The 115,069-nt window shown below is 66.3% G+C and carries 103 protein-coding genes, 4 tRNA genes and 1 riboswitch (2 of these 108 only partly in view); of the genes, 52 read left to right on the forward strand and 55 right to left on the reverse strand.

The genetic code is table 11. The annotated features are described in order from the left end of the window. Positions 1-492, reverse strand: the 5' portion of a protein-coding gene (locus ACGFNJ_RS25030) for a DUF3000 domain-containing protein (RefSeq protein WP_393452705.1). The gene continues 147 nt to the left of window position 1, outside the view; only the first 492 of its 639 coding nucleotides appear in the window; its start codon is at positions 490-492; its stop codon lies beyond the left edge, outside the window. 491 nt (positions 493-983) lie between these two features. Between ACGFNJ_RS25030 and hemE the strand changes: the two genes are divergently transcribed. Next, the gene (hemE, locus tag ACGFNJ_RS25035; protein WP_393452708.1) at positions 984-2,039 is read left to right on the forward strand and encodes a uroporphyrinogen decarboxylase; all 1,056 of its coding nucleotides are present in this window, start codon (positions 984-986) and stop codon (positions 2,037-2,039) included. Between the two features lie 341 nt (positions 2,040-2,380). Here hemE and ACGFNJ_RS25040 read toward each other — a convergent pair whose 3' ends face one another. Together ACGFNJ_RS25040 and gyrB are read right to left on the reverse strand one after the other, a co-directional pair. Beyond that, entirely contained in the window at positions 2,381-3,169 is a 789-nt protein-coding gene (locus ACGFNJ_RS25040) for an SMP-30/gluconolactonase/LRE family protein (RefSeq protein ID WP_393452711.1), read from the reverse strand. Positions 3,170-3,188: 19 nt separating this feature from the next. Continuing rightward, a complete protein-coding gene (gene gyrB / locus ACGFNJ_RS25045) occupies positions 3,189-5,180 on the reverse strand; it encodes a DNA topoisomerase (ATP-hydrolyzing) subunit B (protein ID WP_393452714.1) in 1,992 nt (663 codons plus the stop codon). Between the two features lie 483 nt (positions 5,181-5,663). Between gyrB and ACGFNJ_RS25050 the strand changes: the two genes are divergently transcribed. The 3 genes from ACGFNJ_RS25050 (at position 5,664) to hemQ (ending at position 8,566) form a co-directional block, all read left to right on the forward strand. After that, entirely contained in the window at positions 5,664-7,010 is a 1,347-nt protein-coding gene (locus tag ACGFNJ_RS25050) for a protoporphyrinogen oxidase (protein ID WP_393452717.1), read from the forward strand. A gap of 12 nt (positions 7,011-7,022) precedes the next feature. Further along, on the forward strand, positions 7,023-7,559 hold the full coding sequence (locus tag ACGFNJ_RS25055; RefSeq protein WP_393452720.1) for an AAA family ATPase: 537 nt from the start codon (positions 7,023-7,025) through the stop codon (positions 7,557-7,559). A gap of 311 nt (positions 7,560-7,870) precedes the next feature. Continuing rightward, complete coding sequence (gene hemQ, locus ACGFNJ_RS25060) at positions 7,871-8,566, forward strand: hydrogen peroxide-dependent heme synthase (RefSeq protein WP_069160187.1); 696 nt, start codon at positions 7,871-7,873, stop codon at positions 8,564-8,566. Between the two features lies 1 nt (position 8,567). Here the strand turns inward: hemQ and ACGFNJ_RS25065 are convergent, their stop codons facing one another. The 11 genes from ACGFNJ_RS25065 to ACGFNJ_RS25115 all read right to left on the reverse strand — a co-directional run bounded on the left by ACGFNJ_RS25065 (position 8,568) and on the right by ACGFNJ_RS25115 (position 19,963). Next, positions 8,568-9,887 (reverse strand): ABC transporter substrate-binding protein, encoded by a 1,320-nt coding sequence (locus tag ACGFNJ_RS25065; RefSeq protein WP_393452723.1) that lies wholly within the window; start codon positions 9,885-9,887, stop codon positions 8,568-8,570. Positions 9,888-9,916: 29 nt separating this feature from the next. After that, a complete protein-coding gene (locus ACGFNJ_RS25070; RefSeq protein WP_393452726.1) occupies positions 9,917-10,630 on the reverse strand; it encodes a branched-chain amino acid ABC transporter permease in 714 nt (237 codons plus the stop codon). Continuing rightward, on the reverse strand, positions 10,618-11,118 hold the full coding sequence (locus ACGFNJ_RS25075) for a hypothetical protein (protein ID WP_393452729.1): 501 nt from the start codon (positions 11,116-11,118) through the stop codon (positions 10,618-10,620). The genes ACGFNJ_RS25070 and ACGFNJ_RS25075 overlap by 13 nt, the downstream gene beginning before the upstream one ends. Next, complete coding sequence (locus ACGFNJ_RS25080) at positions 11,115-12,062, reverse strand: branched-chain amino acid ABC transporter permease (RefSeq protein WP_393452732.1); 948 nt, start codon at positions 12,060-12,062, stop codon at positions 11,115-11,117. The genes ACGFNJ_RS25075 and ACGFNJ_RS25080 overlap by 4 nt, the downstream gene beginning before the upstream one ends. Beyond that, positions 12,059-13,960 carry an AMP-dependent synthetase/ligase gene (locus ACGFNJ_RS25085; protein WP_393452735.1) on the reverse strand — a complete coding sequence of 634 codons (1,902 nt, stop codon included), beginning with the start codon at positions 13,958-13,960 and terminating at the stop codon, positions 12,059-12,061. The genes ACGFNJ_RS25080 and ACGFNJ_RS25085 overlap by 4 nt, the downstream gene beginning before the upstream one ends. Continuing rightward, complete coding sequence (locus ACGFNJ_RS25090) at positions 13,957-14,763, reverse strand: ABC transporter ATP-binding protein (protein WP_393452738.1); 807 nt, start codon at positions 14,761-14,763, stop codon at positions 13,957-13,959. The genes ACGFNJ_RS25085 and ACGFNJ_RS25090 overlap by 4 nt, the downstream gene beginning before the upstream one ends. Next, positions 14,760-15,545, reverse strand: coding sequence for an ABC transporter ATP-binding protein (locus ACGFNJ_RS25095; RefSeq protein WP_393454147.1), 786 nt, complete (start codon positions 15,543-15,545; stop codon positions 14,760-14,762). The genes ACGFNJ_RS25090 and ACGFNJ_RS25095 overlap by 4 nt, the downstream gene beginning before the upstream one ends. 111 nt (positions 15,546-15,656) lie before the next feature. Beyond that, positions 15,657-16,100, reverse strand: a complete 444-nt coding sequence (gene msrB, locus ACGFNJ_RS25100) for a peptide-methionine (R)-S-oxide reductase MsrB (RefSeq protein WP_393452741.1) — start codon at positions 16,098-16,100, stop codon at positions 15,657-15,659. Beyond that, positions 16,097-17,410: a glycosyltransferase family 87 protein gene (locus ACGFNJ_RS25105; RefSeq protein WP_393452744.1), complete on the reverse strand. Its 1,314-nt coding sequence runs from the start codon at positions 17,408-17,410 to the stop codon at positions 16,097-16,099. Before ACGFNJ_RS25105 ends, msrB begins: the two co-directional genes overlap by 4 nt. Before the next feature lie 179 nt (positions 17,411-17,589). Then, entirely contained in the window at positions 17,590-19,146 is a 1,557-nt protein-coding gene (locus ACGFNJ_RS25110; RefSeq protein ID WP_393452746.1) for an alpha/beta hydrolase, read from the reverse strand. Between the two features lie 55 nt (positions 19,147-19,201). Further along, positions 19,202-19,963: a pyrimidine reductase family protein gene (locus tag ACGFNJ_RS25115; protein ID WP_393452749.1), complete on the reverse strand. Its 762-nt coding sequence runs from the start codon at positions 19,961-19,963 to the stop codon at positions 19,202-19,204. Between the two features lie 35 nt (positions 19,964-19,998). Between ACGFNJ_RS25115 and zapE the strand changes: the two genes are divergently transcribed. Then, positions 19,999-21,015 carry a cell division protein ZapE gene (gene zapE / locus ACGFNJ_RS25120; RefSeq protein ID WP_393452752.1) on the forward strand — a complete coding sequence of 339 codons (1,017 nt, stop codon included), beginning with the start codon at positions 19,999-20,001 and terminating at the stop codon, positions 21,013-21,015. Between the two features lie 65 nt (positions 21,016-21,080). Next, on the forward strand, positions 21,081-21,869 hold the full coding sequence (locus ACGFNJ_RS25125) for a tyrosine-protein phosphatase (RefSeq protein WP_393452755.1): 789 nt from the start codon (positions 21,081-21,083) through the stop codon (positions 21,867-21,869). 247 nt (positions 21,870-22,116) lie between these two features. Here the strand turns inward: ACGFNJ_RS25125 and ACGFNJ_RS25130 are convergent, their stop codons facing one another. The 5 genes from ACGFNJ_RS25130 to ACGFNJ_RS25150 form a co-directional block, all read right to left on the reverse strand. Continuing rightward, positions 22,117-22,584, reverse strand: a complete 468-nt coding sequence (locus ACGFNJ_RS25130) for an Imm1 family immunity protein (protein WP_393452758.1) — start codon at positions 22,582-22,584, stop codon at positions 22,117-22,119. Then, the gene (locus tag ACGFNJ_RS25135; protein WP_393452761.1) at positions 22,578-25,430 is read right to left on the reverse strand and encodes a DddA-like double-stranded DNA deaminase toxin; all 2,853 of its coding nucleotides are present in this window, start codon (positions 25,428-25,430) and stop codon (positions 22,578-22,580) included. Before ACGFNJ_RS25135 ends, ACGFNJ_RS25130 begins: the two co-directional genes overlap by 7 nt. 337 nt (positions 25,431-25,767) lie before the next feature. Beyond that, positions 25,768-26,250: a GbsR/MarR family transcriptional regulator gene (locus tag ACGFNJ_RS25140; RefSeq protein ID WP_393452764.1), complete on the reverse strand. Its 483-nt coding sequence runs from the start codon at positions 26,248-26,250 to the stop codon at positions 25,768-25,770. A 75-nt stretch (positions 26,251-26,325) separates the two neighbouring features. Further along, positions 26,326-27,093, reverse strand: coding sequence for an ABC transporter permease subunit (locus ACGFNJ_RS25145; protein WP_393452767.1), 768 nt, complete (start codon positions 27,091-27,093; stop codon positions 26,326-26,328). Between the two features lie 27 nt (positions 27,094-27,120). Then, on the reverse strand, positions 27,121-28,008 hold the full coding sequence (locus ACGFNJ_RS25150) for an ABC transporter ATP-binding protein (protein ID WP_393452770.1): 888 nt from the start codon (positions 28,006-28,008) through the stop codon (positions 27,121-27,123). A 105-nt stretch (positions 28,009-28,113) separates the two neighbouring features. Between ACGFNJ_RS25150 and ACGFNJ_RS25155 the strand changes: the two genes are divergently transcribed. Continuing rightward, complete coding sequence (locus tag ACGFNJ_RS25155; protein WP_393452773.1) at positions 28,114-28,866, forward strand: alpha/beta fold hydrolase; 753 nt, start codon at positions 28,114-28,116, stop codon at positions 28,864-28,866. Between the two features lie 8 nt (positions 28,867-28,874). Here the strand turns inward: ACGFNJ_RS25155 and ACGFNJ_RS25160 are convergent, their stop codons facing one another. Beyond that, positions 28,875-29,414 (reverse strand): GNAT family N-acetyltransferase, encoded by a 540-nt coding sequence (locus ACGFNJ_RS25160; protein ID WP_393452776.1) that lies wholly within the window; start codon positions 29,412-29,414, stop codon positions 28,875-28,877. Then, positions 29,414-30,625, reverse strand: coding sequence for an MFS transporter (locus tag ACGFNJ_RS25165; protein ID WP_393452779.1), 1,212 nt, complete (start codon positions 30,623-30,625; stop codon positions 29,414-29,416). Before ACGFNJ_RS25165 ends, ACGFNJ_RS25160 begins: the two co-directional genes overlap by 1 nt. Positions 30,626-30,803: 178 nt before the next feature. Between ACGFNJ_RS25165 and ACGFNJ_RS25170 the strand changes: the two genes are divergently transcribed. Together ACGFNJ_RS25170 and ACGFNJ_RS25175 are read left to right on the forward strand one after the other, a co-directional pair. Beyond that, positions 30,804-32,036: a cytochrome P450 gene (locus tag ACGFNJ_RS25170; protein WP_393452782.1), complete on the forward strand. Its 1,233-nt coding sequence runs from the start codon at positions 30,804-30,806 to the stop codon at positions 32,034-32,036. Between the two features lie 58 nt (positions 32,037-32,094). Beyond that, positions 32,095-33,654, forward strand: coding sequence for a flavin-containing monooxygenase (locus tag ACGFNJ_RS25175; protein WP_393452785.1), 1,560 nt, complete (start codon positions 32,095-32,097; stop codon positions 33,652-33,654). On the opposite strand, the gene ACGFNJ_RS25180 is transcribed toward ACGFNJ_RS25175, so the two are convergent. Next, positions 33,651-34,679: a YncE family protein gene (locus ACGFNJ_RS25180; RefSeq protein ID WP_393452788.1), complete on the reverse strand. Its 1,029-nt coding sequence runs from the start codon at positions 34,677-34,679 to the stop codon at positions 33,651-33,653. The genes ACGFNJ_RS25175 and ACGFNJ_RS25180 overlap by 4 nt on opposite strands. Before the next feature lie 140 nt (positions 34,680-34,819). Between ACGFNJ_RS25180 and ACGFNJ_RS25185 the strand changes: the two genes are divergently transcribed. Beyond that, positions 34,820-35,725, forward strand: coding sequence for a LysR family transcriptional regulator (locus tag ACGFNJ_RS25185; protein ID WP_393454150.1), 906 nt, complete (start codon positions 34,820-34,822; stop codon positions 35,723-35,725). 6 nt (positions 35,726-35,731) lie between these two features. On the opposite strand, the gene ACGFNJ_RS25190 is transcribed toward ACGFNJ_RS25185, so the two are convergent. Further along, positions 35,732-36,841 carry a hypothetical protein gene (locus tag ACGFNJ_RS25190; protein WP_393452791.1) on the reverse strand — a complete coding sequence of 370 codons (1,110 nt, stop codon included), beginning with the start codon at positions 36,839-36,841 and terminating at the stop codon, positions 35,732-35,734. 606 nt (positions 36,842-37,447) lie between these two features. On the opposite strand from ACGFNJ_RS25190, the gene ACGFNJ_RS25195 reads away from it, so the two are divergent. Then, positions 37,448-38,395: a hypothetical protein gene (locus tag ACGFNJ_RS25195; protein ID WP_393452794.1), complete on the forward strand. Its 948-nt coding sequence runs from the start codon at positions 37,448-37,450 to the stop codon at positions 38,393-38,395. On the opposite strand, the gene ACGFNJ_RS25200 is transcribed toward ACGFNJ_RS25195, so the two are convergent. Together ACGFNJ_RS25200 and ACGFNJ_RS25205 are read right to left on the reverse strand one after the other, a co-directional pair. Then, the gene (locus ACGFNJ_RS25200) at positions 38,361-39,590 is read right to left on the reverse strand and encodes a sigma factor-like helix-turn-helix DNA-binding protein (RefSeq protein ID WP_393452797.1); all 1,230 of its coding nucleotides are present in this window, start codon (positions 39,588-39,590) and stop codon (positions 38,361-38,363) included. The genes ACGFNJ_RS25195 and ACGFNJ_RS25200 overlap by 35 nt on opposite strands. Before the next feature lie 90 nt (positions 39,591-39,680). After that, positions 39,681-40,745: a cobalamin-independent methionine synthase II family protein gene (locus tag ACGFNJ_RS25205; RefSeq protein WP_393452800.1), complete on the reverse strand. Its 1,065-nt coding sequence runs from the start codon at positions 40,743-40,745 to the stop codon at positions 39,681-39,683. 248 nt (positions 40,746-40,993) lie between these two features. Between ACGFNJ_RS25205 and ACGFNJ_RS25210 the strand changes: the two genes are divergently transcribed. After that, positions 40,994-41,992, forward strand: a complete 999-nt coding sequence (locus ACGFNJ_RS25210) for an NADPH:quinone oxidoreductase family protein (protein WP_393452803.1) — start codon at positions 40,994-40,996, stop codon at positions 41,990-41,992. A gap of 9 nt (positions 41,993-42,001) precedes the next feature. Here ACGFNJ_RS25210 and ACGFNJ_RS25215 read toward each other — a convergent pair whose 3' ends face one another. Further along, positions 42,002-42,463, reverse strand: a complete 462-nt coding sequence (locus tag ACGFNJ_RS25215) for an AAA family ATPase (protein ID WP_393452805.1) — start codon at positions 42,461-42,463, stop codon at positions 42,002-42,004. Positions 42,464-42,668: 205 nt separating this feature from the next. Between ACGFNJ_RS25215 and ACGFNJ_RS25220 the strand changes: the two genes are divergently transcribed. Then, positions 42,669-43,664, forward strand: coding sequence for an alpha/beta hydrolase (locus ACGFNJ_RS25220; protein WP_393452808.1), 996 nt, complete (start codon positions 42,669-42,671; stop codon positions 43,662-43,664). Between the two features lie 160 nt (positions 43,665-43,824). Then, positions 43,825-44,181 carry a hypothetical protein gene (locus tag ACGFNJ_RS25225; protein ID WP_393452811.1) on the forward strand — a complete coding sequence of 119 codons (357 nt, stop codon included), beginning with the start codon at positions 43,825-43,827 and terminating at the stop codon, positions 44,179-44,181. 307 nt (positions 44,182-44,488) lie between these two features. Here the strand turns inward: ACGFNJ_RS25225 and ACGFNJ_RS25230 are convergent, their stop codons facing one another. From ACGFNJ_RS25230 to ACGFNJ_RS25240, 3 genes are all read right to left on the reverse strand, one after another. Beyond that, a complete protein-coding gene (locus tag ACGFNJ_RS25230) occupies positions 44,489-45,181 on the reverse strand; it encodes a maleylpyruvate isomerase family mycothiol-dependent enzyme (protein WP_393452814.1) in 693 nt (230 codons plus the stop codon). Between the two features lie 65 nt (positions 45,182-45,246). Beyond that, positions 45,247-45,594 (reverse strand): VOC family protein, encoded by a 348-nt coding sequence (locus tag ACGFNJ_RS25235; RefSeq protein ID WP_393452817.1) that lies wholly within the window; start codon positions 45,592-45,594, stop codon positions 45,247-45,249. 99 nt (positions 45,595-45,693) lie between these two features. Next, on the reverse strand, positions 45,694-46,011 hold the full coding sequence (locus tag ACGFNJ_RS25240) for a DUF222 domain-containing protein (protein ID WP_393452820.1): 318 nt from the start codon (positions 46,009-46,011) through the stop codon (positions 45,694-45,696). 214 nt (positions 46,012-46,225) lie between these two features. On the opposite strand from ACGFNJ_RS25240, the gene ACGFNJ_RS25245 reads away from it, so the two are divergent. Further along, positions 46,226-46,534, forward strand: coding sequence for a hypothetical protein (locus ACGFNJ_RS25245; RefSeq protein WP_393452823.1), 309 nt, complete (start codon positions 46,226-46,228; stop codon positions 46,532-46,534). A gap of 673 nt (positions 46,535-47,207) precedes the next feature. Here ACGFNJ_RS25245 and ACGFNJ_RS25250 read toward each other — a convergent pair. The 3 genes from ACGFNJ_RS25250 to ACGFNJ_RS25260 all read right to left on the reverse strand — a co-directional run bounded on the left by ACGFNJ_RS25250 (position 47,208) and on the right by ACGFNJ_RS25260 (position 47,473). Continuing rightward, a tRNA-Val gene (locus ACGFNJ_RS25250) sits at positions 47,208-47,282 on the reverse strand. A gap of 1 nt (position 47,283) precedes the next feature. After that, positions 47,284-47,354: transfer RNA gene (locus ACGFNJ_RS25255), tRNA-Cys, on the reverse strand. 46 nt (positions 47,355-47,400) lie between these two features. Then, positions 47,401-47,473, reverse strand: a tRNA-Gly gene (locus ACGFNJ_RS25260). Positions 47,474-47,816: 343 nt separating this feature from the next. Here ACGFNJ_RS25260 and ACGFNJ_RS25265 point away from each other — a divergent pair. Both ACGFNJ_RS25265 and ACGFNJ_RS25270 read left to right on the forward strand, forming a co-directional pair. Then, positions 47,817-47,891 (forward strand) — tRNA-Val (locus ACGFNJ_RS25265). 1,157 nt (positions 47,892-49,048) lie between these two features. Continuing rightward, positions 49,049-55,486 (forward strand): PA14 domain-containing protein, encoded by a 6,438-nt coding sequence (locus tag ACGFNJ_RS25270; protein ID WP_393452826.1) that lies wholly within the window; start codon positions 49,049-49,051, stop codon positions 55,484-55,486. Positions 55,487-56,178: 692 nt separating this feature from the next. Here the strand turns inward: ACGFNJ_RS25270 and ACGFNJ_RS25275 are convergent. Further along, a complete protein-coding gene (locus tag ACGFNJ_RS25275; RefSeq protein ID WP_393452829.1) occupies positions 56,179-56,721 on the reverse strand; it encodes a hypothetical protein in 543 nt (180 codons plus the stop codon). A 404-nt stretch (positions 56,722-57,125) separates the two neighbouring features. Here ACGFNJ_RS25275 and ACGFNJ_RS25280 point away from each other — a divergent pair, with 404 nt between their 5' ends. After that, complete coding sequence (locus ACGFNJ_RS25280) at positions 57,126-57,359, forward strand: hypothetical protein (RefSeq protein ID WP_393452832.1); 234 nt, start codon at positions 57,126-57,128, stop codon at positions 57,357-57,359. A 202-nt stretch (positions 57,360-57,561) separates the two neighbouring features. Here the strand turns inward: ACGFNJ_RS25280 and ACGFNJ_RS25285 are convergent, their stop codons facing one another. Continuing rightward, positions 57,562-58,152: a hypothetical protein gene (locus ACGFNJ_RS25285; protein ID WP_393452835.1), complete on the reverse strand. Its 591-nt coding sequence runs from the start codon at positions 58,150-58,152 to the stop codon at positions 57,562-57,564. 489 nt (positions 58,153-58,641) lie between these two features. Here ACGFNJ_RS25285 and ACGFNJ_RS25290 point away from each other — a divergent pair, with 489 nt between their 5' ends. Continuing rightward, a complete protein-coding gene (locus ACGFNJ_RS25290) occupies positions 58,642-58,839 on the forward strand; it encodes a hypothetical protein (RefSeq protein WP_393452838.1) in 198 nt (65 codons plus the stop codon). An 85-nt stretch (positions 58,840-58,924) separates the two neighbouring features. Here ACGFNJ_RS25290 and ACGFNJ_RS25295 read toward each other — a convergent pair whose 3' ends face one another. The 10 genes from ACGFNJ_RS25295 to ACGFNJ_RS25340 all read right to left on the reverse strand — a co-directional run bounded on the left by ACGFNJ_RS25295 (position 58,925) and on the right by ACGFNJ_RS25340 (position 69,528). Next, on the reverse strand, positions 58,925-59,689 hold the full coding sequence (locus ACGFNJ_RS25295) for an HpcH/HpaI aldolase/citrate lyase family protein (protein ID WP_393452841.1): 765 nt from the start codon (positions 59,687-59,689) through the stop codon (positions 58,925-58,927). Continuing rightward, positions 59,689-60,912 (reverse strand): type III PLP-dependent enzyme, encoded by a 1,224-nt coding sequence (locus ACGFNJ_RS25300; protein WP_393452844.1) that lies wholly within the window; start codon positions 60,910-60,912, stop codon positions 59,689-59,691. Before ACGFNJ_RS25300 ends, ACGFNJ_RS25295 begins: the two co-directional genes overlap by 1 nt. Beyond that, entirely contained in the window at positions 60,909-62,660 is a 1,752-nt protein-coding gene (locus tag ACGFNJ_RS25305; protein ID WP_393452847.1) for an IucA/IucC family protein, read from the reverse strand. The genes ACGFNJ_RS25300 and ACGFNJ_RS25305 overlap by 4 nt, the downstream gene beginning before the upstream one ends. A gap of 12 nt (positions 62,661-62,672) precedes the next feature. After that, entirely contained in the window at positions 62,673-63,869 is a 1,197-nt protein-coding gene (locus tag ACGFNJ_RS25310) for an MFS transporter (protein ID WP_393452850.1), read from the reverse strand. Continuing rightward, complete coding sequence (locus ACGFNJ_RS25315; RefSeq protein WP_393452853.1) at positions 63,866-65,623, reverse strand: IucA/IucC family protein; 1,758 nt, start codon at positions 65,621-65,623, stop codon at positions 63,866-63,868. The genes ACGFNJ_RS25310 and ACGFNJ_RS25315 overlap by 4 nt, the downstream gene beginning before the upstream one ends. 52 nt (positions 65,624-65,675) lie before the next feature. Continuing rightward, positions 65,676-66,866, reverse strand: coding sequence for an acetyl-CoA carboxylase biotin carboxylase subunit family protein (locus tag ACGFNJ_RS25320; RefSeq protein WP_393452856.1), 1,191 nt, complete (start codon positions 66,864-66,866; stop codon positions 65,676-65,678). Positions 66,867-66,868: 2 nt separating this feature from the next. Continuing rightward, positions 66,869-67,876 (reverse strand): ABC transporter substrate-binding protein, encoded by a 1,008-nt coding sequence (locus ACGFNJ_RS25325; protein WP_393452859.1) that lies wholly within the window; start codon positions 67,874-67,876, stop codon positions 66,869-66,871. A gap of 91 nt (positions 67,877-67,967) precedes the next feature. After that, positions 67,968-68,114 (reverse strand): hypothetical protein, encoded by a 147-nt coding sequence (locus ACGFNJ_RS25330; RefSeq protein WP_393452862.1) that lies wholly within the window; start codon positions 68,112-68,114, stop codon positions 67,968-67,970. Between the two features lie 392 nt (positions 68,115-68,506). Then, complete coding sequence (locus tag ACGFNJ_RS25335) at positions 68,507-68,716, reverse strand: hypothetical protein (RefSeq protein WP_393452865.1); 210 nt, start codon at positions 68,714-68,716, stop codon at positions 68,507-68,509. Between the two features lie 29 nt (positions 68,717-68,745). Next, the gene (locus tag ACGFNJ_RS25340; protein ID WP_393452868.1) at positions 68,746-69,528 is read right to left on the reverse strand and encodes a MerR family transcriptional regulator; all 783 of its coding nucleotides are present in this window, start codon (positions 69,526-69,528) and stop codon (positions 68,746-68,748) included. Between the two features lie 129 nt (positions 69,529-69,657). Here ACGFNJ_RS25340 and ACGFNJ_RS25345 point away from each other — a divergent pair, with 129 nt between their 5' ends. The 19 genes from ACGFNJ_RS25345 to ACGFNJ_RS25435 all read left to right on the forward strand — a co-directional run bounded on the left by ACGFNJ_RS25345 (position 69,658) and on the right by ACGFNJ_RS25435 (position 92,177). Beyond that, positions 69,658-70,449: an SDR family NAD(P)-dependent oxidoreductase gene (locus ACGFNJ_RS25345; RefSeq protein ID WP_393452871.1), complete on the forward strand. Its 792-nt coding sequence runs from the start codon at positions 69,658-69,660 to the stop codon at positions 70,447-70,449. 491 nt (positions 70,450-70,940) lie between these two features. Continuing rightward, positions 70,941-72,002, forward strand: coding sequence for a ParB N-terminal domain-containing protein (locus tag ACGFNJ_RS25350; protein WP_393452874.1), 1,062 nt, complete (start codon positions 70,941-70,943; stop codon positions 72,000-72,002). A 32-nt stretch (positions 72,003-72,034) separates the two neighbouring features. After that, positions 72,035-72,250: riboswitch (cobalamin riboswitch) on the forward strand. Between the two features lie 29 nt (positions 72,251-72,279). Beyond that, on the forward strand, positions 72,280-73,317 hold the full coding sequence (locus tag ACGFNJ_RS25355; RefSeq protein ID WP_393452877.1) for an ABC transporter substrate-binding protein: 1,038 nt from the start codon (positions 72,280-72,282) through the stop codon (positions 73,315-73,317). Continuing rightward, on the forward strand, positions 73,314-74,312 hold the full coding sequence (locus ACGFNJ_RS25360) for a FecCD family ABC transporter permease (protein ID WP_393452880.1): 999 nt from the start codon (positions 73,314-73,316) through the stop codon (positions 74,310-74,312). The genes ACGFNJ_RS25355 and ACGFNJ_RS25360 overlap by 4 nt, the downstream gene beginning before the upstream one ends. A gap of 74 nt (positions 74,313-74,386) precedes the next feature. Further along, a complete protein-coding gene (locus ACGFNJ_RS25365; RefSeq protein WP_393452883.1) occupies positions 74,387-75,376 on the forward strand; it encodes a FecCD family ABC transporter permease in 990 nt (329 codons plus the stop codon). Next, a complete protein-coding gene (locus ACGFNJ_RS25370) occupies positions 75,373-76,161 on the forward strand; it encodes an ABC transporter ATP-binding protein (RefSeq protein ID WP_393452886.1) in 789 nt (262 codons plus the stop codon). The genes ACGFNJ_RS25365 and ACGFNJ_RS25370 overlap by 4 nt, the downstream gene beginning before the upstream one ends. Further along, positions 76,158-76,796 carry a (2Fe-2S) ferredoxin domain-containing protein gene (locus ACGFNJ_RS25375; RefSeq protein ID WP_393452889.1) on the forward strand — a complete coding sequence of 213 codons (639 nt, stop codon included), beginning with the start codon at positions 76,158-76,160 and terminating at the stop codon, positions 76,794-76,796. Before ACGFNJ_RS25370 ends, ACGFNJ_RS25375 begins: the two co-directional genes overlap by 4 nt. 338 nt (positions 76,797-77,134) lie before the next feature. Further along, a complete protein-coding gene (locus tag ACGFNJ_RS25380) occupies positions 77,135-79,363 on the forward strand; it encodes a SulP family inorganic anion transporter (protein WP_393452892.1) in 2,229 nt (742 codons plus the stop codon). A gap of 250 nt (positions 79,364-79,613) precedes the next feature. Next, the gene (locus ACGFNJ_RS25385) at positions 79,614-81,866 is read left to right on the forward strand and encodes a solute carrier family 23 protein (RefSeq protein WP_393452895.1); all 2,253 of its coding nucleotides are present in this window, start codon (positions 79,614-79,616) and stop codon (positions 81,864-81,866) included. A gap of 112 nt (positions 81,867-81,978) precedes the next feature. Continuing rightward, positions 81,979-82,398 (forward strand): TIGR02611 family protein, encoded by a 420-nt coding sequence (locus ACGFNJ_RS25390; protein WP_393452898.1) that lies wholly within the window; start codon positions 81,979-81,981, stop codon positions 82,396-82,398. After that, positions 82,395-83,009 (forward strand): (2Fe-2S)-binding protein, encoded by a 615-nt coding sequence (locus ACGFNJ_RS25395; RefSeq protein WP_393452901.1) that lies wholly within the window; start codon positions 82,395-82,397, stop codon positions 83,007-83,009. The genes ACGFNJ_RS25390 and ACGFNJ_RS25395 overlap by 4 nt, the downstream gene beginning before the upstream one ends. A 207-nt stretch (positions 83,010-83,216) precedes the next feature. Beyond that, positions 83,217-85,265, forward strand: a complete 2,049-nt coding sequence (gene thrS / locus ACGFNJ_RS25400; RefSeq protein WP_393452904.1) for a threonine--tRNA ligase — start codon at positions 83,217-83,219, stop codon at positions 85,263-85,265. Then, positions 85,262-85,843: an HIT domain-containing protein gene (locus ACGFNJ_RS25405; RefSeq protein ID WP_069167454.1), complete on the forward strand. Its 582-nt coding sequence runs from the start codon at positions 85,262-85,264 to the stop codon at positions 85,841-85,843. The genes thrS and ACGFNJ_RS25405 overlap by 4 nt, the downstream gene beginning before the upstream one ends. Positions 85,844-85,889: 46 nt before the next feature. Beyond that, a complete protein-coding gene (pgsA, locus tag ACGFNJ_RS25410) occupies positions 85,890-86,585 on the forward strand; it encodes a phosphatidylinositol phosphate synthase (RefSeq protein ID WP_393452908.1) in 696 nt (231 codons plus the stop codon). A 46-nt stretch (positions 86,586-86,631) separates the two neighbouring features. Then, complete coding sequence (locus ACGFNJ_RS25415) at positions 86,632-87,654, forward strand: phosphatidylinositol mannoside acyltransferase (protein ID WP_393452911.1); 1,023 nt, start codon at positions 86,632-86,634, stop codon at positions 87,652-87,654. After that, the gene (locus ACGFNJ_RS25420) at positions 87,651-88,775 is read left to right on the forward strand and encodes a glycosyltransferase family 4 protein (RefSeq protein ID WP_393452914.1); all 1,125 of its coding nucleotides are present in this window, start codon (positions 87,651-87,653) and stop codon (positions 88,773-88,775) included. The genes ACGFNJ_RS25415 and ACGFNJ_RS25420 overlap by 4 nt, the downstream gene beginning before the upstream one ends. Next, complete coding sequence (locus ACGFNJ_RS25425; protein ID WP_393454153.1) at positions 88,775-89,842, forward strand: NUDIX domain-containing protein; 1,068 nt, start codon at positions 88,775-88,777, stop codon at positions 89,840-89,842. Before ACGFNJ_RS25420 ends, ACGFNJ_RS25425 begins: the two co-directional genes overlap by 1 nt. Positions 89,843-90,367: 525 nt before the next feature. Next, the gene (gene pdxS, locus ACGFNJ_RS25430) at positions 90,368-91,288 is read left to right on the forward strand and encodes a pyridoxal 5'-phosphate synthase lyase subunit PdxS (RefSeq protein WP_069167458.1); all 921 of its coding nucleotides are present in this window, start codon (positions 90,368-90,370) and stop codon (positions 91,286-91,288) included. A 394-nt stretch (positions 91,289-91,682) separates the two neighbouring features. Then, on the forward strand, positions 91,683-92,177 hold the full coding sequence (locus tag ACGFNJ_RS25435; RefSeq protein ID WP_393452917.1) for a hypothetical protein: 495 nt from the start codon (positions 91,683-91,685) through the stop codon (positions 92,175-92,177). A gap of 76 nt (positions 92,178-92,253) precedes the next feature. Here ACGFNJ_RS25435 and ACGFNJ_RS25440 read toward each other — a convergent pair whose 3' ends face one another. Then, entirely contained in the window at positions 92,254-92,703 is a 450-nt protein-coding gene (locus ACGFNJ_RS25440; protein WP_393452920.1) for an HIT family protein, read from the reverse strand. A 218-nt stretch (positions 92,704-92,921) separates the two neighbouring features. Beyond that, positions 92,922-93,527, reverse strand: a complete 606-nt coding sequence (locus tag ACGFNJ_RS25445; protein WP_393452923.1) for a hypothetical protein — start codon at positions 93,525-93,527, stop codon at positions 92,922-92,924. 463 nt (positions 93,528-93,990) lie between these two features. Between ACGFNJ_RS25445 and ACGFNJ_RS25450 the strand changes: the two genes are divergently transcribed. Continuing rightward, positions 93,991-94,809, forward strand: a complete 819-nt coding sequence (locus tag ACGFNJ_RS25450; RefSeq protein ID WP_393452926.1) for an acyl-CoA thioesterase — start codon at positions 93,991-93,993, stop codon at positions 94,807-94,809. Positions 94,810-94,877: 68 nt separating this feature from the next. On the opposite strand, the gene ACGFNJ_RS25455 is transcribed toward ACGFNJ_RS25450, so the two are convergent. Beyond that, entirely contained in the window at positions 94,878-96,569 is a 1,692-nt protein-coding gene (locus ACGFNJ_RS25455) for an APC family permease (RefSeq protein ID WP_393454156.1), read from the reverse strand. Positions 96,570-96,910: 341 nt separating this feature from the next. Between ACGFNJ_RS25455 and pdxT the strand changes: the two genes are divergently transcribed. Beyond that, positions 96,911-97,555: a pyridoxal 5'-phosphate synthase glutaminase subunit PdxT gene (gene pdxT, locus ACGFNJ_RS25460; RefSeq protein WP_393452929.1), complete on the forward strand. Its 645-nt coding sequence runs from the start codon at positions 96,911-96,913 to the stop codon at positions 97,553-97,555. A gap of 116 nt (positions 97,556-97,671) precedes the next feature. Further along, complete coding sequence (locus ACGFNJ_RS25465; RefSeq protein ID WP_393452932.1) at positions 97,672-98,424, forward strand: YebC/PmpR family DNA-binding transcriptional regulator; 753 nt, start codon at positions 97,672-97,674, stop codon at positions 98,422-98,424. A gap of 18 nt (positions 98,425-98,442) precedes the next feature. Here the strand turns inward: ACGFNJ_RS25465 and ACGFNJ_RS25470 are convergent, their stop codons facing one another. From ACGFNJ_RS25470 to ACGFNJ_RS25485, 4 genes are all read right to left on the reverse strand, one after another. Next, a complete protein-coding gene (locus tag ACGFNJ_RS25470) occupies positions 98,443-98,937 on the reverse strand; it encodes an SRPBCC family protein (RefSeq protein WP_393452935.1) in 495 nt (164 codons plus the stop codon). Next, positions 98,934-99,296, reverse strand: a complete 363-nt coding sequence (locus ACGFNJ_RS25475) for a metalloregulator ArsR/SmtB family transcription factor (RefSeq protein WP_393452938.1) — start codon at positions 99,294-99,296, stop codon at positions 98,934-98,936. The genes ACGFNJ_RS25470 and ACGFNJ_RS25475 overlap by 4 nt, the downstream gene beginning before the upstream one ends. Positions 99,297-99,411: 115 nt before the next feature. Continuing rightward, complete coding sequence (locus ACGFNJ_RS25480) at positions 99,412-99,618, reverse strand: DUF5988 family protein (RefSeq protein ID WP_069167474.1); 207 nt, start codon at positions 99,616-99,618, stop codon at positions 99,412-99,414. A 73-nt stretch (positions 99,619-99,691) separates the two neighbouring features. Further along, a complete protein-coding gene (locus tag ACGFNJ_RS25485; protein ID WP_393452942.1) occupies positions 99,692-100,642 on the reverse strand; it encodes an NADP-dependent oxidoreductase in 951 nt (316 codons plus the stop codon). Between the two features lie 70 nt (positions 100,643-100,712). Here ACGFNJ_RS25485 and ACGFNJ_RS25490 point away from each other — a divergent pair, with 70 nt between their 5' ends. From ACGFNJ_RS25490 to ACGFNJ_RS25515, 6 genes are all read left to right on the forward strand, one after another. Continuing rightward, positions 100,713-101,678 carry a GlxA family transcriptional regulator gene (locus tag ACGFNJ_RS25490; RefSeq protein WP_393452945.1) on the forward strand — a complete coding sequence of 322 codons (966 nt, stop codon included), beginning with the start codon at positions 100,713-100,715 and terminating at the stop codon, positions 101,676-101,678. Positions 101,679-101,835: 157 nt separating this feature from the next. Next, positions 101,836-102,216, forward strand: a complete 381-nt coding sequence (locus ACGFNJ_RS25495; RefSeq protein ID WP_393452948.1) for a PLDc N-terminal domain-containing protein — start codon at positions 101,836-101,838, stop codon at positions 102,214-102,216. A 126-nt stretch (positions 102,217-102,342) separates the two neighbouring features. Beyond that, positions 102,343-102,732 (forward strand): hypothetical protein, encoded by a 390-nt coding sequence (locus tag ACGFNJ_RS25500; RefSeq protein ID WP_393452951.1) that lies wholly within the window; start codon positions 102,343-102,345, stop codon positions 102,730-102,732. 6 nt (positions 102,733-102,738) lie between these two features. Beyond that, positions 102,739-104,397: an alpha/beta hydrolase gene (locus tag ACGFNJ_RS25505; RefSeq protein WP_393452954.1), complete on the forward strand. Its 1,659-nt coding sequence runs from the start codon at positions 102,739-102,741 to the stop codon at positions 104,395-104,397. Continuing rightward, entirely contained in the window at positions 104,394-104,861 is a 468-nt protein-coding gene (locus ACGFNJ_RS25510) for a hypothetical protein (RefSeq protein WP_393452957.1), read from the forward strand. The genes ACGFNJ_RS25505 and ACGFNJ_RS25510 overlap by 4 nt, the downstream gene beginning before the upstream one ends. A gap of 8 nt (positions 104,862-104,869) precedes the next feature. Then, positions 104,870-105,223, forward strand: a complete 354-nt coding sequence (locus tag ACGFNJ_RS25515; RefSeq protein ID WP_393452960.1) for a hypothetical protein — start codon at positions 104,870-104,872, stop codon at positions 105,221-105,223. 142 nt (positions 105,224-105,365) lie between these two features. On the opposite strand, the gene ACGFNJ_RS25520 is transcribed toward ACGFNJ_RS25515, so the two are convergent. Beyond that, entirely contained in the window at positions 105,366-106,853 is a 1,488-nt protein-coding gene (locus ACGFNJ_RS25520; protein ID WP_393452963.1) for an alpha/beta hydrolase-fold protein, read from the reverse strand. A 100-nt stretch (positions 106,854-106,953) separates the two neighbouring features. Between ACGFNJ_RS25520 and ACGFNJ_RS25525 the strand changes: the two genes are divergently transcribed. The 4 genes from ACGFNJ_RS25525 to ruvB all read left to right on the forward strand — a co-directional run bounded on the left by ACGFNJ_RS25525 (position 106,954) and on the right by ruvB (position 109,824). Beyond that, positions 106,954-107,376: a thioesterase family protein gene (locus ACGFNJ_RS25525; RefSeq protein ID WP_084655519.1), complete on the forward strand. Its 423-nt coding sequence runs from the start codon at positions 106,954-106,956 to the stop codon at positions 107,374-107,376. A 184-nt stretch (positions 107,377-107,560) separates the two neighbouring features. Then, a complete protein-coding gene (gene ruvC, locus ACGFNJ_RS25530) occupies positions 107,561-108,130 on the forward strand; it encodes a crossover junction endodeoxyribonuclease RuvC (RefSeq protein ID WP_393454159.1) in 570 nt (189 codons plus the stop codon). After that, complete coding sequence (gene ruvA, locus ACGFNJ_RS25535) at positions 108,127-108,729, forward strand: Holliday junction branch migration protein RuvA (protein WP_393452966.1); 603 nt, start codon at positions 108,127-108,129, stop codon at positions 108,727-108,729. Before ruvC ends, ruvA begins: the two co-directional genes overlap by 4 nt. A gap of 6 nt (positions 108,730-108,735) precedes the next feature. After that, positions 108,736-109,824: a Holliday junction branch migration DNA helicase RuvB gene (gene ruvB, locus ACGFNJ_RS25540; protein ID WP_393452969.1), complete on the forward strand. Its 1,089-nt coding sequence runs from the start codon at positions 108,736-108,738 to the stop codon at positions 109,822-109,824. A 940-nt stretch (positions 109,825-110,764) separates the two neighbouring features. On the opposite strand, the gene ACGFNJ_RS25545 is transcribed toward ruvB, so the two are convergent. Both ACGFNJ_RS25545 and ACGFNJ_RS25550 read right to left on the reverse strand, forming a co-directional pair. Further along, positions 110,765-111,361 (reverse strand): DivIVA domain-containing protein, encoded by a 597-nt coding sequence (locus tag ACGFNJ_RS25545; protein ID WP_393452972.1) that lies wholly within the window; start codon positions 111,359-111,361, stop codon positions 110,765-110,767. Between the two features lie 161 nt (positions 111,362-111,522). Then, the gene (locus tag ACGFNJ_RS25550) at positions 111,523-112,188 is read right to left on the reverse strand and encodes a TetR/AcrR family transcriptional regulator (protein WP_393452975.1); all 666 of its coding nucleotides are present in this window, start codon (positions 112,186-112,188) and stop codon (positions 111,523-111,525) included. A gap of 35 nt (positions 112,189-112,223) precedes the next feature. Here ACGFNJ_RS25550 and ACGFNJ_RS25555 point away from each other — a divergent pair, with 35 nt between their 5' ends. Further along, on the forward strand, positions 112,224-113,714 hold the full coding sequence (locus ACGFNJ_RS25555; RefSeq protein WP_393452978.1) for a flavin-containing monooxygenase: 1,491 nt from the start codon (positions 112,224-112,226) through the stop codon (positions 113,712-113,714). 142 nt (positions 113,715-113,856) lie between these two features. On the opposite strand, the gene ACGFNJ_RS25560 is transcribed toward ACGFNJ_RS25555, so the two are convergent. Beyond that, positions 113,857-115,069 carry the 3' portion of a hypothetical protein gene (locus tag ACGFNJ_RS25560; protein ID WP_393452981.1) on the reverse strand. It continues 131 nt past the right edge of the window, so only the last 1,213 of its 1,344 coding nucleotides appear in the window; the start codon falls outside the window, past its right edge; its stop codon occupies positions 113,857-113,859.

Below are 115,069 nucleotides of genomic sequence, written 5' to 3' on the forward strand. Positions count from 1 at the left end.
CTCCAGCTGGTGTGCTCGCGGCGGGCCCGCGATATCGCCGTAGCGCACCGAGCTGGTCGAGGTGACGGTGCCGCCGAGCGCGGTGAACGGTTCCGAGCGCGACTCCAGCGCGTCGACCAGCCAGCTCCACGCCACCTCGGGCAGCAGCGGGTCGGTGGCCAGCGCGGCGTCGATGTCGGCCTGGATGTAGGCGACCAGCCGCAGCGTGCCATGCCAGGCGTCGTCACCGTCGGGGTCGTGCAGCAGGATCAGTCTGCCGAACGCGTCGCCTTCCGAATCGACCGGCACGACACCGGTTTCCGGATGTTTGACCTCGGCACCGAGTGCGTAGGAGTAGGGAGCCAGACGTTGCGGCGGCCGAATCGGCGCCAGCTCGATCCGAGGGTGCACGGTTGCGGTGCCCATCGCCTCGACCGCGGCGCGAAATTGAGCTGGCTCGCCATGAGGTCCCTCGGTCGGTGCGGCGCCGTCGCGGAAGTCGAGCGGTGTCACGAAGGGGACGGTAGACCTTGTGCACCCGGCACAGTCGGAGGCGCGCCGCTGTATTGATGCGGCGTCCGCAGGCCCTTCCGTGCTTACGCGCGTCGCCGCACCCGGGCGTGTCGGGGGTGGGCGGGGTCGTGCCCGGGCCGAGCGTCCTCGAGATGGTCGCTTGGTCCGGGATGCGAAGTAGGTGGTCCGCAGCGGATCGGGTCCTGAGTGGACGCATCATGTCGCGTGCGGCGGGCGTTGGCTCGCCGCACACGACATGGACGAGTGGAGTGCTGTGTGTCGGCACGTTCGTGTCCCACTCGGCAGGAGGTGGTTCACCGCGCGGGACGTGGGCGAGGGGATTGCCGTGTGTCGGCGCGCTCATGTCCCTTTCGGCGGTGGCGAGGTCGCCGGGCTCGACGAGGATGGGGCTGGCGGGGCTCGAGTTGTTCGGTGGTGGGGTGTGACCGGGGCGACGGGGGGTGAATCGGGGCCCTTTACGATGGGCCGTGATGAGCACTTACACCCGCCGCCGCCTGACCGATGCCCCGTTCCTGGCCGCCGCTACCGGGGCGACGCCGAGTAGGCGGCCGGTGTGGTTCATGCGGCAAGCCGGACGGTCGCTGCCCGAGTATCGCGCGCTGCGTGCGGGGGTGGGGATGCTCGAGTCCTGCTTCGACCCGGAGCTGGTGTGTGAGATCACCATGCAGCCGATCCGGCGGCACGGCGTCGATGCGGCGATTCTGTTCTCCGACATCGTCGTTCCGCTGAAGGCCGCCGGTATCGATCTCGACATCGTGCCCGGGGTCGGGCCGGTCATCGCGTCGCCGGTGCGGACCGTCGCGGACGTGCGGGCGCTGCCGCAGCTGCGGCCGGAGGAAGTGGGTGCGGTCGCCGACGGGGTGCGGTTGCTCGTCGACGCGCTCGGCGAGACGCCGCTGATCGGGTTCGCCGGTGCGCCGTTCACGCTCGCGTCCTACTTGGTCGAGGGTGGACCGAGCAAGAACCACGAGCGCACCAAGGCGATGATGTACGCCGATCCGGAGACCTGGCACGCGCTGCTCGGCGCCCTCACCGACATCACCATCGCGTTCCTGCAGGCGCAGCTGACGGCGGGCGTCGACGCCGTCCAGCTGTTCGACTCGTGGGCCGGTGCGCTGTCCCTCGCCGACTACCGCCGCTTCGTGCTGCCGCACTCCGAACGGGTCTTCGCGGAGGTTGCGGACGCCGGCGTGCCGCGCATCCACTTCGGCGTCGGCACCGGCGAACTGCTCGGCGCCATGGGCGAGGCGGGCGCCGACGTGGTCGGCGTCGACTGGCGAGTGCCGCTCACCGAGGCCGTGCGCCGGGTCGGTCCCGGAAAAGCGTTGCAGGGCAACCTCGATCCCGCCGTCCTCTTCGCAGGCGCCGCCGCCGTCGACACCGAAGCCCGGCGCATCGCCGCCGAAGCCGACGAGGCAGTCACCTTGGGCGCCAAGGGCCACATCTTCAACCTCGGCCACGGCGTCCTCCCCGACACCGATCCCGGCATCCTGACCGCCCTGGTCGACCTGGTGCACGAACTGTAGATGCTCGCCGAGATCGTCGACCGCATCGCCGCGAGCACCCCGCGCCTCGGCGCGACGAGATTGGTCGCCATCGATGGTCCGGGCGGTGCCGGAAAGTCAACGCTCGCGGCGCAACTGGCGCAGGAGTGCGCCGCGACTGTCGTGCAGGCCGACAGTTTCGCGTCCTGGGACAACACGCTGAACTGGTGGCCGAGACTGGAAAGTCAGGTGCTCGAACCACTCTCGCGTGACCTGCCCGGCCGGTATCAGCGATACGACTGGGACGCGCGTGCACTGGCCGAATGGCATGAGGTCGCCCCAGGTCGTGTCGGCAATACCCGCCAGCCCGGTGGCTCGGTCTCTTACGCGGCAGTGTCGTGCGGAATGCGAGTCGACGGGACAGGAAGTCCCGGTATGTCGACCTTCTCGCTCAGCAGCCGTCCGCTGGTGGTGATGTACAGGGTGGTGTCGTGCAGGGCGACCGAGGACGCGAAACCATCTGGGAGGGTGATGGTTTTATGCAGTGTGCCTGCCGCGGTGAAGCGGGCGACGGCACTGCCGCTGCCGAGCGCGACCCAGACTCCGCCCTCGGCGTCCACTGCGAGACCGTCGCATTCGCCGGTCGGGGCGGTGGCGAACACCCTGGTGTGCCCGTCTTGCACCGCCAGGATTCGGCTTTCGGCGTATTCGCAGACGTAGAGGGTTCGGTGGTCAGGGGAGAAGCCGATGCCGTTCGGCCAGCGGATGTCCGCCGCGGCCGTCGTAACTGCGCCGGTGGGGTCGATCCGCAAAACCTCACTGGGAATGGCGGACTCACCCTGTTGCGGTCGATGGCGTAGGACGCCGACGTAGAGCGAACCGTCGGGCCCCACGGCCACATCGTTGAATCCGGTGGCGCCGTCGACGGTGAGCACGGTGTGGAGGACGCCGGCGTCGGCGTAGACCAGGTCGCGACCCGTCACGATCAGACCGCCGTCCGCGTGCTGCGCCAGCCCGCCGACACCGCGCCGCCGGTCGACCGCGGTGGTGGTTTCACCGTCGTGGTGGCGAAATACCCCACCGCCGGTGACATTCGAGAACAGCACGCCGCCATCGGATTGCACAAGCGGCGCTTCGAGTAGGCCGGTGGTCGAGTACAGCTCTGTCGGCATGCTGGTCTCCTGGCTGGGCTCAAAGGTCGAGGAAGCGAACGTCTTTCGCATTGCGGGTGATGAAGGTGCGGCGTGCCTCCACGTCTTCACCCATCAGGATGGCGAACAGCTCGTCGGCAGTGGCGGCGTCGGCGAGGGTGACGCGGCGCAGGATGCGGGTCTGCGGGTCCATGGTGGTCTCCCACAGTTCCTTGGCGTTCATCTCACCAAGACCCTTGTAGCGCTGCACTCCGTCATCCTTGTTGATCTTTTTGCCCGCGGCGACACCCGCTTCGAGGAGGGTGTCACGTTCCCGGTCGGAGTAGGCGAACTCGGGGTCCGAGCGTTGCCACTTGAGCTTGTACAGCGGCGGTTGCGCGAGATACACGTGCCCTTCTTCGATGAGCGGGCGCATGTACCGGAACAGCAGGGTGAGCAGCAACGTGGTGATGTGCTGGCCGTCGACGTCCGCGTCGGCCATCAGCACGATCTTGTGATACCGCAGCTTCGCGATGTCGAACTCGTCGTGGATGCCGGTGCCGAACGCGGTGATGATCGACTGCACCTCGTTGTTCTTCAACACCCGATCGATGCGGGTCCGCTCGACGTTGATGATCTTTCCGCGCAGCGGCAGGATCGCCTGGTACATCGAGTCGCGCCCGGATTTGGCTGAGCCACCGGCGGAGTCGCCCTCGACGATGTAGATCTCCGAGCGGCCGGGGTCCTTCGAACGGCAGTCCGCCAGCTTGCCGGGCAGTCCACCCAGATCGGATGCGGACTTGCGGCGCACCAACTCTCGCGCCTTACGCGCCGCCGTCCGCGCCTGGGCCGAGGACACCGCCTTGGTCACAATGGTTTTGGCGTCGGCCGGGTTGGCCTCGAACCAGTGCGTCAGGTGCTCGTTGCACACTTTCTGCACGAACGACCTGGTCTCGGTATTGGTCAGCTTGGCCTTCATCTGGCTGTCGAACTTCGGCTCGGTGACCTTCACGCTGACGACGGCGGCGAGACCTTCCCGGATGTCGTCGCCGGTGAGGCCGCCGTCCTTGTCCTTCAGCAGTTTCTTGTCCTTGGCGTATTTGTTGACCACCGTGGTCAACGCTGAACGGAAGCCTTCCTCGTGCGTGCCGCCGTGCGGGGTGATGATGGTGTTGGCGAAGGTGTGCACCGACTCGGCGTAACCGGAGTTCCACTGCATCGCGACCTCGACTTCGGCCCCGATACCGTTGCCGGAGAACAAGATGACGGAGTTGTGGATCGGTTGCCTGGTGCGGTTGATGTGGTGCACGAAGTCCGCCAGACCCGCCGGGTAGCAGAAGCTGAGCGACCTGGCCTTTGACTTGCCTTCGGTAACTGTTGGCGCGGTGGCGGTTTCGCGTTCGTCGGTGAGCGTGACGGTGAGTCCCTTGTTCAGGTACGCCGTCTCTTGCAGCCGCCGCGCGACCGTCTCGAAGGTATAGGTGGTGGTCTCGAAGATGGCAGGATCGGCCCAGAATCGGGTAGTGGTGCCGGTGCGCTCGGTCGGCTCGCCGCGGACGAGCTCGTCGGGCTTGGCATAGATGTAGGTCTGGGTCCAGTGGTATCCGTCGCGGTCGATCTCCAATTCGACTCTGGCGCACAGCGCATTGACCACGGACAAGCCGACGCCGTGCAGGCCGCCCGAGAACTCGTAGGTGTCCGAGTCGAATTTGCCGCCCGCGTGGAGTTTCGTCATCACCACCTCGACGGTCGGGACGCCGAGCGCGTGCATCTCGACCGGGATGGCACGGCCGCTGTCGGCCACCTGGACGCCGCCGTCGGGTAGCAGCGTGACATCGATCCGATCGCCGTATCCCGCCATCGCCTCGTCGACGGAGTTGTCGACTATCTCTTTGATCATGTGGTGCAGGCCGGTCTCGCCGGTGGAACCGATGTACATGCCCGGCCGCACGCGCACCGCGTCGAGCTCTTCGAGGACAACGACGTTGGCTGCGCCGTAGCCCTTCTTGTCCGACGTGGTGTCGACGGAACGGGTGGTGTTGTTGATAGCCACGAGTCGGTAACTCTCCTCACGTGCCGTATCCGGCAGGCCGCCCACAGCGCGCAGAGGTCCCCCAACATGCCGCTACGGCATGACGAGTCGATCGGGGATCACAGACCTGTCTGCGGACTGCGCACAGCGCCCCACCGGAAGCGCCCAGAAAATCTTGTCCCCTCCATCATACCGGCAGGTCAATTCGAGAATTGGCCCAGCAAGTTTTGAGCACAGATTAAGACCACCCAGACACGTCCAGACCGCCTTCAAATCAACAATTGCAACCCCCCCTATGTAAACGACCATCAAACCGCCCCACGCGGCGGCTAGCCAACAATCTCACCAATCCTCCAAAAACAGACAATCAGCACACCTCCCGTGTCCGTCTGGACGAGTGGCACATGGTGGAGAGGTGCACTCGCGTTTTGCCGCAGCCATGTGCCACTCGTGCTTCGCGGACCGGTGGGTCGCGCGGTCGGGGCGAGGGATAGCGTCGGGGGCATGAGGATCGCGGTAATCGGCGGTGGGATCAGTGGGTTGGTTGCCGCGTATCGGTTGCGGATGCTGCTGGGGGCGGCGGCCGACATCCTGGTGCTCGACCGGGCCGAGCGGGTCGGTGGGATCCTGTACACCGCCGAACTAGCCGGGGAGCCTTTGGATTTGGGGGCGGAGGCGTTTGTCGGCCGACGCCCCGAGGTGCCGCAGTTGCTACGGGAAGTAGGGCTCGAGACACAGTTGGTGACCCCCGCGGGACTGCGGCCGCTGGTGTGGTCCGACGGGGTCGCGCACCCGCTGCCGGAGCGAACGCTGATGGGGGTGCCGTCGACCGCGGAGTCGATGCGCGGCCTGGTCGATGCGGCGACGCTCGAGCGGATCGCGACGGAACCGCAGCGCACGCTCGCCTGGGAGCCGGGCGCCGACATCGACGTATACCGCTTGGTCGCAGACCGATTCGGTGCCCAGGTCGCCGAGCGCAGCGTCGACCCGCTACTGGGTGGTGTGTACGCGGGCAGCTCGCGCTCGATCGGAGTACGAGCAGCCCTGCCGACCTTGGCCGCTGCCCTCGACGACGGCGCGCCCAGCCTCACGCACGCGGTCGCCGTCGCGCTCCCGCCACCCTCGGATGCCCCGGTCTTCGGCGGTATTCGCGACGGCTACCAGGTGCTGTTGGAGGCGCTGGCCGCCCGTTCCGGCGCAAAGTTCATCACCGCGGAACCGGCCACGCGGCTCGCTCGTGGGCAGCGCGGCTGGGTCGTCGACCCCATCGGTGCGGTCGACTCGGTCGTACTCGCCACCCCCGCACCGGTGACCGCCCGCCTACTCGGCACCGTCGCACCGGACGCCGCGGCCGCACTCTCCGGCATCGAACTGTCCTCGTCCGTCCTTGTCGCCCTTGCCCTTCCCCGCGACACCGCGCTCCCGCAGAACTCCGGCATCCTCGTCGCCACCGGAGAACCCTTGCGCGCCAAAGCATTCACCCTGTCCAGCCGCAAATGGACTCACCTGGCCCAACGCGAAACCGCCGCCGTCCGAGTCTCCTTCGGCAAATTCGGCGACGCCACCCCGCTTTCCTGGTCCGACGCCGACCTCGTCACCACCGCCGCCGCGGACCTCTCCACCGTCACCGGCGTCCCGATCGAGCCGCTCGCCGCCGCAGTCCAACGCTGGCCCAACGGTTTAGCCCAATACGCTCCCGGCCACACCGACCGCATCGCCACCATCGAATCCGCCATCGCCCCGATCCCCGGCCTAGCCCTGGCCGGCGCCTACCTCCACGGCGTAGGCGTCCCCGCCTGCGTAGCCTCCGGCACCGCCGCCGCCCACCACATCGCCGCCACGTCAACCTGAGCCGTCGACCCGATGGACAAACTCCTCGTCCTGATCAACGGCCTGCCCGCCTCGGGCAAATCGACATCAGGCCGGTCCTTGGCCAAAGCACTTGGTGCGCAGTTCTTGTCGAAGGACTCGGTCAAGGAGGCGCTGGCCTCCTGCGTCGACAGCGCCGTGCCCGCGCTGGGCGGTATCGCGATGGACGCGGTGTGGGCATTGGCCCAAGCAACCTCGGCTTCTGTAGTCATCGACTCGTGGTGGTTCAAGCCACGCGACATCCAATTCGCCAGGGCCGGTATCGAAAAGGTCGGGGCAGACCGCGTCGTCGAGGTCTGGTGCGACGTCCCGGCCGAGATCGCTCGAACGCGGTACGCAAGCAGGCATCGCCCCGCCCTCTACCAAGACGCGCAGCGACTGGCTGACGATTGGGACACGTGGGCCGAGCAGGCCGAGCCGCTCGGACTCACCCCCGTTGTCGTGGTCGACACCACCCAGCCAATCGACTTCGACGACCTCGTCGCGCGAATCGAGAACGCAGCCAACAGCTTTCGGACAGCAGCTGGCTGACCACTCGAAGTGCGGCTGGCTATCGTGCGACGTCGGCTTCCCGACCGTGAGAGCGGTACGGGGGATTGGCGCTCAACCACGCCGCCGTTCGAAGAGTCGTAGGCGAGGGAGGATCTCGTGCGGTCCGTTGCTCTGCTCGACGATATCGGGCAGGAGCGGGTGACGAACTGGGCTCACGTCGAAACGACGCGGTCCGCGGCCGTCGTAGCGTGTGGCGTTCGGCACTGCGGTGCCCCGCCACCAGGGGTGCGAGCCGCACGGAGGTGGGCCGCGAGGCGGTCGGGGGTGGGGGGAGTGGCACGATGGGTGGTATGGCGCGACTCGATTATCAGGCTCTCAACTCGACCATTCGTTACCTGATGTTCTCGGTGTTCCAGGTGCAGCCCGGGGTGCTCGGGGAGGATCGGGCCGCGGCGATCAAGGAGGCGCGGGCGTTCTTCGACGGGCTCGCCGATCGGGACGTTGTGGTGCGCGGTGTGTACGACGTGGCAGGCATGCGCGCCGACGCGGATTTCATGATCTGGACGCACGCCGAGCGGGTCGAAGATCTGCAGGCCGTGTACTCGGATTTCCGGCGCACCACCGAACTGGGTCGGGCCAGCGCGCCGGTGTGGAGCAATGTGGCGCTGCATCGTCCGGCGGAGTTCAACAAGAGTCACGTGCCCGCGTTCCTGGCAGGCGAGGACCCGGGTAACTACATCTGCGTGTACCCGTTCGTCCGCTCCTACGAGTGGTACCTGCTGCCCGACGAGGAGCGTCGCAAGATGCTCGCCGACCACGGCAAGGCCGCCCGCGGCTACCCGGATGTGCGCGCCAACACGGTCAGCTCGTTCGCCCTCGGCGACTACGAGTGGATCCTCGCCTTCGAGGCCCCGGAACTGCACCGTATCGTCGACTTGATGCGTGACTTGCGCGCCACCGAGGCCCGCCTGCACGTCCGCGAAGAGGTCCCGTTCTTCACCGGCCCTCGGGTGGAACTCGAGAACCTCATCGCCGCCCTCCCTTGAGCTATGACGCTACGCAGGGCGCGTCGTAGCTGATCTTCGCCAGGGTGCTTCCTTTGTAGTCCTTCAGGACGGTCTTCGTGCCGAGTTGAGCGGCGGGGTCCGGTGCGATGATCACGCTCGCGAGCCGTTTGACGTCCGGCTTCGCCCCGTAGGTCTGCTTCGGGGCGATGCCCTGGAAGTCGACCTCCAGGCCGTCGATCGCCGCACGCAAGCCTTCGCGATTCAGTCTGTTGGAGCTGTTGGCCTTGTCGAGCAAGGCCTTCATTGCATACGACATCGCGAATCCGTAGACATAGCCCCAGTTTTCGGGCTGCTTGTCACCGATCGCGTCGTGCGCGGCCTTGATGCCTGCGCTGGCGCCGTCCCAGCCTTCGATCGGTGACGTCGCGTTGTACAGCGCGATCAACGCGGGCGCGGCCGGTGTCTTCAGCAGAGCGCCGTTCCATGTCGGTCCGGCGCCGAGGAAGCGACCCTTGTATCCCGCCTGTGCGGCCTTGCCGACGATCTCGGCGGTCTCCGCAGGTCCGGTGGCGAGAACCACGACATCCGGTGCGGCGGCGACGATCTGGCCCACCGGTCCGTCCTGGTTGCCGACGGCCGCGTTCGGTCCGGTCTGGATTTCGGCGGCGATCTCGACGCCATTGGCCTTCGCCCACCGCTTGGCGCCCTCCGCGTAATCGCCGCCGTAGTCGCCCTTGTAGACCACGGACGCGATCTTGGCAGGCTTCTTGTGGTTGTCGGCGAACCAGTCCAGCCCCATGACGGCCTCGGTGCAGTAGGAGTATCCCGTCTCGATCAGCAGTCCCTTGTCGGTGTCCGGGAACTGCCAGCCCGACCACAACGTCCCCGCGCCCGCCACGATGTTGTCGGTGTTCATCTGGTCGAGCACGGCCTGGGTGTTGACCGTGCCCAGACTCATCGCCAGGGCCAGCACATTCGGCTCGACCTGCTGGTACGCGGCGGCATGCTTCTGCGGGTCGTAGGCGGTGTTCCGGGTGTTCTGCGCCAAATCGACTTCGTAGTCGCCGATGCCGCCTGCCGCGTTGGCCTTCTTCCAGAAGTCGAGCTGGCCTTCGTTGAACTGCCTGCCGAGCACCGCGAACGGTCCGCCCTCCAGATCGGACAGCACGCCGAGATAGAGGCAGCCCTTCTCCTTGTTGATCGCCCGTGGGCACGGCTCCTGGGAGACGCCGGGCCCGGACGCGCCTGTGCTGCTGGCGCTGTCCTTCGCGCTCGAACATGCCGAGACCAAGAGTAGGCCGACGACAGCCGGTACTGCGGCGAGCTGGAGGCGGAGCCGCCGACCTCTGTTGTGTCTCATGGTTTTACCTTTCTTCCGACAGGCCGCGATCAGTACGAGAACGGCCAGGCCTTGAAGTAGTTGCGTATCCGGAGCCAGAGCCCGAATATGCCCCTGGGTTCGAGGATGATCACGCCGGCGATGAGTAACCCGAACAGAATCGTCTTGAGCTCGTCGAGCGTGAGCCCGGCGATCTCGCCGCTCTCGTCGGTGATGGCGGGGAAAGCCCGCGTCGCCTCTTCGAGCACCCGGGGGAGCAGCACGACGAAGCACGCGCCGATGATCGTGCCCGAGATCGTGGCGACACCGCCGATCAGCACGATCGCCAGGAAGTCGATGGACAGCAACAGATTCCAGCGGTCGGGGCTGATCCGGCCGACGACCACCGACAGCAGCGCGCCTGCGACACCGGCGTAGGCCGACGAGATGACGAACGCGAGAGTCTTGGTGCGTTGCAGCGGAACTCCCATCATCTCCGCGGCGATGTCGCGATCCCGCACGGCGGCGAACGCGCGACCGACCTTGGAGCGGGCCAGGTTTCGCGCGGTGATCGCGAGGACGATCAGCAGCACCAGGCTGACGAGGTACAGCGCGATCTGCTGATTCACCAGCAGTCCGGCCACGTAATACGGGGTGGACAGGTCGACGCCGAACAGCACCGGCGCCGCGGGGCCGCGGCCGATACCGCCACCTCCGGTGACCCTGGTCCACTCGTTGAAGAAATGCTCGCCAAGCATCAGCAGCCCGAGTGTCAGTGTCGCCAAATACAATCCGCGTACCCGTGCGGCAAGGGGCGCGACGAGCAGCCCGAGCAGCCCGGGATGATCGCCGAAAGCGGCAGCCACAACGCCATATCCCAGCCGAGGCCGATGACGGTCTTGGTTTCCTTGCCGCCGAACACCGCCGCCGTGTACGCACCGGCGCCGACGAAGAACGCGTGACCGAGCGACACCTGCCCCGCGTACCCCGTCAACAGGTTCAGCCCGATGCCGCCGATCGCGTACACCGCGGCGAGCGCGAGCAGGTTGGTGATGTCCTTGGCTACGAGAAACGGTGCCGCGAAGGCGAGTACGACGAGCCCGAGCGTCCAGTAGCGCTTCGCTGGTGTGTTCCAGATCGCCTGGTCCTCGGCATAGGACGTGTAGACCTTCGGCCTGCCGCGGCGTACCGACCTCGGCACCGTCACCTTGCCTGCGCTGCCGTCGCCTGGCTCTGCCTGCCCGCTGAGATCGAGTCCTGCGGTCGTGGTCATACCCGCCGTACCTCCTTGCTGCCGTACAGCCCGTAGGGCTGAATCAGCAGGACCACGAACATGAGCACGTAGGGCACGACGATGTCGAAGTTGGCGCCGAGCCACGGTGCGAAGTCGGGTTGGTAGGTCTTCGTCAGCGCCTCGGCGATGCCGACCACGAGCCCGCCGACCACCGCGCCCTTGATGGAGTCCAAGCCGCCGATGATGATGGCGGGCAACGCTTTCAGCGCGACGAGCGCCGCAGCCGACGCGACGCCGCCCGCGGCGGTGCCGAGCAGGATGCCGCCGATCGCCGCGAGCGCGCCCGCGATCGCCCAGGACAGCGAGAACACCGTGCCTGCCTTGATGCCCTGCGCCATCGCGGCTTCCTGGTCCATCGCGGTGGCACGCATCGCGAGGCCGTAGCGGGACCGCGCGAGCCACCACCCGAGCAGTGCGATCACGACCACGGCGGTCGCGACCTTGAAGATGTCGGTGTAGCCGACCGTGACGCCGCCGACGCACGGCGCGACCCCCTCGACGCCGCTGCCGTGTTCCCGCACGCCGCCGAGGCAGAAGTTCTTCAGCCCCCACGGATCGCCGGAGGTGATGACGTCGGGTCCGAACAGCTTGTTGGTGACGACGAGCCCGGCGGCGAACAGTCCGATGGTGACGAGCGCCGCCGAGAACGGCGGGCGTCCGACCATGGGGCGCATCGCCACTCGTTCACAGGTCATCGCCAGCGCGGCGACCGCGACCACGGCTCCGGCTGCCGCAGGCGCGAACGGCAATCCGGCGCTGTCGACGAGGGTGAAGCTGACCCAGGTGCCGAAGATCATGAACACCGGTTGCGCGAAGTTCAAGACGCCGGTGGCGCGGTAGATGATCACGAATCCGACCGCGATCAACGCGTACATGCCCGCCAATCCGATTCCGCGGATGAGCGTTTCGATCAGTTCGATCACGTGTGCACCCCCTGCAGGTCGCCGCCGGGATGCGTCGTCGAGTTCGAGTACATGTCCTCGATCAACTCGCGGTATCCCTGCGTCAGGGCCGCTCGCTTGACCTTCTGCGTCGCGGTCAGCTCGCCGTCGTCGTGGTCGAGCTCTTTGCCGAACATGCGGAACTTGCGGACGTTTTCGACCCTGGCGAACTTGGCGTTCGTCGCGACGATCACGCCGCGAATCAGCTCGAGCACGTCCTGCTTGCTCGACAGGTCGCGGTAGGTGGTGTACTGAATCCCTTTGCGCGAGGCCCAGTCTGCGACGGCGTCGAACTCGATGCCGATCAGCGCGGTGAGGTACGGCCGACGATCCCCGATGACGACGGCTTCCTTGACGAACGGTGAGACCTTCAGCTGGTTCTCGATCTCCGAGGGGGAGATGTTCTTGCCGCCCGCGGTGATGATGATGTCCTTCATGCGGTCGACGATCGCGAGATACGTACCGTCGACCCATGTTCCGACGTCGCCGGTGCGCAGCCAGCCGTCCTCGGTGAACGTCGCCCCCGTTGCCTCCGGCCGATTCCAGTAGCCCGCAAAGTTTCCGGGATGCCTGGTCTGCACCTCGCCGGTCTCCGGGTCGAGCCGCAGTTCGATCCCGTCGATGACCTCGCCGACGGTGCCGAGCTTCAGACGGTGTGCGCGGGTGCAGGTCGCGATCGCCGTGTTCTCCGTCATCCCGTAGGCCTCCGAGATGGGCACGCCGAGGCCGAGGAAGAATCGCAGCACGTCGGGGGAGATCGGCGCCGCACCGGACAACGCGGCCCGCGTTTTCCGCAGCCCCAGCTTGTCGCGCAGCGGTCGGAACAGCAGCGGATAGCCGATCGCGTAGGTCAGTCGCGACGCCGTGGTGTGATCGCCGCCGTTGGCAATGCGCGCGACCGCAATGGATTCCGACAGCTTCATGCCGATGCGGAACGCCAGCCGTTTGGCCGGTGACGCCGACGCGGACTTGATCATGACCGTCGACTGGAGCTTCTCCCAGATCCGCGGGACCGCGAACAACAGTGTCGGCTGAATCTCGGCGAGGTCGGCGGCGATCGTCTCGATCGACTCCGCGAAATGGACGACGATGCCCGATCCCGCGTTGTTCCACACCGTGAACATGCGTTCGGCGACGTGGCAGAGCGGCAGGAACGACACCGACACGTCGGCGGCCGACGGGGGTGGTGAGAACAACGTGCGACCGGCGAGCAGCGCGTCGAGTGCGTACGCGATGTTGCCGCAGGTGAGCATCGCACCCTTCGGCGGACCGGTCGTGCCCGACGTATACACCAGCGTCGCAACGTCACTCGCCGCAGCGTCGGCCTGTACCTGTGCCAGCAGGTCTGGATGTTCGGTGCGGTGCTGCCTGCCCAGCTCACGGAACTCGTTGTACGACATCAGGATCGGATGCGTGTAGGCCGCGACGCCACGGCGTTCGAGGTAGACGATGCGCTCGACGGAGGGACACGTGCCGAGCACGGCGAGGATCTTGTCGACCTGTTCCTGATCCTCGGCGACGATCACCCGCACGCCGGAATCGGTGATCAGGTACTCGATTTCGGCCGCCGGACTGGTCGGGTAGAAGCCGACGGTGATGGCGCGCAGCGCCGTCGCGCCCATGTCGGCATACAACCATTCCGGTCGGTTCTCCGATAGCACGCCGACCCGGTCGGCTGCCGAGATGCCAAGGGCGGCAAAGGCATGCGCGGCAAGCTGCGCCTCGTCGTCGTAGGCGGACCAGGTGATGTTGCGCCAGACGCCGAGCTTCTTGGACCGCATGGCGACCAGGTCGGGAGTCTGCTCGGCCCGACGACGCACCAGGTCGACCGGACGCGCCACGGGTTCGGTCGTCGTCTCGACTGCCTGCTGGACGGTCATGTCGCCGCCTCCAACGTCGCCTGATCGGCCGCCGCGGTCGCGGGGTCCGCGCCACCGAGGTAGGCGGCGATCACCGCAGGATCGACCCGCACCTCGGCCGGCGTGCCGAGCGAGATGCGTTTGCCGAAGTCCAGCACCATGATTCGATCGGCGAGATCCATCACGAGACGCATGTCGTGCTCGACCATGATCATGGAAATCCCCATCTCGCCGCGGACATCGAGGATGAACCGCGCCATGTCCTCGGTCTCTTCCGCGTTCATTCCGGCGACGGGCTCGTCGAGCAGCAACAGTTTCGGTTCCATTGCCAGCGCGCGCCCGAGTTCGACCCGCTTCTTGATGCCGAAGGGCAGCATCCCGACCGGCTGATGGCGCACCGATTCGAGTCCGAGGAAATGCACGAGATCTTCGACGAATTCACGGGCGAGCCGCTCGGCCTTGCGGGCCTTCCCCAGATGCAGGGCCGCCGCGAAGGCGCCGTAATTCAGATGCAGGTGCCTGCCGAGCTTGAGATTGTCCAGCACCGTGAGGTTTTCGAACAGCTCGATGTTCTGGAACATGCGCGCGACGCCCATTCGGGCGATCGCGTCGGGGCGGCGGCCCAGCAGCGACTCCTCGTCGAGGACGATCGATCCCTGCTGCGGGCGATACACACCGGAAAGACAGTTGAACAGAGAGGTTTTGCCCGCTCCGTTCGGTCCGATGATCGCGAACAGTTCTCCCGAACTCACATCGAACGACACGTCGGACAACGCCTTGGTGCCGCCGAACGACAACGAAATCCCTGCTACCGCAAGGGTCATGCCGACCACCGCTTACGTCGCTTGTAGTGCTTGAGATCGCGATACGACGCGCTGCCCTCCGCGCCGAGACCGAGGTAGAACTCCTGGATATCGGCGTTGTCGCGCAATTCGTCGGCGGGCCCGTCCAACACCACTTTTCCGTTTTCCAGCACGTACCCGTGCGTGGCGACCGACAGCGCCATCGCGGCGTTCTGTTCCACGAGCAGCACGCCGGTGCCCGCGCGGTTGATGTCGGCGATCAGATCGCGAATGCTCGCGACGACCAGTGGCGCCAGACCGAGGCTCGGCTCGTCGAGCAGCAGATACTTCGGCTCCGCCATCAGCGCCCGGCCGATGGCAAGCATCTGTTGCTCGCCGCCCGACAGATATCCGGCCTTCTGGTTTTTCCGGTCGGCGAGAATCGGGAACATGCCGTAGATGCGATCGAGGTTTGCCTGGATGCTGGAACGGCGGGCGGTGTGAGCGCCGACGCGAAGGTTCTCCTCGACGGAGAACTCGACGAAAACCCGCCGCCCCTCCATGACCTGGCTGATCCCGGCGGTCACCACCGCTGCAGGATCGGCGTGCGTGAGGTCCTTCCCGTCGACCGACACCGATCCCGCGGTGATCTTGCCGCGATGGACGTCGAGCAGGCCGGTGATCGCTCGAAGCGTCGATGTCTTCCCCGCACCGTTCGCGCCGAGCAGCGCGACGATCCCGTCCCGCGGAATCCGCAGGCTCACGCCTCGGCAGACGAGTACAACGTCTTCGTAGACGACCTCGAGGTTGCGGACTTCGAGCAAAGCGGACTCCACTGGCACGTCGAACGCCATGGATGAAAATGTGGCGTTCTCGGTTATCTTGTGGGGTGCCGGTGCTTTTGGAAGCGTTTTCCGAAAATATGACCGGTCAGATCAGCTGGTAGAACCCTCCGCGGGCTGCAGGCGCAGCGAGATCGAGTTGATGCAGTAGCGCTTGTCGGTGGGCGTGTTGTATCCCTCGCCCTCGAAGACGTGGCCGAGGTGGCTGTGGCAGTTGGCGCACAGCACTTCGACCCGGTGCATGCCGAGGGTGTCGTCCGACTTCAGGATCACCGCGTCGGATTGCGCGGGGTCGAAGAACGACGGCCACCCGCAGTGTGAGTCGAATTTCTCGGTGCTGCGGAACAATTCGGCCCCGCAAGCCCGGCAGGTGTACACGCCTTCGGTCTTGGTGTCGGTGTATTCGCCGACGAAGGGGCGTTCGGTCGCGGCCTCGCGCAGCACCGCATACTCCTCGGGGTTCAGCTTCAACCGCCATTCCTGGGGCGTCAGCTGGATCCGCGGCGCGGGCAGGGACGTGTCGGCTTCGGAGCTCATCCCTCCACGCTAATAGGTTTCCCGACGGTCGTCGCGGAACCGTTGGTCGAGCTGGGTGAACCGACGCGCGCGGCCGCGGTCGCGTCGCTGGACGGCACCGGCTTGATCCAGACGGGGTCGATGCCGAACTCGAGCCTGCCGTCGCGCTTCGCTGCCAGGTACCGGTCACCGAGCACGCAGAACACCACGATGAGCAGCAGCCCCCAGCCGAAGGTGATGCGCAGGTATTCGACATCGCGGCCGATGTGCTGCCAGCGATCCGAGAGCCACTTGTCGTAGCTCATGAACCCGAACACGGCCAACCAGGCGGGCCAGTTGCGCAGCACCGAGTTCCGCAGCACCACCGTCATCAGGAACGGGAACAGCATCATCGAGTAGTACATCTGCCCGAGCGACGACAGCAGGAACTCAGCGGTCAGCAGCACACCGGACGCGGTACACACGAAGAACAGTTCGTCCTGGCGGTAGTAGCGGTACAGCAGCCACAGCGAGATGAGCACCAGCACGCCCATGCCGACGCGGATGGTCCAGATCAGCCACGGCTGCAGCCCGTAGTACTCACCGTTGCCGGGGACCGAGCTGTTGAAGTAGTCACGTGCTTCGAACACGTATTTCGCGGTCCTGGTGAAGAACTTCTCCGGGTCCTTGGACAGCGGCCACGCGATCGCGGTCAGCGCGACCGGCACTCCGAGGGCGGTGAGGAACACCTTCCACTGACCGCGCGCCAGGGCGATCAGCAGCAACGGCGCCAGCGTCGGTTTCACCGCGAGACTCAAGCCGAGTGCCGCGCCTGCCCAGAGGTCACGGCGTTTGAGCAGCAGGTGGATGAAGATCAGCTCAGCGAGGAGGACGCATCCGTTGATGTTGGTGAAGACCAACGTGTTGGTGACGGTCTCCGACATGAACATCGCGAACAGCAGCACCGGCGCGACAACGGAACTCAGCGTGAACCGGAACAGCCGCAGCAGCAGGTACCAGGCGGCGAGGATGGCCACAGCGTTCAACGCGATGAAGAACCAGCGCGCTTCCTCAGGGTGCAGGTATGCCACCGGCGCGATCAGCAGGGTGCCGCTCGGATAGTACAGATAGTGCGGATCGACTAGGTCGTAGTTCGCCGTGTACACCGGTCGCCGGTTGACGAAGTCCAAAGCTGCCGCGTAAACGGGCTTGAAGTCGTCGGTGATGAAACCATTGACAGCCTTGATGAACACCCGGTTCAGCACAGTCATGACCGCGAATGGCCAGAGCGCGAACTTGATCACCTCGGCGGTGGTGCGAGCACTACGGGGCTCGAGCTGTCGAAGTAACACTGGGGCACGGTACACCGGATCCGGTTCGCGCGGTTGTCCGGACCGGTATGACGCGCCGCTCGGAGTTAGCGGGATGGGCGGTCTCGAAGTGGCCGCCGCCGCGGTGTTCCAGCCTATTCCGTTGCGGTGGTTGTCGATTCCTCGGCGGGCAGCAGGAGCGGCCGACGGCTGCGTTCGGACTATGCCGGGCAGACCGTTCCGTCCGCGGGCAGCTTCGCGTCCTTCAAGTAGTCGATCATGGTGAGCTGCGCGCAACTCGAATGAGTGGACACCGGATGTCCCCAACCCTGCCAGGTGAGTCCGGCATACCGGGCGCCGGCCTTGCCGAGCGCGCCGGTGACCGAGGCCTGTCCGGCGTTGCCGACCACCGGATCGGCGATGCCGCCGAGCACAAGCACCGAAATGCCGAGCTTCTCCGGCAGCGGTGGCGCCGTGGCGACCGGCCATGCCGCGCAGTCCATCAGCGCGATGGCCGCGGCCTTGCCGAACACCGGGTATTTCGTGCCCCAGGTGCCCATCAGTTCCTTGGCCTTGCTCGGCGTCGGTGACTGCTGAGAGTCGGTGCAGCGGTTGACGAATTGGCCATCGGTGTGGATGGCTGATGATTCGCGTTGGATCAGCGTGCCGAGCGCCCCGCGGTCGCCGCGCCCGGCCGCCGACAGTGCGTCAGCGAGCTCGCCGATCCGGCTGGCCTGGTCGGCCCGCGGGCTGCCGAGGAACCCGGTCACCGCGGTGAGCAGCGCGTTCGCCGAGATGTCGCCGAGCCCGCCGGAACCGGCACGGTTCACCAGGTCGGTGAGCGCTGCCCTCGGGTCAGGGCCGAGCGAGCAGCGTATTCCGGTGCAGCGCTGGGCGAATGCGGTCACCGCCGCCTCGGCGCCCTCGAGCTGCTGCTCGGTCCGCGTGGTCGCGTCGGTGCCGACCGCCTCGGGGGAGTCGAGGACCAGCCTGGCCACATGATCGCCGTATTTGCGGGCGTAGCTCATCGCGACCTTCGCGCCGTTGCCGGTGCCGAGCAGCGCGATGTGGTCGACCTGCCACTGCCTGCGCAGTTGCTCCAGGTCGTCGGCGGCGTGCGGCGCGTCGAAGGTGCCCTCGTAGGGCTGCAGGAAGTCGCGGCAGGCGATGGTGCCGTTCTGGCTCAGCGTGGTCATCGCTTCGACGGGATCGGTTGCGCCCGGCGCGAATTGGGCGTTCTCGGCCAGGCCCTTGCGCACCTCGGGCGGCAGGCAGTCGATGGCCTGCGAGCTGCCGATGCCGCGCCGGTCCACGGCGACGATCGGGCGGGCCGCGAGCAGCGCGCTCGCGGGCCCGGCGGCCAAGCCGGCCAGGGTGGCGGTCGAGGAGCGATCCGCGCCGGAGGTGAGCACGAGCGGGGCGATATCGGTCGGGGTCTGCGTCAGCCTGGCCCGGACGGCCGCGGCACGGAAGTTGCCGAGCACGGCGCCACCCGCATCGATCGGGGTGGAGAATTCGGCGCAGTCGAGGACGAGACCGGCCGGGGCAGGCCCGAGGCCGAGCAGGTCCAGCGTCGGCGTCGTGCAGTCGCGCCAGGCCAGGTCGGTCTTGGGCAGCTCGGCGTTCGGCGGCGGGGCCGGTGCGACCGAGGTCGTCGGGTGGCCGCCCACGTGTTCACGCTCGACGGCGACCCCGGGACGGTCGGAGGGGCCCGCCCCGCATCCGGCGATCATGATCGAGAGTGTCGCGGCCAGCACGACGGCCCGAGTCCAGCGCATGCGCTACAGCCTGCCAGGTTCTGCCGGTTGTTTCACAAAGCAGGTGTCCGGCACGTCATGCGCGCACCCATCGGACGAGCATCGTGCCGTCGTCGTCGAGCAGGATATGGGCGCGGGTCATCCGGTGGCGGAACTCGTGTGCGGACAGCGAAATTCGCCGGCCCGTGCCGCCGACCAGCAGCGGCGCGGTGGTCAGGCACAGCTCGTCGACCGCGTCTGCGCCTAATAGTTCGCCGAACAGGTGGGGTCCGCCCTCGCATAAGACACGGTGCAGTCCGCGCTCCGCGAGCACCCGCAGCAGTGCCTTCGGGGTGACCGCGGCGTCGCCCGCCTCGACCACCACCGCCCCTGCGTCGATCAGTTGCTGTTTGCGGTCGGCGGGTGCGGTGGTCGTGGTGATGATCAACGGTGGGACCGTCGTGTCGGTGAGCAACCTGGCGTCGAGGTCGATGGCCGCGCTCGCGGTGACCACCGCGATCGGTGGCGCGGCACCCTCGGGATGGCCGCCGAAGCCCGCGTCGTGCAGCGCGTGGCGACGCTGCGGGTCGGTCCTGGCGCCGCCGTAGTTCTCGGCGCGCACGGTGCCCGCGCCGACCAGGACCACGTCGGCCAGTTCGCGCAGCATCAGGAACACCGATTTGTCGGCGGGCGTGCCGAGGCCTGCGGATCGGCCGTCGCTGGTGGCGGCGCCGTCGATGCTCGACACGAAATTGGCGCGCACGCACGGCGCCGCGAGGTCGGCGGGGTAGGCGTACAACTGCGCGAGATCATCCTGGCTCAGGTCTGTGAGCTGGGTCGCATTGTGGATACGCTGCATGAAGATAGATCACACCACGTCATTAGGCTCTGCACATGCAAGAACGCCTCGTCGACCGTCACCCGGAGGTCCCGGCCGACCAGCTCGTCGCCCAGATGGTGCCGCCGCCCATGTTCGACGAGGTGAGCTTCGCCTCCTACATCCCCGATCCCAACGAGCCGAGCCAGGCCGCCGCGGTCCGCAAGGCCGAGGGGTTCGCGGCCGAGGTCGCCACGATCTACAAGGCGAACAACAAGAAGAGCCTGTTCGGCAAGAAGAAGCCGGTGCACGGCGCCGGGCTGTACCTCGACGGTGGGTTCGGTGTCGGCAAGACCCACCTGCTCGCCTCGGTCTTCCACAGCGCGCCAGCGCCGAAGTCCTTCGGCACCTTCGGTGAACTCACCAATCTCGTTGGCGCCCTTGGGTTCGGCAATGCCGTCGAGCGGTTGTCGGCGAACAGTGTGTTGTGCATCGACGAGTTCGAGCTCGACGATCCCGGCGACACCATGCTGGTCTCGCGGCTGCTCACCGAGCTGTCCGCGCAGGGGGTTTCGATCGCCGCGACGTCCAACACGCTGCCCGGTCAGCTCGGCGAAGGTCGTTTCGCCGCACAGGATTTCCTGCGGGAGATCAAGAAGCTCGGCTCGATCTTCGAGCCGGTGCGGGTCGACGGTCCGGACTACCGGCATCGCGATCTGCCGCCAGCGCCGGACCCGACCTCGCCGGAGCGGCTGGTCGAACGTGCTGCTGCCACACCGGGTTCCACGCTCGACGAGTTCGACGCGCTGCTGAAGCACCTGAGCACGCTGCATCCGTCGAAGTACGGTGCGCTGATCGCCGGGGTGTCGTCGGTGTTCATCTCGAACGTGCATCCGGTGACGGATCAGGCGGTGGCTCTGCGCATCGTCGTGCTGGCCGACCGGCTCTACGACGCGAGTGTGCCGGTGACCGTTGCCGGGGCGAAGCTCGACGAGATCTTCTCGCAGGAGATGCTCGACGGCGGGTACCGCAAGAAGTATCTGCGTGCGATCTCCCGGTTGCTCGCGCTGTCGCGTTTCGAGGTCGTCGCGTAACCCCTTCGCTTTGACTCGGCGACGTTTCAGTTAGGTTGGCGGGACCCGATGATTGGAGCAATCGCATGATCCGACGCGCAGTACGCACCCCGATCGCGCTGGTCGCCGGTCTCGCCCTCGCGTTCGGACCGGCGGCAGGGGCCGCGCTCGCCGACCCGCCCGCCGCGTCGGCGTTCGAACGCTCGCTCACTCTGCAAGGCGTGCAGAACGCCAGGGACATCGGCGGCTACCGCACGGTCGACGGCAAGACCGTGCGCAGCGGCCTCGTCTACCGCACCGGCCAGCTGAACAACGCGACCCCTGCCGATCTCGCCGAGCTGTCCAACCGTCAGGTCCGCGTCGTCGACGACCTGCGCACCGTCTACGAACGCGCACTCGGCCCCGACAAGATTCCGGCCGGCGCGACCGCCAACTGGGACGACGTCATCGGCCAGGCCCCGCCCGAGGCGCTGGCCAGCACCCTCACCGGCGGCGACAGCCTCTACCGCGCCTTCATCACCGCCCCCGGCGCCAACCAGGCGTTCGCCTCCGTGCTGCACGACATCATCGGAACCACCGACGGCGCAGTGCTTTTCCACTGCACCGCAGGCAAGGACCGCACCGGCTGGACCGCCGCCGTCCTGCTCACCCTCCTCGGCGTCGACCGCGACACCGTCACCCAGGACTACCTGCTGTCCAACGTCTACCGCAACGCCGCCCCTAACGACACCATCAACGGCGTCCAAAAGTCCTGGCTGGACACCGCTTTCGCGCAAGCCGACCAAACCTACGGCAGTTTCGACAACTACCTCCACGAAGGTCTGAAACTCACCGACACCGACATCACCACGCTCAAAACCAAACTCCTCGCCTGATCAGACACCGCCACCGAGCCGTCGATGCCACCCGCTCGATCACGAAACCCGCACCTCGACATGAACCCGCACCGGTTCTAGAGTTTGATCGACTGATCATGGGGCACTGACGGCGGCATCGCCCGAGAAGCCCCCGCCACCAGTGCCCCCTCGATGTACAACCACGGCCGGATGGCCGGGACTGGACGCCGACCTCCGCTTGACTACCGCCAACGGCATTCGGCTACCGTCAACTAGGCTCGGCAGGTCACCAATCGACGGCTTCGGTCGACCATTCTTGCCAATTGATGTTGTCGGGACGACTCCCGTCGGTCTCGTAGAACCGAACAAGTGCCTGTTTGATGGAGTCGATAGCAACCCTTGAATCCCCCGGGAAGAATCTGGGATTTCCGAAGTCGTAATAAAACACCGGCCTGCCGACATCCTCCACCCCTTTACTATAATTCCCTCCCTCGTCGTCCCCTTGGTATTCTATGCTGCCGATGCCTTTGCCAGCGAGTATACCGATGTTCAATACAGCCACCTTCCCCCGAGGTGATGTCAGGATGATCGTGACATAATCCTGGTCCGAGTCGACTTCGCTCACCATTTCGTCGATCACCGCCGCCAACTCATCCGCTGACTCAGGAGTGATCGGGTTATCGAGGTGCTGCGGCAGATACGAGACTTCCACTTTGTTGTTAATCGACGACTCCCTCTCTTCAGTGATCACCACTTTACCCCAACGTATGTGCGGGAGCCACCGGGCCATCGGACTGTTAGCCTACTTCCCGGCTCGAGTACATACTTCAATGTCGAATGGCAGCCGCGGCAAGGCCCGCTGGGGTGATTTATTATCACTTCTGCGTCCCTGATACCTTCCTTGCGCATGATCTCGGCAGCTTTCATCTCGACGTCGGAACTCCAGCCCGCATTCGCTTTGCCGCCGGGAGTGGTTGACGGAGAATCTTTGATACGTTGATTGATCTCTATCGCTGGAGAACGGTTGACGCCACCGCTTTCGATCAGATCATCACCGTTGGAATACGGATTCCTGATTCGCATTCCATCCTTGTCGACCAGGAATCCCGAAGTCGGCGATTGGTACGTTCGCTCACCGCTTGCATCGAAGCCTGCCTTGGTGAACGGAGGAAGGTCGTCGAAGGCGCCTTGCACCGCTTTGCTCGGAGCACTACCTCCTCCAGCGGCGGGCGGCAACTCTCTGGCTCCACCCGGTGGGGCAGCTGCCGAAGGAGGCTGTACGCCAGCCCGCGCGGCGGGCGCGCCTTGCTTGGGTCCGCTGGACGTGCTTGGTCTCTGCGGTTCGAGAGGTTGCCTCGCAGGTGCAGGCGTTCGACCGCGACTGCCGGTCTGTTGCGGCAGTCCTTGTTCGATCTGAGCTTCTGCCTCAGCCTGTACCTGTCCCTGGGTTCGCCCAGCGGCCGGTGGGCGTGTGGGGGATTCGGCTGCGGGAAGAGTCCTTTCGGTCGTCGGTGGATCGGTTCGCGGCGCGGGGCCCCTTGTTGGCGCCGGGGGCTCCTGCGGTGTGGCCGCCGATGCTCTCGTTCGTGCGGCTGCCGCGGCCTCGGAAGCCTCTGATGCTGCCGCGGCAGTGGTGGCACGGGTGAGGTTGGCTTCGGCGGCTGCTGCGCCCGCTGCCGGGGCGGCACGGAACACTCCCGCTGGTCCGGGCGTTTCGCCCTCGAGCGCGCCCATGCCGCGGCCAGTGTTGGCCCCCGGTCGCTGCCGGGACGGCGGAACGCCTTCGCCGGGTGCACTCGGCCCGAGGCCAGGTGGCCGAATCGGCGGTCCGTTCATCTCGATCGCGGGACCGTCGTATGGATGTCCCCAGTGGTATCCGTTCTTGTCCTTGATGATCAACGTTCCGTCGAACGTTTTGTAGAACGCTTCGCCGGGAACATTGCCGGGCGGGTAAATCTGCGTCAGCATCTCCGGGACAAACGGACCCGGATGGTTCAATTTCGGATTGCCATCGCGATCGAAAGAGACCTTCGGCTGTGGATCGGTGCCGATGAATCGTTGCCACGCAGTGCTGTGGTCGTCGGGGACGTATACAGTGCCATCGCTGTTGTACTTGACATCCTGACCTTCGACTTCGAAATGAACAAAGCCGTCGTCGGTTCGGACACCACCGTCCGCGCCTTTGGTGAAATGCGCAATCGGGTTGCCTTGCAGGTCGGTGACGGTGACTTCGATAAACGGCCGATCGGCGCCGTCGCTGCCGCCATGTCTGACAGATTTGGTAATCGTGTTGTTGCCCGAGTCCGTGAGAACCTGGATCGGTCGGCCGAATTCGTCGGTCCAGGTTTTCAGTGTCGTTCGGTGCAGCATGTCCGTCACTACTTCGAACGGGCGCCCGAATTCGTCGTGGCCTTTCTCGTAACTCGTCCCGTCATCGGTTCCGGTGACCAGGATGTTCCCCTTGGCATCGCGATCGATGCGAACGCCGTCGAACTCGATTTGGTAGCCGGATCCGTCCGCGTTGTGTTGCCCGGTGATGCTCTGGTTGAAGCCACCTTTTCCGTTGGGCCGCGATGTCGTCGTGTAAGTGCCGCCCTGTCCGTCCGGATGGGTGGTGTCGACACTGCCATCGGGATTGCGGACCGACTCGGCCGTCGCAACGGTGCCGTCCTGATTCGCCGAGGTCGTGCGAACCTGTTGTCCGTCCGCAGTGATGTCGGAGGTGATCGGCGCGGGTCCGGATGGGTCCATGCCTGCCGGGACGGTATAGATAGCCGCCTTTCCGGGTGCCGCGCCGTTCGTGCCGTCCGGATACCGCACCGAATAGGAACCGTCCGCGTTGGCGGTCCAGGTCGTGACACCGCCATTGCCGTCGGACACCGAGCGCACCTGAGTGACGGTGCCGTCGGCATTGCGGATCGTCGTATCGATGGTCTGGCCCCCGGTGCCGGGCACGATCACGCTGGTTGCGACCCCACCGTTGCCGGTAGGGGTATCCCACGGCACTCCTTCAGACTTCAGTGCGAGAGCCTCGTCCGGCCGGGGAAGCGAGACGCCGGGCTCCGCGGCGGGGGCTTGTGTTACTGCTGGCGGAACCGTGCTCGCCGCAGGTGGCTGCTGCACACCGGGTTGCTGCTGGGCCGGCGGAGTCGCGGGCAGCTGTTGTTGCGCGCCGGGGACCGGAGGAAACTCTTGCTGCTCGTCCCGGCGGGCTTGGTTTGCTCTCTCCTGCTCCTCCCGCGACATCGACGGCGCACCCAACCCGGTTTGATAGCTGACGGGCTGAGCAACCAGCGGTTGCGTCGGTCCTCCTCCCGAGGCTTGGCTCAGAGGAGGTCCCTCGATGTTCCCGGCATCAGTCACCACGGTTGTTTTCGGGAGGTCGGTGGCCATTGCCGTACGCCTGAACACCCGATCGACCTGCCGCGCAGCCGATCCCGGCGTCATGTTGTGGAAGGTGTAAACGCGGCCGCCGCCACTCGGACCGGGTGCCGACTCGGTGTTCTCGCCAGCGGGAGTCCACGAGGCCGACTGTGCTGAATGCTCGGAAACCCAGGACGGGACAGCGGCGACCTGCGGCCTGATGGCATCGGAGTTCATGCGGCACCTCATGGAATCGATATGTGGTTGTGAGTGGGTCGCCGATCGCACGGCGTGACTGTGGCTTTGCCGCAGCCAGGCCGGGAGTCGGCTCAACGGGCGAGGTGCGGCCGAGTCGAAACCGGCAGGCGCGCAAACCAACGCGGCCCCGATCCGGTATCGGATCGGGGCCGCGTTATGGCTACCGTTGAAACTATTGGGGGAGAGTCAATCCCGTGACATCACGGTGAGCGCGCAGATATGGCGCTGTAAAGATCTTCACCTAAGCTCGCTCGAATGTCAATGCCTGGCTATGGATTTCGGCCGGAACGCTGGTGATGCGCCCGCGCCGGGCGACTCAGGAGCGTTGTTCGGCGTACCAGCGGTCGATGAGGGCGGGGAGTTCTTTGCCCATCCAGACGAAGAATTCGTGCATGTCGCGGACCCGGGCGGCTTGGTCTCCGTTGGGGTCGTCGAAGAGGGCGAGGCCGCGGGCGGTCATGGTGGTGAGGTCGGTGTACATGCCGCTTTGCTGGCGGGTCAGTTCGGGGAGGATGCCTGGGCGGATGGAGTAGTAGTCTTTGCGGTCGCCCGGCTTGGAGATCTTGTCGACCCAGCGCATGGTGACGAGCGCTTTCAGGGAGCTGGAGATGGAACCTTTGGAGGCCTGGAGTGCGTCGGCGATCTGGCCGAACGTCTGCTCGGGCGGATCGGAGACCAGCAACCAGCCAGCGGCACGTCCGGTCATCCTGACCAGCCCCATGCGTTCGAGTACGAGCGCGAAGTCTTCGACGAACGCCAGTTGTTCCGGGGTCGGCGCGGTGGAGTCCGTAGTGCTCATCGAACGAGTATCCCTTCGGGTCGAGGAAACGGGTGAACGGGGCGGGCCGTGTTGGCCCGCCCCGTTATGCGGCGACTAGACCGCGAGGTCGCGGCGATCGAAGGCACCCATGGCCAGTACCAGCGCCACCGCGGCAAGGACGACCAGGACGGCGAGGTGTCCGACGTTCCAGCCGTTGACGACCGGTGAATCACCGACCGCGTAGTAGAACGGCGAAAGCTTGCGAACCAGGTCGCCGCCGAGATTGTTGGCGAAGTACCCGGCGAGCGCGACCAGTGACGCGATTCCCAGTGCCAGCGAACGCTTTCCGGTGATCGCGCCGACCAGCAGGGTGATCGCCCCGATAGTCAGCGCCAGCAGGCCGAGCCCGGCGCTCGCGGCGAGGATGTGCCCGGTGGGCACATCCATCTTTCCGGCGTTCGCCCCCGAAATGACGGCCAGCGCAAGGACTGTGGTGACGACGGCGGTCTGCACCACCAGCGCCGCGAACCGCTGCCCGAGCAGCCCGATCCGGCTGATCGGCTGGGCGAGTAGCAGATCCAGCGTTCCGCTCTCCTCCTGGCTCACCGATCTGGCGCCGAAGGTCACCGCGAAGATGAGCATCAGCAGCAGCCCCATCATCGAGAAGATCGTCGAGTGCAGAAAGCCGGTGCCGGTGGCGAAGTCGCCGACGCCCATCGCGTCGTAGACGCTGTTCTGCTGGATCTTCTCCAGCGAGCCTTGCTCTTTCAGCGAGTGGAAGGACGGCAGGTAGATCAGCGGGACGACGGCGATGCCGACCGACCAGCCGAGCAGTCCGCGGCGCTGTTCCTTCAGTGTCTGGGTGAATACCGAACGTGCCATGACGAATTCTCCTGTGTGCGAAGTGGATCAGCGGCCGTAGAGTCCGAAGAAGATCTGCTCGAGGTCTGGTTCGGTCGAGAGCACGCTCACCAGCTCGTACTTGGCTGCCACCTTGAACAGCGCGTCGACTTCCCCTTCGGTGGTGCAGCGCACCGTCTTTCCGTCGATGCTCAGGTCACGGACGGCGGGCAGCCTGGCGAAGTCGTCGGTGAACACGTCCTCGCCGAACACGAGCTCCACCGACCGCGGTGATCGCCGGCGCAGGTCCTCCACGTTCTCGGTGCCGAGCAACTTGCCCGCGCGCATGATGACGGCCCGGTCGGCGGTCTGCTGGACCTCGCTGAGGATGTGCGAGGACATGAACACGGTCTGCCCGTTGTTCTTGGCCTCGGTTACCAGGTCCAGGAACCGTTGCTGCAGTAGCGGATCCAGTCCCGAGGTCGGCTCGTCCAGGATCAGCAGGTCCGGGCGGTGCATGAAGGCGGCGATGATCCCGACCTTCTGCTTGTTGCCCTTGGACATGGCGCCGACTTTCTTGGACAGGTCCAGGTCGAGCAGCTCGGCGAGTTCGATGATCCGCTGGGCGGGCACCGGGGTCGCGCGCTGGTCGGCGAGGAAGCCGAGTAGGTCGCGCGCGGTGTTGCGGCCTTCGATGGCCAGTTCGCCTGGTAGGTAACCGATCCGCTCGCGCAGCTGCGCGCCGCCTTTGCGCGGGTCGATGCCGAGCACTTCGACCTGGCCTGCGGTGGGGCGGATCAGGTCGAGCAGGATCCGGATGGTGGTGGATTTGCCTGCACCGTTGGGGCCGAGGAACCCGAACACCTCGCCCTCGGCGACCTCGAGGTCGAGATCGGTGATCGCGACGTGCTTGCCGTAGTTCTTGGTCAATCCCTCGGTGCGAATCGCGGCGGTCATGCGTGCTCCTGAGTCTGAACTGTTCTGTAAGGACTGATGTGTTCAGTAAAGACTGAACAGTCAGAACATGTCAACCCCTCGATGGGCTGCCGCTACGATCCGGTCATGACGAAGTTCACGACGTGGGACGGCCTGGAACTCAACTATCGGGTGTGGGAGGGCGAGGGTGTTCCCGTCGTGCTGCAGCACGGTGTGGTCGCGGATACCAACGCGAACTGGATGAGCACCGGCGTGGTCGGCGCACTGCAGGCGGCCGGGCGCACCGTGGTGTCGCTGGACGCGCGCGGGCACGGCCGCTCGGACAAGCCGCACGACCCGGCGCGCTACTCCTGGGAGTCCATGGCCAAGGACGTGCGGGCGCTCTACGACGAGCTCGGCTTCGATCGTGTTGTGCAGGTGGGGTATTCGATGGGCGGGATCATCTCGCTGCTGGTCGCCGCCGCCGACGACCGGGTCGAGCGGCTGGTGCTCGGCGGCATCGGCTCCGGCGTGCTCGACTGCGGCGGCGTCGACCGCCGGGTGGTCGAGCTGTCCGAGCTGCAGACCGCGATGGGCGACGACAACGGCGAAGCCCCGCCGCTCGCCATGATGTTCCGCATCCTCGCGGACGCGGTGCACGCCGACCGGCAGGCCATTCAGGCGGTCGCCACCGGCCTCGATACCCGGCCGATCAGTGGTGTTGCCGACATCAAAATGCCGACGCTCGTGCTCGCCGGTGACAACGATCCGTTCGCCGCCGAACCCGAGCGCCTTGCCGACGCGCTACCGAACGGCACGCTCGCCGTGGTACCCGGCGATCACTTGATGGCCGTGATCGCGCCGAGTTTCCACACGGCGCTGGTCGATTTCGTGAAATAGCGGCTGGCTCAGAACACCAATCGCATCACATAGTCATGGTGCACCTGATTGCCGACGGTGAAGGTCTTGGTGCCGACCTCGACGAAACCGTGCTTGCCGTAAAACCGCTGCGCACGAGCATTTTCCTGGTTGACACCGAGCCACACCCCGGCAAACCCGCCTTCGCGCGCCCGTTCCAGCGCCGCGAGCATCAGCGCCGTCGACACCCCGCTGCCATGATGGCCTGGCAGCACATACATCTTGCTGATTTCGATCACCGGCCGCAGATCCACCGCTTTCGCGACCTCGGGGTCGGCCGGATCGCCCGCGATGAGCATCGCGTAGCCGACGATGTCGTCGTCGGCGACGGCCTTGAGTACCGTCCTGGTCGGATCACTCAGATACTCGCCGAATCGTTCGCCGGACAGCACGTCGGTGATGAAGATGTCGATGTCGTCGGGAGTCGAGCCCGGTGGGCAAGCCAGTGGAAAGGTTGCTGCTGCAACGTCGCTGAGTTCTTCGGCGTCCCATAGACCGGCCCGGTCCACGGTGACTGGGATGCTGCTCATCAGTCCAGTAGAGCATGCTCACCGGAAGAGGTGGGATGTTTGTCCCCTTCGGGTCGAGAATGGAACACCCGTGCCAGTCCGATCACCGCCGCCGCGAACACCAGCGGAATCACGAAACCGACCCGGTGCCCGAAGCCCGCCGCGACCGCGCCGACCACGCCGCCGCCGAACAGCGTCCCCGCGTAGTTGAAGAGGTTGAGCCGCGCGATCATCGCATCGAGGGCGCGGCCGCTGGTCAGTTGCCCAGCCTCGCTGAAGCACAGCGGCGCGATCACCGGAATGCCGACACCGGCGATCAGGAAGCCGACGATCGCGACGATCGGGCTCGGCGCCGCGATCACGATCGCCAGGCCGACCACGCCCGCGGCCGCCGCGGTGCGCGCCACCCGCCGCGGGCCGAAGCGGCGCACCAGCACGTCGCCGGTGAGCCGCGCGACCAACGAGGTGCCCTGATAGGCGGCGAGCGCGAGCGCCGCCGTCGCTGACGAGGCGAGCAAGTCGTCGGTCAGATAGAGGGCGGACCAATTGCCCACCGCCAGGTCGATCGCGAACACCAGCGCGATCGCGATCCCGAACACGAAATACGCCCGCAGCGCGACCGTTTCGACGTCCGCGGGTTCCTCGGCCGGTCCCGCCTCCGCCTCCTGCGGGCTGAGCAGCCGCGGCCCGAGCACGAGCCCGACGACGAGCACGATCCCCGCCGCGCCGAGCAGCGTCTCGCGCAACGTCACGTCCAGCGCCTCGCACCCCGACACGAACAGCGCGCCGGCAATCGATCCGGCGCTCCACGCGGCATAGAACGACGTGAGAATGAACTGTCCGTACCCGTGCTGAATGAACACCGCCTGCATGGTCTGGCTCGCGTCGACGATGCCGACCGCGATGCCATAGCAGCCGAGGCAGCCCAGCAGCACCGCCGTGTTCGGCGCGAACGCGGTCGCCGTTCCGGTGATCGTGATGAGCAGCAGGCCGATGCGCAACGCCGCCCGGCTCGACCAGCGCAGCGCCAACCGCTCGGCGGTCAAGCTGCCGACGGCCGCGAGCAGCGACACCAGCACCACCGAGCCGACGATCAGCTCGTCGGACAGGCCGAACTTCTCCTTCTGCTGCGGCAACTCGGTCAACACCACGGCGAAGAAGAAACCCTGCAACCCGAACGCGACGGAGTTCGCGATCCGGGCACCCCGCAATACGGGTGCGATCGAACTCATCTGCGCAGGGTAGCGGGGTTGCGGCGGGCCCGCGCGGCGAATCGTCGCGCCGGTGCGGCGGCGATCGACAATGGCGATCGGCCGGATGATCACCGTGCCGGGGTCTGGCCGTCCACCGTGGTGGATGTCACTATCGAAGAGCCGCAACGTAACTCGTGAACGCCGGAGGCCAATCCAGATGCGAGAGCTGCCCGCCGATTTCTTCCGTGCACCATTCGCCTTCTATCGGCAGCTGCGCGCCGAGGGGCCCGTGCACCGGATCCGGCTGCGCAATGGGGTGCGCGTCTGGCTGGTCGTCGACTACGACGCGATCAAAGAGGCGCTGCGCCACCCCGATATCCGCAAGGACCCGCACACCGAGATCGGCGCGCAGGCCAGGCAGGCCGGCGCGGGCGCGAGTGGCGTCGCCGCCGCCAACATGCGCTTGAGTCATCATCTGCTCAATGCCGACCCGCCCATTCATTCGCGGCTGCGCAAACTGGTCACACCTGCGTTCGCGCCCGCGCGGATGGCGGCGCTCGTGCCGCGGATCGAGGCGATCACGGACGAGCTGCTGGACGGGATCGATCGCGCCGCGGGCGCCACCGGGCGGGTCGACCTGTTGGAGGAGTACGCCTTCCCGTTGCCGATCACGGTGATCTGCGAGCTGCTCGGCGTGCCCGTCGAGGCACGCGCGCAGTTCCGCGAATGGTCCGCCGCGGTGGCCGACCCTCCGATGTCCACGCCGGAGGGCATGCGCAACGCGACCGACAGCATCGTCGACTTCTTCGACCACCTGGTGGCGCTGCGCCGCGACAGCGGCCTCGGCGACGACCTGATCTCCCAGCTGCTCACCGTCGCCGACGACGGCGATCGGCTCAGCCACGACGAACTGATCTCGATGGCGTTCCTCATCCTGGTCGCCGGGCACGAGACGACGGTCAACCTGATCGGCAACACCGTGCTCGCCCTGCTGACCGATCCGGATCGATACCACGCGCTGCGTGCCGACCCCGACGCCGTCGTGCCGCTTGTCGAGGAGACGCTGCGCTTCAACAGCCCGGTGAACACCGCGACGCTGCGCTACACCGCCGCACCCGTCACGCTCGGCGACACCGAGATCCCGGCGGGGGAGATGATGCTGGTCGCGCTCGCCTCGGCCAATCGTGACGAACGCCATTTCGCGGACCCGACGGTGTTCGATCCGGACCGGCCTGCCAACCACATCGCCTTCGGCCACGGCATCCACTATTGCCTCGGCGCGGGCCTGGCCCGAGTCGAGACCCGTATCGCGTTGACCAGGCTCGTGCAGCGCTATCCGGAGCTGCGCCTTGCCGTCGACAATGACGAGCTGCGCTGGCGGGAGAGCATTCTGATCCGCGGTCTGCTGCATCTTCCGGTGGATTTGGCGAGCGCCCCGGCTATGCGCTGAAGCACGGTTTCGGCCAACCGACTTTGCTGTGCGCGCTGAGCGACGTAATCTCCTGCGCATGACGAGCGGAAACCGCATCGCGATCGTCGGTGCGGGTATCGCAGGTCTTGCCTGCGCGAAAGTGCTGATCCAGAAGGGTTTTCCGGTCGAGATATTCGACCGTGCGCCCGATGTCGGTGGCGTGTGGAGTGCGACCCGCAGGTACCCGGGACTGCGAACGCAGAATTCGAAGAACACTTATCACTTTTCCGACTTCCCGATGCCATCGGATTTTCCGCGGGTGCTCGACGGGGAGCAGATGCAGGCGTATCTTGCCGCCTACGCCGAGCGCTTCGGCCTGCACGCGCACTTGCGGCTCAACACCGAGGTGGTCGCGGCCGACCCGGTGGACAGCGGCTGGCTGCTCGAGGTCAAGGACGAGACCGGCATTCATCGGAGCTCCTGCGATCACCTGATCATCGCCAACGGTGTGTTCAGTGAGCCTGCGATCCCCGACTACCGCGGCATCGAACTGTTCCGTGCCGCCGGTGGTCAGCTCGGTCACGCGTCGGAGTTCGTGGAACTCGAAGCGGTGCGCGGCAAATCGGTCGTTGTGGTCGGATACGGCAAATCCGCCTGCGATATCGCCGAGGCGGTGAGCGACGTGGCGGCCTCGACCACCGTGGTCGCGCGGCGCCTGCTGTGGAAGATGCCGCGCAAGATGGCGCGCGTCCTGGACTACGAGCGGTTGATGCTGACCCGTTTCGGCGAGGCGCATTTCCCGCATCGGCAGCCGGGGCGGATGGATCGGTTCCTCTCCGGGTCCGGTCAGTCGTTCCGGGTCAGCAATTTCGATCTGATCCAGGAGCTGGCCACCAAGCACATGCGCCTGCGCGAACTCGACCTGCTACCCGAGGGACGGTTCGAGACGATCGCGGAGAGCACCGTCGGCCTCACCACCGAGAACTTCTACGAGCAGGTGGCGAACGGCCGCATCGTGGTGCAGCGCGACACCACCATCACCGAGATGCACGGCGGCCGCGAAGCACCCGCCGTGCAACTGTCGAACGGGCAGCTCATCCCGGCCGACGTGGTGGTGTGCGCCACCGGATTCCAGCAGCGGGTGCCGTTCCTGACCCCGTACATCCAGCGTCGGCTGACCGACGAGCACGGCAATTTCCGCCTGCACCGGCAGATCCTGCCGCTCGACGTGCCGAATCTGACCTTCGCCGGGTACAACTCGTCGGTGATCAGCACGCTGAACGCCGAGGTCAACGCGCACTGGATCGCCGCGTTGCTCGGCGGGCAGCTGGACAACCTGCCGACGCCCGAGGTCGCGAACGAGCAGATCGACGCTCGGCTGCGCTGGATGGACGAACGCACGGGCGGGCACCACGCGCACGGCACCTCGATCACCCCGTTCTCCATCCGCAATATCGACGAGATGCTGTCCGACCTGAAGTTCCGGCTGCCGCTGCGGACTCGGCTCGCGCAGTGGTTCCGGACGGTCAAGCCGGAGTCCTACCGCGGGTTGAACGATCGGCGGCGGCAGGGAACTCCGGTGTCGAACGCGCCGGTGTTCGAGCATCCGGCGCCGCACGATCGCTATCCGGCCGAAACCCCAGGCGGTCCTCGCTAATTCGCGGGCGGAATGTAGGCGAGTCCGTGCGCGCCCTGGTTGGGTCCGTCCACTGACGGATCCACCGCCAGCGTTGCCACCACCGCGCACTGCGCGAGATCGACCACGCTGACGGTGCCGGACTGCAGATTGCTGACGAAACCCGTTGCGCCGTCCGGGGTCGCGCAGATGTTGAGCGGCCCCGCACCGACTTCGGTGTGCCCGAGCAACGCGTAACTGTTCGCGTCGTAGCTCGACAGCACGCCGCCCGCCGCGTGGAACCCGCCGCGTTCCTGCTCGAATCGCCACTGCCCGACCAGGAGTGTTCCGGTGCCGGTGACGTGGATCGCGCTCGGCGCGGCCACCGTCGGGATGGTGTGCACGACGGTGTCGGTGCCGACATCGATCACCACTACCGCGCGTGGGGTTTCCGGCGTCTGCGTCAGCGTTGGGGTGGCGACGAACAATCGGGAGCCGTCGGGTGACAGGGCGAGACCTTCACTGCCCTGCACCGGGATTCGCCGTGCCGCCGCAACCCCCGTCGGGTCGAGGACCGACACGAACGGCGCCGTCTTGTTGGTGGTGTAGGCCTTCTTGCCGTCCGGCGTGACAATGGCCCAGTGCGGGACCCAGGCTTCCGCCGAGATGCGACGCAGCGTGCGCCGGGTGTTCAGGTCGATCGCGAGCAGCGCGCCCGGACCCGCCGGGCCCGTTTCGACACTGGCGTAGAGCACATCGCCGTCGATGTGCAGCCCGTGCGGTGCGTGCTCCGGTGCGACATCGATGACATCGACGATCTGTTGCGCATCGACGTCGATCACGGTGATTTCGTGGCTTTCTCCCTCGTGTGCCAGCCAGGTTCCTGCCCGGTAGGTGTGGCTCGCGTACAGCAGCCTGGTGCGCGGATCGAAGCAGAGTTCGTGGCCCTGCGGCAGCACCTCGAGCTGCGCGATGCGGGTCTGGGTGGCGAGATCGAAGAAGCTCAATGTGCAACCGCTCTGGCTGAGTACCGCTAGTTGCGCACCGGGTTCGAAGACAGGGGACATGGGGTGTGCGTCCTTCCGACAAGGGGTTTCGTTCGGCAGGACGGCGCCGTCGTGATCAACGGTAGGAGGCGCCACGGATTATCACCAGTGCAATGTTGGTAATCGACCATTGCGTTGGTGATAATCCATGAGTGGAGGCGTTGGACATGAATCTGCTGGTGGCCCTCGACGCGTTGCTCGACACGAACAGTGTCACGCGCGCGGCGGAGCGGCTGCACACGTCCGCACCCGCGATGAGCCGGACGCTGGCCCGGCTACGCCGGGTGCTCGGCGATCCGCTGCTGGTCCGTGCGGGCCGCAGCCTGGTGCCGACCCCGCGTGCGCTGGAATTGCGTTACGAGGTCAGCATTCTGGTCGAGCAGGGGCGGGCGCTGCTGACACCGCGGGGGACGATCGATCCCGGCGTCCTGAAGCGGAACTTCGCGGTGCAGGCAGGGGACATGGTCCTCACCGAGTTGGCCGCACCGCTGCTGGCCGCGGTGCGGGCACAGGCACCCGGCGTGACGTTGCGCTTCCTGCCGGACACGTTGGAGGGCACTGCGGCGCTGCGGGACGGCAGGGTCGACATCGAGGTGGGTGTCATCGACCATGTCGATCCGGAGACGACCGTGCGGCGGGTGATCACCGATCGGATCATCGGCATCGCGGCGGCCGATCATCCGCTGCTCACCGATCGAGTCACGGTGGCGCGCTTCGCGGCAGCGTCGCATCTGAGTGTGTCGCGCACCGGAGCCGCACGCGGGCCGATCGACGACCGGCTGGCGTTGCACGGACGCACCCGTCGCGTCGTCGCCACCGTGCCGACGCTGACCACCGCCTTGTTCGCGGTGCGTGCCAGCGACCTGATCTGTCCAGGGCCCGCCATGCTCAGCCGCTCGGCGTTGCCGGGGCTCGGGTTGTGCGCCTTCGAGATTCCGCTGCCGCTGCCCGAGGTTGCGATCGGGATGGCGTGGCATCCGCGCAATACCGCCGACAGCGGGCATCGCTGGCTGCGTGAGCTGATCGCCGACCTGTTGACCAGTTCGGCGAAATCCGACGCCGCGTAGGCGGTGTCAGGAGTGCGACGGCGGGCCGGACAGTCGGTAATCCCGTGGGGTGTCGGTGGAGCGCTCGGGCTGGTAGCCGGTCGAGTTCAGATCGGTGGGCGGCGGACCGAACACATCGGAGCGGCCGAGCGGCGCCGCCGCGGTCTTCTTCAGTTCGTCGAGCATCGCCTGCAGCTTGTCGACGTGCGTGTTGTCCACGGGGATCAGGTCTTCCTCGCCCGCGCGGTGTGCGCCGGTGAGCGCGACGCCGTTCTCCTCCGGCGCGGACCCGTTGGTGCGGCCGATGCCGTAGTCGCCGTTGGTCGCGGCCGCCGGGATCATGCTCTCGTAGGGCTTGTCGGGTGGCGCGGTGAAGTTCTGGTACGACGTGCTCGCCGGTTCGCGGGGCGTGGTGAAGTTCGATTGGCGGACCGGCAGCGGTTCGCGCGGCGTCGGCGCGGTGAAGTTCGCGGACGACGCTGGGCTCGGCTCCCGCGGCGTGGGGGCGGTGAAGTTCGTTCCGTTGCTCGACTCGTAGGCCGCAGGCTCACGGGGCGCGCTGAAGGTGCGCTGTGGCACCGAATTCAGTTCGTGCGCCGCGGAATCGCGGGCAGGGGCGTCCGGCGTGCTGTCGTAGCGCCGGGAGACGCTCTCCCTGGTCGCCGCAGCGGTGTCGCGCGCGGTGGCGGCGGACTCGAAGGTCGTGGTTGCGCTGGCGGCGGGCTCAGACGGCCTGCCGGTGCTCTCTCTGCCGAGCGGAGTACTCGCGCCCGAGCCGGATTCGCGCAGGGCCGAGGTGCTCGCTTCGCTGGCCGCGGCGTTCCTGCGCGAGGCGGCACGCGGTAGCGGCGGGCGCTCGGCGCGCTCACCCTCCGGGGCGGCATGGGCGGAACCGCCGCCGGACTCTAGCTTCTCCAGCCGTCGGTTGATGCCCGAAATATCCTGTCCGGCACCGAAAGCCCAGGCCTCGAGCTTGGCCAGTCGCGCTTCCACGCTGCGGTCGGTCGACACGACGACCGGTGCACCGTCGACGCGGGCCGCCACGGCGTCCAGTTTGTCGCTGACCTCCCGGAGAACCGTCGCGATGCTCGCCAGCATCGCGCCGATCGACTCGCCGGCCTCTTGACCGTGCTCCATCCAGTACCCACTTCCCCGTGTCGGCTCAGCTCCCGCTGGGCCGGACGATTCTATCCGCCCGGTTCGAACTGCGCGGGGTCACGACAGTGCCACCGTCGTTCGCCCAGGGGCGGTTGTGTTGTCGGTTCACTCGCTGGCGCTCGGCCATGGAGACCGGTTCGGCGACCGGCTCCTTGGATCTGATCGAAGCAGCGTAGGCGGGCCGTCCCGCGCCGTTGCAGGCGGAGGTCGGCGCGATCCGGTTTGTCCGGAACAGCGTTGCTTACCCATCGGCGACAACACACAAGCCGAGGCGCACCCCGGCTCGTAGCCTATGCGGTTTCCGGCTCCGGCGGCAGTCCGAACGACTGCCGTGCTGGGCAGCACGGGGATGTCGCAGGATGGCGGTAACTGTCAATCGACCGAACGATGCGTGTCGTTGCGGCCCGCTATCGCAGCGAAATTCCTTGTGCCGCAGGTGGGACCAGGCGTTCGATCGGAAATCTGCCATTGTGGCGCACCCGGGCGCGGGGTAAAGGGGACTGGCGAGGGCGACAAGTCTGGCGCACTCTTGATCTATGGCGTAGGTCGCCAGACCTGCGGAGGTTTGGGCAGGGGAGTGGTCGCGTGAGAACGAAGCAGCGGGCGGAGATCGCCTGCGGGCGCCGGGCGATGCTCGCCGAGTTGGGTATAGCGGATGGTCCGGGCAGAGCCCGTCGGCAATCCGCCGGATACGGCTGCCAGTGTCCGGAATGTGAGACGGCGCAATGGGATATGCGGCGGCTGAAGTACTGGATGTGCGGCAGACTGCTCGCCTACGGCGCCGAAGTGGCCGAGGTGGACCGACGGGTGGATGGGCTGCCCGTAGACATCTATTGGCGTAAAGGTGACAGCGAGTTCGTCATCGAGGTGCGCAGCGGCTCGCTGGAACGGGCTCTCGCGCAAGAACATACGGAGCGGTTGCGCGCCGCGGGCATCCGGGACGTGCTGTGGCTCTGCCCGCCCGGCTACTGGGTCGACTACCTGCATGCGCTCGGCATCGCCGACTTCGCCCCGCCCGCATGCGATTACCAGGCGGTGAGCGGTGTGCTCGACACCGCGAACAGCGCGGTCGCCGGGCCGCGCAGGGACCCGACCGAACTGCGGGACTTCATCGAAGGGTGGGTCACCGGCGATATCGTCTGGGGATATCGCGAGGTGATGACAGGAGGGTGGGCCACCGTGGCCGACTGGGAGTACCACACCAAGACGCAGGCGACGATCATCGCGCGACAGCGCCAGGAGCTGGTGAACCAGCGCACTGCGCTCGCACTGTCCCGGAAAACGGTGCGGGACAAGCAGAAGAACCTGATGAAGCTGACGACTCGGCTGGAACGCGCGGAGCAGGAGGCGCAGGATCGCGCCGACTCACTCGCGCAGGCGCGCCGCAAACTCGACGACCATCACCGCGTCGACACCTCGCTGCGCGCCACCATCAAGAGCATGCAGCAGACCATCAATCACTGGCAGCTGATGATGTGCTGCGCGATGATGCTGATCATCACGTTCGTGGCGGGTGCGATGGTGGTGCGCTGAGCCGGAACGGCGCGCGGTCCCAGCGCCAGTCGTTGCGCAGCACCAGCGTGACGAAATCGAGCAGCTCCATGCCGGTTTCGTCGCGCACCTGCCGGACGGCGGCCCACGGCGCAGGGCCCTGCTCCAGCAGCTCGGTCAGGCGTGCCGTGCTTCGCGCATCGACCTTTCTGGCCAGCAGATCGGGCACGCCGATCAGGCTGCCGGTCCAGACGAGCCAGCCCCAGCCCCTGCCGTGCGCGTAGGCGCGGCCCGCGGCGGCCCGCACTCGATTGACGTGGAAGGCAACGTGTCCGAGCGGTTCGACGTCGATCAGCACGACGCGTCCGTCGGTGAGCCTGGCGACGATGCTCGGGTAGCCGATGTGGTCGGCGCCGTCCAGCTCGTAGCTGACGGCGGCAGGCTGTTCCTGGAACGAGTCGACGAGGTCGCTGGCGTTGAGGATCCACAGCAGGCGTGCCTCCAACCCCGAGTCGAACGGCACGTCCCGCCCGACCTTGTCGAGGTAGAAGTGCCCGCGCCCGTCGTCGTCGCTGTCCACGGTGCGCGCCGACGCCGACGGCAGCGGGTCCGGCGTGCCCGACCCCGGCCAATCCACCTGTCCGAGCCAGGGATTCAGCTGGCTGGTCGCGCGCGGTTCGGCGTCGCGTAGCTTCGCCAGGCGTCGGTTCGTCTTCCTCTGCCAGGCCGCGATGCGCTGCGCCACGAAGCCGGCGACGCGCTTCGCGTCCTCGGACGCGTGCCCGGCGATCCGCAACTTCAGATACGACAGTTCGTGTGCCGCGAGATCGGTGTCGGTGGCATAGGTTTCGACGAGCAACGCCCGGACCAGCTGCTGGTCGCGGGTGCCGATCGGATAGCGCCGCGCGAAGACCGAGGCTGCACGGTGTCCGCTCTGTGTGGCTTGCCGCAGCAGCTGGCCGACCGCCTTGGTGTGCAGCTGCCGGATCCGGTCTCGCGAGAGGTCGTAGCGGGCGCCGATGGTGGCCAGCGTCTCGGGCGGTGCGCCGGTGACGCCGAGCCGAGCGGACAGGATCTCCCCGTCCTTGGCCTTGCGGTCCGCCTGCATCGCGATCAGCTCGGCAAGCAGCTCGTTGACTTCCTCGAGCTCGAACGAGATGTCGTCCTGCAGATCGAGGAGCTCGGGGTCGGTGCCGTCCGGCTCGATGGGCGCATCGACCGCCCTGCTGACCGTCACGCTGCGACCCCCTGGCTCGGTTTCATGGTGCGATCAGCGTAATGCCGGGTACCGACAATTCCGCTGCACCGGCCAGGGGGCCGCCGCGCGTCAGACGCCCAGCTCCGCGGCGGCCAGCTCGGTGCCGTCGATGCGGGCCTTGATCTTCGCGAACGCGGTCTCGCGCGAGGTGGAGGTGTCGTCGGCGAAGGGGGAGAACCCGCAGTCGTCGCAGGTGCCGAGCCGATCGACCGGGATATGCCTGGCCGCGGCGAGCACCCGGTCGCGGACCTCCTCGGCCGTCTCGACCCTCGGGTCGATCGGGTCGGTGACGCCGACGAAGATGCGGGCGTCCGCGGGCAGATGGTCGGCGATGAGCGCCAGAATCTTGTCCGGTTCCGGCTCGCTGGCCAGCTGGACGTAGAAGTTGCCCGCCTTCAGCTGCAGCAGCTTCGGCAGCAGTCCCGCGTAGTCCACGTCGAGGCTGTGCGTCGAATCCTGGTCACCGCCCGGGCAGGTGTGCACCCCGATCCTGGCCCGCTCCTCGGGCGAGAACCGTTCGAGCACCGTGTTGTTCAGCGCGATGAACTGGTCGAGCACGCCGCCGCTCGGATCGAGCTTGAGTGAAAGGCGCCCCTCGGTGAAGTCGAGCTGCACCACCGGCGCACCGGCGTCGAGACAGCCGCGAATATCGGCCTCGGCCTCGTCGGCCAGATCGGAAAGGAAGCTCTCCTGCGAGTAGCCGTCGATGCCGCCGGGCGGGTACAGCAGGCTCAGCGCCGACGGGGCGATGACGGCCTGCTTGACCGGAACGGTCGCCTGCTCCTGCGCTGCGCGCAAATAGCTTTCGGCATGCACCTGATACCGGAACGGGCCGCCGGTCAGCAACGGCAGCTGCCGCTGATGCCCGTCGGCGAACGGGATCACCACACCGTCGGGCGCCAGCTGGGCGAGCCCGGCGATCGGATAGGTGGCGAAACTGGGTTTGGTCTGCTCGCCGTCACTGACGACCGGCGAACCTATCTCTTCCAAGCGACGAACGGTGTCACTGACAGCTCGCTGTTGTTCTTGCGCGAGCGCAGCGTCGTCGATCTCACCTGCACTGTGGGCCGCCATCGCGGCCAGCAACTCTGGAGGACGTGGAATGCTACCGATTGGCTCCGTGGGGATGCTCACCTCCGCGAGTTTAAGCGAACCGTCTGTGACGCAAACCTCAAATCGATTGCGTCGGTATCAAATTGACGATTTCGACGCAGTAATTGGGATATGCGACAACCCGGCCGGCGAGAATTCGTGACGGAACACAGTTCTCGTCCCGGGAACAAGATGGTCGCCGCGGTGGCTACAGGTCAGGTATGACACCGGGCCGGTTTGCTCTGACTGCGCCGCCTCGGCCGGACATGATGAATGGAGTTCGAATTCCGATGAGCCGCAGTATTCCTGTCACCATGCGTGCCGTTGAGCAACCGACATTGACCGGTCCGCACGATATGCGATTGCGCACCGATGTGCCGGTGCCCGCGCCGGGGCCTGGGGAGGTGCTGATCCGAATCACCGCCGCCGGGGTCAATTTCGCGGATGTCATGCAGACGCACGGGACGTACGAGAACGGTCCGGCGGCGCCCTACCTGGCCGGGTTCGAGGCGGCAGGGGAGGTGGTCGCGCTCGGTGCCGGCGTCACGAGTCCTGCGGTGGGCGATCATGTCATCGGTGCGGGATATGGCGCCTTCGCTGAATACATGGTGTTGTCCGCGGCCGGGGCGGCGGCGGTTCCAGTGGGCTGGACCGATGAGCAGGCGTTGGGTCTTATCCTCAACTGGGCTACGGCGTTGGCTGCGCTGAAACCGTTGGGGCGCATTGCTGCCGGCGAGACCGTCCTGATTCACGCGGCGGCGGGTGCGGTCGGCCAAGCGGCGGTGCGGATGGCAAAACACTACGGCGCCACTGTGATTGCCACCGCGTCGCCGGACAAGCATGATGCGGTGCGTGCACTCGGTGCCGACCATGTCATCGACTATCGAGCCACCGATGTGAGTGCCGAGGTGCTGCGGCTCACCGACGGGGGCGGGGCCGATCTGGTCCTGGAATCCGTTGGTGGGCAGACATTCCGGTCCAGTCTCGCCGCCGCCAAGCGGGTGACCGGTCGGGTCGTCGTGTACGGCATCGCAGGCGGCGAGGCGAGCATCAGCAATCGGGAGCTGAATTTCACGTACCCGATCCACGTGATCGGCTTGCACGTCGGCATCCTCATCGAATCCGCGCCCGAGGTCTTCGCCGACCTCATGGCTGAACTCGCCGCTCTGATCGACCTCGGCGTCTACCCGCCCGGACTGCCCACCGTCTACGACCTGGCCGATGCCGCGAAGGTGCTCACACAACTCGAATCACGATCCACCGTAGGCAAACTCGCTCTGCGGCCCTGATCGGCGGTCCTAGCGCACGTGGTCCAGGACGGCGTCGGCGACCTGGGCCACGGGCATGGTGGTGACCACCTCCATGGTGGCGTCCTCGCGCAGCAGCGGTTCGACTGTTTCGAGGTAGTCGAGTACTTCGGCGAGTTCTTCCGGATTCTTTCCGTAAGGGTTGCTGGTTCGTGTGCGCAGTCGCTCGACGAGGACTTCCGCTGGGGCGCTGAGCAGGATGATGTGGTCGAAGCGCGGATAGAAGTCGACCTGGTTCCTGGTGGTTCCTTGGATGAAGAGCAAGTCGCCGTTGTCCGGCGCGGTGGCCAGCAGTGCGTCGATACGGTCTGCGCGCCAAAGGCTTTCGCCGTCGACGGTCTCGTAGTAGTCCCCGTGATCGGTGTCGACCACTCGATAGCCGCGTGCGGCAAGCTCATTCAACAGGGCGGATTTCCCGGTGCCGGACATTCCGGTGATCAACACACGCGTCACGAGGGAAGTCTAAACATCGCTCTGTGACACTCGCGCCGGCTGCCATCGTTCCGGCGCCGAACTCGCCCCGTCGAGCTCGGAATTTCGTTATTCGGACAATTCGCGACGCGGCTTTGACGATTGGGCCACAGATGCTGTGTTGTGCGCGCCGCCGAATGTAAAGTTCTGGCGTTCAATGTTGGCAGCAGCAAGGACGGTGCATATCGTGTCGCTCGGGCCCGGAAATTGTGCCGAACGTCGAATCGTCGGCATTCTCGCGATCGTCGCGATGATTCTTGTGCCGATTTCCTACACCCCGGCGAGCGCGCAGCCCTCGGCGGAGGCGGTGATCGATCACATCACGCCCAAGACGGACCAGTGGGAAGAGGTGTACGTCCGCTCGCCCGCGATGGGGCGGGTGGTCCAGCTCGATGTGCTGATTCCCAAGGACCAGGCGCCGCATCCCACCTACTACCTGCTCGACGGCGACGGCGGCAGCACCGAGCAGAGCACCTGGACGGCGAAATCCGACGTCGTGAGCTTCTTCGCGGACAAGCCGGTCAACGTGGTGATGCCGGTCGGCGGCGTCGGGACGTTCTATACCGACTGGCTGCAGGACGATCCGAAACTCGGGCACAACATGTGGGAGACGTTCCTGACCCGCGAGCTGCCGCCGCTGCTCGACAACGTGTTGCACGGCAACGGGATCAACGCGATCGGCGGCATATCGATGGGCGCGCATGCCGCGGCGGCGCTGACGGTGCGCAACCCGTTGCTGTACCGGGCCGTGGCGTCCTATAGCGGCTGCCTGATTTCCAGTCGATACGACTATGGGACGGTGCGGTCGGCGGTCACGGTCAAAGGCGGGAACCCCGACAATATGTGGGGACCCGCGGGCAATCCCGAATGGGACGCGCACGACCCCAGCCTGCACCTCGAGCAACTCCGAGGTAAGGCGATCTACCTTTCCTCCGGCACCGGTCTGCCAGGACCGTCCGATTTCACCTATGACCCGGATTTCAGCTACCCGGTCGACACGTTCAACTCGATCGTCCTCGAGACGGTCGTCCACGATTGCACCGTCGCCTTCGACGAGAAGCTGAAGGCGAACAATGTCGCTGCAACAGTGCGCTATTCGGATGTGGGCACCCATTGGTGGCCCTATTGGCAAGCCGCACTGCACGATTCGTGGGCGACGCTGAAAGTTGGACTCGGGCTGTAGGCCTGCCGACGATCGGGCTTCGTGTCCAGTTTCTGCTCAGTGTCTTTTACGTATGACCGATGGTCCGGGCCGCTTATGAGCGCGCAGTGATCCAGAAATGACGTACGTGCAGGGATATTGGAACTCGGGTCGGGCCCGTTCGATTGGAGTTGATTCATACATGCGTCACCAGTTGGCGTTCAGTCTGGGCGTCACTGCCCTCGTCGCGAGCGCAGTGGCAGTGCTGGCACCCCAGGCCGCCGCACAGGAACTGGCACCTGGTGTCAATTGCGACCGTTTCGTCTGCCGCAACGACACCGATGACACCTACCGGGTGGAAGCCGTGGTGGCGTGCTCGGACTGGGGCGATCGCCGCATCACCCACGAGGTTCCCGTGGTCAGGAAGATCCGCCCGCGCACCACTGTCGACGTGACCCCCAGCTGCAATGCACCGGGGGAAACCTCGTCGCACGCGCTGTGGATCGACTACCGCGGTGCGTGGGTCGACAACCGCCCGGCGACGGGCTCCGGAGGCTAACCGGCTCGCAGCGACACCCTGGAGGCGCACCCAGGGTGTCGCTGCCCATGCCCGGTCGCGGGAATGCCCCTGCCCACAAAGGCATTCCCGCGCCCGGCGCTATGGCGAGGGCTTGCAGGCCGGCACCGTTGCGCGGAGGGGATGCACACGGGCAGCCCGAACGGCTCGGGCCCGCGAGTCCTCGCACCCCTCCGATGCGATCAGTGGCGGATCCGTCTTTCAGGCCATTTCGGCCACCGGCCGGATCAGCATGCGACACCTGCACATTCTCGCTAGAACCGTCGCGGTGCAACAAGTTCAAGGCTTCTTACTGGGTCTCCGCCTCGAGCCGAGTACCGAACGCAGTCAAGGTCGCAGCATCACCCCACGCGCTCACGGCCACCCTGTCGCGATCGCGATTCCACAGGTAGAGAAGCAGATCCGACGGTTCGCCCTGCAAACCAGAGTGTGCGGCGGCATCGCCGGCTGCGCGATCGACGCCGTCGCTCTGCAGCGTGACCGCCCATCTGTGGTGCGCGCAGCGCAACTCCACTGTGCGGCCCGCACCTTCCTCCAGCACCGGGGTGTCGCCGAAGTCGTAGGTGACAAATCCGACGAGCTCGTCGACGCCGTCCGCCGCCAAATCCGGATCGATCTCGGTCCTAGCTCCGGTCGCGAGCTGTGCGTCAACCCGGTGCACGACCGTCTCCAAAGCCATTCTGCGGTACCAGAATCCGACGGATTGATCGGGCGGAAACCGGGTGTGCGTCGGTTGTTGCGGTCCGTGCGCAGCCAACTGCTCCAGCAACGTGGCCCGCTGCGCGATGAACCACGCGCCGAGCAGGGACTCCTGGGGTGCGGGAGTCCGCTCCTCGCCAGTCGGTTCCCGATCCAGCTTCATGCACAGGACTTTGTGCTCATAAACCTGACCAACGTGCCGTACGAGGTCTGCAGCTGTCCAGCCCGGGCAGAGGCACGACTCCTTGTGGATTCCGCTGAGCCGCCGCGAGCAACAACTCACTATCGGACCGGATCAGTTCGAGATAGCGCGCGAGGTCCATGCCCCGATCCTTCACCAGATCAGTATTACTGCACGAGGCAGAATTCATGCTCTTCAGGATCGGCCATCACCACGACCACCCCTTCGTCATAGTCGTGCCGTTCACCAGTGCACCGCCCGCCGAGTTCGATGACCTGCGCGATACCTTCGTAAATGTTGTCCACAGCGACATCGAGATGCAGGCGCACCTTCCCGCCTTTAGGCTCGTCCACCGGTTGAAAGACCAGCCGAGGCAGCTCGTCCCCCCGCTCTCCGAGATAGACCCACCCAGGTTCAGACGGCCCCGGCTGCCGATCCAACAACACACTCCAAAACCTCGCCACCCGTTGCACATCCACACAATCGACCGTGACCCCAACCCACCGATTAACCATCCAGCCAGTATCACCATTTGCTGCTTCAGCGTGGTCAAGTAACGGGCAGTCGGCCCTTACAGCCCTCTGCGCAGAGGTCGAGACACCGTGGGCTCGGCCTCAACTTGCGGCCGCCAGCACCCTCCACACCTTTCTGGAACGCGGGCGGGCCTGCCGAGCTGCGTATCCGATTCGCCGACGCGCGTCGTCGGCACTGATCCGCAGCAGATCAGTCAACAGCTCCACGGTGTCCCGATAGCCGGTGTCTGCGGCGAGGCCACGACGCTCGGCTTCGGCGACGGCCGCGCGCATGGCAGCATCCAGTCGTCTCCGGCGGCGTTCGGTTTCCACGAGGGTGCGCAGCAAGTCGACATCTGCCAGTTCCGGCCATCCTGGTGCCGGAGCATCCGGCGCAAACGCGGTCGAATGTATGTTCACGCGAAGCAGCCTACCTCACGATAGAACGTATGTTCGATAATTTGCGTCGATGAACATGCCCGAGTCGGCGCCTGCGTTGGTGGGCCGACATCGCCCGAGATGCTTTGTTGGACAGGCGATCAGGAGGCGCTGAGGTAACTGGCCTCTCGGCCGATGCCGCCAACAGCGCCTCCTGATCAGCTGACCAGCCCGCGGTCGCCGCATACGCATCGGCATGACGGCGTGTCGGGACCTGCTACCGAAGGATCGCGCGGTCGAGTGTGTCGTCATCGGGGACAACGCCGACGGCGACCAGCTGGTGTTCCACCCGTGCCGCCCACAACGGCTGTTCATCCTGCCGCGCGATGACGAGGAGGTCGTCGAGGCCGGCACCGACCTGCTGACCGCCGTCGACACATTGAGATTGGACGACCCGCTCGACGAGCTGACCTTCGAGCCGTGGGACAGCCGCACGCTGGGCACTTCGTTGCGCGGGCCGGCCGACGATCCCCAGGACAATCGCTGGACGACATCGTCGCCCTAGCCGAAGGGTGGGCAAACCGCCACGCGGTCAAGGCGGCAGCGCAAGCCTAACTGCGGCAACAGACCCCTGAAGACGCGAAGGCCGAACAGCTGTACGAGGGCATCCTGTTCGACGGCCCGCCTGGCGCTGTCGGCTATCGAATCGCCTGGCGCATCGTGAACAAGGAAACCGGCAACCTGCTCGGTCAGATCTACTGGCACTACACCAGCGGGAGCTACGGCGGCGGCTGGGACATGGAGACGTCCCCGACGAGGAAGTACGACTGAACAGTCCGCGCCGACACAATCTCGATCGGTGCCGAAGCGCCACCTGCCCGGTATTGCTGTCCACGTTGGCGTCAGCTTGCGGCCAAGGAGACACTTCAGGACACCGGGACAGCGGCACGAATGACGCAGTGCCACGCGGAAGTTCGGGGTAGCCGCTCTCGGTCAGCATCGGGGAGGCCGAGGGGCTGCCCGAACGCGGTATGTGTCCAGCGTCATTGACCACTTCGCGCCGAACCGCTGGATCCATGGGAGCAAGAGCTACACGAGTTGTTCGTCGGTGGCGGAGACTCCAGTGCGGTGCATCCTGTCGAGACGAACTGGCGCTCACCGCCTAGTAGGTCAGTTCACGAACGGTCCACGACAACAAGAAAGGCCCCCTCGAAAGGGGGCCTGACCTGGTACTACGGTGGTGCGCGATACTGGGATTGAACCAGTGACCTCTTCCGTGTCAGGGAAGCGCTCTCCCGCTGAGCTAATCGCGCGAGGTGGAGACGGGAATCGAACCCGTGTGCACGGCTTTGCAGGCCGTTGCCTCACCACTCGGCCACTCCACCGTGCGAAGGGGGACGGCGAAACTAGTTTGCCTTGCCCTACTCTTCGAGCGGATGACGGGATTCGAACCCGCGACCCTCACCTTGGCAAGGTGATGCGCTACCAGCTGCGCTACATCCGCGTTTCGCATCTCGGCGGCTTGTTCCGGCCTCCGTGGTGCGAGACAGAACATTAGCGGACGCCCGGTGAAAGCTACAAATCCGCTGGTAGAACGGGCGAAATCCACAAGGTTGCCAGAGTGGCGGAGGTGGCCGGTGTGGTTGAGGGGGATTCGCTACTTCGGCTCGTCCGCCGCGTGCTCGTCGGCGGTAGAGGAGCGGCTTGCCCGAGACGGACTGCCGCACACGATGTTCCACCCTCTCCCGGATGGCGATTTGGTGAACCGCCGGTGCCCCGTGCTAATGTTCCATCTCGTTCGGACGGCGCTGAGCCACCCGGACACCCCGCCATCTGGCAACAGTTCAGGTCCCATAGCTCAGCGGGAGAGCGTCCGCCTCACACGCGGAAGGTCGCTGGTTCGAAACCAGCTGGGACCACCAAGTAAGGCCAGGTCAAGCCTGGTTTCTGTGGTCTCGAGCCGATTTCGTGCACATTCATGCAGATTCGATGGTCAGATCTAGTCGCCTAGGGTGCGATTCCTGGATCTGTGTACACGTTCCGATCGGACCGTTGCAGCGTATCCGCTGTCGTCGTTGTCAAGTCAGCCTTGTCGACTTCTCGGCTGAATCTCGGAGTACTCCACTGTCGGGTGTCCAACGTCGACGCGATTTGTGCGGAATGCGGCGAGGTCAATCGCCCTTTTTGACGATGCGGATGATCGGCATCAGCCGAGGAGATGGTTTCCGTCGCGAAAAGCGGCTCGGCAAGTAGCCTGGGCGGCCTGCTCGGCTCGCTGGTGACCGGCAGCGCGGACTCCGGGTCCTCGGTCAGCGGGGCAGCTCGCTCGGCAACCGCGATACGGCAGCCAACCCATCGAGCGATAGCGCGGTGGACAGGTCGCTCTGCGGTGTGCGTCACCAACCCCGACCACTGCTGTCCGAAGTAGGGCGTGCGTTGCGACAGGTGCTTGCGCGAGTTGGGTTCTCGCCGAGCCAGTTCGGGGCGGAGGCAGCGTCGATGATCGGGTGATCGGTATCGGCTCGTCGGTGAATGGTGGAACTGCCGCCGTGGTGGCTGGGTCCGGGTGAGAAGTGATTGTGTCGCGGAGCGTTTACGAATTCGGTATGCCTGAAGGCATTTCTCACGTAACGATGAATTCGACGTGAATTGGGTGCGCTACCAAGGGATGCGTACGACTCGCTGTGGACGGGTGCGCGAGGAGCAGGGGAGTGGGGTTCCCACTCAAGTGGGGACCTGAGGCGCTTGATCGTCCGGTATTTTCAGCACTCGAAGGGATCGCTGGGTAGGGAGGGAATCCGTGATGACAGGTGTCTCGAGACACTGTTCGGTGATGTTTGAAGACTTCGACGATCGACGGGTCGATCTTAATCGGACTTCAATGTAATTCGGTATTGATTATTTCGTCGCGAGTTGGCTTGTCGGGTAGTCGCTCGCGGCTGATTTCGCATGCCTATTTCTAGGTTTTATATCGGGAGTTGTGATGAGTTCTCGCCGTCTTGGCGACGCCTCTGCGCGTCGGCTGGCTGCTTGTTGGGATCGGTATGGCCCGCTTTCATGGGCGTCTGTGCTAGTCGCGGTGTTGGTTGCCACGCTGGTGCAGGTTGTTGTTTCTCCGGAGGCCGCCGCAAAGCCGAAGGGGATGAACCCGCGGGATGTGCCGCTGATGTTGTCGAAGGCTGTTCCTAAGCCTTCCCTCATCGGTAAGCAGGCTGCGCCGGAGGCGGATTTCACGCCCTTGCTGGCAGGTGGTGGTGGTGCTGCCGCCGCGGCTCCGAAGAGCGGTTTCGATGCGAAGACGTCGAAGGAGTCTGCGCGTAGCGAGGATTCGGTCGAGTTCACCAATGCCAATGGCACCAAGACGGTGGTGTTGTCGCAGGTTCCGGTCAGTGTGCGGAACAGCAAGGGTGGTTGGGATCCGATCGACACCCGGTTGGTGGCGCAGAAGGATTCCAAGCGGGTCAGCGCGGCGCGTATCGGTGTCGGGGTCGATCTCGCCGAGCATGCCAACGATCCGAGTTTGTTCCGGGTGAACCAGAACGGCACGCCGGTCACTGTGGAGTTGAAGGGTGCGGCCAAGGTCGGCCGCAAGGTCACCGGTTCGACCGCGAAGTATGAGAACGCGCTACCGAATACCGACGTGACCTACGAGGTGTCCGCGGATGCGATCAAAGAGTCGATCGTGCTGAAATCCGCTGCCGCGGTGGGCGAAGGCCGCTGGGTGTTCAAGCTGAACACCGGCGCGCTCACGCCGAAGACGGACGGCAAGACCGTCAAGATCACCGATAAGGCCGGAAAGGTGGTGGCTGCGCTGCCACCGATCGAGGTCTGGGATTCGGCGGGCAGCGATAAGGACAACAAGCCCTCCGCGCGCACCGGCGGCACCTACACCCTTGCCCGTGACGGCGAGGCGTGGCAGCTCACGGTGGCTGTGGACAAGAAATGGTTGAAGGACTCCGCCCGCAAGTTCCCGGTGACGGTCGACCCGACCTACACCTTCGGATTCGGTGGCCAAGCCGAGGCGATCGCCTATCGCCAGGGCGCCGGGCCTTGCTCGGAGGAGGACAACTGCGGTATCCGCACCGGAAACTCCAGAAACGCTCTGGGCAACAACTTTTGGCGCACGGCGCTGCGCTACAACTTGAGTCCTGTGGCGGGCAAGACCGTCACCGGAGCCCGCATGGATCTCAAGTTGTTCAATGCCTGGCCGGAGATGAAGCCCGTCTCGCAAGTGAGTGTGTTCCAGGCAACTACTCCGCCGGGCTTCGATGCGCGGGGTCCGGAGCTGGCCTCGACCAGCGTCGGGGAATCGGGATCGCTGAGTTCGCCGGCATTGGCCGCCTACCTCGGTGACCGCGCCAAAGCCGCCGACAAGAACGCCTGGCTCATGTTGGGCGGCACCGAAACCAACACCAACTCCTTCAAGCAGCTGCAGGTCGCGCTGAGCATCGACTACAGCGACGGCACCCCCACCAATCCCACCGACCCGACCGATCCCAAGCCCAACCCGGGTCCGCAGGTGAACCTGGTCCGGCCGGTTAACGAGGCGGTGATCGCCAGTGATCAACCGCTGTTGGAGGTCACTGCTGGCCCGACAGGGACCAAATACTGCTTCAAGATCTCCACCGGCTTCGACGGCCGCTCGGGCAGCGTCGTCGACTCGGGCTGTCTGAAGGACCCGCAGTGGCGGGTGCCCGAACATGTGCTGCACGACGGTGGTCGCTACAGCTGGACCGTGGCGACGGTGGCACCGGATGGAACGACGCCGACGCCTTCGAAGTGGGTGGGCCAGTTCACCTTTGACATGCGTATCGGAAAGCCGGGCCCGGCGCCGAGCGATACGTTGGGTCCGGCCACGGTCAACTTCTTCAACGGCAATCTCCACACCGAGGCCGGCGGTCCGGTGTTCGAGGCGCTCGGTGGTTCCGCGGGGGTGACGTTCGCGTACAACTCGCGCTCGGGCGGGGATTCCCACGGTGTGCGGGCGTCGTATTTCAACGACGCCGATCACAACGGTGCCCCGGACGCGACACCGGTGATGGTGCGCGGCGAGGCGCAGGTGAACCTGGACTGGGGCAACATCTGGTCCAACGTGCCAGAGAATTCTCCCTTCAAGGAAGATCCGCTCCCGGCCGCACTCGACAAGCAGTGGTTCGTCATCCGGTGGGAAGGCCACTTCCTGCCCGCGGTCACCGGCGACTTCAGCTTCGCTGGCTCGCACGCCGATGGCGCGAAGATCTGGATCGACGGCAAGCCCGTCTACGACAACCCGAACTCCTCTGCTGTCGGCTCAGATTTCGCGACCGCGACCGCGAAGAAGGCCACTGATGTCTCGTTGACCGCTGGACAGCGCGTCCCGGTCAAGGTCGAGCTGTATCACCGCACGACCGAGAAGCCGAAGATGGTGTTGTGGGCCAAAAGCACCACCGGTGCCAGCGACAAGCGCTCCCACAACTGGAATCCCCAGATCGTCAAAACCGAGTGGTTGTTTGCACAGGACCCCTCACCCCTGCCGAACGGTTGGACGCTGGGGTTGATGGGCAGTAAGTATGTCCGGGCCGAGATGCTCGACGGTTCGGTCGTTCTCACCGACACCGCAGGCGGTAAAGCCACCTGGTCCAAGGTCTCGGCGGGCGGTTACGCACCGCCGAAGGACGAAGACGGTGTTCTCGCTGTCGATGCCGGTGGCCGGATCTCGGTCACCGGAGACGGTGTGGTGTCGATCTTCAACGTCGATGGCACCCTGGCGGCGGTGTCGTCGGTGGCCGACAGCAAGAAACCTGCCTCTTTGCAATACCTGTATTCCGGGACCCCGGGGCGGTTGACCGAGATCAAGGACCCGGTGTCGGACCGGGCGCACACCCTGTACTACAACACCGACAACAGCGACAAATGCTATGGCGGAGCCGCCCTTCCGCCGGGATCTCACTCTGCACCGCCGCAGAAGCTGTGCCGGATCAAATACTGGGACGGCACCGAAACCCGGCTCTGGTACATCGTCGGTGCCCTCGGTCGCATCGAGAACCCCGGTTCCGAAATCCGGGACTACAGCTACCTGAACCTGGCAAACGCGAAGCTCGAATACGACCAGGCAGGCAACGACACTGAGAAGAAGCTGAAGGCGATGAACGCCGTCGGCTTACTCAACGAGGTCCGTGACAGTCTTGCCATGGACGCGCGTGCCGCGGGATTGACCGTTCCTGGTTATGAGCGCACATCGTTCGAATACGACTCGTTCTACGACGATTTGTCAGGTACCAAGGCTCCGCATTCGCGCGTGATACGTGTCGATCTGCCGACGCCGAACGGCAGTGACTTCGGGGTGCGGCCGATGCATGGGTACCGATACGACATCGCGAACAAAAAAGCGTTCATGGGGATCGGAGGGCTCAACACCTTCAACATCCGCACCGTAACCTGGGACGACGGCGGCCGATCGGTCACCTCGACCGATGCCGTCGGCGACACTACGCGCGCCGAATGGAACGACAAGGACAAGCTGACCGCCAGGGTCGACTCGACCGGTAGGCGCTCGACCCTGGTCTATGACCACGCGGATCGGCCGACCGATGAGTACGGCCCGGCTCCGAGTCAATGCTTCAACGGGCAGCTACCTAAGCCGGAGTGCGCAGAAACCATGCCGCACACCAGCAAGCAGTATGACGAGAACCTGGTCGGACTGGAGACCGCGTTCTACGACAACCCATTCCTGGTAGGTGTCCCGAAGGAGTGGAGCACAGGCGGCGGCTCTACCGACGGTAGCTTGAAACACAATTGGGGTTCGACGCCGCCGGTCGCGAATAGCAGTGGCTGGTCGGGCCGGTTCGTCGGTGAGATGAAGTTCCCGACGGCTGGCGAGTACAAGCTCGGGTTCACCGTCATCGACGGTGTCCGATTGTGGATCGACAACGCACTCATTGTGGATAGCTGGACTGACAAGGCCGCTACCTCTGTCTCTGGCGCCTACACCAACGCCACCGCTGGTAGCTGGCATCGTGTTCGGGTCGATTACTACAACCGCAGCGGTACGAGCGGTGGACTCGACTTCACCTGGACACCCCCAAGCACCGGATCCCCTGTAACAGTGCCTGGGCAGAACCTGCAGCCTCGGTATGGACTCGAAACCAGCCAGATCGCTGAGAACGCCTCCGGCGGCGACATCGAACGCGCACCCGCGAAGAAACTCGCGACAAGTTACTCGGACCCGAGCAACGGGATCGATCCTGTGTTCGGGCTGACAGTTTCCAAAACCGGAGACCCGGGCGGCATCAACCTGACCGGCCGGATGCTGGTTGAAAAGCCCGGCCAAGGCTACCTGCGCCAATTGGCCGCAGCCCTGCCTGGCGGTGATCTCACCAATCCCGACAAGCGTGGCACCTTCACGTACTACGGGGACAGCGAAACCCGCTCAAATCCTTGTAAACCGAACTCCGCAGCTGCCAATCAAGGCGGCAAAGTCAAGACCGTTCGGGGACAGAAGAACTCGGCCGGATCAGCCAGCGTGACCGAGAAGGTGTACGACGGCGCAGGGCGTGTTGTCGCGGCCCGCACCAACAACGAGCCATGGTCGTGTCTGAGCTACGACGCCCGTGGTCGCACCATCGAGAAGTCGTTCCCGGCGATGGGTGACCAACCCGCACGCACCATCACCTACGACCTCGCCGTCGGCGGCAACCCGCTGAAACTGAAGGTCAGCGACAACAGCGGATCGACCACCAGCACGATCGACCTACTCGGCCAGACCGTGTCCTACACAGACGCGAGCGGCGCCACGACTACCAGCAAGTACGACACTGCCGGGCGCGTCATCAGTGAAACCACCGCCGTCAAGGGGGCTACTTCGACTCTGACCTACGCCTGGGATGACGCGTCGCGGCTGACCGGGATAGACCTGGACGGGGCTAAGGTCGCGACCCCGGGCTACACCGCAGGAATCCTGGACAAGGTCGCCTACGGCAACGGATCCAACCTCGCGATCACCCACAACGACGCCGGCTCAACGAGCGGCCTCGCATGGAAGGTATCCGGCTCCACCGTCACCAGTGCGGTCACTCGATCCCGCGACCAACGCGTCACCGACGAAACCATCACCGACACTGCCGGTTCCGGCACCACCTACAACAGTTCCTACACCTATGACGGTGTCGGCCGCCTGGTCGCGGCTGCCGTGCCGCACCACCAGCTCACCTACAGCTTCGCCGGCGACAACGGCTGCGGGCCGAACAAGAAGGCAGGATCCAACACCAACCGCACTGCCTTCACCGACAGTGTCAACGGCGCCCCGGCGACCACAACCAACTACTGCTACGACGACGCGGACCGGCTGTTGTCTACCAGCGGGGCTACCGATCTGTCGTTCACCTACGACGCTTACGGCAACGCGACCAAAGTCGGTACCGACACCCTCGGGTACGACTCCACTCTCCGACACATTTCCACCACGACGGCGGCCGGAAGATCAGTCGTCTACACCCGTGACGTCATCGACCGCATCACCAAGCGAACGGTCCGCGACAACGACAAACCCGCACAGGTCACCCGTTACGGTTTCACCGCCAACTCCGGCGGCCCCGACTTCGTCCTCGACGATTCCGGAAATCTGCGGCAACGAGTGCTGAAACTGCCCGGCGGCGCGCTGCTCACCAAGAGCTACACCGACACCAAAACCGCCAACTGGTCCTACCCGAACATCCACGGCGACATCCTGCTCACCGCCGACGGCGCCAGCACGCGCACCGGCGCACTCCATCTATACGACCCGTACGGCCAAAACATCGATCCCGTCACCGGAGTCATCGGTGACATCCCGATCCCTGCCACTGCCGAAGGCGGCATGGACTTCGGATACCTCGGCCAGCACACCGTCCCCATCGAACACGTCGCCAGCCAACAAGCCCTCGAGATGGGAGCCCGCACCTACCTGCCCATCCTCGGCCGGTTCCTGCAAGTCGACCCCATCCTCGGCGGATCAGCCAACAACTACGACTACGTCAACGCCGACCCGATCAACTCTTTAGACCTCAGCGGTGAGGCACCTGGGGGAAAGAAGCCGCCGAAGCCGGACCCGAAGAACCCGGGCAAGCCGCGTACGCCTGGAGACCAAGACGAGGGTGCCAGCCAAGGTCAAATGACCCCGGGGGCCCCGAAGGTGGCAGGCCAGCCGCTGCCGAGCACGGTATCGCCTGACGGCAGCATGCTCGGCTCAAAGGGCACCCAGCTTAGTTATTCGTTGAGGTTGGGCTATGAGAGGGACAAGAGCAAGCCGTATTGGCGGATCGACGTCGAGAATTTTTCCCCAGGTAAGAAGGTGGGCTCACTCCATCTGCAGACCGAGGACCGCAGAGGTAACAAGAATGACGTAAAATACCAGTACAATTTCAATACGAAACAATTCGAAGATGAGTACGGAGCGCCGCCGCCGCGAAAGTGGCTCGAACAGATTTCGAAGAATCCGGATTTCGACAAAGCGATTGAAAGAGGCGGGGAGATTCTAGGGGTGCCGGGATATGGGAAGTGAGATGACGCTAAAGGGACGTGCTGAATGGATTGGCGGTCCGCCGGCCTTCGAGCTGGGTTTGGAGGTGCCGCTGCTTGTTTCCGGAGAAGAGATTCGAATCTTCTCGCATGCATATGGTCTCGACAGTGAGGATGATGATGCGGATGTTGTTTTTTCGATGTTCGCAAAGAATCTCGACGGGGGTCCGCTGCATCAGTTTTCGGTTGCTTCCATATCTAGCGCTGTGGTCGCACAATCGCCGCGGGGAGAGCCGATATTGCTTGGTGAACCGAGGTTGCCTGAGGCTGGCATAACATCTCCACCGCCTCCTCTGACCGTCGCACCTCGAACCGGTATGCGGCTGTACGCGGTAGACCTGGGCACGATACGGGGACATCAAAGTGATCTCCGCGTCCGTGCCCACGGATATCGAATCTCCGATGGCAGTCTGTGGTTCTACTTCGAGCTTCCGCAACGAGGGCAAACCTTCGATATCGCATCGGTTCCTATAGTCCTGTTGGACGGGGTGCCTTCGGAGGCGGTGGTTGAAATCTGTAACGCCTCAGATCTAGACGTTCGCGGTAATAGGGAATCGTAGCCTCAATCTTTCGGCGGGTTGAAGTGCCGGTCTGGTTGCGTTCGGGCAGAACCACTCTGAATGAAGTCGCAGGGCAGTGACCTGCGACTTCATTGTTTTCCAGGACTCGGCGGGTTCAGCTCGGCATGGTGTTTTCGCCGAGCAGTGTGCGCCGGTAGTGGTCGACGAACGCGGCAGCGCCGGTGTCGCTGAACCGATCTCGGCGGAAGCGAGCACAGATCGTGAGTCGTCCGTTGGCCTTGGCAACGCCGATGGCTATGCCGGACGTCGCGCACGTGGGTGGGGAGAACCACAGGGCGTCGACCGGCAATCCGGTCAGGTCCAGAACGCCGAGATTGGATAGGCCGACCGTGGCGGCTCCGGTCGTGAGCCACCGGCGGAACGTTCCTTTCCACGTTCGGGGCAGCGCGCCCAGCGGCCACAGCAGTTCTGGCACCCCGGTATAGAGGCCTTCCTGTTTGGCCTGCCGCGTCGTGCTGGTGACGAAGGCGAGCACGGTGTCCCAGTCGTCGGGCAGATCCTCGGCCATGCGCACGGGGATCGCGTTGACGAACGTGCCGAGAATGTCGTTGCGCCACTGGCTGGGTCGTGCGTTGGCGGGCATATTCGTCGCGACCGGAGAAGCGGGTTGGTCGTGGGCGGTGTTCCACTCGCGCATAGCCGATGACGTCCCGCTCGGCCTTCCGTTCGACCGCCAGCAAGCCGGTAGACGACGGCTGGCTGGTGCGGATCCAATCCTCGAGGTCTGCGACCGTGGGGCGTCCATCCGCGTCGATTCGACGGTGCGGCGGCACCCGTGGATCACGTTCGGTCCACAGCTCGCGCTGGACGACAGCCTCGGCTACCCGCCAAGGTCTGAGCAGTAGGCGACTCGTCTCGAGTGCTACCTCGCGGCCCGGCGTCACTTCAGCTGCCATGACAGCAACTTTCGCACAGGCGGACGCGTTGTCATGCCGCGATCGTGCGGTCCGAAGTGGCCAGGTCGGAAGCTCGAGTGGCGCACAGGCAACGCTCCCCAGTCCTGGGGATAGTGGATTGGCGTGCGCTTGGCAAAGTTTGAGCATGACGAAGATATGGAAATCATTGGCAGCTGGTGCTGCGGCGATGTTCGTGGTCGGCGCGATGGCGGGCAACGCGAGCGCCGAGGGTGTGTTCGTCGGTGAGTATCAGACCCACGGTGAGTGTGTGGCAGCGGGGGAACGGCACCAGGCGTGGTACGGCAGCTCCGACACCCGACCCGAGTGTGTCTACGGTCAGCAGGGTAGCGGCTGGCAACTGTGGATGCGCTCGATCTGAGCGTGCACGAACTGATGCAAGCGGGCCACCACTCGGTGGCCCGCTTGCGCCGCACTTTCGGTGTCGAAGAGGCAGATTCACCGGCCGTGATGCATGAAACGCACGAGCCAAGGCGGAACCGTCGCATCGCTGCAAGCGCCTGCCGCGCAACAGATCCGGTCTATGGCGCGGCGGCATAGTCTGCCCGGTATCGGGCCGGCCGTCAGACGCAGTAGTAGCAGGTTCCGCTGGCCGGGAGTTGGGTGAAGCACTCGGTGCACACTGCCGTGCGTGTCGGCTGCGGTGCGGTTTCGACCTGTGGGGTGGGCGCTGTGGGACGGCGGCGGCCTGCGACCTTGGGGGTGAGAGGCGGAACTCCTCTGTCGGCCGGCATTTCTGCGCCGTAGTGCTGGTAGCACTGCCAGCGTGCGTAGGCTGCGTGCAGCTCGAGGTCTTCGGGGATCGGCAGGCCGGCGAGTTCCAGCATGTATTTGTAGGCGTCGCCGACGGTGTGGTTCTGCCGCACGCACAGCGCGATCAGCGGTGGCTCGCCTGCCTTGTGGCAGCGCCTGGCGATCTTGCGCAGGATGGCGTCCATCCAAGTGCGGGTCGGTGCGCCGGTGTGCACACCGGAGGCTTCCTGTACCCGCTCGGCCAGCTCGTTCATCGTGATGAAATGCCCGTACCCGGTGGCGATCTCGGCCAGCTCTGCGTGTGCGGCCAACGCCCACGCCACCGTCGCCTCACGCAACGGCACCGCGGCGCCGTCACCCGCCCGCCATGCTCCTGCCGTCGTGGATACCGCGTTGCTCATCACCCCGCCAAGCTATCGCGAGAGCCCCACCCGACGCGAATGCCGTGGCGTGTGGCACATTTCCGTCGGTGACCGGTCTGTTGCTGCCGACCTCTCGGTGTGCTCGGTCACCTGGGGGAGTCCACGAACGGAGCGCTGGCGGCGCCCGTCCGGAGGCGGCTGTCACGCCGCTGACGCTTCGCTATGTGGCAGCGATACCGTGAATCATGCGTAACAATTGTGTGTACAGAAGGCGAACGAGTGACGGGATGTCCGTCTGAGGTAGGTGTCCCGTGCACGACGAATCCGATGTGGCGCAGGCTCGGATGTTTTATGAACTACTCAGCGTGGAGGCCGAAACTTTGACCTCAGCAGTCCAGGCCACCGCGACCTTGCGTGGAACCCCACGTTCCACCACCGAGGGGCGCCGTCTCGAACGAGACCTGCGTGAAGTCCGCCGCTGTCTCGATCGGCTCCGTCGCGACTTCCCCGAACTGAACGATCAATCGAATGTCTTGTGAGCGAGAGGTTTTCGCACTCGAATTGTGCCAGCACCAGGCGCTCCTCGCTGAGGACCTCTGCAGCGTGGGTTCCATGATGGACGGCGGGCATCAGCACATCGAGTACTGCGAGGACTTCGGCTACCTGCGGGAGGACTCGGCACCGCTGGTGCTCATCAGTCCACACGGGGGCATGCCGAGGTTGTAGGGCTGATCCGGTCACATACGCTGACCCTCTCGCAGTCCGGCGCCGAGCGGGTGCGGATTCGCATGCCGTGCAATGGGTTAGGGCACTAGGGGGTGAGGTTGGTGAGGTTGTGGCGTAGGGCGGCTGCGGCTAGGTCGGTGGCGTCGCCGAGGCTGAAGGCGCGGACGCCGGCGTTGCGCCATTGGGTGTAGCGGTCGGGGGTGCGGGCGATCGCGCAGAAGGGCACGTTGTGGGTGGTGCAGGCGGACTGTAGGTCTGCGACTGCTGAGCGCACCGTCGGGTGGGTCAATTGCCAAGGTAGACCATAGGATTGGGAGAGGTCGGCGGGGCCGGGGAGCACCATGTCGATGCCGCCGCCGGACAGGATGTCCTCGATCGCGTCTACTCCTTCGACGTCCTCGATCAGCGGGATCAGCATGATTTCGGCATTGGCCGTCGCGATGTACTCGACCGGGTCGAGCCTGCCGAATCCGGCGGCGCGGCCGGTGCCGAGCGATCGCATACCCACCGGCGCGTAGTAGGCGGCGTGCATGGCCGCGTCCACATCGGCGCGGCTGCGCACGTGCGGAACCACGATGCCGAGGGCGCCGCCGTCGAGTGCCCGCAGGATCGCGCCGGGATCGTTCGGCGGTACCCGCACAAAGGCGGTCAGGCCGGTCGCCTCCGCAGCGCGGATCAGGTTCTCCAGTTGCTGCGGATCGATCAGCGTGTGTTCGGCGTCGATGATGACGAAGTCGTAACCGGCACAGCCGATCATCTCGACGACTGCCGGGGCGGGCGTCGAGCAGAACAGGCCGTGCACCGTGCCGCCCTCGGCGAGCTTTCGTTTGACCTCGTTGCGGCGCAGCATCAGACGGTCCCCGCCGGAAGGCCGCCGAGGAAATGGAAGGTAGGCGAGGGGTGCATCAGGAAGTCGTGGTGGGAGATGTTCCAGGCGTACGCGCCGGTGAGTCCGAACACCACGCGGTCACCCGCCCGCAGCCCTGGCGCGGCAACATGCTGTGCCAAAAGGTCTTTCGGAGTGCAAAGCTGACCAGTCACGGTCACTTCCTGCTGCCCGGCGGTCGGTCGTTGCCACGGATGCGGCCACGAGTCGACCGGAACAATCGCGCACGGTTGGTCGTGCCCCTTGGTGGCCGGGGTGCGCAGATGGTGGGTTCCACCACGCACCACCGCGAATTCCGTTCCGTGACTGAGCTTCACGTCCAACACCTCGGTGGCGTACCACCCGCAATACGCGGTGAGTGCCCGGCCCGGCTCGATCCGCAAGCGCAGCCCAGGGTTGGCCTCGGCGATGCGGCCAAGACCGCGGCCGTAGGCTCGCCAGTCGAAACGGCTTTCCGGAGCGGTGTAGTCGACGTTCATCCCGCCGCCGACGTTGACCTCGGTGAGCTCGACACCATGGCGTGCGGCGAGCGCGGTCGACCAGTTCACGATCGACGCCGCGACCTCGACGAGTTCGGCGGCGTCCAACCCGCTGGCCAGGTGGGCGTGCACACCGTGCCAGCGCAGACCCGGATACCGGCCGTCCGCGAGTTCGGCGGCCAGCGCGTCGGCCTGAGCCGGATCGAGACCGAACGGGGTCGGCCTGCCGCCCATGGCCAGTGCACTGTCGGCGAGCGCACCGCCGTCGACGGCCAGATTGACGCGGAGCAGCACCCCGATGGGCGCGGACGCCGGACGGTTTGCCGTGAGGGCGGCCAGCATGCGCAGCTCGGTGGCGCTTTCCACGTGCATGCGGTGCACGCCGTGCTCGAGCGCGGCGGTCAGTTCGTCGAGGGTCTTGCCCGGCGCACCGAACGCCAACGGCCGCTGCGGCACGGCCTTGGCGACGTGGGCGAGTTCGCCGCCCGAGGACACCTCGAACCCGTCCACGATATCGCTGAGCGCGGCAAGGATTTCCGGCTCCGGATTGGCCTTGGCGGCGTAATACAGTTCGACGGCGTCCGGCAGCGCCGCGCGAACGAATGCAGCGTGGTCGCGCAAAGCGCCGAGATCGTAGAGGTAGGCGGGCAATTCGGTGCCGGACAGCGCCGTCACCTTCGCCAGCACCGGTTCGGTCAACGCGATCATCGGACCGCCTCCATGTCGAAAGCGTTGCTGCGCAACTGAAGTGACTCGGCACGCGGGAAGGGCGATGGCAGCCGGACGTAACCCGCGTCGCGGTCAGCTCTGCGCTCCCACCTGGTGAGCATGTTGGCCTTGGCGGGCACCGGAACTCCGGCGAGCAGCGCGGCCAGGCGGGGCGGGCAACCGTATTGGTTCGCGTAGTTGCCCAGCGTCTCGTGCACGCGCGCCCACAGGGTGGCTTCCAGTTCCGGATGCCGGTCCGCCAGTGCGGCAAGCATTTCCGCGATGTTGTTGACGATCAGGCAGTAGACGACTCGATCCCAACCCTGCTGCGCGTCGTAGGACATCCGCGAACCGACCTCGGGCAGCAGCCCGGCGAGCGCCGCCGCATGATGTTCCGGCAGCAGTTTGGTGCCCTCCAGGTCCCGGAACAGCACCTGCACCGGCATGTTCACACCATCGACGCCGACAACGACGTTCTGCAGATGCGGTTCCAGCACGACGCCGTGGTCGAAATAGGCGGCAAGGACCGGCGGGATCAGCAATTCGAGATACGCCGTCCACCAACGCAATGCGTCCTCGGCATCGCCGTCACCGAGCAGCGGCGAGATCTGCGCAGGCCCGGTCGAGTACTCGTCCGCGACTGCCGCGGCGAGCAGCGCGGTGACCCCGGGTCGCAACCGCGCGGACAGGCCCTCGCGGACGATCACGCCGAAACCTTCCAGCAGAGCACGATCCGCGGTGCCGTCCGCTCCCGGCAGCGCGATGCTGCGGTAGGCGGGTTCGCGCAGCATCCCGTGTCCGGGAAAGCGAGTCTCGAGATCCTCGAAGACCGTGCGAAGCAGGCCGGTCAGCGCGACCGCACCGGACAGTTCGTAGCTGGCGTTCTTGCGCAGGCAGTTGGTGATTCGGACGTTGAGGCTGAACTTGAGGAAGGTTTCGCCGTCGTAGAGGGTCCGCACCGAAGCGGTGGCGGCGAACATCCGCTCGCTCGTCCCGAGATCGATGATGTCGCCACGCGAGAACGCATTGCGCAACGCCGAATTGTCCCGCAGCAGTTCGTATTGCCACGGGTGGGCGGGCAGCAGCCGATAGCCCGCAGGCACCTCCGGTGACAGCCGATCGAAGGCGGCGACCGCGTCCGGTTCAGTGGATTCCTCTGCGATGAGATGCGATCGCACCGCGAGCAGCCGCAGTTCGAACGCGCCACCGTTCTCCGGCGCATAACGCTCCCACAACTCCGGATCGCCGCTGCGTGCCTTCGGCGTCGGATGGAAGCGGTGGCCGTACAGCAGCGACTGCTCCGAGGTCAGATAGTCGGCGGCGGCGAGGGCCTGCCCGGTGCCGCGCGAAGCCGTGGTCGCGGTGATGGTGCGGTGACTGGAGGCGACCTGCTCGAGGAATTCGTCGTTGTGCACGCCGGTGTGCAGCGTCAGTTCGTCATGGATGTGCGCGGCCAGGCGCTGCCAGTCCACGTCGACCCATGTGCCGTCGCGGAATTCGGTGACCGGCCCGGTGAACCGATGCGCGCCGATCAGGGAGGTGCGTCGCAGCCGCACCCGAAGACGCACGCCACGGCGGGGCAGCCGCAGCAGCAGCTGATCGCCGGCGACCGTCACCTGCTGTTCGGGTCCGGAAAGCTCACGCAGCAGGCAATTGAGCAGGGTGTGCGCGACGACCTCGTCCGCACTGGGCAGGGCGGCACGCGCCTGGCGGGGGACGGACGATAGCGATGTGCTCGACAAAGACATGTGACTACTCCGTTATGTGGGCGAAAGACGTTGGCGGACTTCGACGGTCAGCGCGACCATCAGTGCGGCGACGGCGGCGAGGCCACCCACCAGTGCGGGCGCGGCCGGGCCGTATCGCAGATTGACCGCGGTGGCCGCGACACCGGCGGCGACCGCACCGGCCTTGGCGAAGAATTCGAGCGAACCGAACATGCCGCCCGGCGCTCTGCCGGTGGCACAGTCGGAGGCCAGCATGTTCCGGCCGAGCAGGCACAGGGTGAGGCCGATGCCGAGGATCAGGCGGGCGACAACGAATCCGAACAGGGAATCGGTCACCCAGTGGGCAGCCAGTCCCACTGCCAGACAGGCGAATCCGACGATAACCGGCGGCAGCGGTCCGGTCCGCAACCGACGCTGCAAGGACATCGCCGTCAGGAGATAGACCAGATGCGGCAGTGCGAACAACAGGCCTGCCACCGCCGCGGGCAGGTCGGGCAGTCTGGCCCCGACCAGTGCGACGAGATAGGGGAACGAGATGACGGTGGCGAACACGACGGTGAACTCGAGCGCGAACAACGCGCGCAACGGTCGTGGATCCGGTGCGGCGCCGTCGGTTCCGTTCTTCTTGCCGCTGTCCTCGCTCGCCTCGGGCTCTGGCAGCCACAGCAGGAGCAGCGCCGCCGACAACGGCAGCAAGGCGAGCACGATGTACTGACGATGCGGCGAAAGCCACACCGAGAGCAGACCGACCACGATCGGCGCGAAAACCAAGGCGGCACGGGCACTCAGCTGGAGCAGCGTGAGCGCCCGCGTCAATGCCGGACCGCGCAGTGCCGCACCGAGATAGCCGTTCGATGCCGCGAACGTGCCGCCGAGCACGCCCTGCAGCACCAGCGCCGCGGTGAACACCGGAATCGAATCGGCAAGGCCTGCGAGCAAGAAGGCCACCGCGAGCCCCAATTGGGCACGCAGCAACAACTTCTTGCGGCCGAATCGATCGGCGAGCCTGCCCCACAACGGCGCACCGAGCCCACCGAACACGGTCGGCACGACATACAGCAGACCTGCCCACCGCGCGGTCGGATCACCCAGCTCCGGCAGCATCGCGGTGAAGTACGGCGGCAGGCCGAGCGCGGCGAACGAGGCAACGAAGTAGCAGCCCGCCACCGTGTACACCCGCCGATTCGCACCCTCTTGCGGGTCAGCGGATTTCGACGCGGTGACGGTCATTGCGCACCGCCGAGGGTGCGCAGATAGTTGGGTCCTGCGGTGTAGTGCTTGTTGATGTCGGTCGCGCCGGATCGTTCCTTGCTGAACAGCGTTCCCGCGCTGACCATCGCCTTCACCGGCAGGGTCGGCGCATCCAGCACCTCCGCGCGTAGCCGTTCGGCGTCGCCGACCCGGCCGATCGCCTGCTCGAGCCGATCACGAACGAGCAGTAGCAGTTTCGACAGCGGTGCGTGGCCGAGCCTGGCCAGCTCGAACGCGTAGGAGCCCGCGCACAGGTGCATCGTGATCGTGCTGAACAGATCGGTGAGCGCGCGATCGTCGTCGACATTGATGCGCGGATCGGTGAACCTCGGTGGTTCGCCACCGAGCCGGGCATGCGCCCGTTCGGTGTGCACGCGGGCGGTGTCGTTGTCCTTGAACACCATCCGCATGCGGGTTGCCCCGTCGTGGATGTCCAGCACCAGCGAGATGTTCTGCTGATGCGATTCCAACGCGATACCGTAGCCGAAAAGGGTTGTCTGCCAGTCGAAGAGCAGGGTGAGCCAGGCGTCGAACAGTGCGATCGGGTCGCCGTCGTAGAACCGGTCGGCGAGATGGTCGACAACACGGCGATCAGCACCGGCCATGCTCAGTAGCGCCGCCATCGGCACGACAACGCCGCCGTCCAGCTCGGCGGGATAGCGGCGCCGCAGCACCGCGAGCAACTCGTGTTCGGCATGGGCGTAGGTGCTCTCGTCGGCCAGCAGAATCGTCTGGCGGAAGCGAGGTTCCCTGGCGATGACCGTTTCGAGCAGCCGCTGGCAGAGCGCGCCGTCGACCAGGGTCCGCGTCTTGATCGTGCGCACGTTGCGCTGTCCGAGTGTCGCGGTGGCCAGCGGCAGCTTGAGATGTTCGGCCGGGTCGGCGGCGAGCGCGACCGTTCGCGTCGACAACGTCGGAATCACCTCGAGATACGGCTGGTCCAACAGCACGGAGTCGGCGTGCAGATCCAGCTCGCGCAGCGCCGCGTCGAGGGCGGCGCCGACGGTCAACGGGTGGATCGGCAGTAAGAGGTGGCTGTCGGCCAGCTGCGGTGCACCGAGCCGGTCCGGCGTCGGCCAGTACGGCGGGAAGTCGACGCCACCCGCGACGGTGACCGCCGCCTGGGGGACCGCCAGCCAGCGCAGCATGAACCGAGGATGGAATTCCGGTGTGTAGGAACGCAATTGTCCTTCGCTCAGCCCGGAACGGGCCCGCGCGGTCGGGTACACGGGATGGTCGTGGCGGGCGGCCAGTGTGTCGAACGCCAACGTGGCCTGGCCGGTCCAACGGTCGAGCCGGTCGCCGTAGGACGTGGTGAGCGCGTCCGAGATCTGTTGCCGGGTCGCGGCGTGCAATCGGATGGTTGCCAGCGTCTGTGCGCACTCCGCCGCGAATCCGAGGAACCCGCTGCGGTCCGCCGGTTCCGCGAAGGTCGCGAGTGCGCCGACAATCTCTGCGACACTGCGCAATTCGGATCCATCGGACTCGCGCACGAGCAACGGAAGCCTGGCCGTGTCCGCGCAGAGGAACCCATCCGACGTCACCGGGAGCAGCAGCGCGTCGACACCGTGCTCGGTGCTCGCCCCGAGCCGCACCCACCGGCCGTCGGCCCGGACCACCTCGGTGCCGCGGGTGCGCAGCCCGAGCACGTCCTCGCGCAGCATGGCCGCGAGCACCCGGAACACCAAATACTGTTCGTGCTCGTCCACCTCGGACGACACGGCGGCGCTCACGGCTGCACCTCGCTGGCGCTCGGTTCCGCCGTGCGTTCGCGCGCGAGCCCGCTCACGACGTGATCTCCCAGCGTTGGGCCGCGAGGAACTGCTCCGCGACTCGATCGACCGCAGTGGTGTCGGTCCCGATCGTCCGCAGCACGCCGACGTAATCACGGTTGGTGTGCGAGAGCGCTTGGTGCACACCGAGTGTGCGCAGCGGACGGTAGGTGAGGCCCACTCCGTCCACGACGGTGTCGACCGCCTCGGGCCGCGAAGTCAATGTGCCGGAACCGGATGCGCAGATATGGTCGATCCGTCCCGCGCCGTCGGTCCGCAGGCCGAGATCATCCGGCAGCCGCTCGCCGAGGTAGGTCCGCAGGATGCGCTCGAACAACCCGATGCCGAGCAACTGCTGCAACATAAGATCGCATTGATCGCCGATGCTGCGGTAGTTGACTTCGATGAGCCTGGCCCGGCCACCATGCACCACGAATTCGGTGTGGCAGGCGCCGAATCCGACGCCGAGCGCCTCGAGTTGGGTGAGTACCTGCGTCGTCACTGATTCGGGGTGCGCCGGGGTGAAGGTGTGACGCAACTCGATGAAATGCGGCGGCGCCGACAGCGTGGTGCGGAAGCCGCCGAGCACGGTGCGCTGGACGCCGTCGCCCACTGTTTCCAGTGTGTGCAAGTCGCCGACGAGATATTCCTCGACGACCAAGGTCACCTCGGGAACCCGCTCCCGAATCTGCTTGCAGCACAGGATCAGATCCTCTGGCCGCTCGACCATGACGACGTTCTCGCTCGCCACGCCCTCACGCGGTTTGACCACGCACGGAAACGGCACGTCGAGCGCGGCCAATTCAGCCGGATCCTGGTGCGGTGTCAGCTCGGTGCTCCACACGGTATCCAGTCCGGCGGCGGCGAGATGGCGGCGCATCTGCGCTTTGTTCTTCGCCCGCAAAGTCACTCGCCAGTCCTTGCCCGGCAGCTCGAAGTAGGCGGCGGCCAGCGCGGCCGTGGTCTGCAGATGATCACTGTTGGTGAAAATCGCGTCCGGGTCAGGCAATCCGGCGATGGTGGCAATGACCGCCTCGACATTGCGCACATCGCAGCGCACGGCCGGAATATCGGGGTGCCGCAGCAGGTGCGCCGCGGGCTGATCGGTCAGGATCGTGACGTCGAGACCGAGCGCGGCGGCCGCGGGCAGGTACCCGTCGGAGACCGAGTCGGTGGGATTGAGGGCAAGCAGGTAGAGCCGCATTGCTACTTCTGCTCCACGCCGGTCGCCTTCGCCACGTCCGCGAGCATCTTGTCGGCGGCCTGCACACCGATGCCGGACATCCAGATCTCGTCCGACACGTCGATGGCCTTGCCGTCCTTGACCGCGGCCAGATCACGCCAGATCGGGCTGGTGGTGACCGCGCCCTTTTCCGTCTTGCCCGGATCGTCGACGGTGGCGATGAAGATCAGGTTCGCGTCGGCCTGGTCGACCTGCTCGGGGCTGACGTCCTTCATGGTCTTCTTCGGGTCCGTGGCGACCTGGGAGGCCGGGCGCGGCAGGCCGATGTCGTCGAGCACGACGCCGCTGAAGGAGGTGTTCAGGTAGAGCCGCGTCGGTCCCGCCATGAAGCGGACCACCGAAACCGTCGGCAGCGTGCCGTTTTTCGCCTTGATCGCGGCGCCGAGGTCGTGCGCGCGGTTCTCGTAGTTCTTCAGCGCGTCGGCGGCCTGCTGGTCGAGCCCGAGCGCCTTGGCGTGCACCGCCAGGTTGGCTTTCCATGGGCCGCCGGTGGTTTCGGTGAAGACGGTGGGTGCGATGCCGCTGAGCTTGCTGTAGATCTTTTCGTGCCTGACCTTCGACGACAGGATCAGATCGGGCTTGAGCGAGGCGATGCGCTCCAGGTTCGGCTCGAGCAGCGGGCCGACATCGGTTGCCGGACCGACCTTGTCGGCGAGATAGTCGGGGAAGCCGCCGCGCGACTTCGTGTGCGGGAGCACCGCACCGACCGGCTTGATGCCGAGCAGGGTCACCGAATCGAGTTCGGCAGTGTCGAGTACGACAACGCGTTTGGGTGCATGGGGGATCGTCACCTGCCCCATCACGGTGTCCAGCGTGCGCGGGAAGCTCGCCGCGTCGGCCGCCGACGGCGTGGAATCGGTTGTGCTGGAACCATTGCCGCAGGCCACGAGGATCGGCAGGCTGACCGCCGCGGCGACCAGTGCGACGCCGATGCGACCTAGGCCTGGCATCCGGAATCGTCGTGTGGACATGTTTCGTCCTCATTTCTGGTTGGGTGAAGCGACGTCGCCTGTCGGGTGCGGCGACGTTGTGGAGTGGGCCTCGGGTTCGGCCGCTGCGCGGTCAGACCGCCTCCGGGATGATCGGCACGGGCACCGAGCGTGCGCCGAGCGCGGGGCGTTGCGGATTGCGCAGCAGCAGCACGGCAAACCCGCTGACCAGCACCGAGTTTCGAGGCAACACCGGGGTAGCTCGGGTCCTGTCGGGCAAGGTCACAACGCTAGAGCTTAAGTTAGCCAGCCCTAAATCTGTCAAATGGAAGGATGCGTCCGGAATGCCCCATAGGTGAGGTTTCGATCTGCGGGAAATGGCTTCTACCTGTGACTTTGGCCTCGAAACGCCGAAGTGGTGTGACGGGTATCTCTCGATGCCGCTGGGTTCATGTCACGTCATCGCTGCCGCAGCCTCTGCGGACCTACTGGCCGGTTGTGGATAACTGACCGCAGCTCCACCGAGGCGGCGAAGCGTGATCATCACCCGATCAGTTATTGATCAGCAATGCCGAGGTGATTTGAAGCTGTCGTTAACTCCTGCGTAGTGGCAGGTCCGCCCGGTAACGGCGGCAGCAGAGCAAGCGACCAGTCAGGTGGAGGCAGGATCATCTAGACACTCACGGAGAGATAGACATCGTGGCGAACTTCAGCACCGAACCAATTCAGCGAATCGCGACTGTCCCCGCCGGTCACCCCAATCGGCGCTGCCCCCACTGCCTCGCCGGTGTCGATCACGTCTTCACCCAGTGCGTCGAACGGCCGGCTGCGCCGTCCCGCTACCTGCCGCATGCGCCGCGCACCGGTCGTCAGGAACGGCACGACACCAAGGAGTTCTGCGCCGTAGCGCGCTAGTAGTCGTCGCCGAGACCGTGCCGTCGGCAATTCGCCTGGATCGCGTCGTGGACATAGCGCGACAGCCCCGGCACCATGTCGTCGTAGTTGCGACCGAGCCTGCGGTTGGCGCGGTAATCCTCGGCAAGGCGACGGTGAACGCCGTAATCGCAATCGTGGAACCAGCGTTCGAGATGAACACGGTGTTCTTCGGCGAGGTCCATGACAACCGGATCGTCGGCCGGCGTGCCCGACTGCATCGCATCGGCCAGACGCTGGTGAATATCGCGTTGTTCGGCGCGTAGCCGCAGCCAATCCTGTTTGGTGTAGTCGGCGGTCCGGGTCCGCCGTTGCGCGAATTCCGGCGTAGCACCCCAGCGTTGTTCGGCTTCGTCGGCGGTGTCGACCAAGCGATCCCCGCCGAATACTTCGAGCCGTTCGGTAGGAGTCAGGGTGATTCCGGAACGACGCGCGCGCAGTTCCTTGTCGATCAGGTCGACCATGGCCCGATACCGGGCGATCTTGTGGTTGAGCAGCTCGTGCTGGCGCCGCAGATGGCCCTCGTCGGACAGTCCCGCCTCGTTGAGCACGGAGGCGATGTGGTCGAGGCTGAAGTCGAGTTCCCGATAGAACAGGATGCGCTGCAGCCGGTCGAGATCGAGGTCGCCATAGCGTCGGTAGCCGTTCGCGCTGCGCCCGCTCGGTCGAAGCAGGCCGATCTCGTCGTAGTGGTGCAGGGTCCGCACCGATACGCCGGTCATCTGGGCGACCGCGCCGACGGTGTGTTCGATGTCTGCCATGGTTGCCACTGTGCCGCCTCACGTAGCGGGAGGGTCAAGGTGCTGATGCGCCCGAGCGGCTTCGGCGAGTGACTGCTCGCGTACGTAATGTGGGTTGAGGTTGGCTCGTCGAGGATCGGGAGATTTGCGATGGAACTACGGGGCGCGCGGGTGTTGGTGACGGGGGCTACCGGCGGGATCGGCCGGTCGTTGGCGGAGGCGTTCGCCGCGCGCGGCGGCGAGGTGGTGCTGACCGGGCGTCGGGCCGACGTGCTCGCGCCGCTGGCCGAGCGGCTCGGCGGCCGGGCCATCCCTGCCGATCTGGCCGACCGGGACGGGATCGAGAAACTGCTTGGCGCGGCGGGCGAGATCGATGTGGTCGTGGCCAACGCCGCGCTGCCTGCCATGGGGTTGTTGTCGGACTACTCCGTCGGCGAGGTCGATCGCGCGCTCGATGTCAACCTTCGTGCGCCGATCATCACGGCGAAGCTGGCCGCCGAACAGATGGTGGCCCGGCGCCGTGGGCACCTGGTCTTCATCTCGTCGCTGTCCGGGAAGACCGCGTCCAGGCAGGCGTCGCTCTACAACGCAACCAAGTTCGGGATGCGCGGTTTCGCGCTCGCGCTGCGAGAGGACTTGCGGCCGCACAACGTTGGCGTCTCGACGGTGTTCCCCGGCTATATCAGGGACGCGGGCATGTTCGCCGATTCCGGCGCGTCGCTGCCGCTCGGTGTCGGCACCCGCGCACCGGAAGACGTGGCGAACGCGGCGATCCGCGCCATCGACAAGAACCAGGCCGAGGTGGACGTTGCTCCGCTGACTTTGCGCTTGACCGCCATGGTCGCCGGCGTCGCGCCCGGTCTGGTCGCCGCCATGCAACGTCGCGTCGGTGCCGACAAGACCAGCGAACAGCTCGCCGAAGGCCAGCGCGACAAGCGCTGAATCGAGTTGCGGCGCACCGGGTCGTAGACGTAGTGCGGCAGCGGTTGCCGGGCGCGGGAGTCGTCGTTCAGGCTGGAAGTTTTCTCCGGTACAGTCCCCGGCGAAGGTGGGCAGAGTGCGTTCTGTCCGCGACGCGATCAGAAGGGGTTAGCTAAGCCGTACCTATGTCGGCCGCGCGGCGCTCCGCTCGGCGAGGCCGCACTACGCGGCGCTTGGTATGTCAATTCCCTTGGGGTAAAGGGATATTCGTCGAATCCCGACCTGTCTGCGTCGGGTTCGCCGACAGTGATTGTGGTACCGGAGCGAACACGAAGTGAATTCTCGGACATCGCTGTCGGCGCCAGTTTGATTCCGCCAGAAAGTATTGCGAATATCTTGCGGGCTCACCCGCCCGCCGGACGTCGTGCTCGGTGTTGCACGCCGTCGGTGAAATGTGTTGGGCCGCCTACACGGCGGTTGCTCAGTGTTGAGAGTGTTGTAGAGAGGGAACCATGATGGAAGGGTTGACATCCACACCTGTGCTTCGGGAGGTGGGTTTGCCAGCGGCGATACGGTCCGCGGCCGTCGAACCGTTCGGCGCAGACTCCTCCGATGGCCGATTCCAGGTGGTACTGCCGGGGCGCTACGAATGCGCGAACGTCAGTGGTGTCGTCGAAATCCGTTTGGAGACCCTTGCTCTCGCAGGCTCGCCCCGCATTCTCGGCGAGAACGTCGAACATATCCGGGCGCTGGCCGAGGTCGATGCGGTGCTGCCGCCAATCCTGATACACAAGAAGACGATGCGTGTCATCGACGGCATCCACCGCGTGAAAGCGGCTGTGCTGCGCGGCGCGACTACGATTCGTGCACAACTTTTCGACGGAACGGACCATGAAGCATTCGTATTGTCTGTGCGAATGAACAATAGTCACGGCCTGCCTTTGTCATTGTCCGATCGCAGAGCCGCGGCCGCGCGAATACTCGCGCAATTTCCCGAATGGTCTGATCGTGCTATCGCGGCGACGGTCGGTCTCGCGCACGGCACCGTCGGCCGGATCCGGCTGAGTTCAACTGATCAAGATGGCCAGTCGAACATCAGGATGGGGCGCGACGGCAGGACGCGCTCGTTGAGCGCCGACGATGGTCGGCGGCGGGTGGGCGAGCTGATCGCGGACATGCCCGAGGCGCCGATCCGTGAGCTGGCCAAGGCCGCCGGTGTCTCCGTCGGCACGGCACATGATGTGCGCCAACGGATCAGGCGGGGCGAGGAGCCGGTACCGCGGCGACATACCGACGTCGCCAAGGCGACGAAGAAGAAGCCGTGCGGTCCCCAGACCGCGAATGAACCGAAGGACCCGACGGTGCTGATCCAGGGGCTGCGGACCGATCCGTCCCTGCGCTTCACCGAACCGGGCCGCGCGCTGCTCCGCCGCTTGGCGGCGCACCCGACCGAGCAGGAATGGGACGCGCTGGCCGTCGGCGTCCCCGACCACTGCACGAAAACCGTTGCGCAACTGGCGGGCACGATCGCCAACGATTGGCTCAAGTTCGCCGAACGGCTCAACCAGCTCTAGTGCTGCCCGGGGCAACCCAGGTTCGCATTGTCCGATTTCGGAGGGAGCTTGGTACAGTCCGCGCAGTCGTGGTGTTCGGGAAACCGGTGTGGTACCGGTGCGGCCCTCGCCACTGTGATCGGGAGCGACGGATCGGTCCGGAGGAAGCGATTCCTCCGGAACCACTGGGGCACTTGTGCCCTGGGAAGGTAGATCCGTCGCGCGACATCCCGTCAGCCAGGAGACCGGCCACGGCTACGCAGTACCCGTTTCCACGAGGACCTGGAAGGCGGTCACCTTGACCCCATCTGTTTTCGCGCGCCTACGTAGTGGTGCGCTGGTCGCCTGTGCGATCGTGCTGGCTGGTTGCGGTGCGCAACCCGGACCGGCGGCCACCGACGCCACCGCCGTCACCCGCGCGAACTGCGGGATCGACGTCGCCGTCGGTGGGCCGCCCCAGCGGATCTACGCGGCCTACCAACCGTCGATCGAGATCGCGCACGCGCTCGGCGTCACCGATCGGCTGGTCACGACGGCTTTCCTGGATTCCGCGGTGCTGCCCGAATATCAGGCGGCGCAGGCGAAAACGACCTATGTCGAGAAGCTGCCCAGTCGCGACGAACTGCTCTCGAAGAACCCCGATTTCGTGTTGTCCGGATTCAACGGTGTATTCGCCAAGTCGTCGCAGTCGAGCGTCGGCACCCGCGCGAGCCTGCACGACCTCGGCGTACGGACGTGGATCGTGAGCCCGCTGTGTCCGAGCGCGGACGGGCTCGCTGACGAGGCGATCGACCCGGCGACAGTGCGATTCGAGAACGTGTATGCGGATCTGCGCGATCTCGGCGCGCTGTGGGGCATGTCCGAGCGTGCCGAATCGGTGGTCACGCAACTCGGTGCGCGGATCGATGCGGTGCGCGCGAAAGTGGGTAGCGCGCCTAGGCCTCGCGTTGCGGTCGTCACGCCGAAGGACGACGGTTCCTACACCGTCGCGGGCGGCATCGACTTCGTCACCCGGATCATCGACGCCGCGGGCGGGGTGAATGCCTTCGCGGATCTCACCGAACGCCGCAACGTCCAGATCGGCGCCGAACAGCTGATCGCCCGCGACCCCGACATCATTCTGACCAGCATGTGTTGCAAGGCAACCTATACGCGCGCCGATGCGCAGCCACAGGCCGACAAGATCGTCGGCAACCCGGCCTTCGCCAATCTGACTGCCGTCCGCAAGGGCGCGGTGCACCCGTTCCTGTTCGCCGATCGGGCCGCCGGTGTCCGCATCGCCCACGCGACCGAGCTTGTCGCCGAACTGATCCACCCCGATCTGTTCCGGCGGTGACGCGCACCGCTCGCGGCACCGGCCTGGTCGTTGCCGGTGCCGTGCTCGTCGCTGTCTGCGTCGCGTCCGTCTTGGTCGGCACGCACCCGCTCACGCTCGATCAGGCGGTCGCCGCATTCACCGATTTCCGCGGCAGCGATGCCGACCGGATCGTGCGATACATCCGGCTGCCGAGGACCGTTGCCGGTCTGCTCGCCGGTGTCGCGCTCGCGCTGGCCGGAGCCGTCATGCAGGGACTCACCCGCAACCCGCTGGCCGGGCCAGGCCTGCTCGGCATCAACGCGGGCGCCTCGCTGGCCATCGTGATCGCCATGGGCGCACTGGGTTCGACTTCGCCCGCGGTATTCGTCTGGTTCGCCTTTGTCGGCGCCGCCGTCGCCGCCGTCTTCGTATACACCCTCGGCTCACTGGGATTCGGTGGTGCGACACCGGTGAAACTGGTGTTGGCCGGCGCGGCGTGCACCGCGCTGTGCGGATCGATCACCACGGCGATCAGCCTGCTCGACCGGACCACCCTCGACAATTTCCGATTCTGGGTGGTCGGATCGTTGACCCGCGCCACTCTCGAATCCGTCGGGGCGATCGTGCCTTTCATCGCCGTCGGCGCGGTGCTGGCGCTCGCGGTGTCGCGGCCGCTGAACGCCATCGCCATGGGCGACGACATGGCACGCACGCTCGGCACGCGGCTCATCGCGGTCCGCGCCGCAGGCGCGTTGACCGTGGTGCTGCTCGCGGGGTCGGCGGTGGCCATCGCCGGGCCGATCGCCTTTGTCGGACTGGTCATTCCGCATATCGCCCGTGCCTTCGCCGGACAGGACTATCGGTGGGTGCTCGTCTGGTGTGCCGTGCTCGGGCCGATTCTGTTGCTGCTCGCCGACATTCTCGGACGGGTCGTCGCCCAACCGCAGGAGATCCAGGTCGGCATCATCACCGCGTTCGCCGGATCGCCGTTCTTCCTCTATCTCGTGCGCAATCGGAAGGTGGCGACCCTGTGACGCTCCTCGAACGCAGCGTATTACCCAGCGGCACAATACTTGTGCGATCTCCCGGAGATCATCTCGTCTTCCGGGTGCATCGTCGATCGGTGCTCGTCACCGTGGTGTGCACGACGGTGGCGCTGTCGCTGGCGGCCTGGTCGCTCACGATCGGGCACTATCCGCTCACCGTCGGCGATGTCCTTCGGGTGCTCGGTGGCGGAGGCACGCTCATCGAATACGACGTCGTCGTCGCCGATCGGCTACCGCGCGTGCTCACCGGACTGTGCACCGGTGCCGCGTTCGCGGTCTCCGGCGCGGTGCTGCAGCGGATCGCGACGAATCCACTGGTCAGTCCGGAGATCATCGGCATCAATGCGGGTGCGTCGCTGGGTGCGCTCGTGGTGAGCGTGCTGCTCGGCGGCACCGGCCTCGCACTGGTCGGCGGCGCGTTGGCGGGCGCGTTCGTGGCGATGGCGCTGATCGTCGGGGTGGCGACGAAGGACGGTCTCGACGGATACCGGCTCGTCCTCGTCGGGATCGGCGTCACCGCGATGCTGTCCTCGGCGATCGCGTACATCCTGACCCACGCCAACATCTATCAGGCGCATACGGCGGCGATGTGGCTCACCGGCAGTCTCGCCAACCGCGACTGGATGCACGTGTGGTTCGCGGCCGCCGCGCTCGGGGTGGTGATACCGCCGCTGATCATGCTCGGCCGATCGCTGCCCCTGCTCGAGCTGGGTGACGAGCTCGCGAATTCGCTTGCCGGACGCCGTGGTCCGGACCGCACCACGTTGATCGTGCTGGCCGCCGTCGCGGCGACACTGGCCACCGCCGCGGCCGGGCCGATCGCCTTCGTCGCGCTGGTGGCGCCGCAGATTGTGCGACGGCTGCTCGCCGAGCGCGGCACCGGACTGGCACCGTCCGCCGCCGCGGGGGCGCTGCTGGTGGTCGCCGCCGATCTGGCGGCCCGGCGGCTGTTCCCCGCGGAGCTACCGGTCGGCGTCGTGACCGCGATCCTCGGCGCGCCCGTCCTCGTCTATCTCCTGGCCCGCGCCACCCGAATCGGAGTCGCCGGATGACCGCACACGTCACCACCACCGAACTCGATCTCGCCTACGGCGACACCGTGATCGTCACCGACGCCTCCGTGGCATTCCCCGCGGGACAGATCACGGTCATCGTCGGCCGCAACGGCTGTGGAAAGTCCACGCTGCTACGCGGTCTCGCACGGTTGATGCCCCCTGCCGCGGGCGCGGTACTGCTCGACGGCGCCGATATCGCGCACGAGCCCGCGCGGGTACTGGCTCGGCGACTCGGGATGCTGCCACAGCAGCCGGTGGCCCCGGACGGGATCACCGTCGGCGAGCTCGTCGGGCGCGGCCGCCATCCGCATCAACGATGGTTCCGGCAGTGGTCCGAGCAGGACGCGACCGCGGTCCGTAATGCGTTGGCCGCCACCGACACTCTCGACCTCATCGACCGCACGATGGACCAGCTGTCCGGCGGGCAGCGGCAGCGGGTGTGGATCGCGCTGGCGATCGCGCAGGACCCCGAGGTGATGTTGCTCGACGAGCCGACCACCTTCCTCGATCTCGCGCACCAACTGGATGTCCTCGACGTCCTGCGGAACCTGTTGCCGCGCACCATTATCGCGGTGCTGCACGACCTGAATCTGGCGGCCAGGTACGCCGACCACCTTGTTGCGATGAAGGACGGCCGAGTGGTCGAACAGGGCCCGCCCGCGCAGATCGTGCGCGCCGAGCTGGTGTCGGAGGTCTTCGACCTGGACTGTGCGGTGATCGAAGATCCGATCACCGGAACACCGCTGGTGGTCCCCGCCCGGCGCACGGTGCGCACGACATGACGCGCCGATACGTCCTCGTCGCGCGACCGACGCCGTCGGGCGTCGACCTCGCCGCCGTCGCGAGCCTGGCCGATGCCTGCGGGATCACCTACGCCCTGCTCGATCAGGGGGAGCCGACCATCCACACGGCCCTCGACGACGCTGCCCGCCAAGAGCTTCCGGTCACCCTGATTCCGCTGGCCGTACCTCGCGACCGCTACCTGGAGACCTGGATCGCCAGGGCCGTGGCGAACTGGAAGGAGACCCGCGCCCGCGAGCTCGACGTCCGGATCACCGAAAGTGTCGACACCTCACCGGCATTCGCCGACCTGGTGCGTTCGATGATGCAGGACGACGGCGCCGCCGTCACCGCGAGCCCGCGCGCGTTCCGAAGCCCGGCCTGGTCGCACATCCCCGAGCACACGGCCCACATCCTGGTCTGCCGAGGCCCGCGCTGCACCGTGTACGGGGCAGGGGAACTGCATCGCGCCCTGCGCCGCGACCACCCCGACGCACTCGTCACGCCCACCGGCTGCCTCACCCCGTGCAACCTGGGGCCGCTCTACATCACCTACCCCGATGGCGAATGGCATTCGTGCGCAACCCCGGACACGGCTGAGGCGTCACCTGTCGGGACATCCACGACGCCAACCTGATTCGGCGCGCCCGATCGCCAACCAGCGGCTGAGTTGGTTCCACAGACCCGTCGTACGGTTCACAGAGGATAGAAACTCTGTGAACCGTATGCACGGTCTGTGGAACCGGTTCCGACGAGACTGGACTAGTGACCTAGATCACAGTTCAGTGACATTCAGTGCGATTTCACCATAAACCTTTCCACGCACTTTGCGAAGTCTTTACTATTACCTCCGACCTTCGCGTCACTCGGGTCGCCGCTCTCGAGCGGCAATGCTTCGCCCGCCGCTCGCTTTCGATGCCAGTACATGTTCGACCGATGCACCGGACGACTCCGTCGATCCGGCGAAGGAGAAATATGTCCACCGACACCGATCCCGCACCACGGACGTCGCCGCGCCACCCGCTGATACCGCAACGCCTGGTCCGCATCGGCCGCCACGATCTGCCCGCCTCCGTGGTGGTTTTCCTTGTCGCACTGCCGCTTTCCCTCGGTGTCGCGGTCGCCTCCGGCGCGCCGGTCGCCGCGGGACTGATCGCCGCGGTGGTCGGCGGGGTGGTCGCCGGTCTGCTCGGCGGCTCGGCGGTGCAGGTCAGCGGGCCGACGGCGAGTCTCACCGTGATCGTCGCGGAGAGCGTGCACCACTTCGGCTGGGCAGCAACGTGTTTCATCACGGTCGGGGCCGGGCTGTTGCAGATCCTGTTCGGGCTCAGCCGGATCGCGCGCGGCGCATTGGCGATTGCCCCGGTGGTGGTGCACGGGCTGCTCGCCGGGATCGGGGTGATCATCGCGCTGCAGCAGGTGCATGTGCTGCTCGGCGGCACCTCGCTGAGCTCGTCGTTCGACAGCATCATCCAGCTGCCGCATCAGCTGATGTCGGTGCATCGGGGCGATCTGTGCATCGGCCTGGTGGTGATCGTCTTGCTGATCGTCTGGAAGTACGTGCCGCGTCAGGTCCGGATGGTGCCGGGGCCGTTGGTCGCCGTGGTCGTCGCGACACTGCTGTCGCTGGCGCTGCCGACCCACGTCGAACGCCTGGTCCTGAACGGCTCGCTGCTCGATGCGATCGGCCTGCCCGCCATCCCGTCCGGCACCTGGACCTCGATCGCGCTCACTATGGTCACCATCGCGCTCATCGCCAGCGTCGAGACCCTGCTTTCGGCCGTCGCCGTGGACAAACTCCGGCCGGGCAGCACGACCAACCTGGATCGCGAATTGATCGGGCAGGGCTCGGCGAACGTGGTGTCCGGCCTGCTCGGCGGCCTGCCGATCGCGGCGGTGATCGTGCGCAGCATCACCAACGCGCACGCGGGCGCGCAGACCAGGGCCGCGACGGTGTTGCACGGCGTCTGGATCCTGCTGTTCGCGGTGGCCTTGGCCGGGCTGGTGCAGCAGATCCCGAAGGCCGCGCTGGCCGGGTTGCTCATCTTGATCGGCGTGCAATTGGTGAAGCTGGCGCACATCCGGCTGGCGCGGCGCACCGGCAATCTCTATGTGTATGTCGCGACCGTGCTGAGCGTGGTGTTCCTGAACCTGTTGGCGGGCATGGTGATCGGGCTCGTGCTCGCGTTCGCGCTGCTGCTGTGGCGGGTGGTCAGGGTGACGATCGCGGCCGAGCCGAGGGCGGGCGGGCGCTGGCTGGTCACCATCGACGGCACCTGCACGTTCCTCGCCTTGCCGAAGCTGACCGCAGAGCTGGCCAAGGTGCCCGACGGCGCCGACGTGACGGTGGAGATGACGGTCGACTTCCTCGACCATGCCGCCTACGAACGGATCACCGAGTGGGCCGCGCAGCGCGAATCGAAGGGCGGCACAGTCGAATTCGTGGAGATCGGCAGCGCACGGATGGCGACGGCGACGGCGGGACCGCCCGAGCGCGGGCAGTCGAGGAAGGTCATCGATCAGGCGATCAGCCCGTGGCGGCGCACCGGTATTCGCGAGGATCCGATCGCGGCGGGCATCGCGGCCTACCACCGCGGGCACGCGCATCTCATGCGCCCGCACCTCGCGGGCCTGCGGCATCGCCCCGACGCCGATTCGTTCTTCCTCACCTGCGCCGATGCTCGGATCGTGCCGAACGTCATCACCAACAGCGGCCCCGGTGACCTGTTCACGGTGCGCAACGTCGGCAACCTGGTTCCGACCGCGGGCAGCGACGTCTCGGTGGAGGCGGCTCTGATTTATGCGCTGGAGAAGTTGGACGTGCGCGCGGTGGTGGTCTGCGGTCACTCCGGCTGCGGCGCGATGGAGGCGCTGTACCGCGAGGTGCGGACCGGTCCCGGCCTCGGTGACTGGCTGGCCTACGCCCGGCCGAGTCTCGACCGTTTCCGTCTCGGGCATCCGGTCGCCGAGGCCGCCGCGCTGGCCGGGTTCGGCGAGGTGGACCAGCTCGGCATGGTGAATGTGGCGCTGCAATTGGAGACGCTGCACGCGCACCCTGCGGTGCGGCAGGGGATCGAGGAGCGGGGGGTCGCGGTGTCGGGGCTCTTCTTCGACATCGCCACCGCACGGGTGATCGAAGTGACCGTGGACGGAATTGCCGAATTCGACGACGAGGGCCGCCGTGTTGCCGCCGAGCCGGTGTAATCCCCGCGACGGCCCATGGGCCCTTGTGAGCCAGGCCATAGCACCTGAGCTCGGAGTTTACGAGTAGTTAGCCCGGTTCTCAGGCTTTGCTAAGTCTTTACCAATAGCCTGATTCGGATTTACATCCCGACCCGTTGGTGTGTCGGGAACTGCTTCACCGCGAGATGCCGGTTCGCGGTCGTGTGCCCTGCTGGACATTTGATCGTCAACCGACCTCGGCCATGAAGGCCGAGTTCGGCGAAGGAGAGTCATGGCTGTTACGAACGATTTGGCCCCACCTACGGCAGCGTCTGCGCCGACGGATCCCGGCCACGATTCCGGATCGATGTCCGATCGTCTTCGTTCCATCCTGCGACACGATGTGCCCGCATCGATCGTCGTCTTCTTGGTTGCGTTGCCGCTGTCGCTCGGCATCGCCGTTGCCTCCGGGGCGCCCGTCGCCGCAGGTCTGATCGCCGCCGTGATCGGCGGCATCGTGGCAGGCCTGATGGGCGGCTCTGTCCTACAGGTCAGCGGTCCCGCCGCGGGCCTGACCGTCGTGGTGGCCGAGTCCATCAACCAATTCGGCTGGAAAGCCACCTGTTTCATCGTCGTCGCGGCCGGTGTGCTGCAAATCCTGTTCGGGCTGAGCAGGATCGCGCGTGCCGCGCTCGCCGTCGCGCCGGTGGTGGTGCACGCGATGCTGGCAGGCATCGGCATCACCATTGCGCTGCAACAGATTCACGTGCTGCTCGGCGGTTCGTCGCACAGCTCGGCGTGGAAGAACATCACCCAGCTGCCCGAGCAACTGATGTCGCTGCACGGCGGTGACGCGTTCATCGGCGCCGTGGTGATCGCGATCATGCTCGGCTGGAAGTACGTGCCCGCCAAGCTGCGCGTCATCCCCGGACCGCTGGTCGCGGTGTTCGCGGGCACCATGCTCGCGATGGTGTTGCCGACCGGCGCCGAACGAATCGTGTTGAACGGCTCGCTGTTCGACGCGATCGGCCTGCCCGCGGTGCCGAGCGGCGGCCTGTCCGCCGTGCTGCTCATGATCCTCACCATCGCGTTGATCGCCAGCGTGGAAAGCCTGCTGTCCGCCGTCGCGGTGGACAAGATGCACACGGGCAAGCGCACCAACTTCGATCGCGAGCTCGTCGGCCAGGGCACGGCCAACGTGCTGTCCGGCCTGCTCGGCGGCCTGCCGGTGACCGGCGTGATCGTGCGCAGCGCCACCAACGTGCAGGCGGGTGCGCGCAGCCGCGCCTCGGCCGTGCTGCACGGTGTCTGGATCCTGGTCTTCTCGGTGGCGTTGGCCGCTGTGGTGCAACAGATTCCGAAGGCGGCGCTGGCCGGCCTGCTGATCGTGATCGGCATCCAGCTGGTGAAGCTCGCGCACATCCGGCTGGCCAGGCGAACGGGCGATCTGCTCGTCTACGCCGTCACCATCCTCGGCGTGGTGTTCCTGAACCTGTTGGAGGGCGTGCTGATCGGTTTGGCGCTCGCCTTCGGCCTGCTGCTGTGGCGGGTGGTGCGCGTCGCCATCAACGCCAGGCAGATCCCGGGTTCGCAGCGCTGGATGATCACCATCGACGGGTCGTGCACGTTCCTCGCGCTGCCGAAGCTGTCCACCGAGTTCGCCAAGGTGCCCTCGGATGCCGACGTCACCGTGGAGATGACCGTCGACTTCCTCGACCACGCCGCCTTCGAGGCCATCGAGGACTGGGTGCGACAGCAGGAAAGCAACGGCGGCAGTGTCGATTTCGTGGAGATCGGCAGCGCGCGGATGGCGCATGCGACGGCAGGCCCGCCGTCGCGCAGCTTCGGCCGTGCGGTGTGGACCGACATCCTCGGCCCGTGGCGTCGCGACGAGCACGCGGATCCGATCCAGGCCGGTGTGGCGGCCTACCACCGCAGCCACGCGCATGTCGTGCGGCCGCACCTGGACGAGCTGCGCGACAGCCAGGACCCGGATTCGTTCTTCCTCACCTGCGCCGACTCGCGCATCGTGCCCAACATGATCACCAACAGCGGGCCCGGCGACCTGTTCACCGTGCGCAATGTCGGCAATCTCGTTCCCGCCGTTGGTGATCCGTCGGTGGATGCCGCGCTGGCGTTCGCGTTGGAGGAGCTGAACGTGCGGTCCATCGTGGTGTGCGGCCACTCGTCGTGTGGCGCCATGGGTGCGCTGCACTCCGGTGCACACGCCGGACCGGACATCGACAAGTGGCTCGCGCACGCCCGCCCGAGCCTGGACCGGGTCCGGCGCGGACATCCGGTCGCGGTGGCCGCGGCCCGGGCCGGATTCGGCGAGGTCGACCAGCTGAGCATGGTGAACGTGGCGGTCCAGGTGGAGAACCTGCAGCGGCATCCCGCGGTGCGCAAGGCGGTCGCCGAGCGCGGCGTGACGGTGTCTGGCCTGTTCTTCGATATCGCGAGCGCCCGCGTCATCGAGGTGACCGAGGACGGACTCGCCCACATCGAGGACGACGCGGGGCAGCACATACTGCCCGAGCTCGTCTGAGCGCGGAACTCCGCCGACGAGCAGCCGATCGAAGAAGCACCGAACCCGCCCGACTCGTCGGGCGGGTTCGTGCGCTCCGAGGCGAACACCGCAGGCTCGTAGGCTGGTGGAGATGAGCGTGGAGCAGGAAACAAGATCGACGGGCTGGCGCGCCTTCCGTGCGCGCATCGCCGAGCGTCCTACGCTGAACCTCGCCTACCGGACCGGGGTCGCGGTGCTCGGCGTCGCGGTGCTGGCCGTCGGAATCCTGGCGATTCCCTACCCGGGACCCGGCTGGGCGATCGTGTTCGCCGGACTTGGCCTTCTTGCCACCGAATTCGATTGGGCGCGCAGGGCGCTCGGCTGGCTGCGCGACAAGTACCGGCAGGGTATGGCGTGGTATTCCGCACGGGGTGCCGCCATGCGGGTGTTCGCGGCGGTCGCTACCTGTGCGCTGGTTGTCGCGACACTGTGGGTGTTGGGTACGTTCGGGATGGTCGGCAGCTGGATCGGAGTCGAGTGGCAATGGTTACGCAGTCCCCTGAAGTGGTGAACAGCGTCCCGGGTCGGACGTTGACGCAGCCGGACTGGCTGTCGGCGCGGATCGCCGAGATGGGTCACTCGTGGGGGACCACCTCGCCGCGCATCGCGGGCACGCTGTGGTGGTGCATGGTCGCCTCCGCACTGGTCGAGCAGGTCGCGCGGGCCTACGCACAGGGCGAGCCCGCCGCCGAGCCGGTGCTCGACCGCTTCGACTGTGAGATCAGGCCCGACGGCGGCGTCGAGCGGATCCAGGTGCTTGCCGAGCCGGACGAAGGCACGGCGCCTGGGGCGGCATTGCAGGAAACTCTTGCGGCCGTGATCGGTCCGGTCGCCGAGGCATCCGGCGCGGGCGTGCCCTCCCTCTGGGCCATCGTCGCCGACGCCGTCGGCAACCGCGCGCTCGACGCCGGTTCCGCCGAGGCGGGCGCCCGGCTGGCGAGCGAGATCGGCGGCAAACTCCCCGTGCCACGGTTCGTCGAGATCGGCGGGCGCACCTTCGTCAAACGCATCTCCTGCTGCCTGGTCTTCGAGGTCCCCGGCTGCGAGATGTGCACCAGCTGCCCGAAACGGCCCGCCGCCGAGCGCGAAGCGATGCTGGAGCGGCTCGCCACCGAGAGCTGATGGCCCACCCGCCCAACGCCGTTCGGGTTGCGCATCGAGTGATCTACCGGAGGATGGGACCCGCGACGCGCGCCTCGTGACAGCCACGACCGGCGGAAGTCGCACCGAGGCAGGCCAGCTAGCATGGTCGCGCTGGGGCGATCGCCTGCCTCGACACCGATCGCGGGCCTCGGCCCGCACCCGAGAAACTCCAAGGAGAGCACCGCCGTGACCACCTCAGCCCGCAAGAACCCGGCGACCGTCGTTGTGCCGGCCGGGACGACAGCGGGTGCCGCGGTGCGCGAAGCCGGATTGCCGACGAAGGGACCCGACACCATCGTCGTCGTCCGCGACGCCGAGGGCCTCAAGGACCTGTCCTGGACCCCGGACACCGACGTCGAGGTGGAGGCGGTCGCCGCGGACACCGAGGATGGCCGCAGTGTCATCCGGCATTCCGCCGCCCACGTGCTCGCCCAGGCGGTGCAGCAGGAATTCCCCGAGGCCAAGCTCGGCATCGGCCCGCCGATCAAGGACGGCTTCTACTACGACTTCCAGGTCGACAAGCCCTTCACTCCGGAGGATCTGGCCAAGCTGGAATCCAGGATGAAGAAGATCGTCAAAGGCGCACAGCGGTTTTCGCGCCGCGTGGTCGAGGTCGAGGACGCCCGCGTCGAACTGGCCAAGGAGCCGTTCAAGCTGGAGCTGATCAGCGATAAGTCCGGCATCGACGACCCGGAGGTCATGGAGGTCGGCGGCAAAGAGCTGACCATCTACGACAACCTGGATCCGCGCACCGGTGAACGGCTCTGGGCCGACCTGTGCCGCGGCCCGCACATCCCGACCACCAAGTTCATCCCCGCGTTCAAACTGACCCGCAGCTCGGCCGCCTACTGGCGCGGCGATCAGGAACGCGAGGATCTGCAGCGCATCTACGGCACCGCCTGGGAGTCCCAGGAGGCGCTCGACGAGTACCTGCACCTGCTGGAAGAGGCCGAACGCCGCGACCACCGCAAGCTCGGCCTCGAACTCGACCTGTTCAGCTTCCCCGACGAGCTCGGCTCCGGCCTGCCGGTGTTCCACCCCAAGGGCGGCATCATCCGCAAGGAGATGGAGGAGTACTCGCGCCAGCGCCACGTCGCGGCGGGCTACGAGTTCGTCAACACCCCGCACGTCACCAAGGGGCATCTGTTCGAGGTCTCCGGCCACCTGGACTGGTATCGCGACGGCATGTTCCCGGCGATGCACCTGGACGCGGAGCTGAACGAGGACGGCACCGTCCGCAAGCCGGGCCAGGACTACTACGTCAAGCCGATGAACTGCCCGATGCACAACCTGATCTTCCGTGCCCGCGGCCGGTCGTATCGGGAACTGCCGCTGCGGATGTTCGAGTTCGGCTCGGTGTACCGCTACGAGAAGTCCGGCGTGGTGCACGGCCTGACCCGGGTGCGCGGCATGACCCAGGACGACGCGCACATCTACTGCACCAAGGAGCAGATGCACGCCGAGCTGACCAGCACCCTGCAGTTCGTGCTCGGCTTGCTCAAGGACTACGGCCTCGACGACTTCTACCTCGAGCTGTCCACCAAGGACCCGAAGAAGTTCGTCGGCTCGGACGAGATCTGGGAAGAGGCGACCGAAACCCTGTCCAAGGTGGCCTCGGCCTCCGGACTGGAGCTGGTGCCCGATCCGGGCGGCGCCGCGTTCTACGGCCCGAAGATCTCCGTGCAGACCAAGGACGCGCTCGGGCGCACCTGGCAGATGTCGACCATCCAGCTCGACTTCAACCTGCCGGAGCGCTTCGACCTCGAATACACCGGGCCAGACGGCGTCAAGCAGCGGCCGGTGATGATCCACCGTGCGCTGTTCGGCTCCATCGAGCGGTTCTTCGGCGTGCTCACCGAGCACTACGCGGGCGCCTTCCCCGCCTGGCTCGCGCCGGTGCAGGTCGTCGGCATCCCGGTCGCGGAAACCTTTGTGCCGCACCTGGATCGGGTGGTCGAGCTGCTGCAGGACGCGGGCGTGCGCGCGCAGGTGGACCGCAGCGACGACCGGATGCAGAAGAAGATCTTCAACAACACCGCGCAGAAGGTGCCGTTCATGCTGCTCGCCGGCGAGCGTGACGTCACGGCGGGCGCGGTGAGCTTCCGCTTCCGCGACGGCACTCAGGTGAACGGGGTGCCGGTCGCCGACGCGGTGGCGACGATTGTGGCATGGATCGCGAACCGCGAGAACGCTTCTCCGACCGCGGAGGGCTTTCAGATCAAGGGTGCGGAATGACTGAACGCACGGATGAGCTCGACTCGTTCAACGAGGCGCCGGAGGGCAGCATCGTCGATCGAGGCGCGGGCGAACCGGACCGGTTGCAGCGGCTGTGGACGCCGTACCGGATGTCCTACATCGCCGAGGCGGCAACCACCGATTCCACCTCGACCGGGCATCCGTTCACCGACATCCCGAAGATGTCCGACGAGGACGGCCTGGTCATCGCCCGTGGCGAGCTGGTGTACGCGGTGCTCAACCTGTACCCGTACAACCCGGGACACCTGATGGTGGTGCCGTACCGCAAGGTGGCCAACCTGGAAGACCTGACCGTGGCCGAGGGCGCCGAGCTGATGGCGTTCACCCAGCAGGCCATCCGGGTGATGAAGCGGGTCTCGCGGCCGCACGGTTTCAACGTCGGGCTGAATCTCGGTGGCGTGGCGGGTGGTTCGCTCGCCGACCACCTGCATCAGCACGTGGTCCCGCGCTGGGGCGGTGACGCGAACTTCATCACCGTGGTCGGCGGCGCGAAGGTGATGCCGCAGCTGCTGCGCGAGACGCGGGCGCTGCTGGCCGCGGCCTGGAAAGAGGCGTGATGAGCGACGTGGTCCGCGCCGCCGCCCAGCAGGAAGTCGACTAGCTGTGCTGAGCTTCTTCGGTCGGGACACGTTCGCGAAAGCGACTGCGCCGCTTGGCAAAGCACTGGTGAGCACCGGGCTCACCCCGGATGCGGTGACGCTCATCGGCACCACCGCGTCGGTGGCCGCCGCGGTCACCCTGTTCCCGACCGGACACCTGTTCTGGGGAACCATGGTGATCTGGCTGTTCGTCATGTTCGACATGCTCGACGGCGCGATGGCCAGGGCGCGCGGCGGCGGCACGAAATACGGTGCCGTGCTCGACGCGACCTGCGACCGGGTGGCCGACGGCGCCATCTTCGGCGGGCTGGCCTGGTGGGCGGTGTACCACGAGAACCACAAGCCGTTGTTCGCCGCGACGCTGGTGGTTCTGGTGACCTCGCAGGTGATTTCGTACGCCAAGGCGCGCGCGGAGGCAAGCGGGTTGTCCGCCGACGGCGGGATCATCGAGCGGCCGGATCGGCTGATCATCGTGTTGGTCGGTGCCGGGCTCACCGGCATCGGCGGATACTGGGGCATCGGCTGGCTCGCCTACGCGGTGCACGTCGCCATGTGGGTCCTCGCGGTGCTGAGCATCGTGACGGTGTTCCAGCGGGTGCTCGCGGTGCGCAGTTCGCCGGGCGCGCGGACGGTGATCGCGCCGCCGCGGCCCGAAAACCCCACGGCGGGAACGGCGAACGCGACGGAGCTGCCGACGTGAGACCGCCGTGTCGCGGCGGTTCGGCGCGAGAAACGGGGTAAAGGGCATGAGTATCGGGGAGCGGGTCAGCGACGCCGGATATGCGGCGGGCTGGCGGCTGGTGCGGGCCTTGCCCGAGGCGACGGCCCGACGGCTGTTCGACTGGGGCGCCGACCGCGCGGCACGCAAAGCCAACGCCGCGTTCCGGGCCGGCGGTGAGCCGAACCAGTTGCGGCGCAACCTCGCCCGGGTCATCGGCGGGACGCCCGCCGAGGTGCCGGACGAGCTGATTCAGGCGAGCATGCGCTCCTACGCACGGTACTGGCGTGAGGCGTTCCGGCTGCCGTCGATGGACCACGCGGCGCTGGGGAGCCTGCCGATAGCGGGGACCGCGCACCTGGATGCCGGATTGGCCGCTGGGCGTGGCGTGATCCTGGTGCTGCCGCACTCCGGGAACTGGGACATGGCCGGAGTGTGGTTGGTGCAGAACCACGGTGGGCTCACCACAGTGGCGGAACGATTGAAGCCGGAGTCGCTGTTCCTGCGGTTCGTCGCCTACCGGGAGAGCCTCGGCTTCGAGTTGTTGCCGCTGACCGGCGGTGCCCAGCCGCCGTTCGCCGTGCTGGCGAATCGGTTGCGGGAGAACAAGGTTATCTGCCTGATGGGGGAGCGCGACCTGACCGGTCGTGGGGTTCCGGTGACCTTCTTCGGCGAGCGCACCTGGCTGCCTGCCGGCGCCGCCAAACTGGCCATCGAGACCGGTGCGGCCCTGCTGCCGGTGCATTGCTGGTTCAGTGCGGACGGCGAGGAGGCGTGGGGGATGAAAATCGAGGCGCCGGTGGATGTTTCGAACGGCGTTGCGGCGGCAGCCCAGATTTTGGCGGACCGTTTCGCCGCGAACATCGCCGCCCACCCGGCAGACTGGCACATGCTGCAGCCGATGTGGGAAGGCGACCTCTCGGAGGCACGGCTGGCCCGCATTGCCGAAGCACAGCGTGGAATCGACCACGGCGCTGCCAGTGCCGGTGAGCCGGACCGCGCCGAGAGCAGTGGTCCGAACGCGGCGGCGAGCTCGGAAGGCGCCCCATGAAGATCGGCATGGTCTGTCCCTACTCGTTCGACGTGCCCGGCGGCGTGCAGGCGCACGTGGTCGAGCTGGCGCGGGTGTTCATCGAGCGCGGGCATCGGGTGAGCGTGCTCGCGCCCGCCTCGGAGGAAACGCCGCTGCCCGATTTCGTGGTGTCGGCCGGTCGCGCGGTCGCCATCCCGTACAACGGCTCGGTGGCGCGGCTGTCCTTCGGTCCCATGGCCTACACCAGGATTCGCCGCTGGATCGACGGCAACGATTTCGATGTGCTGCACATCCACGAGCCCAACGCGCCGAGCCTGTCGATGCTCGCACTGAAGATCGCCGAGGGGCCGATCGTCGCCACCTTCCACACCTCTACCACGAAGTCGTTGGTGCTCAGCACCTTTCAGGGTGTGCTCCGGCCGTACCACGAGAAGATCAGCGGCCGGATCGCGGTGTCCGAGCTGGCCAGGCGCTGGCAGGTGGAGGCGCTCGGCTCCGACGCAGTCGAAATCCCGAACGGCGTCGATGTGCCCGCGTTCGCACGAGCGCCGATGCTGCCCGGCTATCCACGGGCCGGCGGCACCGTGTTGTTCCTCGGTCGCTACGACGAGCCGCGCAAGGGCATGGACGTGCTGCTCGGTGCGCTGCCCGAGCTGGTGCGCAGGCACCCGGACCTGGAGATCCTGATCGTCGGGCGCGGTGACGAGGAGCGACTGCGCAGAGAGGCGGGCGCGAACGCCGGGCATCTACGTTTCCTCGGCCAGGTGTCGGACGCGGAGAAGGCCTCGGCGATGCGCAGCGCGGATGTCTACGTCGCGCCCAACCTCGGCGGCGAAAGCTTCGGCATCATTCTCATCGAGGCGATGGCGGCCGGAACCGCCGTGGTGGCAAGCGAACTCGACGCGTTCCGCCGGGTGCTGCGGGACGGAACGGCGGGCGTGCTGGTGCCGGTGGGTGATTCGGCGGGTCTCGCGAGCGCCATCCACGACATGCTCACCGATGATCGCCGCCGAAACGCGTTGGTGCAGACCGCGACCCAGGTGGTCGGCGAATACGACTGGCCGGTGGTGGCCGAGCAGATCCTGCGGGTGTACGAGACGGTCACCGTCGGCGACACCAGGGTGCGGGCCGCCGGATGATCACCTTCTCCGCGACAACGGTTCTCGTCCTCGCGCTGATCGCGGCGGTCATCGTCGCGATCGGCCTCTGGGCCTACTCGACCGCGAACCGGCTCGACCGGCTGCACGTGCGCTCCGACCAGTCCTGGCAAGCGCTCGACGCCGCGCTGGCCCGCAGGGCAGTGGTGGCCAGGTCGGTCGCGATGGCGATCGCTGGCCCTTCGGACGACCCGGCGCTGGCCGATCAGGCCCGCATGACGCTGGCCGATCAGGCCGTCCAGCTGTCCCAACTGGCGGCGCGGGCCGAACGTGCGGGCCGGGCCGACCGGGAAACCGCGGAAAACCAACTCTCCGGGGCACTCTCGACGATCGACATCACGCGGCTGCGCCCTCAGATGGTCGCCGAGCTCGCGGACGCGGAGGCGCGGGTGCTCATCGCGCGCCGCTTCCACAACGACGCGGTCCGCGACACCCTCGCGTTGCGCACCCGGCGGCCGGTGCGCATCCTGCACCTCGGCGGCACCGCGCCGCTGCCCACCTACTTCGAGATCACCGAGCGGGCCACGCCCGCCGCCTCGACCGGGCTTTCGGTCGACACCATCCGCACCACCGCGCGCATCGTGCTGTTCGACGAACATGACCGCACCCTGCTGATGCGCGGCAACGACCCCAAGACACCCGATGTCTCGTTCTGGTTCACCGTCGGCGGCGGCGTCGAGCCGGGGGAGACCCTGCGCACCGCCGCGGTGCGTGAGCTGTACGAGGAGACCGGCCACCAAGCCGATCCGGAGAGCCTACGCGGGCCGATCTGGCGCCGGGTCGCGGTGTTCCCGTTCGACGGCGAGCTGATCCGTTCCGAAGAGTTGTTCTTCGCCCTTCGGGTGCGCGGCTACGAACCGCAGGCGACGAATCTGACAGCGATCGAACGCCGCTCGATCACCGGTCACCAGTGGTGCACCACCGAAGACATTGTGCGCCTGGACGGTTCAGGCGAAACCGTCTACCCGTACAACCTGGACGAACTGCTCCCCGAAGCCGCGGCGGCCGCCTCCGGCATCGCCCATCCGGAAGTCCGCTCGATTCGCTGATCGGCCCGGTCGGCGTGTGATCTGTTTCACGATCGTGCTACGGTCGCGACTGGATCGCTGCGGCCTGGGTAGTGCTTAACGCAAGGCACTCGAAACTCGGTGTCGCGGTCCCCGCCGATGGGGTGGGGAAAATGCTCGGTGTGCGGAGGTTTTGTAGTTTCATGTCTTTCCTGTTGTACGACTTTCTGTTGCCGCTGCTCGGTCCCACCGCCGCCGAATATTGGGCAAGTCTGCTGGTTATCGGCCCGCTCTGAGTCGCGCCGAGAGTTTGCGGGGCTGCGCACACGGCCCATCGCCTGCCGAAAGCAGGTCCTGGTGACGAAACCGCCTCGCAGACCAGTACATCCGGTTCCGTAGCCACTCGCACCAGCGGCCGCCTCGGCGGCAACCGGTCCAGTGAGCTGCACCGACGGGCAGAGCCCCTGGTAGTGGGCAAGGCCAGTCATCTTCGACTGGCTATCAAGTGGCCTGCACGGCGCGCTTAGAATTAGGTCGATTCATTCCCTTGCGACCCGATTGGCGCACATGACCCAGGAGTTTGCCGTGACGACGCCCGAGACCAGCCAGACCATCGGCACCGCCCGCGTGAAGCGCGGCATGGCCGAGATGCTCAAGGGTGGGGTGATCATGGACGTCGTCACCCCCGACCAGGCCAAGATCGCCGAAGACGCGGGCGCGGTCGCGGTGATGGCGCTCGAGCGGGTGCCCGCCGACATCCGCGCGCAGGGCGGCGTGTCGCGCATGAGCGACCCCGACATGATCGACGGCATCATCGCCGCTGTCTCCATCCCGGTCATGGCCAAGGCCCGCATCGGCCACTTCGTGGAGGCGCAGATCCTGCAGAGCCTCGGCGTCGACTACATCGACGAGTCCGAGGTGCTGACCCCCGCCGACTACACCAACCACATCGAGAAGTGGAACTTCACGGTGCCGTTCGTGTGTGGCGCCACCAACCTGGGTGAGGCGCTGCGCCGAATCACCGAGGGCGCGGCCATGATTCGCTCCAAGGGCGAGGCGGGCACCGGCGACGTGTCCAACGCGACCACGCACATGCGCAAGATCCGCCAGGAGATCCGCAAGCTGAGCTCGCTGCCCGCCGACGAGCTGTTCGTCGCCGCGAAGGAGCTGCAGGCGCCGTACGAGCTGGTCCGCGAGGTCGCCGAGACCGGCAAGCTGCCCGTCGTGCTGTTCACCGCGGGCGGCATCGCCACCCCGGCCGACGCGGCGATGATGATGCAGCTCGGCGCCGAAGGCGTGTTCGTCGGCTCCGGCATCTTCAAGTCCGGCAACCCGGCCGAGCGGGCCGCGGCCATCGTCAAGGCGACCACCTTCCACGACGACCCGGACGTGCTCGCGAAGGTGTCGCGTGGACTCGGTGAGGCGATGGTCGGCATCAACGTCGAGGAGCTGCCGGTCGATCACCGACTGGCCGAGCGCGGTTGGTGATTGCCCGGAATCGGTCCTGCGAGCTGTTCGAGGGGTCGGCTGGTTAGCGCCGTAGTACGTTCACATGAGCAGGGATCCCACGGGATCCCTGCTCATGTGCGTAAAGGGGGTTCGATGCTGAGCCGCCCTCCGTCAGGTCTGAGCCCAACCGTTGGCTGCGCGGTGCTGGGGTCAATCACGGACGTAGTAGTGGCCCAGCGTGTCGTCATAGCGGCCGTTCGGGCCGTGGCACGCGAATTTCGTCCGACTCTATGTCGAGCCACACCGTGGTCTTATCGTTCTCACAATTGTGTTGACTACCTTCGCGATTCGATGCCCGCCGAGCCCCGCGTAGTCGATTCGCGCCGCATCCGAGGACGAGTGACGTGTACAGCCGAACGCAAAGGACCAGCAGTTGAAGCTTCGTAAATCAGGACGTATCGCGATCGCGGGCTTGGCCGTCGTCGCCGCACTCGGGCTGACGGCCTGTGGCAGCGATGACAAGAAGGATCCGCCCAAGCCGTCCCGTACCACGACCAGCACGACCGCGAATCCGAACCTGCCGCCGGTGCCGACCGTCGATCAGCTGAACGACCTGCTGCAGCGCGCACTCGACCCCACGGTCCCGAGTACGGAGAAGCTGGAACTGGTGCAGGGCATGGAAGCCGACCCGGATCTGCCCAACCGCCTCGCCGAGGCCTACCGGCAGGCGAACGCCCAAGCCAAGGTGGTCGGCGTGAGCAACTTCGGCGAGACCGTGAGCGCCCAGGTGAAGATCACCCTCAACGGCCAGGAAAACGACGCGGTGGTGCCCTTCGTCGCCGACGCGGGCAAGTGGAAGGTGCAGAAGCAGTGGGTCTGCCAGACCATCACTGCCTTCGGCCTGACCTCCCCGGCCTGCCCGACCTAGTCGGGCCACCCACGGTCGCGCACGGATCCGCCAATCCGTGCGCGACAGTGGGTTTTTGGTAGTCGACGCGTCGGCTTCAGATCGCCGCCGGAGTAAAATGGCTTGCGAGCCGGGCGATCAGGGGAGTGAGTTCGGTTGCGGTGATGCGTGGGCCCTCGGGCCAGGAGTCGGTGTCCGGCCACGGGATGGCCGGGGGAGTGCCGAGGGGGCGCGCGAAGACATGCTGGTGAAAGTGGACGACGCTACGCCCGGTCACCGCTGAGAAGACGAATTCCGGTGCCAGCTCGTGCTGTATCGCGCGGGCGGCACGCGTCACTGCCCAGCCGACGGCCGAAGCCTCGGCATCTGTGAGCGTCGACACCGACGGCGTATGTCGCCGGGTCTCGACGAACAGGTATCCCGGCACCGGTGTGTTGTTGGCGAGGGGACGATGCGTCACCACCACCAGGTCGTCCTCGAAAACCACCGGACCGACCAGCGCTCCGACACCCCGATGTTTGGCGCAGATCGCGCACTCACTCCCCATTCCGCCACTGTATCGGCCGCCGCAATCGACGAGTGGCACATGGCCGCGGCAAACGTCGAGAAGAGGTCTCCGTGGTGTGCCACTCGTGGCTCAGCGTGGGGGAGTGGTCGAGTATGCATTTGGATACTTGGATATGCGCATTTATCTATGGAGCGCGCGTTGAGGGTGTATCGAGAGTGCGGGATGAGTTGCGTTGAGGGAAGGCAAGGAGGGAAGGGTTAGTCGGGGAGGTGGAGGGCGGGGCGGTCTGGGTGGTCCCAGCGGGCGGAAAAGGTTGGGGTGGTGGGGGATTGGGGGTGGAGGAGGGCGGGGAGGGTCCAGTGGTCGGTGGATGGGGTGTTGCGGCGGAGGGCGGGCTCGGACATGTCGAGACGCAGGGTCAGGTCGAAGGGGAGCGAGTGTTCGAGGAGCATGGGGCCCGCGACGAACAGCACGGTGTTCGGGAGGGCGGTTCGGATGGCGGCGCGGGCCGAGCGATCGGTGGTCTCGTTCCAGAGGGCAGGCAGCCAGCGGCCATCGGTGTGCAGCGCGTCGATGACCTCGCGATGCAACGCTTCGTAGTCGAACCACGAAGTGCGGTAGGAGATTTCGTCGATTCCGAACTCCATGCGCAGTGAGGCTGGGCGGACGTAGTCGTGGAGGGAAACCACCTCCGCGGGTCGCCCGGTGTCCCGCACCGCGTCGGCGATCCGGCCCGCGAAGTCGGTGGGCCGTGCGGCGTCGGCACCGTCGACGCCGATCACCCGATAGCCGGAGAGCGGATGGATGCGCTCGATGAGGCGCTCGACGAGAGCATCCTGAGTGATCGGAACGAACTGTGGCACCAGACCATCACAGCAAACCGCCGCATATCGTCCACGCCCCGGCCCGCTCACTCACAGCCCGGTCGGCCTCTCGCGTCCGGTGGCGGTGCTCTACTTACCTTGCCGTGGTCCGGGCGTGCCGGACTCGAAGTGTCTTGGCGGCGAATCGTCCACGGCCTGGTCACGTGCCCGTGGTCTGGGCCCGGCGGGTTTGCCGAACGGGCGGTGCGAGTGGCCGTGCCCGAGTTGCGCGCCGTGGTCGGGGCGCACCGGACTGGCGCGGCCTCGGCGGGCGAATCGTCCACGGCCCGATGGGTTGCCGCATTGGGCGGGTGTGGGCGGTGGCGTCTGAGTCACTGGCATGGTTCGGGCGTACAGGGCCGCGCGATCACGACCACCTGTGAGTGGGACTCGCGGGCCGCGGTGGGGCTGCTAGTCGCTAGCCGGGGCGGTGCTTGCTCGCCGGTCGGGTTAACCTCAGGCCATGGCGACAATCGAAGAGGCGCTGGAGATAGAGCGTCTCGAGCGCGACATCTTCCGTGGGGCGTCCACGAAGACTCAGCTTCCGCGCACGTTCGGCGGGCAGGTTGCCGGCCAGGCACTGGTGGCGGCGGTACGCACGGTGGAACCGCGGTACCAGGTGCATTCGCTGCACGGATATTTCCTGCGGCCGGGCAATCCGGATCAGCCGACGGTGTACCTGGTGGACCGGATCCGCGACGGCCGTTCTTTCTGCACTCGGCGGGTCACCGGCGTGCAGGACGGCGCCGCGATATTCACCATGTCGGCGTCGTTCCACACCGGCGATCAAGGGCCGGAGCATCAGGATGTGATGCCGCCCGTGCAGATGCCGGACGAGCTGCCCGACGCGAGCGTCACGATGAGCCCGGAACGGCTGTGGGCGATGCGGGAATGGGAGCACTGGGACATTCGCACCGTGCCGACGGACCAGGTGACCCGCCGTGACGGCGTCGTCTCGCAGCAGCAGGTGTGGTTCCGCTATCGGCATCCGCTGCCCGACGACCCGCTGTTCCACGTCTGCACACTGGCCTACATGAGCGATATGACGCTGCTCGGCTCGTCGAAGGTGACTCACCCCGACGAGAAGACGCAGAACGCCTCGCTCGACCATGCGATGTGGTTCTTGCGTCCGTTCCGCGCGGACGACTGGCTGCTCTATGACCAGTCTTCGCCTTCAGCAGGTTTCGGCCGGGCGCTGACCGGCGGCAAGATTTTCAGCCGCTCCGGCGAGCTGGTGGCAGCGGTGGTCCAAGAGGGACTGATCCGCACTTTGCGCGACTGAGTTGTCGACCGCGGTGGTGTGAGTGTGGCCGACCCACACCACCGCGGCCGCCTGAATTCGATCAGGCTCTATCCCACCTGGACGCGCAGGTGGCAGACCACCGTGTCGGTCATGCGCCGCAACACGCGTTCGAGTTCGTCACTGCGGTGGCTCGGCAGGACACGGTTCCAGCCGACGGGCGGGTCGACCTCGGCGATGACGACCACCTTGCGGCGGCCCTCGAAGTTGTCGCGCACGTAGCGTGCCACCGGCCCGCCGACCGTCGCGTCGCTGTCTTCGAGCAGCACCAGCCTGACTTCGGGATGCCACGCCTCCCATGCCTTGGTGAACGCCTTGATCGACTCACCCGGCAGGCACACATGCACTGCGACAACGTCTTTGCCGATCGACAGTGCCGCCGACAGCGCCTCGCAGCTCAAGTCGGAGACCTCCGAGACCGGCACCACGATGACGGCGTCGCGCGGCCGGGGCGGCGGCGGGACTTCGTCGGAGCGACGGTATGCGCCGATCCTGGTGTAGGTGTCGCGAATTCGTTCCATGCCGACGACGAGCGCGGGCAGGATCAACACGATCAACCACGCGCCTTCGGTGAATTTCATTGCGGTGGTGACGATCGCGGCGACGAAGGTGAGCAGCGCGCCGAATCCGTTGAGCGCCATCCGCCACTGCCAGCCCCTGGTCCGCGCCAGTAGCCAATGCCGCACCATGCCGACCTGCGCGATGGTGAATCCGACGAACACTCCGATCGCGAAGAGCGGGACCAATGCGTTCATGTTGCCGTTGGCGGCGATCAACAGCACTGCGGCCGCGACACCCAGCGTCAGCACGCCGTAGCGATACACCTGCCGAGGGGAGCGGACCGCGAACCGATGCGGCAGGCAGTTGTCGTCGGCGAGGATTTTGGTGAGCGTCGGCAGTCCGCCGTAGGAGGTGTTCGCGGCCAATGCCAGCAGCACTACCGTCGCGAATTGCACCACGTAGTAACCGATTCCGTGTCCGAGCGCGGCCTCGGTGAGTTGCGAGAGCACCGTGGTGCCGTCGATCGGATGCACCTCGAACTTCTCGATCAGCAGCGCGAGCCCGATCAGCATGATGCCGAGCAGGGCGCCGAGCGCGACCTCGGCGCGTTGCGCGCGAACCACTTTCGGCGCCTCGAAGCTCGGCACCGCGTTGGCGATCGCCTCGACACCGGTCAACGCGGCGCAGCCGCTGGAGAAGGCCTTGAGCAGCAACAGCACTCCGACGGTGTGCATATCGAGCACGGTCGCGGTGCCGGTGCTGACGCTCGCAGGCTCGGACCGCAGCAGCCCGGCCACGATGACGGTGAGGATACCGACCACGAAGATGACGGTCGGCACCATGAATGCGCGGGCGCTCTCGGTGATGCCGAGCAGGTTCAGCGCGGTGATGCCGATGAGCACCGCGACGCAGATCCACACCGTGTACGGGAGCAGCGCGGGAAACGCGGAGGTGAGTGCGGCGACGCCGGCGGCGATCGACACCGCGACGTTCAGGACATAGTCGATGATCAGCGAGGCGGCCGCGGTCAGGCTGGTCCGATGCCCGAGATGTGCCTTGGCGACCGCGTACGCGCCACCGCCGTTCGGGAACGCCGCGATCACCTGCCGATAGGACGCGACGAGCACGGCGAGCAGCGCGGCGATCGCCAGCGTCACCGGCAGAGTGAGCCCGAGTCCCGCGCCACCGGCGGCGGCCAGCACCAGCACAATCGCTTCGGGGCCATAGGAAACCGACGCCATCGCGTCGAGGGAAAGTCCCGCCAAACCGGTCGGAACGGTGAGCCCACGGCGGGCGGGGGCGCCATTCGCATCCCCACCCGGTGCGGGCACCTTGCGCGGCAACACAGCAATCACCTTGTGAGTGTCGACCTGTTCACTGTTGTCCGACCCCGCCGTTGACGGAACTCTGACGGCGACCGTGATCAGCCCCACACCGCGGCAGCGTCTGCTCGGGTCGCCCACCGGTTGCGGCCAGTCGGGGCGGCTCAGTTGCGGTCAGTGAACCCGTGCCGGAGCCGCCGCCGGACCAGCGTGGCGGCTCGGGTCAGCCCGGCACCACGGCGACTCGTAAACTTTCCGACGTGAATGTTTCTCCGGTCGCCGCACCCATCGCTGCGCAGGCCCCGTCGCGGCCGACCGTCGGAGTGCTGGCCTTGCAAGGCGATGTGCGCGAGCATGTCGCGGCGCTGGAGCACTGCGGCGCCGAGCCGGTGCTTGTCCGTCGCGCGTCCGAGCTGGCCGCCGTCGACGCACTGGTCTTGCCCGGCGGTGAGTCGACCGCGATCAGCAAGCTGCTGGAAGTCTTCGACCTGCTGGAGCCGCTGCGGGCTCGACTGCGCGAGGGCATGCCCGCCTTCGGTTCCTGTGCGGGCATGATCCTGCTCGCCAGCGAGGTGCTCGACACCAGGCCCGACGCCCAGCATTTGTTCGGCATCGATATGACGGTGCGCCGCAACGCTTTCGGTCGTCAGGTCGATTCCTTCGAGGTCGATCTCGCCTTCAAGGGTCTCGACGACGGTCCGATGCGCGCGGTGTTCATCCGCGCGCCATGGGTGGAGCGGGCAGGCGCGGACGTCGAGGTGCTGGCGACGGTGCCGGACGGCCCGTTCGCCGGACGCATCGTCGCGGTGCGGCAGGGGAACGTGGTCGCGACCGCGTTCCACCCCGAGGTGACCGGCGATCTGCGGGTGCACGAGATGTTCGTCGAGCTGGTCCGAGCCGCGTAGATCACCGGCCTGCAATGCCGCTATGACCGGCCGAGTAGGCTTGGGAAGTTGTCCGTCCGCCAGTACCGGTACGGTCTACATCACTTAACGTGCCATCGACCTGAAGGAAGTAGGGAATGAGCGGCCACTCCAAATGGGCCACCACCAAGCACAAGAAGGCGGGGATCGACGCGAAGCGCGGCAAGCTCTTCGCCAAGTTGATCAAGAACATCGAGGTGGCGGCACGCACGGGTGGCAGCGACCCTGCAGGCAACCCGACGCTGTACGACGCCATCCAGAAGGCGAAGAAGTCGTCGGTCCCCAACGACAACATCGAACGCGCCCGCAAGCGCGGCGGTGGTGAAGAGGCCGGCGGCGCCGACTGGCAGACCATCATGTACGAGGGCTACGGCCCCAATGGTGTCGCGGTGTTGATCGAGTGCCTCACCGACAACCGCAACCGCGCCGCGGGCGAGGTGCGGGTCGCGATGACCCGCAACGGCGGCAACATGGCCGACCCTGGCTCGGTCTCCTACCTGTTCCACCGCAAGGGTGTGGTGACGCTGGAGAAGAGCGGCCTTTCCGAGGACGACGTCCTGATGGCCGTCCTCGACGCGGGCGCCGAGGAGGTCAACGACCTCGGTGACTCGTTCGAGATCATCAGCGATCCGAGCGACCTGATCCCCGTGCGCAAGGCGCTGCAGTCCGCCGGAATCGACTACGACTCCGCCGAATCCGGCTTCCAGCCGTCGGTGTCCGTCGCGGTCGATCTCGACGGAGCCAAGAAGGTGATCAAGCTGGTCGACGCGCTCGAAGACAGCGACGACGTGCAGAACGTGTACACGAACGTCGACATCTCCGACGAGGTTCTCGCTCAGCTCGACGACTGACGCGACCGCGCTGGTCGACTAGTCCTCCAGCGCTTCGTAATACTGCTGCATCGAGGGGTAGTAGTCCTCGAAATCGGGGCGGTCCGTACCTGTGCGGGCCGCCCCGAGCGCGTCCAGGTAGTACTCCCAGCCCGGTCCGACCTGGCCGATCGGGGCCTCGGGTTCCAGGTGGTGGGTGAACACGAGTTCCGTGCTGCCGTCGGTTTCGGTCAGCACCGCCTCCAGATGCCAGGTGCCGAAGTCGTCCTCGGTGGTGATGGCGAGCCTGCGCGGCGGTTCGCAGGCCTCGATGTGCGCGTTGCACCATGGCTCGCCTTCTTCATAAGCCATCTGCAGCTTGATGTTTCGGCCTGTTCCCGCATCGCCCTCCCATGGGCCGAACCAGCGGGCGGTGCGATCGGATTCGGTGATGCTGGCCCAGACGTCGGCGATGGGGGCGCGGTAGGTCCTGGTGAGGATCAGGTCGCGGCGCCCGTCGGTGCGGTCGAGGCGGCCGTTCGGCTGTGGGGTCATGCGGTGTTCTCCTTCGTCTGTTCGTCTTTCGGCCGCGCGCGATGTGCTTTGCGCGTCCGGTAGACCTCGGTTTCCAATGCGTCGAGGCGGTGGGTCCAGGCTGCGGCGGTGTCGAAGCGCGCGATCCATTCCGCCACTTCGGCCAGCGGCGCCGGATCGAGCACATAGAACCGCTGCCTGCCGACGAGCTCGTCGTGCACGAGCCCGCACTCGCGCAGCACCCGCAGGTGTCTGCTCACCGCGGGCCTGCTGATCTCGAACTTCGCCGCGATCTCACCTGCGGTGAGCCGGGTGCCGCGCAGCGATTCGAGAATCTCCCTGCGCACCGCGTCGGCGATCGCATCGGCTACCTCGTCCACGGCAAAAGCGTAACCACTTGGTTACGCGTTTGTCCATAGTGCAGCCGCCGATCGAAACCGGCGGAAGGCGGCCGGTCGATTGCTCGACCGGCCGCACTGGACGATTACTCGCGCGTCACTCCGCGATCTCGGTCCGAGCGGACCACTCATAGACGGGCAGGCGCCCCTCCGGTGTGTCTTGCTCTTTGCGGGTCACCTTGAAGTGTTCGTAGCCACCCTTGAACGGGACCTTCAACTCGATCCCCGGCGGGGTGATGGGGACGATTCGCGCGGGCATGTCTTTCGGCCCGCCCTCGAGGACAGCCTTCACAACAGTGCTCATCATCGGATGGTAGAAGCGTGAGTGCCTCGATTTCGCAGATTCAGGGAAGCGCCGCGCGGAAAATCTTTCGGTGTCAGGCCACAGTGATGACGAGTTTGCCGACAGTGCGCCCCGTCTCGCCGAGCGCGTGCGCCTTCGCCGCGTCCGCGAGCGGGAAGGTGCCTGCGACGGTCGGCCGCAACGCACCGGACTCGACGAGCTCGGCGATGGCCACCATGCCGGCGTGGTCGTCCTCGACCAGCATGCGGAGCACGCGGACGCCGAGCTGCTCGGCCGCCGCGCCGAGGTCGACCGGACCCATCGCGCGCAACGTGACGAGCAGGCCGCCCGGCCGCAACGTGCGCAGCGAGCGGACGCTGTTCTCGTCGTCGATCATGTCGAACACCACGTCCACGTCGCGGACCGTTTCGCCGACATCGGTGGTGCGGTAGTCGATCGGCTCGTCGACGCCGATGCTGCGCAGGAAGTCGTGGTTGGCGGCGCTGGCGGTGCCGATGACGTGGGCGCCGAGTGCCTTGGCGATCTGGACGGCGAGGTGCCCGACCCCGCCCGCGGCGGCGTGTATCAGCACTCGCTGGCCTGCCTGCAGCCCGGCCGTGTCGACGAGTGCCTGCCATGCGGTCAGGGCGGCCAGCGGTATCGCGGCGGCCTGAACATGGTCCAGCCCAGCGGGTTTGCGGGCGAACGCGCGGGCGGGACCGACGACGTATTCGGCGAATGCGCCGTGGCCGTCGGGGTAGGGGAGCATGCCGAAGACCTCGTCACCCGGCTGGAACAGTGTGACGCCGACGCCGGTCTCGGCCACCTCGCCGGACACGTCCCAGCCGAGCACGAACGGCGGATCGGGCAGGAAGACGCGGATGGCTCGGTGCTTCCAATCGGTCGGGTTGATGCCCGCCGCGCGTACCTTGATCAGGATCTCGCCCGGGCCGGGAACCGGTCGTGGCAAGTGCACTTCGGTGAGAACCTCGGGTCCGCCGAGGACGTTCTGACTGATCGCGCGCATCGTGTTGGCTTCGCTCATACGGCCAAGCTTGCCGCGTGACAGCTGATCGGAAAATGGCAGGATTGCCACAATTCGATATGATCGTGCCATGACGGTCGACGTGGTCCACCAGGTCGCGGTGCTGGCGTTGGACGGGGTGTACCCGTTCGAACTCGGCATCGCGAACCGGGTATTCGGCAGCGCGGGCGGTCGATACCGGATCCGCACCTGCACCCTCGACGGCGCGCCGGTGCGCAGCAACGCCGACTTCTCGATCGCCGTCGAGCACGACAGCAGCGTGCTCGACACCGCCGACACCGTGGTGCTGCCCGCCTGCGATATCTCGATGACCCTCGGCGGCGCCCTGCCGCAACCGGTGCACGACGCGCTCGCCCGGATCCGGCCGGGCACCAGGATCGTGGCGATCTGCACGGGCGCGTTCGTCGCCGCGGCCGCCGGACTGCTCGACGGTCGGGTGGCGACCACGCATTGGTATGAGGCAGAACTGTTTCGGCGCACCTTCCCGCTGGTCCGGCTCGATCCCGACGTGCTGTACGTCGAAGACGGTGACGTGCTCACCTCGGCAGGAGCGGCCGCAGGGATCGACGCCTGCCTGCATCTGGTGCGCCGCGACTACGGCAGCGTGGTCGCCAACAGCGTGGCCCGCCGCTGCGTCGTGCCGCCGTGGCGAGAAGGCGGTCAAGCCCAATACATCGAGCAGCCGATGCCACCGTCACCCTCGGCGAGCACCGCCGCCGCGCGGCAATGGGCCATGGAAAACCTGCACCTCCCGGTCAGCGTCGACGAACTCGCCGAGCGGGCCAGGATGAGCAAACGCACCTTCGCCCGGCGGTTCAGCGACGAAGTGGGAATGAGCCCGGGACGCTGGCTGATTCAGCAGCGGCTGTACCGCGCCCGCCACCTCCTCGAATCGACCGACATGACGGTCGACCGAATCGCGGGCGAGGTCGGCTTCGCCACCGGCACCTCACTGCGCCAGCATCTGCACGAAGCGATCGGGGTATCGCCGCAGGCCTACCGGCGCACTTTTCGCACCGCCTTGGCCATGGGCTGACGGTTCCGGCGCGGGTGTGTCGTGACCACGATCTCGGTCGCCCCGCTTCAGCAATTCTCCTGTTTGTAGTACCGTTTCGCGGTGTAATGCCCTGCTCAGGGCACATCGGGGGGACGCGGCGATCGTCGGCGGTCCACACATTCTTCGAGGAGAAGTCATGCCGTATGCCGCCGTGGCGCTGATCACGCTCGCACTGTGGATCTACTGTTTGATCGACGTCATCACCTGTCCCGAGGCGGGAATTCGGCACCTGCCGAAAATCGGCTGGTTGATCGTCGTCATCCTGTTGCCGACCGTTGGCGCCCTGCTGTGGTTGTTCGTCGGACGCCCGATCCACGAATCCCGGCCGCGGTCCACGACGCAGTACGCCGAGTACGACCGTCCCGGCCGCTACGTCGCCCAGGACTCCGCCGCGGACGAAGAGTTCCTCCGCGGACTGCGCGAACGCGCCGAACAGCAGCGCGCCGAAGCGCGCCGTCAAGAAGCCGCGCGCCAGGCAGATCTCGACCGTCGCCGCGAACGCGGCGAACAGGTCTGACATTGTCGCGGCGATCGAACTGGCGCGTCCTGCCGCGAATTACCCACTGAGACCAGAGGATTGGGGCCTTGTCGCCCTCCGGGCCGCGGCGCTACCTTTGGCGTTCCGAAGCGAACCTGCACGCCGATGGGGGTGCAGCGTGTTCGAGTAGATCCAGGGGGTTTTGTTGTGCCACTTGATAGTCCATTGGGTCCCATTGCGCCGGTAGGCTCGGGCCGACCGATATGGTTCAATTTCTTCGTCGCACGCAGGCTCGCGTCAGAGCTCGACGAACACGCCAAGGCCATTCTCGCGATCAAAGTTTCCACCGTGCCGCGGATGCCGGATTCTCCTCTGCAGGAACCGCTTTCGCGAGCAGGCGGGGCGGTGACCGATTCCTTCGGTTTCATCGGTGGTCACATACAGGCCATGTCGACGACGACGCTCCGGGGGGAACAGAACTTCGCCGAAATGGAGCGGACCAACGCCGTGCAACTCGACAAATACCTGGCAGGCCAAGCCGTGGTCACGAAGTAGGCGACGATGAATACCATCGGCCGTATCCGGGGCTGTGAGCCGGATACGATGTCCGCCCTCGCCGTGGACCTGACCTCAGGAAACGACACGTTCTCTACTCGTGTCGATCAGATGAGCCGCGACGTCGACCGCAGCATGGGCGGCTGGCAAGGGCAATCCGCCGACGCTGCCCAGTCCTGCGCCCTGGGACACCAGCTGTCAGCCAATCACCTCGGCTCCACCGTGCTCTCGATCGCCGGCCACTGCACCACCTTCGGCAAGAGCCTGGCCCAGACCCGCGCAACGCTGTTGGCCCTCGTCGATCAGGAGATTCCGGCAGCCGGTATGTCGACGAAGGACGACGGAACCGTCACCCCGCCAACGGTTCCGGCGTCGGGCGTCGATGCGCCGGACCCGGCTGTCCGGATGATATTGCAGCAGCGACTCGACAACCAGGCGGCGGGTTTCCAGCAGCGAGTTCAAGCGCTGATGACCATCTTCGGTGACACCGAAACGCAAGCGGCCCAGGCGATCAGCAGCGATCTGCGGTTGCTCGAGCAGTATCGCACCCGCCCCGGAGAAGACCCGGCGGCCGCGTTGGTTGCGGCAATACGCGATGGCCGCACCCAGTTGCCCACGGATCCGCAGATGCTCCGCGACTTCTGGATGAAACTGTCCCCCGCCGAGAAGGATGCCTTCTTTCAAAAGGATCACTTCATCGGCAACCGGGACGGTATCCCCCAAGCCGATCGTGACCACTACAACCGGTTGAACCTCAACGATCTTCGCGACAAAGCCCAGCGGCGACTCGACGCAATCGTCGCCGCCCACGAGAAGGCGAAACGCGACCGCGACCCCAATTGCAATGACTCGTCCTGGTTGGAGCGCATCGCCGCAGCCCAGAAGGAGGTGAACGGGTACAACAACGTGTTCGACCAAAGCCAAGCCAAAGACGGTGTGCCGCGGTTGCTCTCGCTCGTCGATGACAAAGGACACGCCGCCGTCGCCTTCCGGAACCCGGATTCCGCGGACAATGTCTGCACCTATGTTCCGGGCACTGGCGCCACGACCACCGACGCCAAGTTGCTCGGCGACGACGTCAACCGGTCCGACGTCATGCGCCGAGCCGCGGAACTGTCCGACCCGTCCAAGAAGACCTCGGTGGTGACGTGGATCGGTTATGACGCACCACAATCCATTCCGAGCGCTATTTGGGACAGCTACGCCGCGGGCGCCGCGAAACCGCTGGACGACTTCCAGAGCGGTTTGCGGGTCACCCACGAGGGTGCGCGGTCGGCGAATACCGTCCTCGGACACAGCTACGGCACGACCGTGATCGGTCATGCCGCCAGTAACAATCACACTCTCGACGCCGACAAGGTAGTCCTGGTCGCCAGCCCTGGCATCGATGTCGACCGGCCCGAGAAATTGCACCTCACCGGCGTCGCGTCCGGCGACGTCCGCAGTCGCCTCTACTCGACGGCCGCGGTGTGGGATCCCGTCGCGGGCCCAATGTTATCGGTTGCCCCGCACGGCCCCGAACCGCATCTGACGCCGGGGTGGGGAACGGTCTTCTCCAACGGCGGCGGTTGGGTCGGGGGTGCACACTCCTCGTACTGGGACGAGGGCAACCCCGCCTTGACGAATATGGGTAACATCATTTCCGGACAGGGGAAGGTCTCGTGACAGCCGGCCCGAATCGCTCCGAATCCCTGGCGCGGCAACAGATTCTGCAATATCTGACCGACACGCTGCAGCGCCTGCCCTTCGATATCGCGCTGTCCTGGCAGCACCCTTGCTACGAGCACGCCATCTTCGGCGACGCACTCACCGTCCCCGCCTTCGACACCGTCGAGCTCGGGACGCCGCTGCTGCTCAACGCTGAATATTGGGTCGTTGGCGTCCCTGCGGAGCAGGTTTCCGATTACTTCCAGCTGATTCTCCGAATTTGGGAGGCATTCGGCTGGCACGTGTCCGTCGACCAACAAGCGATGCCGCAGCGCCGTGCCCGCACCCGCACCCCCGACGACTACAACCTGACCGTTGTCGACAACGGCAAGGGTGACCTCGCCATTACCGCCTCATCCCCGCCGTTCGCCCGCGAAGCGGTCGGTGGAGATCCGCTCCCGAGCACCATCACACATCCGTGAGAGCAGCTATGTCACACAACAAGCACGATGAGTTCGGCCTGAAGGTGCAGCGCGCCAACCTCGCGCTGCAGCAGATCCGCGGCAGCGCAACGATCGACGGCATCCACGTCGTGGTTGATGCCGAAAACCGCCTACTGTCGGTATCCACCGCGGACGGCGAAACCATCGTCGAGGCCTACAACGCCGCCATCCGCGAAGCTCAGCCCCGCGTCGATGATGCGGTCCGTGAACTTCGTGAAGACCCACTTGTCGATGCCGTCTCCACCTTCACCCGCCACAACTCGGCACCGCCAGAAGCGGAACCGCTTTGGGACGAGTCAGACCGTGGCGCCAGGGGCTTCAACGTCATCGGAACAGTTTAGGGCGGCACCTGTCACCGGACCGCACACGCAGACCGCGACGCCGCGGCACACTGAAAGATCAACGGGTCGAGAGCATCTCGGGTGCGGAAGTGCGCGGTAACGAGCCGATGGCAGGACGTTCGATCCGTCAGCGGGGGTAGTGCTATGAATTGGTGGGGATGGGGAGGCCTAGGCGGGCGACGATCCATGGGAACGATGAGGTGAAGGCGGCGGCGGCGAATTGCCAGGTGTGGCCGCCCTGGGTGGTGTGGATGGTGCAGTCGATGCCTACCTCGCGGCCTTGGGTGCAGAGCTTTTCGGCGGCGCCGACCTCGCCGGCGTCCTGAACGCCGTCACGGCCGCCCATGCCTGCGTTCTCGTCGTCCATGGCGCGGCGGTGATTGCCTTGGCCGCCAGGGTAGTTGGGCCGATGTGGCGGGGTGAGGTCGTCGAAAAGGCCTGCGGTGCCGGTGTATTGGCCGTGCGCTGCCATGACGGTGAGCGGGTCGAAAGCGGCCCACTGCGCGGCATTGCCGCCGAAGAGGCGGGCGATGGTTTGGTCTTTGGTGCCGGAGGTGGGGCCGAGATCGCCTGCGATATCGACGAACGTGCGAACCAGTTCGGGATGCATGACGGCCAGATCGACGGCGCAGGTGCCGCCCATGGACCAGCCGACCACCGCCCACTGCGCGGGATCGGTGCTCGCGTGGAAGCGGGATGCCAAGTAACTCGGGACATCTCGGGTGAGGTGATCGGCGGCGTCACCGCGTGGGCCGTTCACGCATTCGGTGTCGTTGTTGAAACTGCCGCTGGAGTCGACGAAGACGAGGATCGGCGCCCTTCCGCCGTTGGCGGCGGTGAAACTGTCGATGGCAGGCATGATTTGGCCGCTGCGCAGCCAGTCCGCCGGAGTGTTGAATTCGCCGCCGATCATCATGACCACCGGCAGGGTCGGCGGCGTCGGGCCCGCGAACCATGCGGGCGGCAGGTACACGTATTCGGTGCGATGCGGAAAGCCGCTGTCCGAGTCGGGGATATCGACCGGCACCACCTTGCCGGTCGATACGTCGGTGCCGCGCAAGCCATCCAGGGCGTCGAGGTCGGTTTGGTGCGGGAGCGGGCCCGCGGTGAGTGCGCTCCACGCCGATTCGACAGTGGGGTAGTAGCCGACCCACTGGTTGAGCACGATGCCGGTGCTGAGCACGGCAAGCGGGACGGCGAGCAGCGCGACGCCGCGCCGCCACCAGCGGGCGCCGCGCCAGCCGAGGACAGCGACGGCGAGGGCGCCGACCGTCGCGCCCACGGCGGCCCACAATTCGACGGGCGCCGGGTCCGACGCCAGTCCTTGGTTGGTCACGTACCACCGCGCGACCAGCGCGCCGACGACACCGAGCAGCACGCACAGCGGCAGCTGAATCGTCCACCAGCGCCGCGTCCGCCGCGCGATCGCGACGACGAGCACGACAACGACGACGACCTCGACCGTGACCGGCAACCACCCGTGCAGCAGCGAGACGCCGTGGTGAAAGCCGTTCTGATAGTTCGGATTCAGCGTCGCCGACGGCAACTGCGGCGCCGCCGGTGGTGCCGGAACGGCGGGCGGCGGTGCGGGGATCGCGGGCGCGGCATGCGACAGTCCAGGAACGGGCACCTACGGCATTGTCGACACCGTTCCTCGAGACTCCCTGTGAATCGCCTCCAGTCATCCTGGGGGCGCGAACTTGTCGGTGGGAGCTGGCATAGTCGGGCTCGTGTCGTTCAGCATTCGCATGGAAGTCCGTGTCTCCGACCTGGATGCGCAGTTGCATGTCACCGGTGCGGCGTATCACCAGTTCGCCGATCACTCGCGCTTCGCGTGCGTGCAGGCGGCGGGTGTCTCGGTCGAGGAGTTGATCGCGGCCGGTTTCGGTCCGGTGAACCTGGAGACGACCCTCAAGTTCCACCGTGAGTTGCGCGGCGGCGACACGGTGGACGTGTCCTGCGCGTGGGTGTGGGGGACCGGCAAGACCTATCGCGTCGAGCATGTCCTGACCAGGCAGGACGACGTGGTGGTTGCCACGGTCACCCATGTCAGCGGGCTGCTCGACATCGCGGCCCGGCGGCTGGTCGCCGACCCGGCGCAGGAATGGGCGGCTCGCGCACTGAAACCGGAGCTACTCGGGCTACCCGACTGAGCGGGATCCGGTCGCGATGCAGTTGTCGAACACGAGCAGGGTGTGGTGTTCGGCCACGGCGTTGAGGAAAAGGGTCGTCGATGCTTCGGCACTGGTGCGTCAGTCGCCGTGTCGCTGGAGGGCGAAAGACGGTGCCTCGGCTAGACTCTCGAACAGTTGTTCGTGTCTGGTGAGAGGGGATTTTGTGCGGGTGATGGGTGTCGACCCCGGGCTCACCCGGTGCGGCCTCAGCATCGTCGAGGGCGGGATCGGCCGCAAGGTCACCGCGCTCGCCGTCGACGTGGTCCGCACGCCTCCCGACATGGATCTGGCGCATCGGCTGCTGCTGGTTGCCGATGCCGCCGAAAGCTGGATGGACACCCACGAACCGGGGGCCGTCGCGATCGAACGCGTCTTCGCGCAGCACAATGTGCGTACCGCGATGGGCACTGCGCAGGCGGGTGGCGTGATCGCCCTCGCGGCCGCGCGCCGGGGGATACCGGTCGCGTTTCACACGCCCAGCGAGGTGAAGGCCGCGGTCACCGGCAACGGCGCTGCGGACAAAGCGCAGGTCACGACGATGGTCACCAGGATCCTCGGCCTGCAGGTCGCGCCGAAACCCGCCGACGCGGCGGATGCGCTGGCGCTGGCCATCTGCCATTGTTGGCGGGCGCCGCTGCTGGAACGAATGGCAAAGGCCGAGGCCCTCGCGGCCGAGGCGCAACGCAAGTACGCGGAACGGCTTGCCGAACAACGGAAGGCGGTACCCAGGTGATCGCGTCGGTACGCGGTGAGGTGTTGGAGATCGCGCTCGACCACACGGTGATCGAGGCGGCAGGCATCGGCTACCGGCTCAACGTGACTCCCGCGACACTGGCCACCCTGACCCGCGGCGAGGAAACCCGGCTGTACACCGCGATGATCGTCCGCGAGGACTCGCAGACGCTGTACGGCTTCGCCGACACCGAGGCGCGCGACCTGTTCGGGCTGCTGCAAACGGTGTCCGGTGTCGGCCCGCGTCTGGCGATGGCGGTGCTCGCGGTGCTCGAGCCGGAGGCGCTGCGCAAGGCGCTCGCCGAAAGCAATGTCGCGGCGCTCACCAGGGTGCCCGGCATCGGCAAACGCGGCGCCGAACGCATGGTCGTCGAACTGCGGGACAAGGTGAATCTCGTTCCGGTGCAGGCAGGCCCGCCCGGTGCGCCGACTCCGGTCATCACGCCGGTGCGTGACCAGGTGGTCGAGGCGCTCACCGGTCTCGGCTTCCCCGTCAAACAGGCTGAGCAGGCGATAGATTCGGTGCTCGCCGAACAGCCCGCCGCCGACACCTCCGCCGCCCTGCGCGCCGCATTGAATCTGCTCGGCAAGAATCGGTAACCGCTCATGGAATACGACGAAGCCGACGCTGCCCCCGAATCCCAGGTCACCCCAAGCTATTTGAAGTCCGACGGGGAGATCGAGGCCAGTCTGCGGCCGAAGTCCCTCGACGACTTCATCGGCCAGCCGCGGGTCCGCGAGCAGCTTGCGCTGGTGCTGCGCGGCGCCAAACAGCGCGGCGGCACTCCCGACCATGTGCTGCTGTCCGGTCCGCCCGGCCTCGGCAAGACCAGCATGGCGATGATCATCGCAGGCGAACTCGGTACCGCACTGCGGATCACCTCCGGCCCCGCGCTGGAACGGGCCGGCGACCTCGCGGCCATGCTCAGCAACCTGGTCGACGGTGATGTGCTGTTCATCGACGAGATCCACCGCATCGCCCGGCCCGCCGAGGAAATGCTCTATCTCGCGATGGAGGACTTCCGCGTCGACGTCGTCGTCGGCAAAGGCCCAGGCGCCACCTCGATTCCGCTCGACATCGCGCCGTTCACGCTGGTCGGTGCGACCACCCGATCCGGCGCGTTGACCGGACCGCTGCGCGATCGTTTCGGCTTCACCGGCCACATGGACTTCTACGACCCGACCGAACTGCTGCGCATCCTGCAGCGTTCGGCGCACATCCTCGGCGTCGAGATCGATCGGGACGCCGCCGCCGAGATCGCAGGCCGTTCCCGCGGCACGCCACGCATCGCCAACCGGCTGTTGCGCCGCGTGCGCGACTACGCGGAAGTCCGCGCCGACGGCATGATCACCCGCCCCATCGCGCAGGCCGCGCTCGAGGTGTACGACGTCGACGTCCTCGGCCTCGACCGCCTCGACCGCGCCGTACTCACCGCCCTGGTCCGCAGTTTCGGCGGCGGCCCGGTCGGCGTCTCCACCCTCGCGGTCGCCGTAGGGGAGGAGGCCGCCACCGTGGAGGAAGTCTGCGAACCATTCCTGGTCCGCGCAGGCATGGTCGCCCGCACCCCCCGCGGCCGCGTCGCCACCGCCGCCGCCTGGGAACACCTCGGCCTGGTCCCACCCCCCGACCTCGTCTTCGGCTCCATCGAGGTTCGCGGGCGAGACCCGCAGCCCACCCTTGACTTGTTCGAATAGGGTTGTACGGCAACGGTGTTCGAAGCCGCGCTCGTTTCGGGCCCGGGTAGAGAGTGGAAGAGATTCCCTGGCTCTACGGTCTCCTGTGAGTGCGGCATCTCGGTGTGTGCACCGGATTAGCGTGGTTGCTTCGCCTGCCGTACCCGGCTGACCTCCGCAGTCGCTCACGCGTTCTCTTGTCCCAGCCGGGTTACTTGGCTGTGCTCCCGTTTCGAGAACTTCAAGATCAAAGACAAAGATTCAAGATCAAAGACACTCAGCCGCACACTTTCTGTCTTCCCGCACACGATTTCGCATGCCAGATCGTGTGCGGGAAGACAGAAAGTGTGCGGCTGCGGGGGTTTCACGATCAACTACGCCGAATCCTCGCTCGCACCCACCGCGCGCTCCGTAATCCGCACCCCTCTCGGCAACCGCACTCGTTCTGGGGATCCGCACTAGCTGTGGGCTGCTAGAACGGGTGCGGATCCGCAGAAGGGGTGCGGATTTCGGCGTCAGGCAGGGCTGGGCGCGGTTACCGGCCTCAGAAGTGCCAGCGCTGCCAGCATGTGGGATCGGAGGGGTTGTTTCGGGCCGAGGGGTAATGGTGCAGGTGGCTTCTCGGGCGATGCCTACACCAGTTCCCCATGATCAACCGACCAACTCCAGAACCGGCGCGAATCCGCAGTCGGGGTGCGGATTTCGGCGTGGGGGCGGTGCTAGCGGCGTTTACCTGCCTCAGAGGCACAAGCGATTCCGGTATGTGTGATCCCAGAGTTGAGCTCTGACCGAGGGCGCGCTGGTAGCGGGGTTGATTCGTGGTGAGGGGCACTGGTGGCGGGGGCTACTCGGGCGATGCCGCCGTCAGTGCCTCGTGATCAACCGACCAACTTCAGACGGTGTGTTCCTCGCTGAATGTTCGCGCCCTGGAGTGCTTTCGGCTGCTCGTGCGGCAAGAGGGCTAGTCGTCGCGGTGCAGGGTCCAGCGGTGGTGTTGGTGTTCGGCGTGTTGGAGGGCGGTGACCACTAAGTCGAGGAAGGCGTCTACCTCGTCTGGCTGGTAGCCGCGGGTTCCCAGGCGCGCCTCGGTGAAGCGCACGGAGCGCACTTCGGCGACGGTCAGGCTGCCTGGTCCGTCGTGGGCGAGGGTGGCCGCGACCAGGTCGAGGAAGGCGTCGACCTCTTCTTCGTGGTATCCGCGACGACCGACAGAGGCGGTGGTGAAGCGCATCCGCTGCACGTCGTCCGGGGTGAGCAGCGCGTGACCGTTGCCGCCTGCAGGCACCGGGCGCACGCCGCGCTGGCGGCTCTCGAGTTCGGCGCGCACCTGATCCAGGTATTCGTCGACTTGATCCGCGCGATACCCGCGGCCGCCGGGGCGCGGCGCGTCGAAGGTGACGTGGCGCAGGTCGTCGGCGGCGAGGGCGCCCTGTCCGGCCATGGTCGCGGCGACGAGATCGAGGAACGCGTCCACCTCGTCGGCGTGGTATCCGCGTTGGCCGAAAGGTGGCGTCGCAAAACTGATTCGGCTCACGTCCTCGGGGGTCACGGGCCACATTCTGTCAGGTGAGCTGCGCCGGTCCTCGGGAAAGTGACCATTTCGCACTCCCTGGTCTCTCGAGATCACGACCGGCCCCCTGGCAGACACATCGGAGCTGACACAAACACGGTGCCCTCACCTTAACTCCGCGTGCGGCGTCAGGGGGCTTGCCGATGTGCTCAATCTTTGCGGATACCGTCGACAAGCAGCCGCCGGATCGCCTCGGAGAGGCTCTGCAGGTTCTCCTCGCCGGTCCCGCGCAGGCCATGGATGATGCCGGAGAGCACCATGCCGGTCACTGCGCGCGCAGTGTTGGCGGTATCCAAATCTGCTCGCAGGTAACCACGTTCGACGCCGTGGTCGAGGTATCCGGCGGTGAGCGCGTCGGCCAGGTCGAGCAGGCCGTAGAGGCGCGCGGTGAGTTCCTCATCGATGCCGGGGGCGTGCACCAGCAGCAACTGAGCGACCCGGCGGTCGTCCATCAGGATGTGTGTGAGTGCGTGGCCGATCCGGTCGAGCTGACCGCGGTATTCGTCGAGCGTATTGGCTGCGTCCGGCGCGTTGTCGGTGCCCAGGCTTTCGATGATCTTGTCCGACAGGTCGTCGATGACGTGGTCGATGATGTCGCGCTTGTTGCTGAAGTAGCGGTAGAAGGTGCCGTGCCCGATGCCGAGGTGACCGGCGATATCGGCGATGCCGGTGCCGTGATAGCCCTTCTCGGAGAAGCAGACGAACGCCGTGTCGATGATCTCCTGCCGCAGCTCGGCCTTGCGTCTCTGGGCTCTCGTCAATGGCTTCGTCACGCCCTCGATGATACAGTCGTCACAAACGGAATGATGCGTCATTCTGTGATAGACGGTTCACAATCAGGAGGTTCGGCGTGGCGCCTCAGTACGACGCGATCGTGGTCGGAGCGGGATTCGGTGGTATGGGGGCGGGCATCGAGCTCGATCGCCTCGGCCTCAGTAATTACGTGATCCTCGAACGTGAGGATGATCTCGGCGGCACCTGGCACGTCAATCACTACCCAGGCCTCGCGGTCGACATCGCCTCGGTCACCTACTCGTACTCGTTCGAGCCGAACCCCTACTGGACGCGCTTGTTCGCGCCGGGCGCCGAGCTGAAGAAGTACGCCGCGCACATCGCCGACAAGTACGGCCTGCGCAGGCGGATGCGCTTCGGCACGGTGGTCGACGGCGCCCGCTGGGACGAGGAGCACCAGCACTGGGTGATCTCGGTGGCCGGCGGCGAAACCGTCACCGGCCGTTACCTACTCACCGCGACCGGCTTCCTGTCGCAGCCTTACACGCCGCCGTTCCCCGGCATCGACACCTTCGCAGGCAAGATCATCCACACCACCGCGTGGGAGGACGATTTCGACCTCACCGGTCGCAAGGCGGCCATCATCGGCACCGGCGCCACCGCCGTGCAGCTGGTGCCGGAAGTGGCCAAGAAGGCGCAGGCGCTCACCGTCTTCCAGCGCACCCCGATCTGGGTGGTGCCGAAGATCGACGCCGCGATCCCCGCCCCGGTGCAGAAGCTGTTCGACCGGGTGCCCGCCACCCAGAAGGCCGCGCGACTGTTCAACACCAGCCTGCTCGAGGCGCTGATGGTGGTCGGCGTGCTGAACTACACCAAGGCCAAGCCGCTGAACAAGGCCGCAGGCGTGCTCGCCAAGGCGCATCTGCGGGCCTCGGTGCGCGACAAGGAAACTCGCAAGCAGCTCACCCCGCACTACGACTTCGGCTGCAAGCGGCCGACGTTCTCCAACACCTACTTCCGCTCGTTCAACCAGCCGCATGTGCGCTTGGAGACCAACTCGATCGAACGGATCGAGGCTGACGGCATCGTCACCGCCGACGGCCATAAGACCGAGATCGACACGCTGATCCTTGCCACCGGATTCAACCTGTGGGACGTCAACTTCCCGGCCATCGAGATCATCGGCCGCGACGGCGTCAACCTCGGAAAGTTCTGGCGGGACAACCGTTTCCAGGCCTACGAGGGCATCACGGTGCCGAAGTTCCCGAACTTCCTCAGCCTCAACAGCCCGTACTCCTACAGCGGTCTGTCGTACTTCACCACCATCGAGGCGCAGATGAAGCACATGGGCAGGCTCTTCGGTGAGCTGTTCCGCCGCGGCGAGCACACGTTCGAGGTGACCGAGCACGCCAACACGGAGTTCCTCGACCGCGTCACCGACAAGCTCGGCTCCTCGGTCTTCTACGGTGGTGACTGCGCCACGGCGCGCAGCTACTACTTCAATCCGCACGGTGAGGCCGCGCTGCTCCGCCCGACCAGCACCCTCAACGCCCATCGCGAAGCCGTCAGCTTCCCGCTCGACGACTACGTCTACGGCAAGTCGGCCTGAGCCGGGTCAACGACGCCCCGTTGTGCGGGTCCCGCCGACGCCCCGTTGTGCGGGTCCCGCCGGATAGCTCCCGGCGGGGCCCGTCCTATTTCATCCGGCGGCTCCCTTCTTCCATCCATCGGCTCCGTTCAACTGGTGACGACTATTTCGCGATCTTGCGCAGCACCCAGTCGGCGAGCGTCGGCGTGACCGCCGAATGCTCGGTGTTGGTGACGTTGCAACAGAATTCGGACAGGGCCGTCTGGTCCGAGGTGACCTTGCGGAGGTCTTTGTCGAGCTCGATATCCCAGGAGAGCGGGTCGAATTTCAAGGCGATCGCGCTGACCGACGGCACGAAACAGCTCCAGCGTTTGGCCTCGTCCAGCTCGATCCCCAGGACGGTCGCGACCTGGCCGAACGAGTCGAGCATGCCGCCGGGTGCGCCGTCGAACGGCGCGACCAAGCTGGTCGTCGAGGTGCGCGTGGTCAGGCCGAGATGCATGCCGCCGATCGGTTGTTCGGTGCCGAACGCCGGTTGATAGCGCGCGGTGGCGCTGCCGACCAGACCACCGAGGAACTTCTTGTCGAAGGCAACCTCACCGGGGCGCAGTGCGGGACCTTGCCCGTCGCCGCGACCGTTGGCGACGCCGAGCAGGACCGGCCGCTGCGGGAATCCGCCGAGGTCGGCGAGCTCCTGGAGGTAGTGGGCACGCAGCGGCGATGCGGTGGCGACCGGACCTGAATAGCGCGAATCCTCCACCCACGCCCACAGCAACTGCTGCGCCGCGGGGCTGCGAATCAGACTGGCCTTGCTCGCTTTACCCGGCGTGACTGCCTCGAAGGACTCGAAGAAGTACGCCATCTGCTGCAGGATCAACGGAATCCACGCGCCGTTGTGCGGTGTATCCCAGGACAGGTAGGTCCCGGTCTCGTGATCCTCTTCGTCGCGTTCCATCGCGGCCAGCGCATAGCGGGTGACCATGCCGCCCATGCTGACGCCGCCGGTGATCAGCGGCGCCTTGCCCTGCCGTTCGGCGAGCACCTTGCTGATACACGCCCGGGCCACACCTGCGTTGACCTGAATGTAATCGTGGCGAGCATCGAAGCCGAGCAAAACGATATCGATGCCCGACGCGAGCAACTGATCGAACAGGCGCTCGCCCGCGTCGGAATAGGGCGTGTTGAACCATTGCCACAGCCCGTCGAGATCGCTGGGCCCGTAATTGAAACCGTCGGCGAAAATCATCGGATTGACGAGGCGTTCGTGCCCGTTTCCGAGATGCACCGCCGCCGTGCCTTTACCGTGTTTGCCGAGGTATGGATGCTCGGACACCAACGGCCATTCGAAGTCGGCGCGGCGCGCGGGCTCGCCGGAC

It is taken from the genome of Nocardia sp. NPDC049149, from assembly GCF_043197455.1.
GTDB lineage: Bacteria > Actinomycetota > Actinomycetes > Mycobacteriales > Mycobacteriaceae > Nocardia.

Bases quoted from the DNA above. Each gene is read 5' to 3' on its own strand.
- ACGFNJ_RS25500 (WP_393452951.1), top strand. From the start codon at position 102,343: ATGGGGGTGCAGCGTGTTCGAGTAGATCCAGGGGGTTTTGTTGTGCCA.
- ACGFNJ_RS25415 (WP_393452911.1), top strand. From the start codon at position 86,632: ATGAGTATCGGGGAGCGGGTCAGCGACGCCGGATATGCGGCGGGCTGG.
- ACGFNJ_RS25375 (WP_393452889.1), top strand. From the start codon at position 76,158: ATGACGCGCCGATACGTCCTCGTCGCGCGACCGACGCCGTCGGGCGTC.
- ACGFNJ_RS25280 (WP_393452832.1), top strand. From the start codon at position 57,126: ATGACGAAGATATGGAAATCATTGGCAGCTGGTGCTGCGGCGATGTTC.
- hemE (WP_393452708.1), top strand. From the start codon at position 984: ATGAGCACTTACACCCGCCGCCGCCTGACCGATGCCCCGTTCCTGGCC.
- ACGFNJ_RS25175 (WP_393452785.1), top strand. From the start codon at position 32,095: ATGACGAGCGGAAACCGCATCGCGATCGTCGGTGCGGGTATCGCAGGT.
- ACGFNJ_RS25115 (WP_393452749.1), bottom strand. From the start codon at position 19,963: ATGCAGCGTATCCACAATGCGACCCAGCTCACAGACCTGAGCCAGGAT.
- ACGFNJ_RS25245 (WP_393452823.1), top strand. From the start codon at position 46,226: ATGACGGCGTGTCGGGACCTGCTACCGAAGGATCGCGCGGTCGAGTGT.
- ACGFNJ_RS25490 (WP_393452945.1), top strand. From the start codon at position 100,713: ATGACGGTCGACGTGGTCCACCAGGTCGCGGTGCTGGCGTTGGACGGG.
- ACGFNJ_RS25370 (WP_393452886.1), top strand. From the start codon at position 75,373: ATGACCGCACACGTCACCACCACCGAACTCGATCTCGCCTACGGCGAC.
- ACGFNJ_RS25405 (WP_069167454.1), top strand. From the start codon at position 85,262: ATGACTGAACGCACGGATGAGCTCGACTCGTTCAACGAGGCGCCGGAG.
- ACGFNJ_RS25300 (WP_393452844.1), bottom strand. From the start codon at position 60,912: ATGATCGCGTTGACCGAACCGGTGCTGGCGAAGGTGACGGCGCTGTCC.
- ACGFNJ_RS25455 (WP_393454156.1), bottom strand. From the start codon at position 96,569: ATGGCGTCGGTTTCCTATGGCCCCGAAGCGATTGTGCTGGTGCTGGCC.
- ACGFNJ_RS25075 (WP_393452729.1), bottom strand. From the start codon at position 11,118: ATGACCACGACCGCAGGACTCGATCTCAGCGGGCAGGCAGAGCCAGGC.
- ACGFNJ_RS25065 (WP_393452723.1), bottom strand. From the start codon at position 9,887: ATGAGACACAACAGAGGTCGGCGGCTCCGCCTCCAGCTCGCCGCAGTA.
- ACGFNJ_RS25480 (WP_069167474.1), bottom strand. From the start codon at position 99,618: ATGAGCACTGTTGTGAAGGCTGTCCTCGAGGGCGGGCCGAAAGACATG.
- ACGFNJ_RS25345 (WP_393452871.1), top strand. From the start codon at position 69,658: ATGGAACTACGGGGCGCGCGGGTGTTGGTGACGGGGGCTACCGGCGGG.
- ACGFNJ_RS25380 (WP_393452892.1), top strand. From the start codon at position 77,135: ATGTCCACCGACACCGATCCCGCACCACGGACGTCGCCGCGCCACCCG.
- ACGFNJ_RS25550 (WP_393452975.1), bottom strand. From the start codon at position 112,188: ATGACGCATCATTCCGTTTGTGACGACTGTATCATCGAGGGCGTGACG.
- ACGFNJ_RS25310 (WP_393452850.1), bottom strand. From the start codon at position 63,869: ATGACCGTCACCGCGTCGAAATCCGCTGACCCGCAAGAGGGTGCGAAT.
- ACGFNJ_RS25340 (WP_393452868.1), bottom strand. From the start codon at position 69,528: ATGGCAGACATCGAACACACCGTCGGCGCGGTCGCCCAGATGACCGGC.
- ACGFNJ_RS25225 (WP_393452811.1), top strand. From the start codon at position 43,825: ATGCGTCACCAGTTGGCGTTCAGTCTGGGCGTCACTGCCCTCGTCGCG.
- ACGFNJ_RS25385 (WP_393452895.1), top strand. From the start codon at position 79,614: ATGGCTGTTACGAACGATTTGGCCCCACCTACGGCAGCGTCTGCGCCG.
- ACGFNJ_RS25295 (WP_393452841.1), bottom strand. From the start codon at position 59,689: ATGCTGCGCCGCAACGAGGTCAAACGAAAGCTCGCCGAGGGCGGCACG.
- ACGFNJ_RS25055 (WP_393452720.1), top strand. From the start codon at position 7,023: ATGGACAAACTCCTCGTCCTGATCAACGGCCTGCCCGCCTCGGGCAAA.
- ACGFNJ_RS25285 (WP_393452835.1), bottom strand. From the start codon at position 58,152: ATGAGCAACGCGGTATCCACGACGGCAGGAGCATGGCGGGCGGGTGAC.
- ACGFNJ_RS25090 (WP_393452738.1), bottom strand. From the start codon at position 14,763: ATGACCCTTGCGGTAGCAGGGATTTCGTTGTCGTTCGGCGGCACCAAG.
- pdxS (WP_069167458.1), top strand. From the start codon at position 90,368: ATGACCCAGGAGTTTGCCGTGACGACGCCCGAGACCAGCCAGACCATC.
- ACGFNJ_RS25135 (WP_393452761.1), bottom strand. From the start codon at position 25,430: ATGAACTCCGATGCCATCAGGCCGCAGGTCGCCGCTGTCCCGTCCTGG.
- zapE (WP_393452752.1), top strand. From the start codon at position 19,999: ATGCAAGAACGCCTCGTCGACCGTCACCCGGAGGTCCCGGCCGACCAG.
- ACGFNJ_RS25050 (WP_393452717.1), top strand. From the start codon at position 5,664: ATGAGGATCGCGGTAATCGGCGGTGGGATCAGTGGGTTGGTTGCCGCG.
- ACGFNJ_RS25235 (WP_393452817.1), bottom strand. From the start codon at position 45,594: ATGGTTAATCGGTGGGTTGGGGTCACGGTCGATTGTGTGGATGTGCAA.
- ACGFNJ_RS25165 (WP_393452779.1), bottom strand. From the start codon at position 30,625: ATGAGTTCGATCGCACCCGTATTGCGGGGTGCCCGGATCGCGAACTCC.
- ACGFNJ_RS25290 (WP_393452838.1), top strand. From the start codon at position 58,642: ATGTCTTGTGAGCGAGAGGTTTTCGCACTCGAATTGTGCCAGCACCAG.
- ACGFNJ_RS25545 (WP_393452972.1), bottom strand. From the start codon at position 111,361: ATGTGGCCCGTGACCCCCGAGGACGTGAGCCGAATCAGTTTTGCGACG.
- ACGFNJ_RS25465 (WP_393452932.1), top strand. From the start codon at position 97,672: ATGAGCGGCCACTCCAAATGGGCCACCACCAAGCACAAGAAGGCGGGG.
- ACGFNJ_RS25155 (WP_393452773.1), top strand. From the start codon at position 28,114: ATGACGAAGTTCACGACGTGGGACGGCCTGGAACTCAACTATCGGGTG.
- ACGFNJ_RS25210 (WP_393452803.1), top strand. From the start codon at position 40,994: ATGAGCCGCAGTATTCCTGTCACCATGCGTGCCGTTGAGCAACCGACA.
- msrB (WP_393452741.1), bottom strand. From the start codon at position 16,100: ATGAGCTCCGAAGCCGACACGTCCCTGCCCGCGCCGCGGATCCAGCTG.
- ACGFNJ_RS25450 (WP_393452926.1), top strand. From the start codon at position 93,991: ATGGCGACAATCGAAGAGGCGCTGGAGATAGAGCGTCTCGAGCGCGAC.
- hemQ (WP_069160187.1), top strand. From the start codon at position 7,871: ATGGCGCGACTCGATTATCAGGCTCTCAACTCGACCATTCGTTACCTG.
- ACGFNJ_RS25190 (WP_393452791.1), bottom strand. From the start codon at position 36,841: ATGGAGCACGGTCAAGAGGCCGGCGAGTCGATCGGCGCGATGCTGGCG.
- ACGFNJ_RS25485 (WP_393452942.1), bottom strand. From the start codon at position 100,642: ATGAGCGAAGCCAACACGATGCGCGCGATCAGTCAGAACGTCCTCGGC.
- ACGFNJ_RS25180 (WP_393452788.1), bottom strand. From the start codon at position 34,679: ATGTCCCCTGTCTTCGAACCCGGTGCGCAACTAGCGGTACTCAGCCAG.
- ACGFNJ_RS25470 (WP_393452935.1), bottom strand. From the start codon at position 98,937: ATGACCCCACAGCCGAACGGCCGCCTCGACCGCACCGACGGGCGCCGC.
- ACGFNJ_RS25440 (WP_393452920.1), bottom strand. From the start codon at position 92,703: ATGGGGAGTGAGTGCGCGATCTGCGCCAAACATCGGGGTGTCGGAGCG.
- ACGFNJ_RS25160 (WP_393452776.1), bottom strand. From the start codon at position 29,414: ATGAGCAGCATCCCAGTCACCGTGGACCGGGCCGGTCTATGGGACGCC.
- ACGFNJ_RS25420 (WP_393452914.1), top strand. From the start codon at position 87,651: ATGAAGATCGGCATGGTCTGTCCCTACTCGTTCGACGTGCCCGGCGGC.
- ruvB (WP_393452969.1), top strand. From the start codon at position 108,736: ATGGAATACGACGAAGCCGACGCTGCCCCCGAATCCCAGGTCACCCCA.
- ACGFNJ_RS25125 (WP_393452755.1), top strand. From the start codon at position 21,081: ATGATCCGACGCGCAGTACGCACCCCGATCGCGCTGGTCGCCGGTCTC.
- ACGFNJ_RS25325 (WP_393452859.1), bottom strand. From the start codon at position 67,876: ATGTCCACACGACGATTCCGGATGCCAGGCCTAGGTCGCATCGGCGTC.
- ACGFNJ_RS25505 (WP_393452954.1), top strand. From the start codon at position 102,739: ATGAATACCATCGGCCGTATCCGGGGCTGTGAGCCGGATACGATGTCC.
- ACGFNJ_RS25275 (WP_393452829.1), bottom strand. From the start codon at position 56,721: ATGCGCGAGTGGAACACCGCCCACGACCAACCCGCTTCTCCGGTCGCG.
- ACGFNJ_RS25110 (WP_393452746.1), bottom strand. From the start codon at position 19,146: ATGCGCTGGACTCGGGCCGTCGTGCTGGCCGCGACACTCTCGATCATG.
- ACGFNJ_RS25350 (WP_393452874.1), top strand. From the start codon at position 70,941: ATGATGGAAGGGTTGACATCCACACCTGTGCTTCGGGAGGTGGGTTTG.
- ACGFNJ_RS25145 (WP_393452767.1), bottom strand. From the start codon at position 27,093: ATGGCACGTTCGGTATTCACCCAGACACTGAAGGAACAGCGCCGCGGA.
- ACGFNJ_RS25170 (WP_393452782.1), top strand. From the start codon at position 30,804: ATGCGAGAGCTGCCCGCCGATTTCTTCCGTGCACCATTCGCCTTCTAT.
- ACGFNJ_RS25040 (WP_393452711.1), bottom strand. From the start codon at position 3,169: ATGCCGACAGAGCTGTACTCGACCACCGGCCTACTCGAAGCGCCGCTT.
- ACGFNJ_RS25305 (WP_393452847.1), bottom strand. From the start codon at position 62,660: ATGTCTTTGTCGAGCACATCGCTATCGTCCGTCCCCCGCCAGGCGCGT.
- ACGFNJ_RS25320 (WP_393452856.1), bottom strand. From the start codon at position 66,866: ATGCGGCTCTACCTGCTTGCCCTCAATCCCACCGACTCGGTCTCCGAC.
- ACGFNJ_RS25150 (WP_393452770.1), bottom strand. From the start codon at position 28,008: ATGACCGCCGCGATTCGCACCGAGGGATTGACCAAGAACTACGGCAAG.
- ACGFNJ_RS25495 (WP_393452948.1), top strand. From the start codon at position 101,836: ATGCCGTATGCCGCCGTGGCGCTGATCACGCTCGCACTGTGGATCTAC.
- ACGFNJ_RS25085 (WP_393452735.1), bottom strand. From the start codon at position 13,960: ATGACCGTCCAGCAGGCAGTCGAGACGACGACCGAACCCGTGGCGCGT.
- ACGFNJ_RS25390 (WP_393452898.1), top strand. From the start codon at position 81,979: ATGAGCGTGGAGCAGGAAACAAGATCGACGGGCTGGCGCGCCTTCCGT.
- ACGFNJ_RS25140 (WP_393452764.1), bottom strand. From the start codon at position 26,250: ATGAGCACTACGGACTCCACCGCGCCGACCCCGGAACAACTGGCGTTC.
- ACGFNJ_RS25515 (WP_393452960.1), top strand. From the start codon at position 104,870: ATGTCACACAACAAGCACGATGAGTTCGGCCTGAAGGTGCAGCGCGCC.